Source organism: Staphylococcus sp. HMSC14D10, assembly GCF_001808125.1.
GTDB lineage: Bacteria > Bacillota > Bacilli > Staphylococcales > Staphylococcaceae > Staphylococcus > Staphylococcus haemolyticus.
Map to the genome: position 1 here is coordinate 57,672 of NZ_KV792248.1, position 115,282 is coordinate 172,953.

100 protein-coding genes, 1 other RNA gene, 2 pseudogenes, 1 riboswitch and 3 other annotated features (1 of these 107 running past the window's edge) are annotated in these 115,282 nt (G+C 32.1%); of the genes and pseudogenes, 15 read left to right on the plus strand and 88 right to left on the minus strand.

Annotation, left to right across the window (positions count from 1 at the left end; genetic code table 11):
- The 4 genes from HMPREF3134_RS04620 to HMPREF3134_RS04635 all read right to left on the minus strand — a co-directional run.
- Window positions 1-1,931, minus strand: partial view of an SF1B family DNA helicase RecD2 gene (locus tag HMPREF3134_RS04620; protein ID WP_046464899.1) — the 5' portion only. The gene continues 508 nt to the left of window position 1, outside the view; 1,931 of the gene's 2,439 nt are visible here — the first part of the coding sequence; its start codon is at window positions 1,929-1,931; its stop codon lies off the left edge, out of view.
- Between the two features lies 1 nt (window position 1,932).
- Entirely contained in the window at window positions 1,933-2,604 is a 672-nt protein-coding gene (locus tag HMPREF3134_RS04625; RefSeq protein ID WP_174165713.1) for a tetratricopeptide repeat protein, read from the minus strand.
- Window positions 2,605-2,805: 201 nt separating this feature from the next.
- Window positions 2,806-3,918, minus strand: coding sequence for a tRNA 2-thiouridine(34) synthase MnmA (gene mnmA / locus HMPREF3134_RS04630; protein WP_070441093.1), 1,113 nt, complete (start codon window positions 3,916-3,918; stop codon window positions 2,806-2,808).
- A 2-nt stretch (window positions 3,919-3,920) separates the two neighbouring features.
- Window positions 3,921-5,060: a cysteine desulfurase family protein gene (locus HMPREF3134_RS04635; protein WP_011275595.1), complete on the minus strand. Its 1,140-nt coding sequence runs from the start codon at window positions 5,058-5,060 to the stop codon at window positions 3,921-3,923.
- A gap of 280 nt (window positions 5,061-5,340) precedes the next feature.
- On the opposite strand from HMPREF3134_RS04635, the gene HMPREF3134_RS04640 reads away from it, so the two are divergent.
- Entirely contained in the window at window positions 5,341-6,354 is a 1,014-nt protein-coding gene (locus tag HMPREF3134_RS04640) for an LLM class flavin-dependent oxidoreductase (RefSeq protein WP_083279104.1), read from the plus strand.
- Between the two features lie 221 nt (window positions 6,355-6,575).
- Here HMPREF3134_RS04640 and HMPREF3134_RS12445 read toward each other — a convergent pair whose 3' ends face one another.
- Together HMPREF3134_RS12445 and cymR are read right to left on the minus strand one after the other, a co-directional pair.
- A complete protein-coding gene (locus tag HMPREF3134_RS12445; protein WP_011275593.1) occupies window positions 6,576-6,710 on the minus strand; it encodes an SAS049 family protein in 135 nt (44 codons plus the stop codon).
- A 141-nt stretch (window positions 6,711-6,851) separates the two neighbouring features.
- The gene (gene cymR / locus HMPREF3134_RS04645) at window positions 6,852-7,274 is read right to left on the minus strand and encodes a cysteine metabolism transcriptional regulator CymR (RefSeq protein ID WP_033080142.1); all 423 of its coding nucleotides are present in this window, start codon (window positions 7,272-7,274) and stop codon (window positions 6,852-6,854) included.
- A gap of 85 nt (window positions 7,275-7,359) precedes the next feature.
- On the opposite strand from cymR, the gene HMPREF3134_RS04650 reads away from it, so the two are divergent.
- A complete protein-coding gene (locus HMPREF3134_RS04650; protein ID WP_011275591.1) occupies window positions 7,360-8,628 on the plus strand; it encodes a replication-associated recombination protein A in 1,269 nt (422 codons plus the stop codon).
- 62 nt (window positions 8,629-8,690) lie between these two features.
- On the opposite strand, the gene HMPREF3134_RS04655 is transcribed toward HMPREF3134_RS04650, so the two are convergent.
- The 24 genes from HMPREF3134_RS04655 to HMPREF3134_RS04765 form a co-directional block, all read right to left on the minus strand.
- A complete protein-coding gene (locus HMPREF3134_RS04655; RefSeq protein ID WP_011275590.1) occupies window positions 8,691-9,467 on the minus strand; it encodes a tRNA threonylcarbamoyladenosine dehydratase in 777 nt (258 codons plus the stop codon).
- 91 nt (window positions 9,468-9,558) lie between these two features.
- A non-coding RNA gene (ssrS, locus tag HMPREF3134_RS04660) (6S RNA) lies at window positions 9,559-9,749 on the minus strand.
- Window positions 9,750-9,977: 228 nt separating this feature from the next.
- Complete coding sequence (gene aspS, locus HMPREF3134_RS04665; protein WP_011275589.1) at window positions 9,978-11,744, minus strand: aspartate--tRNA ligase; 1,767 nt, start codon at window positions 11,742-11,744, stop codon at window positions 9,978-9,980.
- A gap of 17 nt (window positions 11,745-11,761) precedes the next feature.
- Window positions 11,762-13,033, minus strand: a complete 1,272-nt coding sequence (gene hisS / locus HMPREF3134_RS04670) for a histidine--tRNA ligase (RefSeq protein ID WP_070441100.1) — start codon at window positions 13,031-13,033, stop codon at window positions 11,762-11,764.
- A gap of 359 nt (window positions 13,034-13,392) precedes the next feature.
- Window positions 13,393-14,268 carry an N-acetylmuramoyl-L-alanine amidase family protein gene (locus HMPREF3134_RS04675; protein WP_046464895.1) on the minus strand — a complete coding sequence of 292 codons (876 nt, stop codon included), beginning with the start codon at window positions 14,266-14,268 and terminating at the stop codon, window positions 13,393-13,395.
- A complete protein-coding gene (dtd, locus tag HMPREF3134_RS04680) occupies window positions 14,265-14,717 on the minus strand; it encodes a D-aminoacyl-tRNA deacylase (protein WP_011275586.1) in 453 nt (150 codons plus the stop codon). The genes HMPREF3134_RS04675 and dtd overlap by 4 nt, the downstream gene beginning before the upstream one ends.
- A 15-nt stretch (window positions 14,718-14,732) precedes the next feature.
- A complete protein-coding gene (locus tag HMPREF3134_RS04685) occupies window positions 14,733-16,922 on the minus strand; it encodes a RelA/SpoT family protein (protein ID WP_070441103.1) in 2,190 nt (729 codons plus the stop codon).
- 368 nt (window positions 16,923-17,290) lie between these two features.
- Window positions 17,291-17,809 carry an adenine phosphoribosyltransferase gene (locus tag HMPREF3134_RS04690; RefSeq protein ID WP_011275584.1) on the minus strand — a complete coding sequence of 173 codons (519 nt, stop codon included), beginning with the start codon at window positions 17,807-17,809 and terminating at the stop codon, window positions 17,291-17,293.
- Between the two features lie 21 nt (window positions 17,810-17,830).
- Window positions 17,831-20,104, minus strand: a complete 2,274-nt coding sequence (gene recJ / locus HMPREF3134_RS04695; RefSeq protein WP_046464894.1) for a single-stranded-DNA-specific exonuclease RecJ — start codon at window positions 20,102-20,104, stop codon at window positions 17,831-17,833.
- Between the two features lie 141 nt (window positions 20,105-20,245).
- Window positions 20,246-22,531 (minus strand): protein translocase subunit SecDF, encoded by a 2,286-nt coding sequence (gene secDF, locus HMPREF3134_RS04700; RefSeq protein WP_016930845.1) that lies wholly within the window; start codon window positions 22,529-22,531, stop codon window positions 20,246-20,248.
- Between the two features lie 224 nt (window positions 22,532-22,755).
- The gene (gene yajC, locus HMPREF3134_RS04705) at window positions 22,756-23,016 is read right to left on the minus strand and encodes a preprotein translocase subunit YajC (RefSeq protein ID WP_011275581.1); all 261 of its coding nucleotides are present in this window, start codon (window positions 23,014-23,016) and stop codon (window positions 22,756-22,758) included.
- A gap of 15 nt (window positions 23,017-23,031) precedes the next feature.
- Window positions 23,032-24,171 (minus strand): tRNA guanosine(34) transglycosylase Tgt, encoded by a 1,140-nt coding sequence (gene tgt / locus HMPREF3134_RS04710; RefSeq protein ID WP_046464893.1) that lies wholly within the window; start codon window positions 24,169-24,171, stop codon window positions 23,032-23,034.
- A gap of 19 nt (window positions 24,172-24,190) precedes the next feature.
- Window positions 24,191-25,216: a tRNA preQ1(34) S-adenosylmethionine ribosyltransferase-isomerase QueA gene (queA, locus tag HMPREF3134_RS04715; RefSeq protein WP_011275579.1), complete on the minus strand. Its 1,026-nt coding sequence runs from the start codon at window positions 25,214-25,216 to the stop codon at window positions 24,191-24,193.
- 10 nt (window positions 25,217-25,226) lie between these two features.
- Entirely contained in the window at window positions 25,227-26,222 is a 996-nt protein-coding gene (ruvB, locus tag HMPREF3134_RS04720) for a Holliday junction branch migration DNA helicase RuvB (protein ID WP_011275578.1), read from the minus strand.
- Between the two features lie 54 nt (window positions 26,223-26,276).
- Window positions 26,277-26,882 carry a Holliday junction branch migration protein RuvA gene (gene ruvA / locus HMPREF3134_RS04725; RefSeq protein WP_011275577.1) on the minus strand — a complete coding sequence of 202 codons (606 nt, stop codon included), beginning with the start codon at window positions 26,880-26,882 and terminating at the stop codon, window positions 26,277-26,279.
- Between the two features lie 12 nt (window positions 26,883-26,894).
- On the minus strand, window positions 26,895-27,350 hold the full coding sequence (locus HMPREF3134_RS04730) for an ACT domain-containing protein (protein WP_011275576.1): 456 nt from the start codon (window positions 27,348-27,350) through the stop codon (window positions 26,895-26,897).
- Window positions 27,351-27,361: 11 nt separating this feature from the next.
- Window positions 27,362-28,654: a GTPase ObgE gene (gene obgE, locus HMPREF3134_RS04735; RefSeq protein ID WP_011275575.1), complete on the minus strand. Its 1,293-nt coding sequence runs from the start codon at window positions 28,652-28,654 to the stop codon at window positions 27,362-27,364.
- 152 nt (window positions 28,655-28,806) lie between these two features.
- The gene (rpmA, locus tag HMPREF3134_RS04740; protein ID WP_011275573.1) at window positions 28,807-29,091 is read right to left on the minus strand and encodes a 50S ribosomal protein L27; all 285 of its coding nucleotides are present in this window, start codon (window positions 29,089-29,091) and stop codon (window positions 28,807-28,809) included.
- Between the two features lie 11 nt (window positions 29,092-29,102).
- The gene (locus HMPREF3134_RS04745) at window positions 29,103-29,423 is read right to left on the minus strand and encodes a ribosomal-processing cysteine protease Prp (RefSeq protein WP_011275572.1); all 321 of its coding nucleotides are present in this window, start codon (window positions 29,421-29,423) and stop codon (window positions 29,103-29,105) included.
- A 3-nt stretch (window positions 29,424-29,426) separates the two neighbouring features.
- Complete coding sequence (gene rplU, locus HMPREF3134_RS04750) at window positions 29,427-29,735, minus strand: 50S ribosomal protein L21 (RefSeq protein ID WP_011275571.1); 309 nt, start codon at window positions 29,733-29,735, stop codon at window positions 29,427-29,429.
- Window positions 29,736-29,748: 13 nt separating this feature from the next.
- Window positions 29,749-29,826 (minus strand) — a sequence feature (ribosomal protein L21 leader region).
- 46 nt (window positions 29,827-29,872) lie between these two features.
- Entirely contained in the window at window positions 29,873-30,382 is a 510-nt protein-coding gene (gene mreD / locus HMPREF3134_RS04755) for a rod shape-determining protein MreD (RefSeq protein ID WP_070441106.1), read from the minus strand.
- Complete coding sequence (gene mreC, locus HMPREF3134_RS04760; protein WP_037569928.1) at window positions 30,382-31,218, minus strand: rod shape-determining protein MreC; 837 nt, start codon at window positions 31,216-31,218, stop codon at window positions 30,382-30,384. The genes mreD and mreC overlap by 1 nt, the downstream gene beginning before the upstream one ends.
- Before the next feature lie 196 nt (window positions 31,219-31,414).
- Window positions 31,415-31,537: a hypothetical protein gene (locus HMPREF3134_RS12450; protein ID WP_011275568.1), complete on the minus strand. Its 123-nt coding sequence runs from the start codon at window positions 31,535-31,537 to the stop codon at window positions 31,415-31,417.
- Window positions 31,538-31,617: 80 nt separating this feature from the next.
- Window positions 31,618-32,094, minus strand: coding sequence for a DUF4930 family protein (locus HMPREF3134_RS04765; protein ID WP_011275567.1), 477 nt, complete (start codon window positions 32,092-32,094; stop codon window positions 31,618-31,620).
- Between the two features lie 168 nt (window positions 32,095-32,262).
- Here HMPREF3134_RS04765 and HMPREF3134_RS04770 point away from each other — a divergent pair, with 168 nt between their 5' ends.
- Entirely contained in the window at window positions 32,263-32,442 is a 180-nt protein-coding gene (locus HMPREF3134_RS04770; RefSeq protein ID WP_011275566.1) for a hypothetical protein, read from the plus strand.
- A gap of 55 nt (window positions 32,443-32,497) precedes the next feature.
- Here the strand turns inward: HMPREF3134_RS04770 and HMPREF3134_RS04775 are convergent, their stop codons facing one another.
- From HMPREF3134_RS04775 to HMPREF3134_RS04790, 5 genes are all read right to left on the minus strand, one after another.
- Window positions 32,498-32,752 carry a hypothetical protein gene (locus HMPREF3134_RS04775; RefSeq protein WP_227529184.1) on the minus strand — a complete coding sequence of 85 codons (255 nt, stop codon included), beginning with the start codon at window positions 32,750-32,752 and terminating at the stop codon, window positions 32,498-32,500.
- Window positions 32,753-32,848: 96 nt separating this feature from the next.
- A complete protein-coding gene (gene radC / locus HMPREF3134_RS04780) occupies window positions 32,849-33,535 on the minus strand; it encodes a RadC family protein (protein WP_011275564.1) in 687 nt (228 codons plus the stop codon).
- A gap of 15 nt (window positions 33,536-33,550) precedes the next feature.
- Window positions 33,551-34,246: a prepilin peptidase gene (locus HMPREF3134_RS12650; RefSeq protein ID WP_076689962.1), complete on the minus strand. Its 696-nt coding sequence runs from the start codon at window positions 34,244-34,246 to the stop codon at window positions 33,551-33,553.
- Window positions 34,247-34,438: 192 nt separating this feature from the next.
- On the minus strand, window positions 34,439-35,701 hold the full coding sequence (locus HMPREF3134_RS04785) for a bifunctional folylpolyglutamate synthase/dihydrofolate synthase (RefSeq protein ID WP_037569931.1): 1,263 nt from the start codon (window positions 35,699-35,701) through the stop codon (window positions 34,439-34,441).
- Window positions 35,702-35,712: 11 nt separating this feature from the next.
- A complete protein-coding gene (locus tag HMPREF3134_RS04790; protein WP_037569934.1) occupies window positions 35,713-38,343 on the minus strand; it encodes a valine--tRNA ligase in 2,631 nt (876 codons plus the stop codon).
- 43 nt (window positions 38,344-38,386) lie between these two features.
- Window positions 38,387-38,605, minus strand: a binding site (T-box leader).
- Window positions 38,606-38,661: 56 nt separating this feature from the next.
- Between HMPREF3134_RS04790 and HMPREF3134_RS04795 the strand changes: the two genes are divergently transcribed.
- Window positions 38,662-39,216 (plus strand): DNA-3-methyladenine glycosylase I, encoded by a 555-nt coding sequence (locus HMPREF3134_RS04795; protein WP_011275560.1) that lies wholly within the window; start codon window positions 38,662-38,664, stop codon window positions 39,214-39,216.
- A gap of 126 nt (window positions 39,217-39,342) precedes the next feature.
- Here the strand turns inward: HMPREF3134_RS04795 and HMPREF3134_RS04800 are convergent, their stop codons facing one another.
- The 28 genes from HMPREF3134_RS04800 to HMPREF3134_RS04935 all read right to left on the minus strand — a co-directional run bounded on the left by HMPREF3134_RS04800 (window position 39,343) and on the right by HMPREF3134_RS04935 (window position 71,669).
- Complete coding sequence (locus HMPREF3134_RS04800; protein WP_011275559.1) at window positions 39,343-40,419, minus strand: AbrB family transcriptional regulator; 1,077 nt, start codon at window positions 40,417-40,419, stop codon at window positions 39,343-39,345.
- An 80-nt stretch (window positions 40,420-40,499) separates the two neighbouring features.
- Window positions 40,500-41,783 (minus strand): glutamate-1-semialdehyde 2,1-aminomutase, encoded by a 1,284-nt coding sequence (gene hemL / locus HMPREF3134_RS04805; RefSeq protein WP_011275558.1) that lies wholly within the window; start codon window positions 41,781-41,783, stop codon window positions 40,500-40,502.
- 22 nt (window positions 41,784-41,805) lie between these two features.
- Window positions 41,806-42,780: a porphobilinogen synthase gene (gene hemB / locus HMPREF3134_RS04810; RefSeq protein WP_070441109.1), complete on the minus strand. Its 975-nt coding sequence runs from the start codon at window positions 42,778-42,780 to the stop codon at window positions 41,806-41,808.
- Window positions 42,770-43,450 carry a uroporphyrinogen-III synthase gene (locus tag HMPREF3134_RS04815; RefSeq protein ID WP_070441112.1) on the minus strand — a complete coding sequence of 227 codons (681 nt, stop codon included), beginning with the start codon at window positions 43,448-43,450 and terminating at the stop codon, window positions 42,770-42,772. The genes hemB and HMPREF3134_RS04815 overlap by 11 nt, the downstream gene beginning before the upstream one ends.
- Before the next feature lie 26 nt (window positions 43,451-43,476).
- A complete protein-coding gene (hemC, locus tag HMPREF3134_RS04820; protein WP_070441115.1) occupies window positions 43,477-44,409 on the minus strand; it encodes a hydroxymethylbilane synthase in 933 nt (310 codons plus the stop codon).
- A 30-nt stretch (window positions 44,410-44,439) separates the two neighbouring features.
- Entirely contained in the window at window positions 44,440-45,252 is an 813-nt protein-coding gene (gene ccsA / locus HMPREF3134_RS04825) for a cytochrome c biogenesis protein (RefSeq protein ID WP_070441118.1), read from the minus strand.
- Between the two features lie 21 nt (window positions 45,253-45,273).
- The gene (hemA, locus tag HMPREF3134_RS04830; protein ID WP_070441121.1) at window positions 45,274-46,620 is read right to left on the minus strand and encodes a glutamyl-tRNA reductase; all 1,347 of its coding nucleotides are present in this window, start codon (window positions 46,618-46,620) and stop codon (window positions 45,274-45,276) included.
- Between the two features lie 170 nt (window positions 46,621-46,790).
- The gene (gene yihA / locus HMPREF3134_RS04835; protein WP_070441124.1) at window positions 46,791-47,378 is read right to left on the minus strand and encodes a ribosome biogenesis GTP-binding protein YihA/YsxC; all 588 of its coding nucleotides are present in this window, start codon (window positions 47,376-47,378) and stop codon (window positions 46,791-46,793) included.
- 217 nt (window positions 47,379-47,595) lie between these two features.
- Entirely contained in the window at window positions 47,596-48,858 is a 1,263-nt protein-coding gene (clpX, locus tag HMPREF3134_RS04840) for an ATP-dependent Clp protease ATP-binding subunit ClpX (RefSeq protein WP_033080133.1), read from the minus strand.
- Between the two features lie 157 nt (window positions 48,859-49,015).
- Complete coding sequence (gene tig, locus HMPREF3134_RS04845; RefSeq protein WP_070441127.1) at window positions 49,016-50,320, minus strand: trigger factor; 1,305 nt, start codon at window positions 50,318-50,320, stop codon at window positions 49,016-49,018.
- Between the two features lie 158 nt (window positions 50,321-50,478).
- On the minus strand, window positions 50,479-51,402 hold the full coding sequence (locus HMPREF3134_RS04850; RefSeq protein WP_070441130.1) for a hypothetical protein: 924 nt from the start codon (window positions 51,400-51,402) through the stop codon (window positions 50,479-50,481).
- Between the two features lie 12 nt (window positions 51,403-51,414).
- Window positions 51,415-52,023, minus strand: a complete 609-nt coding sequence (locus tag HMPREF3134_RS04855) for an NUDIX domain-containing protein (protein WP_070441133.1) — start codon at window positions 52,021-52,023, stop codon at window positions 51,415-51,417.
- A 285-nt stretch (window positions 52,024-52,308) separates the two neighbouring features.
- Window positions 52,309-52,665, minus strand: coding sequence for a 50S ribosomal protein L20 (gene rplT / locus HMPREF3134_RS04860; RefSeq protein ID WP_011275545.1), 357 nt, complete (start codon window positions 52,663-52,665; stop codon window positions 52,309-52,311).
- Between the two features lie 54 nt (window positions 52,666-52,719).
- A complete protein-coding gene (rpmI, locus tag HMPREF3134_RS04865) occupies window positions 52,720-52,920 on the minus strand; it encodes a 50S ribosomal protein L35 (protein ID WP_002448990.1) in 201 nt (66 codons plus the stop codon).
- A gap of 27 nt (window positions 52,921-52,947) precedes the next feature.
- Window positions 52,948-53,475 (minus strand): translation initiation factor IF-3, encoded by a 528-nt coding sequence (infC, locus tag HMPREF3134_RS04870; RefSeq protein ID WP_029376631.1) that lies wholly within the window; start codon window positions 53,473-53,475, stop codon window positions 52,948-52,950.
- Between the two features lie 22 nt (window positions 53,476-53,497).
- Window positions 53,498-53,624, minus strand: a sequence feature (ribosomal protein L20 leader region).
- 63 nt (window positions 53,625-53,687) lie between these two features.
- The gene (locus tag HMPREF3134_RS04875; protein WP_070441136.1) at window positions 53,688-55,181 is read right to left on the minus strand and encodes an amino acid permease; all 1,494 of its coding nucleotides are present in this window, start codon (window positions 55,179-55,181) and stop codon (window positions 53,688-53,690) included.
- Between the two features lie 159 nt (window positions 55,182-55,340).
- Window positions 55,341-55,516: riboswitch (Lysine riboswitch) on the minus strand.
- Window positions 55,517-55,564: 48 nt separating this feature from the next.
- Window positions 55,565-57,502 (minus strand): threonine--tRNA ligase, encoded by a 1,938-nt coding sequence (gene thrS, locus HMPREF3134_RS04880; RefSeq protein WP_070441139.1) that lies wholly within the window; start codon window positions 57,500-57,502, stop codon window positions 55,565-55,567.
- 303 nt (window positions 57,503-57,805) lie between these two features.
- Complete coding sequence (dnaI, locus tag HMPREF3134_RS04885; RefSeq protein ID WP_053024752.1) at window positions 57,806-58,726, minus strand: primosomal protein DnaI; 921 nt, start codon at window positions 58,724-58,726, stop codon at window positions 57,806-57,808.
- Window positions 58,727-60,112, minus strand: coding sequence for a replication initiation and membrane attachment family protein (locus HMPREF3134_RS04890; protein WP_070441142.1), 1,386 nt, complete (start codon window positions 60,110-60,112; stop codon window positions 58,727-58,729).
- Complete coding sequence (gene nrdR, locus HMPREF3134_RS04895) at window positions 60,113-60,583, minus strand: transcriptional regulator NrdR (protein ID WP_037551021.1); 471 nt, start codon at window positions 60,581-60,583, stop codon at window positions 60,113-60,115. It abuts the gene before it with no gap.
- Window positions 60,584-60,837: 254 nt separating this feature from the next.
- On the minus strand, window positions 60,838-61,863 hold the full coding sequence (gene gap, locus HMPREF3134_RS04900; RefSeq protein WP_070441145.1) for a type I glyceraldehyde-3-phosphate dehydrogenase: 1,026 nt from the start codon (window positions 61,861-61,863) through the stop codon (window positions 60,838-60,840).
- Window positions 61,864-62,082: 219 nt separating this feature from the next.
- On the minus strand, window positions 62,083-62,691 hold the full coding sequence (coaE, locus tag HMPREF3134_RS04905; RefSeq protein WP_070441148.1) for a dephospho-CoA kinase: 609 nt from the start codon (window positions 62,689-62,691) through the stop codon (window positions 62,083-62,085).
- 16 nt (window positions 62,692-62,707) lie between these two features.
- Window positions 62,708-63,580 (minus strand): bifunctional DNA-formamidopyrimidine glycosylase/DNA-(apurinic or apyrimidinic site) lyase, encoded by an 873-nt coding sequence (mutM, locus tag HMPREF3134_RS04910; RefSeq protein ID WP_070441151.1) that lies wholly within the window; start codon window positions 63,578-63,580, stop codon window positions 62,708-62,710.
- A gap of 15 nt (window positions 63,581-63,595) precedes the next feature.
- Complete coding sequence (polA, locus tag HMPREF3134_RS04915) at window positions 63,596-66,226, minus strand: DNA polymerase I (protein ID WP_070441154.1); 2,631 nt, start codon at window positions 66,224-66,226, stop codon at window positions 63,596-63,598.
- A 246-nt stretch (window positions 66,227-66,472) separates the two neighbouring features.
- Complete coding sequence (pnpS, locus tag HMPREF3134_RS04920; protein WP_070441157.1) at window positions 66,473-68,170, minus strand: two-component system histidine kinase PnpS; 1,698 nt, start codon at window positions 68,168-68,170, stop codon at window positions 66,473-66,475.
- On the minus strand, window positions 68,170-68,880 hold the full coding sequence (locus HMPREF3134_RS04925; protein WP_037536805.1) for a response regulator transcription factor: 711 nt from the start codon (window positions 68,878-68,880) through the stop codon (window positions 68,170-68,172). The genes pnpS and HMPREF3134_RS04925 overlap by 1 nt, the downstream gene beginning before the upstream one ends.
- Window positions 68,881-69,238: 358 nt before the next feature.
- Window positions 69,239-70,507 carry an NADP-dependent isocitrate dehydrogenase gene (icd, locus tag HMPREF3134_RS04930; RefSeq protein ID WP_070441160.1) on the minus strand — a complete coding sequence of 423 codons (1,269 nt, stop codon included), beginning with the start codon at window positions 70,505-70,507 and terminating at the stop codon, window positions 69,239-69,241.
- 43 nt (window positions 70,508-70,550) lie between these two features.
- A complete protein-coding gene (locus tag HMPREF3134_RS04935; RefSeq protein ID WP_070441163.1) occupies window positions 70,551-71,669 on the minus strand; it encodes a citrate synthase in 1,119 nt (372 codons plus the stop codon).
- A gap of 349 nt (window positions 71,670-72,018) precedes the next feature.
- On the opposite strand from HMPREF3134_RS04935, the gene HMPREF3134_RS04940 reads away from it, so the two are divergent.
- Window positions 72,019-73,380: an amino acid permease gene (locus HMPREF3134_RS04940; RefSeq protein WP_037551028.1), complete on the plus strand. Its 1,362-nt coding sequence runs from the start codon at window positions 72,019-72,021 to the stop codon at window positions 73,378-73,380.
- 117 nt (window positions 73,381-73,497) lie between these two features.
- On the opposite strand, the gene HMPREF3134_RS04945 is transcribed toward HMPREF3134_RS04940, so the two are convergent.
- The 9 genes from HMPREF3134_RS04945 to HMPREF3134_RS04985 form a co-directional block, all read right to left on the minus strand.
- Window positions 73,498-74,475, minus strand: a complete 978-nt coding sequence (locus HMPREF3134_RS04945) for a tRNA dihydrouridine synthase (RefSeq protein ID WP_070441167.1) — start codon at window positions 74,473-74,475, stop codon at window positions 73,498-73,500.
- 281 nt (window positions 74,476-74,756) lie between these two features.
- On the minus strand, window positions 74,757-76,517 hold the full coding sequence (pyk, locus tag HMPREF3134_RS04950; protein ID WP_070441170.1) for a pyruvate kinase: 1,761 nt from the start codon (window positions 76,515-76,517) through the stop codon (window positions 74,757-74,759).
- Window positions 76,518-76,535: 18 nt separating this feature from the next.
- Window positions 76,536-77,504, minus strand: a complete 969-nt coding sequence (pfkA, locus tag HMPREF3134_RS04955; RefSeq protein ID WP_070441173.1) for a 6-phosphofructokinase — start codon at window positions 77,502-77,504, stop codon at window positions 76,536-76,538.
- A gap of 286 nt (window positions 77,505-77,790) precedes the next feature.
- Entirely contained in the window at window positions 77,791-78,738 is a 948-nt protein-coding gene (locus HMPREF3134_RS04960; protein ID WP_070441176.1) for an acetyl-CoA carboxylase carboxyltransferase subunit alpha, read from the minus strand.
- The gene (accD, locus tag HMPREF3134_RS04965) at window positions 78,731-79,597 is read right to left on the minus strand and encodes an acetyl-CoA carboxylase, carboxyltransferase subunit beta (RefSeq protein WP_070441179.1); all 867 of its coding nucleotides are present in this window, start codon (window positions 79,595-79,597) and stop codon (window positions 78,731-78,733) included. The genes HMPREF3134_RS04960 and accD overlap by 8 nt, the downstream gene beginning before the upstream one ends.
- 128 nt (window positions 79,598-79,725) lie before the next feature.
- Entirely contained in the window at window positions 79,726-80,955 is a 1,230-nt protein-coding gene (locus HMPREF3134_RS04970; RefSeq protein WP_070441182.1) for an NADP-dependent malic enzyme, read from the minus strand.
- 156 nt (window positions 80,956-81,111) lie between these two features.
- Window positions 81,112-84,315, minus strand: coding sequence for a DNA polymerase III subunit alpha (locus HMPREF3134_RS04975; protein ID WP_070441185.1), 3,204 nt, complete (start codon window positions 84,313-84,315; stop codon window positions 81,112-81,114).
- A 21-nt stretch (window positions 84,316-84,336) separates the two neighbouring features.
- Entirely contained in the window at window positions 84,337-85,275 is a 939-nt protein-coding gene (locus HMPREF3134_RS04980; protein ID WP_070441188.1) for a DHH family phosphoesterase, read from the minus strand.
- Window positions 85,276-85,312: 37 nt separating this feature from the next.
- The gene (locus HMPREF3134_RS04985) at window positions 85,313-86,617 is read right to left on the minus strand and encodes a DRTGG domain-containing protein (RefSeq protein ID WP_070441191.1); all 1,305 of its coding nucleotides are present in this window, start codon (window positions 86,615-86,617) and stop codon (window positions 85,313-85,315) included.
- Between the two features lie 228 nt (window positions 86,618-86,845).
- Here HMPREF3134_RS04985 and HMPREF3134_RS04990 point away from each other — a divergent pair, with 228 nt between their 5' ends.
- A complete protein-coding gene (locus tag HMPREF3134_RS04990; protein ID WP_037551038.1) occupies window positions 86,846-87,259 on the plus strand; it encodes a universal stress protein in 414 nt (137 codons plus the stop codon).
- Window positions 87,260-87,380: 121 nt separating this feature from the next.
- On the opposite strand, the gene HMPREF3134_RS04995 is transcribed toward HMPREF3134_RS04990, so the two are convergent.
- The gene (locus HMPREF3134_RS04995; RefSeq protein ID WP_070441194.1) at window positions 87,381-88,070 is read right to left on the minus strand and encodes a metal-dependent hydrolase; all 690 of its coding nucleotides are present in this window, start codon (window positions 88,068-88,070) and stop codon (window positions 87,381-87,383) included.
- Window positions 88,071-88,224: 154 nt separating this feature from the next.
- Between HMPREF3134_RS04995 and HMPREF3134_RS05000 the strand changes: the two genes are divergently transcribed.
- Window positions 88,225-89,280, plus strand: a complete 1,056-nt coding sequence (locus HMPREF3134_RS05000) for a M24 family metallopeptidase (protein WP_070441196.1) — start codon at window positions 88,225-88,227, stop codon at window positions 89,278-89,280.
- Window positions 89,281-89,352: 72 nt separating this feature from the next.
- On the opposite strand, the gene ald is transcribed toward HMPREF3134_RS05000, so the two are convergent.
- The gene (gene ald / locus HMPREF3134_RS05005; RefSeq protein WP_070441199.1) at window positions 89,353-90,474 is read right to left on the minus strand and encodes an alanine dehydrogenase; all 1,122 of its coding nucleotides are present in this window, start codon (window positions 90,472-90,474) and stop codon (window positions 89,353-89,355) included.
- 143 nt (window positions 90,475-90,617) lie between these two features.
- On the opposite strand from ald, the gene HMPREF3134_RS05010 reads away from it, so the two are divergent.
- Complete coding sequence (locus tag HMPREF3134_RS05010; protein ID WP_070441202.1) at window positions 90,618-91,115, plus strand: universal stress protein; 498 nt, start codon at window positions 90,618-90,620, stop codon at window positions 91,113-91,115.
- 148 nt (window positions 91,116-91,263) lie between these two features.
- Here HMPREF3134_RS05010 and HMPREF3134_RS05015 read toward each other — a convergent pair whose 3' ends face one another.
- From HMPREF3134_RS05015 to ezrA, 7 genes are all read right to left on the minus strand, one after another.
- Window positions 91,264-92,460 carry an acetate kinase gene (locus HMPREF3134_RS05015; protein ID WP_070441205.1) on the minus strand — a complete coding sequence of 399 codons (1,197 nt, stop codon included), beginning with the start codon at window positions 92,458-92,460 and terminating at the stop codon, window positions 91,264-91,266.
- An 81-nt stretch (window positions 92,461-92,541) separates the two neighbouring features.
- The gene (locus HMPREF3134_RS05020) at window positions 92,542-93,489 is read right to left on the minus strand and encodes a class I SAM-dependent methyltransferase (RefSeq protein WP_037536841.1); all 948 of its coding nucleotides are present in this window, start codon (window positions 93,487-93,489) and stop codon (window positions 92,542-92,544) included.
- A gap of 132 nt (window positions 93,490-93,621) precedes the next feature.
- On the minus strand, window positions 93,622-94,116 hold the full coding sequence (gene tpx, locus HMPREF3134_RS05025) for a thiol peroxidase (protein ID WP_011275511.1): 495 nt from the start codon (window positions 94,114-94,116) through the stop codon (window positions 93,622-93,624).
- Between the two features lie 96 nt (window positions 94,117-94,212).
- Window positions 94,213-94,983: a sulfite exporter TauE/SafE family protein gene (locus tag HMPREF3134_RS05030; protein ID WP_070441208.1), complete on the minus strand. Its 771-nt coding sequence runs from the start codon at window positions 94,981-94,983 to the stop codon at window positions 94,213-94,215.
- Window positions 94,984-95,024: 41 nt separating this feature from the next.
- Window positions 95,025-96,248, minus strand: a complete 1,224-nt coding sequence (gene thiI, locus HMPREF3134_RS05035) for a tRNA uracil 4-sulfurtransferase ThiI (protein WP_070441211.1) — start codon at window positions 96,246-96,248, stop codon at window positions 95,025-95,027.
- Window positions 96,249-97,385 carry a cysteine desulfurase family protein gene (locus HMPREF3134_RS05040; protein ID WP_070441213.1) on the minus strand — a complete coding sequence of 379 codons (1,137 nt, stop codon included), beginning with the start codon at window positions 97,383-97,385 and terminating at the stop codon, window positions 96,249-96,251.
- Window positions 97,386-97,749: 364 nt separating this feature from the next.
- Window positions 97,750-99,444, minus strand: coding sequence for a septation ring formation regulator EzrA (gene ezrA / locus HMPREF3134_RS05045; RefSeq protein WP_070441217.1), 1,695 nt, complete (start codon window positions 99,442-99,444; stop codon window positions 97,750-97,752).
- Window positions 99,445-99,573: 129 nt separating this feature from the next.
- Here ezrA and HMPREF3134_RS05050 point away from each other — a divergent pair, with 129 nt between their 5' ends.
- Together HMPREF3134_RS05050 and rpsD are read left to right on the plus strand one after the other, a co-directional pair.
- A complete protein-coding gene (locus HMPREF3134_RS05050; protein ID WP_070441220.1) occupies window positions 99,574-100,041 on the plus strand; it encodes a GAF domain-containing protein in 468 nt (155 codons plus the stop codon).
- 224 nt (window positions 100,042-100,265) lie between these two features.
- Window positions 100,266-100,868 (plus strand): 30S ribosomal protein S4, encoded by a 603-nt coding sequence (gene rpsD / locus HMPREF3134_RS05055; protein ID WP_011275505.1) that lies wholly within the window; start codon window positions 100,266-100,268, stop codon window positions 100,866-100,868.
- 73 nt (window positions 100,869-100,941) lie between these two features.
- Here the strand turns inward: rpsD and HMPREF3134_RS05060 are convergent, their stop codons facing one another.
- Window positions 100,942-101,688, minus strand: a complete 747-nt coding sequence (locus tag HMPREF3134_RS05060) for a glycerophosphodiester phosphodiesterase (RefSeq protein WP_070441223.1) — start codon at window positions 101,686-101,688, stop codon at window positions 100,942-100,944.
- Window positions 101,689-101,766: 78 nt separating this feature from the next.
- Here HMPREF3134_RS05060 and HMPREF3134_RS05065 point away from each other — a divergent pair, with 78 nt between their 5' ends.
- The 3 genes from HMPREF3134_RS05065 to serA all read left to right on the plus strand — a co-directional run bounded on the left by HMPREF3134_RS05065 (window position 101,767) and on the right by serA (window position 105,071).
- Window positions 101,767-102,207, plus strand: coding sequence for an OsmC family protein (locus HMPREF3134_RS05065; protein WP_053024777.1), 441 nt, complete (start codon window positions 101,767-101,769; stop codon window positions 102,205-102,207).
- A gap of 115 nt (window positions 102,208-102,322) precedes the next feature.
- Entirely contained in the window at window positions 102,323-103,483 is a 1,161-nt protein-coding gene (locus HMPREF3134_RS05070) for a pyridoxal-phosphate-dependent aminotransferase family protein (protein WP_011275501.1), read from the plus strand.
- Window positions 103,473-105,071 carry a phosphoglycerate dehydrogenase gene (gene serA, locus HMPREF3134_RS05075; protein ID WP_070441226.1) on the plus strand — a complete coding sequence of 533 codons (1,599 nt, stop codon included), beginning with the start codon at window positions 103,473-103,475 and terminating at the stop codon, window positions 105,069-105,071. The genes HMPREF3134_RS05070 and serA overlap by 11 nt, the downstream gene beginning before the upstream one ends.
- Before the next feature lie 127 nt (window positions 105,072-105,198).
- On the opposite strand, the gene HMPREF3134_RS05080 is transcribed toward serA, so the two are convergent.
- The 3 genes from HMPREF3134_RS05080 to HMPREF3134_RS05090 all read right to left on the minus strand — a co-directional run bounded on the left by HMPREF3134_RS05080 (window position 105,199) and on the right by HMPREF3134_RS05090 (window position 108,969).
- The gene (locus tag HMPREF3134_RS05080) at window positions 105,199-106,323 is read right to left on the minus strand and encodes an HAD family hydrolase (protein WP_070441229.1); all 1,125 of its coding nucleotides are present in this window, start codon (window positions 106,321-106,323) and stop codon (window positions 105,199-105,201) included.
- A 224-nt stretch (window positions 106,324-106,547) separates the two neighbouring features.
- Entirely contained in the window at window positions 106,548-108,011 is a 1,464-nt protein-coding gene (nagE, locus tag HMPREF3134_RS05085; protein ID WP_070441232.1) for an N-acetylglucosamine-specific PTS transporter subunit IIBC, read from the minus strand.
- A gap of 334 nt (window positions 108,012-108,345) precedes the next feature.
- Window positions 108,346-108,969 (minus strand): lysophospholipid acyltransferase family protein, encoded by a 624-nt coding sequence (locus HMPREF3134_RS05090; protein ID WP_053024789.1) that lies wholly within the window; start codon window positions 108,967-108,969, stop codon window positions 108,346-108,348.
- 167 nt (window positions 108,970-109,136) lie between these two features.
- Between HMPREF3134_RS05090 and HMPREF3134_RS05095 the strand changes: the two genes are divergently transcribed.
- Window positions 109,137-110,414 carry a S1C family serine protease gene (locus tag HMPREF3134_RS05095; RefSeq protein WP_070441235.1) on the plus strand — a complete coding sequence of 426 codons (1,278 nt, stop codon included), beginning with the start codon at window positions 109,137-109,139 and terminating at the stop codon, window positions 110,412-110,414.
- A gap of 79 nt (window positions 110,415-110,493) precedes the next feature.
- Here the strand turns inward: HMPREF3134_RS05095 and HMPREF3134_RS05100 are convergent.
- From HMPREF3134_RS05100 to tyrS, 3 genes and pseudogenes are all read right to left on the minus strand, one after another.
- Window positions 110,494-111,821, minus strand: a pseudogene (locus HMPREF3134_RS05100) (DHA2 family efflux MFS transporter permease subunit).
- Window positions 111,822-112,019: 198 nt separating this feature from the next.
- Window positions 112,020-112,491, minus strand: a pseudogene (locus HMPREF3134_RS05105) (MarR family winged helix-turn-helix transcriptional regulator).
- 123 nt (window positions 112,492-112,614) lie between these two features.
- Window positions 112,615-113,877 carry a tyrosine--tRNA ligase gene (tyrS, locus tag HMPREF3134_RS05110; RefSeq protein ID WP_070441238.1) on the minus strand — a complete coding sequence of 421 codons (1,263 nt, stop codon included), beginning with the start codon at window positions 113,875-113,877 and terminating at the stop codon, window positions 112,615-112,617.
- Window positions 113,878-114,260: 383 nt separating this feature from the next.
- On the opposite strand from tyrS, the gene HMPREF3134_RS05115 reads away from it, so the two are divergent.
- Complete coding sequence (locus HMPREF3134_RS05115; protein WP_070441241.1) at window positions 114,261-115,175, plus strand: biosynthetic peptidoglycan transglycosylase; 915 nt, start codon at window positions 114,261-114,263, stop codon at window positions 115,173-115,175.
- Window positions 115,176-115,282: the final 107 nt, after the last annotated feature.

Sequence of the window (115,282 nt, forward strand, 5' to 3'; positions counted from 1 at the left end):
TCTTTAGCCCAAAATATACCAACAATTATTCCTATGTCACCATTGAAGATATTATCATTAGGACGATTAACTAACTGAAGAACCTTATCACCTTTACGAAACTTTATATCACCAAATTCAATTTCTCGTGTATCTTGTGCCTTAGGGTTTAAAATATCTTGTAATACTTGATTTAATCTTTTAATACCTGCGTTACCCTTATACATAGGCGCCAAGACTTGAATATCACTCATATCATAACCCTTATTAACTGCACTTGAAACTACTTTTTCAACTACTTTAGGAATTTGATCGACATTACAACTTATAAAACTCCTATCATGAAAACGCTTTGTAATATCTATTGGCTCACCGTGTTTCATACGATGCGCTAAATCGATGATACTTGAACCATCTTGTTGACGATAAACTTCAGTTAGATTAACTCGAGGTATTGCCTTCGAATCAATAAGATCCTTAAATATTTGACCTGGTCCAACTGAAGGTAATTGATCTTCATCACCGACTAAAATAATTTGTGCATCTAGGGGAACTGCACTTAAAAATTGGTGAAACAACCATGTATCTACCATCGACATTTCGTCAATAATTATGAGCTTTGCTTTAATTTCATTATCTAGAATGTCTTCTGGTTGTGTTTCTTGATTCCATCCAATTAGACGATGAATTGTCATTGCTTCCAACCCTGTAGATTCTTGTAATCGTTTAGATGCTCTACCTGTTGGTGCTGCAAGGACAATAGGATAGTCATCTTCTTGATAGTCTGAGTAACTAAGAGAAAGACCATGTACCTCTGCATAAAGCTCAACGATTCCTTTGATTACTGTTGTTTTACCTGTACCAGGACCACCGGTTAAAAGCATAATTTTAGAATTAATTGCAGTTTGTAAGGCCTCTTTTTGAGATGGTGCATAATGCACATTATTACTAGTCTCTATATCCCCTATATGTATCTGTAAATCAGATTGTTCTATTTCTTTTAGCTTATGTTTGTATGTTTTAATTCGATATAAATTTTGAACACTTTTGAGTTCGGAGTAATAAAGACTAGGAATGGCGACTCGCTCATTGTTTACAATAATTTTTTGTTCCTCATTTAATAATTCGAGAATATTTTCAAGCTGTTTTGAATCGATACTATCACTGGAATGAGCATCCATTAGCATGTCTAATGTCACTTCAATGGCATAATCTAGTGATAAATAGGTGTGACCTTGTTTTATACATTCTTCTTCTAGCGTATATAATAATCCTGCTTTCAATCGTTCTGGATTATTAAAACTAATGCCATTATTTCTAGCTAAAGTATCAGCTTTATTAAAACCAATTCCTTTAATATCATAAACGAGTTGATAAGGGTTATTTTCGAGCACATTTAAAGTCTCGGATTGGTAAAATTGATAAATCGCCATTGATAATTTAGGTCCGAAGCCTAAATCATGTAATCGAATCATAATTTTTTCGGACTCTTGATTGGCATTAATTTGATCAGCAATTTGCTTTTGTTTCTTTTTCGGTAAATTTGAAACCTTCTCTAAAACTGATGCGTCTGCCATAATATCATTTATCGCATTTTCACCAAGTGAATTTACAATATTTTGAGCAGTTTTTTTACCTATACCTTTGAATAAGTCACTTGATAAATATGTAATAATAGCATCCTTAGTTTGAGGGACCTCTTTTTCAAAAGTGTCGGCTTTCAATTGCTTGCCATAACGTGGGTGCTCTACCACTTGTCCTTTAAAAGTGTATACATCTCCTTCCACAATATTTGGAAAGAACCCTACAACTGTTGGTAAATTACCAAATGATTCATTAGTTTCAATTGTTTCCACTTTAATGACTGTATAGAAATTATCATTATTTTGAAATAAAATAGCATCTACAGTACCTTTAATCATTGAATAATCAAATAGTGTAGGGTCAGACATATTACTCCTCCTCATTCTTTATAGCTTCAAACGTTTTCTTAGCATGTTGACTTAGCAAGTGATTTGGATCTATAGATATAGCCTTGTCAAAATAAGACATAGCTAAATCAAGATCTTCAGTATCCATGTAAGTGGCTAAACCAAGATTATATAAAGCATCGACATGCTTTGAATCTATATCTAAAACAATTTTTAGTTGATTTATAGCTTGGTTAAACATTTCTAAATGACATAGTGCCAGACCATATTGAAATTGAACTTCTGCATCTTGATTCTTATCTAATTCTGCTGCAGTCATAAAGTAAGGTAAAGATTCTTTTGGTGCATCTAATTGGTTAAATGACATACCAATCATGTAATTAGTATCTATTTTATCCATATTGTATTTAGATGCCAATTGATATAGTTTAATAGCATCACGGTATTTACCTTGATCGTAATAAAGATTGGCTAAGTTGTAATACACTGCACCATTTTTATCATCAATCGTAATTGCTCGTTGAAAGAAACGCTCAGCCTTTTCAATTTCATTAATATCAGCTAATACTATTCCTGCATTGATATAATTTTCAATGGTATTTGGTTCTTCTTCTATGTTTTGAAATAAAGCTTTTAAAGCATCTTCAAGTTGACCATTTTGAATCCACTCATAAATCGTATCTTGTTTCGTTATCATGATTCCACCCAATCTTAAAATTATCTTACGAGAAACGCAGTATTTAATAAAATAAAGATGTAGTAGTATTTTGGAGCAAGACATAAACAATATTTTTGCAAAATTTATTTTAAGTCAATTACTGCCAATATATATTTGTAGCCTGAGGCATTGAATTATGTCCCAGGCTCTTAACAACTCCATCTTTTGTTGGTTTAATTAAACAACATAACTTAACTGACCTGTTGTTTTAAATACATCATCGATAGTTGCTCCACCTAGACAAACTTCCTCATCATAAAATACAACGGCTTGTCCAGGTGTGATAGCACGTACTGGTTCATCAAATGTAACGCGTAAAGCATTTTGACTTTCACGTTGAACAAAAACCTTAGTATCTTTTTGACGATATCTAAATTTAGCAGTACATTCAAATCCGTTGTCCAAATCAACTGGATTTACGAAAGAAAAATCGGAAGCTATTAAATAGTCACTATAGAGAGCATCATGATGGAAACCCTGTTCAACGTATAAAATATTGTCTTCTAAGTTTTTACCTACAACGAACCATGGATCACCATCTCCGCCGATACCAAGTCCATGTCTTTGACCAATAGTGTAATACATTAATCCGCTATGCATTCCCATTTTATCGCCATTCAACATACGCATTTCTCCAGATTGAGCTGGTAAATATTGTGATAAGAATGTTTTGAAATTACGCTCTCCAATAAAACAGATGCCTGTAGAGTCTTTCTTTTTAGCTGTTGCTAAATCTTGCTCTTCTGCTATTTTACGAACTTCTTTTTTATCAATATCTCCAATTGGAAACATAACTTTAGACAATTGTTGTTGAGATAGTTGATTTAAGAAATAAGTTTGATCTTTATTATTATCTACACCTCGTAACATTTCTACATGGCCATCATCATGACGACGTATTCTTGCGTAATGTCCTGTTGCTACGTAATCTGCGCCCAATTTAAGTGCATGCTCTAGAAAAGCTTTAAACTTAATTTCTTTATTACACATTACATCTGGATTAGGCGTACGACCTTTTTTATACTCATCTAAGAAATAAGTAAAGACTTTATCCCAATATTCTTGTTCGAAATTAACGGCGTAGTATGGAATACCAATTTGATTACATACTGCGATAACGTCATTATAGTCTTCTGTTGCAGTACAAACACCATTCTCATCAGTGTCATCCCAGTTTTTCATGAATATTCCAATAACATCATACCCTTGGTCTTTTAGCACATGAGCTGTGACTGAACTGTCAACACCGCCAGACATACCTACAACTACACGTATATCTTTATTAGACACATTTATTCCTCCTTAAATTTATGATATATTTTGTGAATTTCAGCTACGATATATTTTATTTCTTGATCTGTTGTTAATTCATTAAAGCTAAATCTTACTGAGTGTTTAGCACGTTCTTCATCTTCATACATTGCTGCTAAAACATGAGAAGGTGTTGTTGAACCAGCTGTACATGCAGAGCCTGAAGATACATAAATGTTAGCTAGATCTAAAAGTGTTAGCAAAGTTTCCACGTCTATGAATGGGAAATATAAATTTAGAATATGTCCTGTTGTATCGATCATAGAACCATTTACCTCAAAAGGAATCGCACGTTCTTGTAGACTAACTAAGAATAATTCTTTTAATTGCATTAAATGTAAATTATTATCATCTCTATTCTTATGTGCTAATTCTAGTGCTTTTGTTAAACCAACAATTTGTGCTAAATTTTCTGTTCCTGCACGTCGTTTAGTTTCTTGTTCTCCTCCTAGTTGAGAGTACTCTATTGGGGTTTTATCTCTAACTAATAAGACACCTACACCTTTAGGACCGCCGAATTTATGTGCTGTCAAACTTAAAGTATCCATTTTAAAATCTTCAAAATTAACATCTAAGTGTCCGATTGCTTGAACTGCATCTACATGAAATAATGCGTTTGACTCACTAACAATATCTTCTATATCATACATAGGTTCAACAGTTCCAACTTCATTATTAACAAACATTATTGAAACTAAAATAGTGTCATTCGTTAATGCTTCTTTAAGTTGATCCAAATCTATTGCACCTGTATCATCTACATCTAAATAAGTGACATCATATCCTTCTTTTTCCAATTGTTCAAACACGTGTAAGACAGAATGATGCTCAATTTTAGTTGTAATAATGTGATTTCCAAGATGTTCATTTGCGTATACTAATCCTTTAATGGCTGTATTATTTGATTCAGTTGCGCCACTTGTAAAAATGACTTCGCTAGGCTTAGCATTCAATAATTTAGCAACTGTTCTTCTTGATTCATCTAGATAACGACGTGCATCTCTTCCTATAGAATGAATAGACGATGGATTACCAAAATGTGATTTATAAATTGTCATCATCTCTTCAATTACTTCTGGTTTGACAGGTGTAGTTGCAGCATAATCTGCATATACTTCCATTTTTAAGTACACTCCTCACAATATTATCAATGTTCCTATAATAGCACCTGAATAGAAATTTTTCTATATAGTTGTTCATAAACATAAATTTTTCCATTATTTAATATTTTAACACTCAACCACTTTCAAAATTAACCCCACATTAACTTATAAATATTTTTAAATGTACTTTAATTAAATTATTAATATTTTTTCACTAACATTATCGATTATGAGCATTTCAATATAAATTAAACTACATATTTTGTTAAACTGAACCATATTAATTTTATATGAGGAGATGAAAACTGTGGGTAATCTAAAGGTATCTGCATTAAATTTAGTTCCAATAAGAGAAGGTCAGAGTGATAAAGAAGCAATTGAGGATATGATTAGTTTAGCTCAAAAGTTAGATTCACTTAATTATGAAAGATACTGGATTGCAGAACACCATAACGCACCAAATTTAGTAAGTTCTGCAACTTCTCTATTGATTCAACATACACTTGAACATACGAAACGTATTAAAGTTGGATCTGGAGGGATTATGTTACCAAACCATGCTCCTCTAATAGTTGCGGAGCAATTTGGAACAATGGAAACACTTTTCCCAAACAGAGTTAATCTAGGCTTAGGTAGAGCTCCAGGGACTGATATGATGACAGCTAGCGCATTGAGACGTGATCAGCATAATGGCGTATATGAGTTTCCTGAAGAAGTTGAACAATTACAAACTTATTTTGGACCTGGAAATAAACAAGCTTATGTAAGAGCTTATCCTGCTGTAGGTAAAAATGTACCATTATACATTCTTGGATCATCTACTGATTCAGCTCATTTAGCTGCACGTAAGGGATTACCTTATGTCTTTGCAGGTCATTTTGCACCTCAGCAAATGAAAAAGGCTATTCAAATATATAAAGAACTATTTGAACCTTCTGACGTATTAGATAAGCCTTATATGATTGTATGCTTGAATGTGATAGTAGCTGAAAGTGATGAAGAAGCTGAATACCTAGCAAGCACTTTAGCTCAAGTGTTTATTGGTATTGCTCGTGGTAGAATGCAACCAGTACAACCACCTACAAATGACTTACAAGCTCTTCTAACACCTAGAGAATTTGAAATGGCTAAACAAAGATTTAATGATTCGCTAATAGGTTCAGAGGAAACAGTTAAAGAGAAGTTAGAAGCATTTATTGGAGAATATGGTGAAATTGATGAACTCATGGGAATCAGCTATATTTATGATCAAGAAAAGCAATTTGAATCCTTCACTCGTTTACAGAATATTATTGAAAAATTGAATCAATAATCAATATTAAAATTTAAAATTGATGGATAGTGAGAGAATTAAGGTATAATTTGGAGTGGGATATTATTTAATCTCACTCCTTTTATTTGCTTATAAACATTTAGGTATTAGTGCTAAAACAACATTAAATTTAATAAAAATGTTTTGAATTACCTAATTTATAAATATTTATTTACACATAAAAAAGCGATAACATCAAATGTTATCGCTCAAAAATTTAATTATTTATCATCTTTTTTGTCATCGTTGTTTTTTTCAGTATATTCATTGATTTTGTCTTTAGCTTTATCAACTTGTTCGTTATCGCTATTTTTAAATTTATCTGCTGCATCTTTCGCTTTATCCATGAATCCCATAATGAAATTCTCCTTTCAAATTTAAGAATATTTTTATCAATCAAGTATCAAGTTAATTCTGAGATACAAAATAAAGAATGTACCGTACTGTTGTAATTATTATTTACCACACACATTTGTATATAAACATATTTTTTAAAATTAAATATAAAACATGTAACCATCAAGTTTATCATCAGTTTCGACATAGTCTGCTAGATATTTTAAAGTAGTATTATCTAATACTTCTCTAACAGCATCTCTCATTCTTAACCATAACTGTTTTTGTGCAGGTGGTTCTGATTCAATACTTTCGACTATCGTTATAGGACCTTCTAGTAAACGAATAATATCGCCTGCTTTAATTTCGTCAGCTGGTACTCTAAGTTGATAACCACCTTTGGCACCACGAACACTTCGAATTAAACCAGCATTTCTTAAAGGGCCAACTAATTGTTCGAGATATAAATCACTCAAACTGTTTTCTTCAGCAATTGACTTTAAAGATACGCATCCTTGCCCTTCTCTTTTAGCAAGGGAAATCATTAAAGTTAAGCCGTATCTCCCTTTCGTTGATATTTTCATAACATTACCTCACTTAATTCGAATAATATATAATACCATTCTAGCATTTTTTCAGTTAAGATAGTACTAGAAAGGTGTGAAAATAGTGATTACAGAACCTTTAGCTTCAAGAATGAGACCTACTAACATTGACGAAATCATTTCGCAGCAACATTTAGTAGGACCTAGAGGCATTATTAGACGAATGGTTGAAACCAAAAGATTATCATCAATGATATTTTATGGGCCACCAGGCATTGGTAAAACGAGTATTGCGAAAGCAATTTCTGGTAGCACTGACTATAAATTTAGACAATTAAATGCAGTTACAAATTCAAAAAAAGATATGCAAATGGTAGTCGAAGAAGCCAAAATGTCTGGTCAAGTCATTCTTTTATTAGATGAAATTCACCGGTTAGATAAAGCTAAACAAGATTTCTTATTACCACATTTAGAAAATGGTAAGATCGTCTTGATTGGTGCAACAACTTCAAATCCATATCATGCAATCAACCCAGCTATTCGCTCTAGAGCTCAAATATTCGAACTGTATTCATTAGATCATGATGATGTGCGACTCGCAATCAATAGAGCATTAAATGATTCTCAACGTGGCTTAGCTAATTATCATCCCAAAGTAGATGAAGATGCATTAGAATATTTTGCTACGCAAAGCCAAGGAGATGTTAGAAGTGCTTTAAATGCTCTTGAATTGGCTGTTTTAAGTGCTTCAGTTGAAAATGAAATTAGACATATTACTCTCCAAGATGCTAAAGATTGTTTGCAAAAAGGTGCTTTCGTAAGCGATAAAGATGGAGATATGCACTATGATGTTATGAGTGCTTTTCAAAAATCAATAAGAGGTAGTGATGTAAATGCTGCATTACACTATTTAGCAAGATTAATTGAAGCTGGCGATTTACCGACTATTGTAAGACGCTTATTAGTCATTAGTTATGAAGATGTAGGATTGGCTTCACCTAATGCGGGACAACGTACGCTTGCAGCCATTCAATCGGCAGAGCGACTGGGGTTCCCGGAAGCGAGAATACCTCTTAGTCAAGCTGTAATTGAGCTTTCATTATCACCTAAATCCAACTCAGCAATCACTGCGATTGACAGTGCACTTAGTGACATACGTAAAGGTAATATAGGCCAAATTCCTGACCATTTACGAGATGGACATTATGCTGGAGCTAAAGATTTAGGTCGTGCCATAGGTTATAAGTACCCTCATAACTATGAAAATGGACACGTCATTCAACAATACTTGCCAGATAAACTCAAAAATAAAATTTATTATGAGCCTAAATCAACATCAAAAAGTGAACAACAATTTAAAACTATTTATGATAATTTAAGAAACAAAAAATAAAAAAGACTATGAATCAATTAGCCATTATAAATGACTTTTAAATTTGATTCATAGTCTATTATTTATATATTCCCTTTATCTTTAATACGGCGTACAGGTATATTTTTTAAAATGTCATTTACTACGTAACTCGCACAGATTAATCCTACTGTACTTGGTACAAATGCATTTGATGATGGAGGCATTTGCCCTTTACGATTAATAGCGTTTGCATCTCCAACGGTTGCTTTTACATCTTCACGAATTACAATAGGACTTTCATCAGAAAACACGACAGGTACACCCTTTTTTATACCTTGACGCTTTAGTTTATTACGAATAATTTTAGCCATAGGGTCCATATAAGTTTTAGAAATATCTGCTATTTTAAATCGTGTAGGATCAGTTTTATTAGCTGCCCCCATACTTGAAATCATCTTAATTCCTCGTTCTAAACACTCTTTCATCAGATGAACTTTATATATTATAGTATCACTTGCATCGATAAAGTAATCAATATCATAATTATTAAATAAATCCTCATATGTCTCCTCAGTATAAAACATGTGAAGTGGTGTTACTTTACAATCAGGGTTAATAAGTTTAATACGTTCTTCCATCAAAGTGACCTTACTTTGTCCGATAGTTGTAGTGAGTGCATGTATTTGACGATTGACATTTGTGATATCTACGTCATCTTTATCGATTAAAATAATATGACCAATATTGGTTCTTGCTAATGCTTCGGCAGCAAATGAACCAACACCACCTACCCCAAGAACTGCAACTGTTTTTTCTTTTAATAGATCTAAACCCTCTTGTCCATATGCTAATTCGTTTCTTGAAAATTGATGTTTCATTTTAAACTCCTTTATAAAAAACAATACGATAACTTTATATTAACAGAAAAAGACAAATAAAAATACGCAAGACATAAAGCCTTACGTACCGGTAGAGTCCGTGATTGCCGTAGTTATAAAAAGCTTGATCATTCGGCCTGCTATATACAGGTGGGTGCCCTGTTTCTTGTTTTGCAAGTCCTCCAATTGAGGCGTGTGCGCTGCAAGAAAACCTATTGGGCTCCCTGATCAAAAAGTGTTAGGCCCAAATAAAAAGCAAACGTACGAACAATACAGATGACTACCTTATGTTTATATATTACCACAGAGGTATAAATAAAGAAATCCTTATGAACTAGATAGAAATGTATATTTTGTGAAGCAAAACTATAATAAAATTAAGTTTACATAATATTATTATAGTTTTTTAAAGACTGAATATAATTCTAAAAGAAAAACACTAAATAAAAGTCACCAAAATCTATTGTGATTTCGATGACTAATGTATTTATATCCTTCTATATGTTAAATCTAATGACGAATACGTAAAGAAAGCTCTTCTAATTGTTTATCTGAGACTTCACCTGGTGCATCTGTAAGCAAGCAAGTCGCAGAAGCTGTTTTAGGGAATGCAATTGTATCACGTAAGTTTGTACGATTAGTTAGTAGCATTACTAAACGGTCTAAGCCTAGTGCAATACCGCCATGTGGTGGTGCACCATATTTAAATGCATCTAATAAGAATCCAAATTGTTCTCTAGCTTGTTCTTTAGTGAATCCTAATACTTCAAACATTTTTTCTTGTAATTCACCGTCTGCAATTCTGATTGATCCCCCACCTAATTCATAACCATTTAAAACGATGTCATATGCATTCGCTTGTGCGTTTTGAGGTTCTGAATCTAATTTACTAATATCCTCTTGTTTAGGTGAAGTAAATGGATGATGTGCAGCTACATAACGTTTAGCATCTTCATCATATTCTAATAACGGCCAATCTGTTACCCATAAGAAATTAAGTTTATTTTCATCAATTAAACCTAATTCTTTGGCAATTTTAATACGTAAAGCACCTAAACTTTGAGCTACTACATTTGGTTTATCAGCGACAAACATTACTAAGTCTCCTGATTCAGCTTGTGTAAGATCTTTTAAAGTTGCAACATTTGAATCTTCAAAGAAACGAGCGATTGGACCACTCAATCCATCATCAACAACTTTTACCCATGCAAGTCCTTTAGCACCATAAATATTTACGAATTCTGTTAATGCGTCCATGTCTTTACGAGTATAATTGTCGGCTGCACCTTTAGCTACAATGGCTTTTACTTCGCCGTTATTTTCTACAGTATCTTTAAATACTTTAAAGTCCATTTCACGACCTAACTGTGATACATCTTTAAGTTCCATTTCAAAACGAGTATCAGGTTTATCTGAACCATAGCGTCTCATCGCTTCTTCATAAGTCATTCTAGGGAAAGGACCTGATACGTCAATGCCTTTAACATCTTTAACAACTTTTCGTAACATTTCTTCACCCATTTGAATCACATCTTCTTGATCAACGAAACTCATTTCAATATCGACCTGAGTAAATTCAGGTTGACGATCTGCACGTAAGTCTTCATCACGGAAACATTTAACAATTTGATAATATTTGTCAAAACCACTAATCATTAATAATTGTTTAAATAATTGAGGTGATTGTGGTAATGCATAAAATTCTCCTTCATGAACTCGAGAAGGTACTAAATAATCTCTGGCACCTTCTGGTGTAGATTTAGTTAAAACAGGAGTTTCAATATCGAAGAAACCATTGTTATCTAAATATTCACGAATAGCGCGTGTTGTTTGATGTCTCATTTTGAATGTTTGTGCCAACTCTGGACGTCTTAAATCTAAATAACGGTATTTTAAACGGATGTTTTCATCAACATTTTGATTTTCTTCATTAATAGAAAATGGTGGTGTTTCTGATTTATTGATAATTGATATATTAGAAACTTGTACTTCTACTTGACCAGTTTTAATTTTAGAATTCACAGTATCAGGATCTCTCTTTGTTACTGTTCCCTCAACTTCAACTACATATTCTGATCTTACTGTTTCAGCAACACTTAAAGCTTCTTCAGAGAAATCAGGGTTAAAGACGATTTGCACGATACCTTCTCTGTCACGTAAATCGACAAAGATTAAACCACCTAAGTCACGACGATTATGAACCCAACCTTTTAAAGTAACTTTCTGGTTTAAAAGTTCTTCTGTAACTAAACCACAATACGTTGTTCTTTTACTCATTTATATTCTCCTTTTTATTAATTATTTTTTTCTTGAAAATAATTTACTAAGTTATTTAAGTTAATAGTTTCTGTTTCACCTGTTGACATGTCTTTGACATCAATCACTTCATTTTCAAGCTCTTGATCACCGATAACAACAGTATATTGAGCATTCAAGCGATCAGCTTGTTTCATTTGGCCTTTAACTTTACGTTGTAAATAATCTTTGTCGGCTTTTATACCCGATTTTCTGAGTTGATTTAAAAGCTTAACGCTGTATCGTTCAGCTTCTTCACCCATAGTAACGATAAAAAGATCAAACGTATCCTCGACGTCCAATTCAATTCCTTCTTCTTCAAGCGCCAATAACAATCTTTCAATACTTAAAGCGAAACCAATACCCGTTTGATTTGGTCCATCTAATAATTCAAGCAGTCCATTATATCGACCACCACCACATAAGGTAGTTATTGCACCATCATAATTAGGATTATCCATCATTAACTCAAAAGCAGTGTGTGTGTAATAATCAAGACCACGTACAAGGTTAGGATCTTCAACATATGAAATACCTAAATCATCTAAGTGAGTCTTCACTTCATTAAAGTAAGCTTTTGAATCGTCATTTAAGTAATCAGTAATTCTTGGCGCATTTTTAACCGCTTCTTTATCTCTATCAATTTTGCAATCTAGTATTCTCATTGGATTTGTGTGTAATCTTGATTTACAATCATCACAAAATGTATCTATCACTGGCTCAAAATGACGTATTAGTGCCTCATTATATTCTTTACGTGAATCAGCATCACCAATACTATTGATAACTAATTTTAAATGTTTAAGACCAAATGATTCATAGATATGCATCACCATAGCTAGAACTTCAGCATCCATGCTCGGATTTTCAGCGCCAATCGCTTCAACGCCGAATTGAGTGAATTGACGGTATCGTCCTTTTTGTTTACGTTCATATCTGAACATTGGCCCATTATAATATAATTTAACAGGCTGATTTGGAATACCTTGCATTTTATTCTCAATGTATGAACGTACAACAGCTGCAGTTCCTTCTGGTCTTAAAGTTATGCTTCTGTCACCTTTATCTTTAAAAGTGTACATTTCTTTTTGTACGACATCTGTAGAGTCACCCACGCCACGTGCAAACAAATCTGTACTTTCAAATATCGGCGTGCGGATTTCTTTATAATTGTATAATTTCATTAATTTATCAAGTTGATTTTCAATGTAACGCCATTTACTAGAATCTTCAGGTAAGATATCTTGTGTACCTCTAGAAATTCTAATCACACAATCACTCCTTCTTTGTATTTTTACAAACTCTCTTTAATAAAAAAGTCCCTTATATAGCATTTCTACTATACAAGGGACGAATCGCCGTGTTGCCACCCTAATTGTAATTAAATTCGTTAGTAAAACTTAATTACCACTCAAAACGTGTAACGTACGTCAAACGGCTTAATCTATTAAAGCACCTGTTCTTGTGTTCAAAGTAATAAATTACTCAGTATAATCTTCCAGCCATGGATTATATCTCTTCACAATATCAATTATTGCTACCTCTTTCATTTATACTTTCAAGAATCATAACGGTATTATATATAAAGTTCACTAATTATAATAACGAGTTTATGCATAGTTTGCAAGCTTTAAGATGCAAAATATTGTTTTAAACCATCCACTACAGCTTCCTCTACAACTTGTCGATGGATTTGATTTCGTATCATTACCTCATCTGTTGGATTACTTATATATCCTAATTCTAATAATACGGCTGGCTTATTGGTTTGTCTGAGTACTTGGAAGTTCTCTTGTCGAGTTCCTCTATTAAACAACATGGCTTTCTTTTGTATGTTTGTATTTAACGTTTCAGCTAAAGCTTCTTGATTATTTTTATACCAATAAACAGTTGCACCATTAGCATTAGGACTATCAAGAGAATCATTATGTATACTAATGTATGCATCACCATTAAGTTTTCTATCATCTAAGCTAACATATGTATCATCAGAACGTGTTAATTTAACTGTTGCCCCCGCTTTTTCAAGAGCACGTCTCAGTTCTTTAGCTGTTTTTAAAGTATAGTTCTTCTCCAAACTCTTTTTTGAAGTATTACTGGATGCACCCTGGTCATTGCCTCCATGGCCAGGATCTAAGACAATGACCTTATTTTTCAAAGGGTTTACTTTTTTATTCGCATCCGCTTCAATATTTAAGCTTGTGTGCCATCCAGCTATCCAACCTTTTTCAGAACCATCTCTGCTTTCAACTTCTATCCATTTACCTGATTTACTCAATCTAGTAAACGTATCACCTTTTTCGACTTGGTAAATCACAGGATAAGCAGCATTTGGACCAGTTCGTAACTCAGCATTCTCTGAAACTGTAATTCTATTACTCCCTTGATCACTATGATTCATTAACATAAATAATAATATTAAAAATAATATAAAAGCACCTACAACTATCAATGTTGTTAGATTTTTAAGGTCATGTTTAGATAACCATGCATCTACTTTGTTCATATTATTTTGCCATCCTGACTTTCATAGATAATAGTAACTGGACCATCATTGATAATTTCAACTTCCATATCAGTACCAAATTCACCTGTTTTCACTTCAACGTCATAAGCTTTTAAAGCAGTGTTAAATTTTTCGTATAACACATTAGCTTCTTCAGGATTTTTTGAATTTGAAAATCCTGGTCTATTACCCTTACGTACATCAGCATATAAAGTAAATTGTGAAATAGATAAAATTTGACCTTCAACTTGTTGGATATTTAAATTAAGTTTGCCATTCTCATCTTCAAACAAACGAGCGTTAATAATCTTTTTAGCAACTGCATCTATATCTGCTTCTGTTGTATCCTTACCTATTCCGACTAAAAGACAGAAACCCTTGTCGATTTCATTGTGAATGCTTTTATTTGTAACTGCTGCTCTTTTTACTCTTTGTACAACTACTTTCATATTAATAGCACCTCATTAATTCCAAACTCTTGACACTGTATATACATCACTTAATTGTTTTAGTTTTTCAACTACACGGAATACATCATTAACATTACGCACCATAACACTAATAGTGATAATTGCATTTTTATCAGTATCAGACCGCCCATTGATTTTAATAATACTTCCAACTGTAGAATTAACGGCTTGTATTACTTCATTTAATAAACCATTACGATCATATGCACTAACTTCTAAATCTACTTGGTATCGTTGAGTAGAATCTTTAGATTTAACCCACTCAACTGCTATTAATCGTTCTGTTTCATTTTTAACATTAGGACAATCTGTACGATGCACTTTAATACCATGTCCTTTAGTGATATATCCTACAATATCATCTCCAGGGATTGGATTACAACATTTTGAAAGCTTTATCAATACATTCTCTATACCTTCGACATATACACCACTATCAGTGATGATATCATCTTTAATCGGAAGTGATTTAATAACTTCCTGTGCCTCGTTTAGCGCTTTTTGTTTATCTTGTATACGTTGTCTTTCGGTCAATTTATTAACAACCTGTAATGCTGTTACACCACCAAATCCAACTGCTGCAAATAGGTCATCATCATTTGCAAAATTGTATTTCTCATTAACAACTTCTATATTTTTATCAGTTAAAATATCATCTACTCTAAAGCCCTGTTCTTTAATTTCTGCTTCGACCATAAACTTACCTTTTTCAATGTTAGATGAACGGTCTTGTTTTTTAAAGAAACCCTTAATTTTACTTTTAGCGCTTGATGATTTAACTATCTTAAGCCAATCTCTACTAGGTCCATAAGAGTGCTTACTTGTACGAATTTCAATAATATCTCCGGGTTGAAGAACATAATCAATAGGAACAATTTTACCATTAACTTTTGCACCAATCATCTTATTTCCGACTTCGCTATGAATAGCATAAGCGAAATCTATTGGAACTGCTCCATAAGGCAATTCAATAACATCACTTGCAGGTGTAAAAGCGTATACTTTATCACTTTGTAAATCATATTTCAGTGATTCCATAAATTCTTGTGCGTCAGATGATGTATGATCAGCTTCAGCTAATTCTTTTAACCAATTTAATTTATTTTGAAAATCTTGGTTCTTTTCATTAACTGTTTTTCCTTCTTTATATGCCCAATGAGCTGCAACACCATGTTCAGCTATTTCATGCATTTCATACGTTCTAATTTGTATTTCTAAAGGGTCTCCATTAGGACCAACTACAGTGGTATGGAGAGATTGATACATATTCTGTTTAGGCATTGCAATATAATCTTTAAATCTTCCGGGCATTGGTTTCCATAATGTATGGACTAACCCTAAAATTGCATAACAATCATTAATAGAATTAACAATTACACGAATAGCTAATAAATCGAATATTTGATCAAACTGCTTTTTTTGCTTCATCATTTTTCGGTATATACTATAAATATGTTTAGGTCTACCGCTAATTTCTCCAGTGATGTCCATTTTAATCATTTCTGTTTGAATTTTATCTATTGCATTAGCGATATAAGCTTCCCGTTCACTACGCTTTTTCTTCATTAAATTGACAATACGGAAATACTGAACACTGTCTATATATCTTAGTGCAGTATCTTCTAATTCCCATTTAATCGTATTAATACCTAATCTATGTGCTAACGGTGCATAAATTTCTAGTGTCTCTTTTGAGATACGCACTTGTTTTTCTCTAGCCATAGCTTTTAATGTTCTCATGTTATGTAATCTATCGGCTAATTTGACAAGTATCACTCGAACATCTTTTGCAATTGCAATAAATAATTTACGATGATTTTCTGCTTGTTGTTCTTCTTTAGAGCGGTATTTTACCTTTTTAAGTTTAGTAACACCATCAACAATACGCGCTATTTCTTCATTAAACATATCTTTAACATCGTCAAATGTGTACGGCGTATCTTCAATGACGTCATGCAAAAAACCTGCCACTATCGTTGGACCATCTAAACGCATTTCTGTTAATATGCCCGCTACTTGAATAGGATGCATGATATACGGAAGACCATTTTTGCGGAACTGTCCTTGATGGGCTTCATAAGCTATATGGTAACTTTTTAGAACATATTGATAATCGTCAGTTGATAAATATGATTTAGCTTTATTTAGCACTTCATCAGCGCTATATGGATACTCGTTATTCAATATATGACACCCCAACTCATTTGTATTTCAAATACTCAACTCATATTCGAATTTTTGAAAATTAAGAAAACATACATTGTCCTTCATTAATCCGAGTATATCATCTATTTAGATATAGAAATGCGAGTATTACTTTAATTTTATCAAATGTTAAAAGAACTACAAAAGCCTTAACATTTTTATAAATAATAGTTCTATGATACTACAAGTTTTTAAATAAATAAATGGTGTTACGCTGAAATCAAATCAAGTAAACAATTTAACGAAAAAATGGGAATGAGATAGAATCCCATTACGAATTCATTATCTCATTCCCAAAAATTGTTAGACATTAAAAACATGTTAATATGTCTTTTTATTCTAGTCATCTATTCATCATATGAAATTAAACTCATAACATCATAATCTTTAATTTTTTCGATACCATTTAAATATTTAAGTTCGATTATGAATGCAATACCTACGACGATGCCTCCTAGTTTTTCAACTAATTTAATAGCTGCTTCAATAGTACCACCAGTAGCTAATAAGTCATCAGTTATAAGTACACGCTGCCCTGGTTTAATGGCATCATTGTGCATCGTTAAAATATTTGTACCATATTCTAAGTCATATTCATATCGGATGACTTCACGAGGTAATTTACCTTCTTTTCTAACAGGTGCAAAACCAATGCCCATTGAATACGCTACTGGACATCCAATGATAAATCCTCTAGCTTCCGGACCTACAACAACATCTACATCTCTGTCCTTAGCATATTTTACAATTTGATCGGTAGCATAACCATAAGCTTCCCCGTTATCCATAATTGTAGTTATATCTTTAAAACTTACCCCCGGTTTAGGCCAATCTTGCACTTCCGAAACATATTGCTTTAAATCCATTTATCTATTTCCTCCTATTTACTAACCCTTCTGTGATTTGATCCAAGTTTTTAGTTGCGTGAAATCATCATATAGTAAAAGTTTCTCAACTTCCATTCTTGATTGTCTTAATTGATAAACGCGACTTGTTTCAATATTTTGTTTGTTAGCATTATCTACAATTTTAATTATACCATTTTCTTTTGTAACAAAACCTAACTCATAAAATACTTTAAGCATAAATTTTAAAATATTAGGTTTAACATTCAAATGTTGACACAGTAACATACCCTCTTGTTCAAGATTGGTTTCTTTTTTGGTCATTAGCGCTTTGAAACAGCTTTTAAATTGATTTGACGTGGGCATACCATCAAAATATATACTCTGCTGATGTTGCAGTACTAAATAGAGTTGTGAATAATTTAAGTTTTTGAGACTATCTTTAAGACTGTCTAAATCATTGGGCAAGTCTCTTAAAATTACTACTTCATGTTCTTGATCGATTTTATCACCATAATAATAGTAATTATGATTCAATTTTTCTTTTTTAGGGTGTATTAAAAAAGCAACTTTAGTATCGTTTGGGTCTATATTTAATTGTTTACGTTTACTTCGGTAATCTAATATTTGTTCATTATTCGTTGCTATATCTTGAATAATAAACTGTGGTGATTGATTTCCGTTCCATTCATTGATTTGTAAATTTCCTAGTAGATTGATTGGTTGACCAGGTTCAATTTGAGTTGCTAACTGACCATTTTTCCAAAATATGCTTTGTAATTGTAACTGACCGGTTACTAATTTTAAATGGTTTTTATCTTTTCCAATTGCTCTAACATCAACGACTTCATTATCATCAATTTCCAATAATGGTTTTTCAAAGTCTGTGCCAAATGGACTTAGTCTTTGAATATCACGAATGTTATTTATAGAAATATCATTCTCTTCTAATTTAACTGATACATGTTTTGTCGGCTCTAGTGACGTATGTTCTGATAATTTAAACATCCAGTCATTTAATCCTTGCTCTAATGCTTCAATATAATCTATCTCCATAGTCATACCCGCAGCCATATGATGACCACCAAACTTAGAAATTAAATCTTGATGTGCACTCAAAATTTCAAACATTGAAACTTGTTCTATACTACGAGCTGATCCTTTAGCATGATTTTGTTCTAAATCAATATTCAAAATTAAGGTAGGTAATGCATATGTCTCAACAATTTTAGATGCTACTATACCTAAGACACCTTCATGCCAATTTTCTTTAGCTAATAGTAAAAATTGATTGCCATTATTTACTTTTTCTTCAGCAATGGCTAGTGCCTCATCAGTTATCTGAGCTACTATTTCTTTACGTTCAACATTAAAATGTTCTACTTGTTCAGCAAGAAATTCAGCTTCTTCTTCATCTTCGGTCATTAATAACTCAGCAGCTAATGATGCATCCTCTAATCTACCAACGGCATTAAGTCGCGGCCCTATAATAAAACCTACAGTTTCTTCGTTAATCGTGTCATTATAACCAGCTTGGTTAAGTAATGCTTTAATTTGAATCGGGCAGCTTTGATTTAAAAATGATAAACCTTGTTTTACTATAGAGCGGTTTTCATCTGTCATTGACACTAAATCTGCTATAGTACCAATCGCAGCTAAACTTACAAAATAATTAGGAGGATTGTCTAATAAAACTTGAGACAGTTTGTAAGCTACACCAGCACCACATAAAAAGTGAAATGGGTATTCATACTCTGGATGCATTGGATGTACGATGGCATACGCTTCAGGCAAAGTATGTCCAATTTCATGATGATCAGTTACTATGACATCAACTCCTAGCTTTTGTACCATTTCAATCTCTTTATGACCTTGTATGCCATTATCGACAGTTATGATGAGAGACACGCCTTCATCATATGCATTTCTAAATGCAAGTTCATTAGGACCATAACCTTCTGAAAATCGATTAGGAATATACCAACCCACTTCAGCCCCTAATGTCTGCAATGTTTTAACTAATATAGTTGTAGAAGTGACACCATCGGCATCATAATCACCATATACCAATATACGCTCATTTTTATCAATTGCTTCATTGATTCGAGTCACCGCTTTTTCCATATCACTTAATAGCCATGGATCGTGGTTAATGATAGTTTCATCTAATAAGGCTTTAATTGACTCATCATCAGTTATCGATTTACTTTCAAGCAGTTTTTTTATAATCGGTGTTAATTGATATTTTTTTATTAAAGTTTCATTTATGTATTCTGTTGGAGGTTCATAGAGCCAGTTATATTTAGATTTAATCATGTAATTATCCTCCCTTTTTCCAAAAGCCATTATACCGAAAATTCAACTAAATAAAAAGTAAACAACGTTTAGTTGATAAAACTATTAATGATACTAGAAAAAGAGTAGAACATTGAATGCAATGTCCTACTCCCTAATAATTTATACTAAAATCTTTTCATCATTTGATTTTTTCTCTTTGTATACCGTTAATTTACCGTTATCTGCTTTTTTAAGTTGTCGTTTCTTCATTATACCCCATAAAGGAACAGCGATAAATACTGAAGAGAATACACCAGATACTAATCCAATTAATAATGCTAATGAGAAATTGAATAAGCTTGATGCCCCAAATATTAAAATCGCAACTACGACAACAATTACCGTTAAAACAGTATTAACGGAACGAGTCATTGTTTGACGAATAGAGCGATTAACGATGTAATCGATTTGCTCTGGTTTAGTAATGACTTTAATTTTATGCAGATTTTCCCTTACACGGTCAAATGTTACAATCGTATCATTAATTGAATAACCTACGATAGTTAGTACTGCTGCAATAAATGTAATATCAACTTCCAAACGAAGTAAGCTGAATAATGCAACAATCATAAAGACGTCATGCAGTAATGCTAATACTGATGATAGACCCATTCTCCATTCGAATCTTAGTGAAACATAGATAATAATACCTATTGCCGCATAGATAAGAGCCTTCATAGCGTTTTTAGCTAATTCTTGTCCAATCATTGGTGATACTGTATTTACAGTTGGTTTATGTCCGTATTCATTGTTCACTTTTTTGTTAAGTTCTACAACTTCATTTTTAGATAAATCTTTCTTAAATTGCACAGTTGCTTGTTTATTGTCACTACCATTAATTTGAACTTGATCTGGAGTTAATCCCATGTCTTTCATCGTACGTTCAACTTTAGGTTGAGACAATTTTGTATCAGAGTCGATATCAACACGCGTACCTGCAGAGAAATCAATACCTAAGTTTAATTTGAATATACTTAAAATCACAATACCAACAATCAAAATCAGAATACTGAATCCGATTAATGGTTTGGCTAATTTAACAAAATTCCACTTTTCATATGAAGTTTTAAGATCATGAACATCTACACCTTCATTAATATCATGTCTATTTTTCTTACTAACTCCAAATAGCCAGAATTTCTTCTTAAAGTAATTAGATGATACAAGTAATGATAATAAACCTCTTGATAAAAATACTGCTGTTACAAATATCATAAGAATACCTAAAAGTAACATTGTCGCAAAACCTTTTACTGAACTTTCACCGAAGAAGAATAATACACCTGCAGCAATAACTGTAGTTAAGTTCGAGTCAAATATCGTTAAGAAAGAACTCTTGTTTGCTTTAGAGTAGGCTTGTTTTAACGTCCTACCAATTCGTAATTCATCTTTTATCCGTTCATACATAATTATGTTCGCATCGACAGCCATACCTACACCGAGTACGAGAGCTGCTAATCCTGGTAATGTAAGAACACCAGAAATGAAATTAAATGCTACTAATGTAAGATAAATATAAACAGTTAATGCGATGATAGCAACTAAACCAGGTAGTCTATAGAAACCGACCATAAATAGATATATAATTGCTACGCCTATCGCTGATGCAAATATTGTTTTATCAAGTGCATCTTGACCAAACTGTGCACCTACTGAATTAGAATAAATTTCTTTTAAATCAACAGGTAGTGAACCAGCATTCAGTAATTCTGCAATTTGTTTAGCTCTTTCCACACCTTGTTGACCATGAAATCCACCTGAAATTTCAACACTATCAGAATTAATAGGTTGATCTACTGATGCAGCTGAAACGTATTTACGTTTATCTTCAGGTTTTTCTAACTCTTTATGGTAGCTATCACCTTTTTTATAATCAAGCCATACTACCATCATATTTTCTTGTTTTTTCGAAATTTCTTCTGTTACTTTTTTAAATTTAGCACGATCTTTTAATTTAAATGTAACAGCTGGTTCATTAGTACCTTGCTTAAATTCTTGTTTAGCTGAACCTTGTACAATATCTTTACCAGTTAATTTAACTTTATCATTGGCATCACGAATAGTTAAATTAGCCTGAGAAGATAATATTTTACGTGCCTCATCAGGATCTTTTACACCTGCTAATTGAACTCTGATACGATCTGGATCCTCAACTTGAATGTGAGGCTCAGAAACACCTAGCACGTTAACACGGTTTTCCAAAGTTCTAGCAGTAGATTGCAAGGCTTTTTCATCGATTTTTTTATCCCCATCAAGTGGTTTAACTTGATAAAGAACTTCAAATCCACCTTGTAAATCTAGTCCGAGATTTACATTTTTAACTACATTCTTATATGTAAGCCCCATTCCGACAAACAAAACGGCTACAATTAGTATGAATGCAATTATCCTACTAAATTTCTTCACATGAACACCTCATTGTTTACTTATGTACTAAGAATAATCTTTTAACAAACCATGTGCAAGTTAATTAAAAATTACATAGTTATTACATGACCTATCTATATTAACATACTACATCTTTTAGTGAAATTAAGATTATTACACATATACATATAATATAAAAACTGTCAACATAGTATGAACTTTGTCGACAGTTTTAAATAAATAAATTTCATTTCCCCTTAACTTTAAGAAGGGTCTACTTGTTTAATTGCTGGTTTTTCGAAAGTCATTTCTGTTCCATGACCATTAACTGTGATAACAACTGTAGTTTCATCAACAGCTTTAACAGTTCCTTTCAAGCCACCAATAGTAGTAATACGTTGACCAGATTCGATTCGGCTAATCATTTCACGATGTTCTTTTGCACGTTTTTGTTGAGGTCGAATTAAAAAGAAATAAAATACTATAATTAAAATTATAGGTAAAATAAGTGCTGAAACGTTCATTATGTTGTCTCCTTATTAGAAATTTTTAGGGTTTTCTACATTAAGCCCATATTGTTCAAAGAATTCATCTTTAAAATCTAAAAGACGATCTTCTCGAATAGCTTGTCTAATATCTTCCATCAATTTTAGCAGAAAATGTAAATTATGAATAGTAGTAAGACGGATACCGAAAGTTTCTTCAGCTTTAATCAGATGTCTGATATAAGCACGTGAATAATTCTTACATGTGTAGCAATCACAATTTTCATCTAGTGGTTTAAAATCGTTTGCATATTTAGCATTCTTAATTACTAATCTTCCGTTTGAAGTCATACATGTACCATTTCTAGCAATACGCGTTGGTAATACACAATCAAACATATCCATGCCACGTATGCTACATTCAATTAATGCATCAGGGGAACCTACGCCCATTAAATAACGAGGTTTATCATCTGGCATATATTGCACTGTATGTTCAACCATTTCATACATAACTGGTTTAGGTTCGCCTACCGACAACCCACCAATAGCATATCCAGGAAAATCTAAAGCGACTAATTCCTTAGCACATTGTTCTCTTAAATCTTTATATTCGCCACCTTGAATAATACCAAAGAGTGCTTGGTCCTCTGGGCGCTTATGTGCGTTTAAACAACGCTCAGCCCATCTCGTAGTGCGTTCAATTGAATCCTTAACATACTTATACTCAGAAGGCATAGGTGGACATTCATCGAAAGCCATCATTATATCTGAACCTAAGTCATTTTGTATTTCCATTGATTTCTCTGGACTTAAAAATAACTTCGATCCATTTGTATGGTGTCTAAACTCAACACCCTCTTCAGTTATCTTACGAAGATTACTCAAACTAAATACTTGGAAACCACCTGAATCAGTAAGAATAGGGCCATCCCAATTCATAAAATTATGTAGACCCCCAACTTGTTTGATAATATCATTTCCAGGTTGTAACCACAAATGATATGTATTTCCTAATATTATTTTCGCTTCTATTTGTCTTAATTCTTCAGGACTCATTGTTTTAACAGTTGCTTTTGTTCCTACTGGCATAAACATAGGCGTTTCAAAAGAACCGTGCGGTGTATGAACGATACCTAAACGTGCACCTGATTGTTTACAAGTCTTTATATGTTCATAAGTTACTGCTGGCATATTTAATACCTCTCATTCATTAAATAATTAACATCGCATCTCCAAAACTGAAAAATCTATATTCTAGTTTAACAGCTTCTTTATATGCGTTTAAAATGTTTTCTCGACTACTAAATGCTGATACAAGCATAACTAAAGTTGATTTAGGTAAATGGAAATTAGTAATTAAACCATCTATAGCTTTATATGTAAATCCTGGATATATAAAAATATCAGTCCATCCACTAACAGCTACAAATTCATTGTAATCACGACGAATAGTCTCTAGAGTCCTTGTTGAGGTTGTACCTACAGAAATGATTCTATGACCTTCTTTTTTTGTTTGATTTAATAAGTTAGCTGTTTCTTGGGTCATTTGATAATATTCACTATGCATTTCATGGTCATTAATATCTTCAACACTTACAGGTCTAAATGTTCCTAATCCAACATGCAATGTTATAAATGCAATATTTATACCTTTTGCTCTAATTTCATCTAAAAGTTCATCTGTAAAATGCAACCCTGCTGTTGGTGCTGCTGCAGAACCACTTTCTTTAGCGTAGACAGTTTGATAGCGGTCAGGATCATCTAATCGTTCTTTTATATATGGTGGTAAAGGCATTTCACCGAGTTCATTTAATCTTTCCTCAAGAATTCCCTCATAATGCAAACGCATGATACGTCCACCTTGATCCAATTCCTCTATACATTCAGCTATAATCTTACCCTCTCCGAAAGACAACTTATTCCCCACTTTAATTCGCTTTGCTGGTTTAAGTAAAACTTCCCAATCATTATTCTCAATTCGAGTAAGCATTAGCATTTCAACTTTTGCACCAGTCTCTTCTTTTAAACCAAATAATCGTGCAGGCATAACACGTGTATCATTTAAGACAAGTGTATCACCAGTTTCCAAGTAATTAATGACATCTTTAAAATGTTTATGTTCAATATTACCACTGTTTCTACCTAACACTAACAATCTACTTTGGTCTCTATCTTTTAAAGGGGTCTGAGCAATTAATGATTCAGGCAAGTCATAATCAAATTCCTCAACATTCATTTTTTATCCCTCATTTATTAAAATTTTTGAAATGTTCGTATGCAAATGCAGTAGCTTTTCTACCTCTAGGTGTACGTTCTATAAATCCTTTTTGAATTAAAAAAGGCTCGTAGACATCCTCAATTGTTATACGCTCCTCACCGATAGAAACAGCTATGGTATCAAGACCCACCGGACCACCATCATATTGATTAATGATGCATCTCATCATTTTATGATCAATGTAGTCTAAACCTTCTGCATCTACTTGAAGCAATTGTAAAGCTTGTTTAGTAGTCTCAATATAAATCTGTTCATCTTCATTGACTTGTTGAAAATCTCTAACGCGTTTCAATAAACGATTTGCGACTCGAGGCGTTCCTCGTGAACGTTTAGCTAACTCAGTTGCACTTTCATCATCAATTTTTGTGTTTAACACTTCTGCTGTTCGAATTATAATTTCTTTTAAATCATTCTCATTATAATATTCTAATCTCAAATGAACGCCAAATCTATCTCTTAGTGGACCAGTTAAGCTTCCAGCCCGTGTAGTCGCACCTACTAGCGTAAATGGAGGCAAATCTATTCTAATACTACGAGCCTCATCACCTTTTCCAATGATAATATCAATGAAGAAATCTTCCATCGCTGAATATAAAACTTCTTCAACTGTGCTGCTTAAACGATGAATTTCGTCAATGAATAGTACATCCCCAGGTTGCAAACCAGATAGTATTGCTGCTAAGTCACCTGGTCTATCTAATGATGGACCTGAGACAGTTCTTATATTAACGTTCATTTCATTAGCGATAATATTGGATAGTGTTGTTTTACCTAATCCTGGTGGTCCAAATAGAAGTACATGATCTAATGGCTCTTCACGTAGTTTAGCTGCTTTAATGAATACTTCTAAGTTGTTTTTTATTGATGATTGCCCAATATATTGTTTTAACATTGTTGGTCTAAGTGATAATTCAAAAGAAGTTTCTTCACTATGCAAAGCTTGATCAACCATTCTGTCATCCATAGTTTCTCCCCCCAGTTACATTAGTAGTTGTAAATAATATGATTTTTTTATAATTTAAGACACAAGTGTTTTTAGTCCTAGTTTTACTGCTTCATCAACAGAATCAAATGTTGATTTGTTGAGTACTTTTTCAACTTTAGAAATTTCTCGTTTTGAGTAACCTAAAGCCTCTAGGGCGAGTAATGCTTCTTTAACTAGGTTTTCGCTATTTGAATTTTCTTCATTCATACTTAAAAGTGTCTCAGTTGTTTCTCTTGTAATTTGAACTTTGCCTTTTAAATCTAGCACAATTTGACGTGCAGTTTTTTTACCAATACCTGGAAACTTAGTCAAATAAGCATCATTCTCATTTTCAATTGCCATTTTAACTTCATTTGGTGTACTAGTAGCTAAAATTGCTAATGCAGACTTTGGACCTATACCTGTAACTTTGATTAAACTTAAGAACATATCTTTTTCTTCTTCATTAATAAATCCATAAAGTAACTGAGCATCTTCTCTAACAATTAAAGATGTATAAATTACTAATTCTTTCTCCAAATATTTTTGAAATCGATAGGAATTTGGAGTCTGAATTTCATATCCAACCCCATTAATTGATTCAACAACTACATGCGTTGGAAATAATTGCGTCAATTTACCTCTAATATAAGCGTACATTCGTTACCTTCCTTACATACTCATACTTATTAATTCAACTTTAGAAACATGTTCAATATTTCTTAGTGCCTTTATAATTTCATCAATTGAAATGGTGGTATCTTTTGCGCTAAGTGATAATGTTATCGTAGCTTTCTCTTCCATTGGTACACTTTGATGTATAGTAAGAACAGATAATTGCAATTTAGAAACCGTATTAAGTACTTGTGCTAACATCCCTACAATATCATTAACATAAAGAATAAGCGTAAATTCACGATGATCTAACATTTTTTCATCTACAGGGAAGATTGTTTCTCTATATTTATAAAATGCACTACGTGAAAGATCAAATAATTTAACAGCTTCATAAATGGACAATTCCGGATTATTTTTTAAAGCATCTTTAATTTTTAATGTTTTTACCACTGATTCAGGCAAGACATCTTCACGTATCAAGTAAAACTTTTTATAATCATTGTTGTCCACTGTTAGCACTCCTATTCTACAAATTCAAATTCTCCACCTAAAATTCTAACGATGTCTCCATTACTACAGCCACGTTCTCTCAATGCATCATCAATACCCATTGAACGCATTTGTCTAGCAAACCTTCTTACTGCTGGGTCACTATTAAAGTCTGTCATTTTAAACATTCTCTCAATTGCATTACCACTTACTACATACGCACCATCGTCGTCTCTAGTGATAGTGAATTTATCTTGAGAAGGCGTGTGTTTATAAAGTACACGGTTAACACCTATTTCTTCATCGTTATCAACGCTAAAGTCAATATCTTTAACTTCATCTAATTTATCTGCTATAGCGTATAATAACTGTTCAATATTATCTCTTGTAATTGTAGAAACAGGAATAATCGTAACGCTATCATCTACTTGTTCCTTAAATAAAGTTAAATTATCTTGTGCATCGGGCATATCCATTTTATTAGCTACTACAATTTGAGGTCTATCCTCTAATCGTTGTTTATAATTTACTAATTCTTTATTTATAATTTGGTAATCATCAAATGGATCTCTACCTTCTGACCCACTCATATCTATCATATGAACAATCACTTTTGTACGTTCAACATGTCTTAAAAACTGATGTCCTAATCCAACACCATCTGAAGCGCCTTCAATTAAACCTGGTAAATCGGCCATAACAAAACTTCTATTGTCGGGTGTTGAAACGACACCTAAATTTGGCTTAATTGTAGTAAAATGATACGCACCAATCTTAGGTTTAGCTTTTGAAACTATTGACAATAATGTTGATTTACCAACACTAGGGAATCCAACTAATCCAACATCTGCTAATAATTTAAGCTCTAATGTTACATCTAATTCTTCACCTGGCTCACCATTTTCACTAAAGTCTGGTGCTGGGTTTCTAGGTGTAGCAAAACGAGAATTACCTCGTCCACCTCGTCCACCACGAGCTACGACAGCACGTTGGCCATCTTCAACAAGGTCAGCTAATACTTCATCAGTTTCCACACTTTTGATTATTGTACCAGGAGGTACTTTTAACACTAAATCGTCTGCACCTCTACCATGCATATTACTACTTTGCCCATTTTCGCCCTTTTTAGCTTTAAAATGACGTTGGTATCTAAAGTCTAATAATGTTCTTAATCCCTCATCTACTTCAAAAACAACTGATGCGCCCTTACCACCGTCGCCACCAGCTGGTCCTCCAAATGGTACATATTTCTCTCTTCTATAGGCAGTGATACCATTACCACCATCACCAGCTTTAAGAGATATTGTAACTTGATCGACAAACATATATCTCACCTCTTTTACGATTTGTTCTTTAATGACAACATTATATCATTATCCATTAAAGCATGAAAAATTAACACTATAAAGTTACACTTTTGTATTAAAACAAAATAAAACACCAGAAGCATTCACTTCTGGTGTTAACTAGACAAAAATTATTCAGCTACTGCGTATACAGAAACTTGTTTTTTGTCGCGACCTTTACGTTCGAAACGAACAACGCCGTCGATTTTAGCGAATAATGTATCATCGCCACCACGACCTACATTTTCACCAGGATAAATTTTTGTACCACGTTGACGGTATAAAATAGAACCGCCTGTAACGTATTGACCATCAGCACGTTTAGCACCTAAACGTTTTGATTCTGAGTCACGACCGTTTTTAGTAGAACTTACCCCTTTTTTAGATGCGAAGAACTGTAAGTTTAATTTTAACATCGGGATACACCTCACTTGTAATTTAATCTGATATTTTCATTATATTCATCTTCAATCGTTTGTAAAGAAACTAACATTGCTTGAAGAATTAATTGCGCTTGTTCATTGTTTGTATCTACACTTCTAATATGAAAATGACCTCCATCATCCTCATAGTCAATGTCTGGTTTCTCAGAAGTTAAACCTAGAATTGCATTAACGCTTCCAAATAAAACCGCTGAAGCACCTGCACAAACAATGTCATGTCCATATTCACCATGATTAGCATGACCATCCATAATAACGTCTGTTACTTTTCCACTATCATTAATAGTGATGTCAATTGTAATCATAAATTAAGCCTTGATTTTATCAATAGTTAATTTAGTATATGGTTGACGATGGCCTTTTTTACGTTTAGAGTCTTTACGACGTTTATACGTAAATACAGTGATTTTTTTACCGCGACCCTGTTTGTTAACTGTAGCAGTAACAGTAGCACCTTCAACAGTTGGGGCACCAACTTTAACTGAATCGCCACCTACAAATAATACTTTATCAAATGTGAATGAGTCACCTTCATTAACATCTAATTTTTCAACGAAGATTTCTTGACCTTCTTCTACTTTAATTTGTTTACCGCCTGTTTCGATAATAGCAAACATACTTTGCACCTCCTATATTAATAAGTCACGCCATATATAGGTGACATAAAAAAATGTTCTTAAACCTATATTTGAGCGGTTGTATGTAGCTATAAAACTACTCAACTATTGCATCTTACCATTACTAAATACCGGTGTCAATCTTGTATATGAGTTTTTTTCATAAATTTTATAAAAGCTGGGAAAAGTATAATAAGTAAAATGACATTTAATATAATAGTTGGAATCATTCTTAATAAAGTGAAATTGATTATATCAATATTAGCGAATCCAATCACACCATAAATAATTGCTACGTAAATTTCGAAAACAATAATACTAATAATACTCAAAATATAAATCATTGTATAGTCTCGATAAAAAACTTTGAGAAATTTATCAAATATAACGACAAGTGCTAAGTAACCAAACATATATAATCCATAGACACTGCCGACATATATATCAGTTACGATTCCAAACAGAATTGCGAATATTAATCCGATTCCAAAGCCACGATAAATCGTTATCAACAATATATACAACAAAATTAAATGAGGAATAAAATTAAACTCGAAATGACCAAAATGCATTGGGATTAGAAGTCCAATGATACTGTCAATGTAAAACAGTACTACACCAACGATTAAGTACAAAAATACTCTCATCAATTGTCCCTGCTTTCATCGGAAGCATTGTCAGGATCTTTTTTGGCGATATATATATGGCTAATATCGGATAAATTAGCGCCTGTTTTAACTCTAACTTCTTTTGCTAATCCGTACTCATCATTTTCAACTTTGGTCACTTCACCTATGTATAAATCACTTGGTAATTGATCGGCTAACCCACTAGTTACGACCTTATCGCCTTTTGAAATCTTATTTTTATTATTGATATTGCCAATGATTAGTTCTTGATTCTTTTTATCATAGTGATCGATTAAACCAAATACATTTTTAGAATCGTGTTGAATGTTAACAGACAATTTACCTGTTCTAGTGTTAGTAGATAATAAGTCTACTTGTGCTGAAAATTGGTTAACTTTCGTAACTCTTCCAACTAAACCTTCAGCTGTCATTACAGCCATATTTGATTTAACACCGTCTTTATTTCCTTTATCAATGATTACTGTATTCATCCATTGATCAGCATTTCTAGCGATTACAGCACCAGAAATTGGATCATATTTAGAAATATCAGTCATATCTAATTCTTTTTTTAAATCTTTATTTTCCGCTTCTAACTTTTCATTTTTAGACTCTAGTTGTTTTATTTTCTTGTTGTCAGTTGTTTTATTTGAGCTAAAAAGATTATTTATCGCTCCAGTAACAAAATTGACAGGATAGCTCACGACTCTTTGCCCAAGAGAAACAGAATCCCCCACATATTGTTCAGGAGGTGATTGTGTATGTGACCTTAAGGACAAACCAATCAGTGCAATAAAAATTATAACAGCACAAAAAACAACAATTAATTTGTTATTTTTAAAAAACTTTTGCACTCATAACACCTCTACAAATTCTAATTTAAATCATCCTTTATTATTTTATATTACTCGTTGTTTGAAATAAAGCACTAAGTTCATTCTATATCAACATCTTTGAATAAAAAAGAGATTAGATAGCACGACTATTTCGCAATGCGTAAAATAGTTAGTGGTACCTAATCTTAATAAACTCAGTATGAACTCAATTTAGTTATTTATCTTTATCCTTTTTATCATCGTCACTATAAAGTTTTTCATCTTTTCTCCATTTAGCGAAAAGATTTTGTGCTTTAGCTTGTTCATTTGCTTGTTTTTCTTTAGATTGTTCAGACATGTATCACACCAACCTTTGAAATATAGTTTATAACTTAACCATAACGTAGAAAATAAACTAGTTCAATTATGAAAACTTAATTAATATGCATCAAAAGGCTTTAATTCAATATATTGACCAAGTGCATTCAAATCTTGTTCCATTTCTATTTCAGTTCGATATACTTTTATCTGATCACTACCAAATTTATAAATAATGAATTCGTCATTACGTTGTCCAGCAATGTAATTTTCATTATATCCCATTCTTCCTAAGCCTGATACCGCCATAAACTCTTTCTTATCTATGTATTTAAATACATTTCTTGTTTGACTTGCCGGGATATTTTGTAAAATATCATTATCCTCAAGCACATAACGCTTACCATTTGTTGATATGTTATGAGGACGATCTAAATTGTTTGGTAAGTTATTCAACTGCTCATTGTTTATAGAATGATTTATCGGATTCCAATCTTGATCTCTTAGAAATGGTGCATATTTTAATGCAAAATATATAATACAAATAATAGCTATAACTGCAATGGTATTTTTTATAATACTAAGAAAAAACCGCATTAAATACCCTCCAATAGTAATCTTTATTATTATAATAGAACAATATAATATCAACATCAGTCTTTAGCATGATAATGGTATGTACTAAAGTATGATTCCAAATTAATCATGGATGCTTTATAATAAGATTATATTATCGTTTATGGATATTCATGAGGAGTGTTGATAATGAGTATTGTGAGTATCATTTTAATTGCATTACTTGTGATATTGTTATTTAGAGTTGGGTTTGCAATTCTTAGATTTATAATATCTGCAGCCTTAATATTATTAGGATTATATTTAGGATATCAAGGCATACTTTGGATTATGGAAAATTTCCAAGTACTATCAGCCTATATTCAATAAATTATTAAACTAGCCATGTCTCAATTTTGTAGGATTGATATTGCAATGGCTAGTTTTATTTTTTAAATGTATGTGTCAGATAGTTAAATAATTTATATACACCTGATAATAATAGTCCCCATATTACCCCTGTAATTAACGAGGCAAAAATTAATGATGCTATATTAATATTTTGACCGCTAATTAGTACACCTATCACAGTAAATATGACAATTCCTATCATAGATAAAACAATTGTCGTGAACATTTCCTTGAGTCCAATCGTATGTTCTTTGATTGTCAGTCTAAGAACATAAACTACTGGTATCAAAATCCCTATTATTAAAAATAATGTCATAATGCACCTCTATAAAATTTTTCAACCATAATTATACAGGATTACTAATATTTTAAACAAATGATACCATTAATTTCTCAAGTCAAAGTAACCTTCTTCTACTAAACTAGCATATTTTTGATCACCAATAATTATATGATCAAGGACTTGAATTCCTAGTAATTCACCACATTCCTTTAACCTAATTGTTGTTTCTATATCTTCTTTAGAAGGTGTGACATCGCCAGAAGGATGATTATGCAAAACTATAATCGCATTACTAGATGCTCTAATAGCTGCTTTGAAAACTTCGCGTGGATGTATTACTGAAGAATTCAATGTCCCTTTGTAAATCGTTTCTTCTTTTATCACAATATTTTTAGAGTTTAATAGAAGTACTACAAAATGTTCTTGAGTCAAATCTTTCATTTTTGACATCATAATATTAGATACATCACTTGGTGATGTTATTTTAATTTTTTCATTAAAATCTCTAGCATACATTCTTTCACCTAATTCAAAAGCAGCTTTAAGGATGACTGCTTTATAGAGTCCAATTCCTTTAATTGTTGTTAAATCATTAATTGATAAATGTTTTAGTTCTTTCAAACCATTAAAGCTAATCAGTAATTCATTAGCAATATCTAAACTTGAAAATCCGTGTCTTCCTGTATTTATAAGAATTGCTAATAACTCACTATTGGATAAACTTTTTGCTCCATTGTGAATAAGACGCTCTCTAGGTAATTCAGACTTTGCCATACTTTTAATTCTCAAACTAGATCAACCTTTCTAAATGTATAATAGCGTGTTCTGGTATAAATAATTTGTCATTATAAAACCAATAAACATGAATGGTACAAATGGAATATAAGTTTGCTGTTTCATTATTAATAAAATTGAAGAAACTATAATAGCGATTAAAAGCGTATAAAGGAGAAATATCAAATAAAAGTGATATGGAAAAAAACAAGATAAGATACTTAAAAGTAATATATCACCATATCCTATTTGTCTTGGAAAAAGAAAATAGTATAGATGAAATATTAAAGTGAAGAATATAAAGGTTGAAAAATAAATCATCGTGATTTTTGCACATACAATAGTATATAGAATTATCATGACTATATTAATTGTTAATGTTTGAAGGTCATATAATGCCATTGTAAGAAGGAATAAATAAGTAGTAATAAACAGAGAGAAGTGTACATTAGTATCAAAATTAATTATTAAAGGGATAATTAAGAAGGCAAAGCATTCTCCAAAAATATAATGACGTTTTAACTTTTGATTACAACAATGAGATTTTCCTTTTAAAATAAAAAAGCTAAATATAGGTACTAATTCGAACCAACCTAATTTACGACCGCAATGATCACACTTGGAACGCCTAACCAGATAATTCAAATTCAAACTGTTAGTATTGGTAAGATGGTATAAAAAACTAAACAAAACACTACAAACATAAGATATTAAAAACACTAGCATCACCTAAATTAATTATAACTATTTAATCTTGAAAGTAAATGAGTTGTATCATTTATTTTATAAATAAATAATAGTATTTAATAAAAATGTTAATCTCATTATCAATAACTAAAATTTAGTGATAAACAAATATCCCCGAGTCACATAGGTATAAAGTTAGCCTAAATGACTTGAGGATATACTATTTCAAATTTAAAATTCAGTTTTACTTTTTACTTCACTTATAAAATATAAACTACCTGTAATTAATAACCCATTGCCATCATAATTGTTTATAAAAGAAACATAATCATCAATAAATTCAATATGCTCTAAATTTACTTGTTCTGACAACTCATCTTTAGTCAATGCTTTAGGGAAGTCGAATTCAGTGAAATATAGGTGATTTGAGATTTCTTCTAGTTTATTAAGCATGCCATGCACTGGTTTACCTTTTATCGCCGAGAAAAGAACGTCCATTTTTTCGTTATCGTAATAATTCTTAATCGTATCAATTAAAGCTTCAATACTTTCGTTATTGTGGGCTCCATCTATAATGATTAATGGATTCTCTTTTACTTGTTCAATACGACCAGTCCAACTAACACTCTCAATAGCATCAATCATCTTATTAAAATCTAACGTAATAATTTCTTGTTCATATAGCTCAATCAATGCAGTAATTGCAAGCGCTGCATTTTCTTTTTGATGTTCACCAAGCATGTTTAAAATAATTGTTTCTAGCTCATAGTCCTTATAACGATAAGTAAATTCATCGCCTTGTGAAACAACCACAATCTCACGGTCTAATTCAATTGGTTTAGCCTCACTACTTTCAGCTAGGTCTCTAATATATTTTAATGCTTCCTCGTTTTTAACAGCATAAATCACAGGTATATTAGGTTTAATAATGGCACCTTTGTCTTTTGCAATATCTAAATAAGTGTTACCTAAAATATCAGTATGATCTAATCCAATACTTGTAAGTACTGAGAGAATTGGGTTAAACACATTAGTGGAGTCATTTTTTATACCTAACCCCGCTTCAACTACAACAAAATCAACTGGGTGAATTTGTCCAAAGTATACAAACATCATTGTTGTAATGATTTCAAACTCAGTAGCACCACCTAGTTCAGTTTCCTGCTCTAAGACTTCACTAATTGGTTTAACTATTTCGACTAATTCAACAATCTCGTCATTTGTAATTGGAAGTCCATTTAGACTAATTCTTTCATTAAAAGTTTCAATAAATGGAGAAGTAAACGTTCCTACCTCATAACCATTTTCCACTAAAGCGGCTCTAATATAAGCTACAGTTGAGCCTTTACCATTTGTACCACCAACATGTATGCCTCTAATATTTAATTGAGGGTTATTCAAACGATCTAGCATCCACTCCATACGTTTTACACCAGGTTTGATACCAAATTTAGTTCTCTCATGTATCCAATACAAACTCTCTAGGTAATTCATTGGCGATTCTCCTATGCTTTTAATTGTTCAATTCTGTTTTTCACACCATCATATTTTTCTTGATAACGTTGTTGTTTTTCTTTTTCTTCGTTGATAACTTTTTCAGGCGCTTTATTAACAAAATTTTCATTAGATAATTTTTTATCAACACGATCAAGTTCTTTTTGTAATTTATCTAATTCTTTTTCTAAGCGTGCAATTTCTTTATCCATATCAATTAAACCTTCTAAAGGTAATACAACTTTACCAGCGATTACCACTGCAGTCATTGCTTTTTCAGGAATATCAATATGTGTATCAATCGTTAATTCACTAGGATTACAGAATTTATGAATATAATCTTCATTTTCAATTAGTGTTGCTTTAATATTTTCATCTTTGGCTTGAATGTAAATAGGTATAGCTTTAGAAAGTGGCGTATTTACTTCAACACGAGATTGTCTTACAGATTTGATAATTTCAACTAATTGTTGCATCGTTTGCTTACTTTCTTCAAATACAAGCTCTTCCCTAACCGTTGGCCATGATGCTTTTACAATTGTTTCTCCTTCATGTGGAAGACTTTGCCATATCTTCTCAGTAACAAAAGGCATAAATGGATGTAACATTCTCATAATTTGATCTAGTGTATAACTTAAAACAGAACGTGTCGTTTGTTTTTGTGCTTCATCTTCACCGTTCATTGGTATTTTACTCATTTCAATATACCAATCACAGAACTCGTCCCAAATGAAATTATATAGCGCACGACCAACTTCACCAAACTCATACTTTTCACTTAAATTAGTAACTGTTTCAATCGTCTCATTCAAACGAGTTAAAATCCATTTATCCGCTAAAGAAAGGTTTCCAGTTAAATCGATATCCTCAAATTTAAATTCATCACCTATATTCATTAAGCTAAAACGCGCACCGTTCCATATTTTATTAATGAAATTCCAAACAGACTCTACTTTCTCAGTAGAATAACGTAAGTCATGACCAGGTGATGATCCTGTTGCCAAGAAATATCTTAAGCTATCTGCTCCATATTCTTCAATTACATCCATAGGATCTACACCATTACCTAAAGATTTACTCATTTTCCGACCGTCTTCAGCTCGAACTAAACCATGAAGTAAAACATCATTGAATGGTCTTCTGTCAGTGAATTCAAGACCTTGGAATATCATTCTTGCAACCCAGAAGAAAATAATGTCATATCCAGTAACAAGTGCATTAGTTGGATAGTAACGTTTAAAATCATCTGCATCAATATTCGGCCAACCTAAAGTTGAAAATGGCCACAATGCACTAGAGAACCAAGTATCTAGAACATCTTCATCTTGCACCCAATTATCAATATCTTTAGGCGCTTCTTCACCAACATAAATTTCACCAGTTTCTTTATGGTACCAAGCAGGTATTTGATGACCCCACCATAATTGTCTAGAAATTGTCCAGTCTCTAATTTCTTCCATCCAACGATTGAAAGTGTTCTCAAAACGTGGTGGATAAAAATCGATGCGATCATCTGTTTTTTGATTATCAAGTGAACGTTGCGCTAACGGTTTCATTTTTACAAACCATTGCGTTGATAAGTATGGTTCAACAACAGCACCTGAGCGTTCAGAATGACCAACTGAATGAACATGTTCTTCAATCTTAATGACTAGATCTTGCGCTTTTAAATCTTCAACTAATTGTTTACGACATTCAAATCGATCTAATCCAGCATATTTATCAGCTTTATCGTTCATTTTACCATTTTCATCCATGACAATAATGTTCTCTAAACTATGTCGTTGACCAATCTCAAAATCATTTGGATCATGTGCAGGCGTTACCTTCATAGCACCACTACCAAAATCAATATCAACATACTCATCAGCTAATATCGGTAACTCTCGACCAACAATTGGTAATATAACTTTCTTACCAATTACATCTTTGTAGCGATCATCATTAGGATTAACAACTATGGCAGTATCTCCTAACATTGTCTCAGGTCTTGTTGTCGCAATTTCAATATAGCCATCACCATCAGCGTAAGGATATTTAAAATGATAGAAATGACCTTGCACATCCTCATGAATTACTTCAATATCTGATAAAGCCGTTCTAGCTTCAGGATCCCAGTTAATAATACGTTCACCACGATAAATTATGCCTTTATTGTATAAGTCAACGAAGACTTTTCTTACTGCCTTACTTAACCCATCATCTAGAGTAAAACGCTCTCTGCTATAATCTAGCCCCAAACCTAATTTAGCCCATTGTTGGCGTATAAATGACGCATATTCTTCTTTCCATGACCAAGCGTGTTCTAGGAACTTCTCGCGTCCGATATCATGACGAGAAATACCTTGTTCTTTTAATTTAGCATCTACCTTTGCTTGAGTAGCAATACCTGCATGGTCCATACCAGGTAGATATAGTGTGTCATACCCTTGCATACGTTTCATACGCGTAATAATATCTTGTAAAGTTGTATCCCATGCATGTCCAAGGTGTAATTTTCCTGTCACATTGGGTGGTGGAATTACAATTGTATATGTCTCTTTTGACTTGTCTTCTGAGGGTTTGAAATAATCATTCTTTACCCATTCTTCATAACGCCCAGCCTCAACTTCGCGTGGATTATACTTAGGCTCCATATTCATCGATTAAAACCTCCTAATAATTAAAAAAACATCCTCCTAAATAATATAGGACGGATGTTCCGTGGTACCACCTAAATTCAAGTATAAATTAATATACTTGCACTTAATTTGATTAACGCTCAAACACGCTTTTATCTACTAATTAATGGTTCAATAAAAGTTCAAGTGGGCTACCTTCAGATTGAATGTTATACATATTTACACCAACCATATGCTCTCTGTGCTATCATTCAAACTTACTCTTCCCAATAATATATTTCATTACTTAATTATAGTATAATGGAAATCGTGATAAGTCAATCTCTTGGAGGTATATTTATGAATGAATGTGCATTTAGCACAAAAGACCCGACTTACTTAGATTATCATGACAATGTTTGGGGTCAACCTATATATGATAGCAAAGCCCTATTTAAACTAATGGCTTTAGAATCTCAACATGCTGGATTATCTTGGCTAACCATTTTAAAAAAGAAACAATCTTACGAACAGGCATTTTACAACTTTGAGCCAAGCAAAATTGCTCAGATGTCTACGAAAGATATAGATGATTTAATGGAATTTCCTAACATTGTTCATAATCGTAAAAAGTTAGAAGCGATTGTATCACAAGCACAAGGTTATTTTGAAATAGAAAAGGACTTTGGTAGTTTTAGTAATTTCCTTTGGTCATATGTTAATCATCAACCTATAGATTTGAACTATACAACTGCCTCAGAAAGAATTACAGTTGACGATCGTGCTAAACAATTATCTAAAGACTTAAAAAAATATGGTTTTAAATTTTTAGGACCAGTAACTGTTTTTTCATTTTTAGAAGCGGCAGGTCTATATGATGCCCATTTGAAAGGATGCCCATCTAAACCTTCTTAAAATTAATATAGATTGTGTCATAGAGTGCAATTTAAGAAATGAGTCGAATAGTTATTGTAAGTAGAAGGTTTTATCAATCCTCTCTTATTTCAAGTATACTAACGCTTAAACTTTACATGACACAACCTATCTTTTTTGATGAAATTTTGATATACCACCACGTAAGAAAAAGCCAATGACAGGCGCTACTACAAATAAAATAAAAAAGATTCTAAATATGTGGAAACTAGAAATCATAGCCACATCTGCCCCAGTTGCCATAGCAACTAAAACAATTTGACTCATACCTCCTGGCGCTCCGCCTAAAAACAACTCATTAATATTATTATTTGTAAATATGTGCACAATATATACCATGATAAATGATCCAATAATTAGAAAGACATTTTGATAAATGATTGCAACGGCAATTCGACCTTTTAAATCGGAAAGTAAATTGGCAATCTGCAATCCAATTCTAATCATATAAATCACTTGTGCAGTAGCAAGAATATAATTATCTAATGTAAATGTGTGATGTGTAGTTAAATTCCATATTACTAACACGACAATAGGGGCCAATAATTGCTTAGTAGGAAAATTAATTTTAGCCATAAGGCTATAAATGATTGCAATACAACACATTAATATTATTATTTGTGATAAGTTTAGTACTTCCGTTAATGGAGGTGATTTAATAGAAGTTGTTTCATTTCCACCATCACTACTAAAGAAATAAGAAATTAAGGGTACTAATATCACGACGAATATAACGCGAGACGTTTGAGTTAAACTCACTACGAGAATATTTGCCTTTTTATTTTCCTCTGCCATAATTAGCATTTGACTTAAAGCACCTGGAATGACACTTAATATAGCTGTCTCAGTGTTTACTCTTGCTATTTTTTTGAAAAAGAAGGCGATCAATAGAGATAAAACTAATAGTAATAGTGTAATAACAACAATTATCAACCAATCATTTTTAATATCATGCAACACTTCAGACGTAAATGTTAATCCAATTTGCACCCCTAATAGAATCAATCCAATTTGACTAAGCCAGAATGGCCATTTAACCTCTAATTTAAATACTTTAATGACGATTATCGATGCAATAATCGGACCGAACATAAATGGTAAAAGAACGTGCGCAACATGTAATAACAAACTTATAACAATAGCAGTCACTAATAGAATAAAGTTATTGGTCCATACATTTTTCATTATGTAGCCACTTCTTTCATTAAAAATGAGGTTAAGACGTCATCTAGTTGAAAGTCCTAACCTCATTTTATTTCATAACATTATACAATACGACTTAAAGCAGTATCAAATGCTTGGATTGTTTTTTCAATGTCTTCTTTACTATGTGCTGTAGATAAGAATGTTCCCTCAAATTGAGAAGGTGGTAGGAATACACCTTCTTTAGCCATTTCACGATACATTTGACTGAACAATTCTAAATTACTTTTATTTGCTTCTTCAAAGTTAGTTACTGGTCCTTCATTTAAGAAATATCCAATCATAGAACCAGCTCGATTAATAGTAATTGGGACATTATGTTTGCTAAATACTTTTTTTAGTCCTTCTTCTAAGATATCACCTAATTCTTGGAAATACTCATAAGATTCAGGTGTTAATTGACTTAGAGTTTCGTAACCACTCGTCATTGCTAATGGGTTCCCGGATAATGTTCCAGCTTGATAAATATTTCCAACTGGAGCAACTTTGTCCATAATCTCTTTTCTACCGCCAAACGCACCTACTGGTAATCCACCACCAATAACTTTACCTAAACATGTAAGATCTGGTGTTACACCAAAGTAACCTTGCGCACAATTGTACCCTACTCGGAAACCTGTCATTACTTCATCAAATATTAATAGCGCCCCATAGTCATTTGTAATCTCACGTAACCCTTGTAGGAATCCATCTTTAGGAGGTACAACGCCCATATTACCAGCAACTGGTTCTACGATAATTCCAGCGATATCATCTCCATAATTTTCGAAAGCAATTTTAATTGCTTCTAAATCATTATACGGAACTGTAATCGTATTCTTAGCAGTACCTTCTGGGACACCAGGTGAGTCTGGTAATCCTAGTGTTGCAACACCAGAACCCGCTTTAATTAATAAAGAATCACTATGACCGTGATAGCATCCTTCAAATTTAATAATCTTATTTCTTCCAGTATAACCACGAGCCAATCTTAACGCTGCTAACGTTGCCTCAGTTCCTGATGAAACCATACGCACTTTTTCAATTGATGGTACGCGTTCGATTACTAATTCTGCAAGTTTGTTTTCTTCTAAGGTAGATGCTCCGAAGCTTGTTCCTCTATTAACAGCCTCATGTAGTTTTTTTATAACTTGTTCGTTTTTATGACCTAGAATTAAAGGTCCCCAGCTTAATACATAGTCAATATACTCGTTACCATCGATATCATAAATTCTTGATCCTTTTGCATGATCCATAAAAATCGCTGGTGTATCTACTGATTTAAATGCTCTTACAGGACTATTAACGCCACCTGGCATTAAATTTTCAGCAATTTTCATCGCTTCAATCGATTTCTCGTAACCCATATCAAAATCCTCCTAAAATTAATTATTTATCTAAGTAATGGCAAATATCTTTCGCAAAGTAAGTAATAATCATATCTGCACCTGCACGTTTCATTGAAACCATTTGTTCCATAACAACACGTTCTTCATCTATCCAACCATTTTGTGCTGCTGCTTTTGTCATTGCATACTCACCACTTACGTTATAAGCAATAACAGGAATATTTGTATTGTTTTTAACGTCTCTTACAATATCTAAATAACTTAGCGCAGGTTTTACTATCATCATATCAGCGCCCTCTTTTAAGTCACTTTCAAGTTCACGAAATGCTTCTAAGCGATTCGCTGGGTCCATTTGGTAAGTCTTTCTGTCACCAAAAGAAGGTGCAGAATCAGCCGCATCTCTAAATGGACCAAAGAAACTTGATGCATATTTGATACCATAACTCATAATTGGAATATTGTAATAGCCGGCATTATCTAGACCTTTACGAATTTCTGCAACAAAACCGTCCATCATATTACTTGGTGCGATAATGTCTGCTCCCGCTTCAACTTGTGAGATAGCTGTTTTAACAAGTAAAGGTAATGATTTATCATTATCTACATCATGAGTGTGATCATCAATAACACCACAATGTCCATGATCTGTATATTCACATAAACATGTATCTGCTACAATTAATAAATCTTTATGCAATTCTTTAGCCTTTCTTGTTGCTTCTTGGATAATACCATTATGATCATATGCACCAGAACCTACGTCATCTTTAGAATTTGGTACACCAAAGAACATGATTGCTCTAATTCCTAGTTCATAAGCCTCATTTATTTCATCATCTAATAAATTCAAGCTAATTTGGTAAACGCCTGGAAGTGATTTAATCTCACTTTTTACATTATCTTTTTCAACTACGAATATTGGATAAATTAAATCTTCTTTTCTAACATGGTTTTCTCTAACTAAATTACGCATTGACTCTGATGAGCGTAATCGTCTATGTCTATCAAATTTCATTATTATACCAACTTTCAATAATTTTATTTATAAGTGATTCCGAAGTTTGTTTATTAGCTATTAATGGGTTGAGACCGTTCTTTCGTAATGTGTTTGCAGTTTGGGCCCCAATAGCAACATACTTATCAAAACCACAAGGAACGTCATGCCTTATATACGCTTTTACTGCAGAAGAACTTGAAAATGTTACCGCATGAACTTTATGATGTTCTATCAATTGAATGACTTCTCTAATATTCCTATCATTAGGAATAGGTTTATATAAATCGATTTTAGTCACTATATTATTTTGTGCTAATGTATGTTGGAGTTTTGGACGCGCTTCAGCACTACTTGGTATGAGAATGCTTTGTTGATTCTTTTTAAACTGATTCAAAAATCCTTCTTGAGAGTAGTCATTAGGTATAAAATCAACATTAATTTTAAGCGCTTCACAAAGTTCGGCAGTTTTCTTTCCAATGACAGCTACATATTTAACATCTAATTGATTTAAATATTTATAAAATATGCGAACCGCATTTTTAGAAGAAAAAATAATCCAGTCATATTTATGATGCAAAACTTGAGTATCAAATTCAAGTGATTGAATTTCTATAAATGGCTTATGCATTATTTCCACTAAATCACTATTAAATTCACTCGATTGCGTCATAGCTACAACTGGTTTCATATTTCATTACACCTCAACAATATGGTTTAATGCGCTTGTTCTTCATTTAGTTTTTTGATTATTTCATAGGCACCCTGCTCTTTTAAAACACGGCTGACTGTTTCACCTAAATCAACAGGATTTTTACCAACTTCTGTGTGCTCATATCTCTTTGTACCGTCTGGAGTCATAATTAACCCAGTAAATTCAATTTCACCATTCTCCTTATTAGTTGCATACCCTCCAATAGGTACTTGACAACTACCATCCATAGCTGAAAGGAATGTTCTTTCAGCTATAACACAATTCGCTACTGCTTGATTATGAACTTTACTTAATAATTCCAATAGTTCGACATCATCACTACGACACTCTATACCTAATGCACCTTGTCCAATAGCTGGTAATAAAATATCTTTGTCCAGATATGTCGTTACAATATCATCTGACCAACCCATACGTCTAAGTCCTGCAGCAGCTAAAATAATTGCATCATAATCTTCTGTTTCTAATTTTTTAAGTCGAGTGTCAATATTTCCTCTTATCCATTTAATTTCTAAGTTTGGATATTTAGATAAAATTTGAGCACCACGTCTTAATGAACTCGTACCAATAATACTACCATCCGGTAATTCATTTAAAGGTATATGATTATTAGAAATATAAGCATCAAATGGAACTTCTCTATCAGGTATGCAACCTATTGTTAAACCTTCAGGAATGATACTTGGTACATCTTTAAGTGAGTGTATTGCCATGTCAATTTCTTTGTCAAAAAGTTCTTGTTGGATTTCTTTAACAAATAGTCCTTTACCGCCCACTTTAGATAATTGTTTATTTACGATGCGGTCACCTTTAGTGACAATCTCCTTAATTTCTATTTCAAGGGTTGGATCCACCGCTTTTAACTTATCTATAAATTGTTGACTCTGAGTTAAGGCAAGCTTACTTCTACGTGAGCCTACAACCAATTTGCGCATAATTGTTGCCTCCTAATGACATTTGAAATTTTAAGTGAAATGTGTTGTGAAAAATAGATTAATCATGCATAAGCAAAATAACATAATATTAAAGTAAATTAAATAAATTGTTTTAAACCATCGATTAATACGACTTAGTAGATAAATAGCGTAAAAAATTGTAATAATAGAAGATAGTACTACTTTAGGGTCAGCAAAAATACTATGTCCAATTGCATAGACACCCCACTGTGCGCCTAAAATAATACTCAAAATTAAAATAATGAAACCACTTAAAGATGAATAAAACACAACCGTTTCAAGTGTGGCTACGCTACCAATTCTAAAGTATTTTTGATCAAAATTCTTTTCCCTTAAATTGCGGTATTGAATAATATAAAGTAATGAATTTACAAAAGCTAATGCAAAAAGAGCATAACTTAATACCGCTAAGCCTATATGCACTAATAACAATTCATTTATAACTGTAATACGTTGCACATTTGTTGAGTAATGTTCAGGTTGAAAAGTATTCATCATCAATAATATAAATCCAATAACATTGAGAAAGAATACTGAAAAACTTAATACTTTAACTACATTTAAAACCAGTGCTATACATATAATTATCCATGATAAAAAGAAAAATACATCAAATAATGAACTCACCGGAATTTGATTATGCGAAGTGATATAAACAGACAAAGAGATTGTTTGCAATATCCAAACAATCCCTAATGTATAAATTCCTAATTCTCTAATTTTATGACTCTTTTTAACGAAATCTATAAAATAACAGAGAATACTAATTAAATATATAATTAATATTATTTCATGAAATCTAATAAACAGGGTCTCTTGCATATTATCACCATATTAATATGCTTATTCAAAACTAAAGATGTGACGGATAGAAACTTCTTTTTCTTTTTGTGCTTTACGAGCTTTAATATCCTCGTAAGGGTCTGCAGCATCAATATCAAATATGTTTTGAAATAGCTCTAATTTTTCATTACTTCTCTTATCATTACTCAATTCTTTGGCCTGTTTTATTGGATCTTTCAACATTTGATTAATAATACTTTTAGTATGTTTCGAAATGATTGTACGTTCTCTATCACTAAGATCAGGTAGCTTTCTATCAATACTATCCATTGTTTCTGACTGGATTGTCATTGCTTTTTCACGCAATGCTCTAATTACAGGTACAACACCTAACATATTTACCCAATCATTATGAGCCTGGACTTCATCAGGAATCTGACTTGCTATAAAGTCAGCTGCCATCTGACGTTCTCGCAAGTTAGCATCAACTAAACCTTTAAGATCATCAACGTCATAGCTGAAAATATTTTCGCTGATATTAACATTTGGTTCGATATCTCTAGGAACCGCAATGTCTATTAACAATAATGAAGAAGCTTTTCTATTAAGATTGACCGACTCAATCATAGATTTTGTAACAATAAAATCTGGCGAACTTGTTGAACTGATAACAATATCAGCATTAGTCAAAAGAGTTGGTAATGACTCAAGTTTATTATAATTTACGTCGTGCTTCGTTGCTAATTTATACGCATTAGTTTCAGTTCTATTAACGACAGTAATATCATCAATGCCACAACCTAATAAATTTAAGAGTGATAATTCACTCATTTCCCCTGCACCTATAATAATAGCTCGTTTACCTTTTAGTTTACCAAATACCTTTTTAGCTAATTCAACTGCTGCATATGAAACACTCACAGCATTATCTGCTATGTCAGTCTCATTATGAGCTTTTTTAGCGAAAGTAATAGCCTGTTTAAATAAATGATTAAAAATTGTACCAGTTGTTTGAATGTCTTGAGCTAAAAAGAATGCATCTCTCATTTGTCCAAGAATTTGAGTTTCACCTAATACAATTGAATCTAAGCCAGAAGTGACTCGCAGTAAATGTTCAACTGCTTCGTCCCCCACTTTAACTTCTGACATATTTTTTATATCATCTACATCAAATCCAAATGAACGCGCTAAAAATCTTTGAATATAGTAACGACCTGTGTGAATTTGATCAACAATAGCATATACTTCAGTACGATTACATGTAGATAAAATGACGTTCTCTAAAATAGATTTAGTTTCGAACAAATCTTCATGGGCTAATCGCAAGGCATCATCTCTAAAAGCTACTTGCTCTCTAAGTGCTACATCAGCAGTGCGATGATTTATACTTATAGCAATAAAATGCATTTATAACGCCCTCCAAAAACTAACAATACTGATATTATAACACATTATTTAATGATTTTAAGTTGATTGCTCAAACAAATTAGAAAGATTCTAATTTGAAGTCAAAATTTTGACACTTATCCCATTAAAAAATCTAAACAGAAGTTTGACCCCTGCTTAGATTAAAATAATTATAAATAATCAGCAATTAAATCCCATATTTGTTGCTGCTTTGTATTTTGAATTGATGAGTAACTAATAATCGTATCATCTGGATCTAAATCTAAATTCTCTTTAATATTTTTAATATGCTTTTGAATCTTACCCTTTGCAATCTTGTCCTCTTTAGTACAAATAACTAGTGTAGGTATATCAAAATGTTTTAAGTAATTATACATTAAAACATCATCTTCAGTTGGATTGTGTCGTAAGTCAACTAGTTGAATGACTAGCTTTAAACTCTCTCTCTTAGTCAAATATTCTTCAATCATTTTACCAAATTTCTCGCGTTGTGATTTACTCACTTTTGCATAGCCATATCCAGGGACGTCGACAAATATTAATTGATCATCAATATTAAAGAAATTTAATGTTTGTGTTTTACCTGGTTGTTGCGACGTGCGAGCCATATTTTTTCTGCCAATCATACTATTAATGAAAGAAGATTTACCAACGTTTGAACGTCCACTTAATGCCACTTCAGATAAACCTGTATCAGGATATTGAGCCTCTTGTACAGCACTTATAATCAAATCAATGTTATTAGGATTAATATTCATAAATTATCCTCTCTTTTGTAATTAAATTTAACTGTTTCATTATAATATATATTTCATTATATCTAAATAAGCAATTTTTTAATTAAAAAAGGAGCAGAACAGAATTCAAATAGAATTCGATGTTCCACTCCAACTTTAATTGTTTATAGGATCTAAAAAACATTTCACTTGTTCGGCGCAATCTTTACAGAGCGTACTCAAACTTAAATAACTTATATTATGCTGATGTTTTACTATCATTCAATAAGTTACCTTCAGAATCGTATAATTCTGGGTCAACTTCATCATTAATTGTTTTATCAGTAATAACAACTTTAGTTACGTCTTCTGATGAAGGAACATCATACATAATATCGATTAATGCTTCTTCAATAATAGAACGTAATCCACGTGCTCCTGTTTTACGCTCAATAGCTTTCTCACTTACCGCAGCTAATGCTTCTTCGGTAAATTCTAACTCAACATTATCAAGTTCTAACATTTTAGTATATTGTTTTACTAAAGCGTTCTTAGGTTGCGTTAAAATGTTTTTAAGCGCTTCTACATCTAATGTTTCTAAGTTAGCAACTATTGGCACACGACCAATAAACTCAGGAATTAAACCATATGATTGTAAATCTTCTGGGCGAATTTGTTCTAACAATGCTTCCTCATCGTATTTATCCGCTTCATTACTTGCAAATCCAATCACTTTTTCTCCTAAGCGACGTTTAATTACTTCATCGATGCCATCAAAAGCACCACCTAGAATGAATAAGATATTTGTTGTATCAATTTGTATTAATTCTTGGTTGGGATGTTTACGTCCACCTTGTGGGGGCACACTTGCAGTCGTACCCTCTAAAATTTTAAGTAAGGCTTGTTGAACACCTTCACCAGATACATCACGCGTAATTGATGTGTTTTCAGATTTTCTGGCAATCTTATCAATTTCATCAACATAGATAATCCCTTTTTCAGCTTTATCAATATCGAAGTCAGCTGCTTGAATTAATCGTAGTAAAATATTTTCTACATCGTCACCAACGTAACCTGCTTCAGTTAAACTTGTAGCATCTGCAATAGCAAATGGAACGTTTAAAGTTTTAGCTAATGTTTGTGCTAATAATGTTTTACCGCTACCAGTTGGTCCTATTAAAGCAATATTACTTTTTTGTAATTCAACTTCATCTTCATTAGGTCCTAATTGTTGGATACGTTTATAGTGATTATATACGGCAACTGCTAAAGATTTTTTAGCTTTTTCTTGACCAATAACATATTCATTTAAATGATCCATAATTTCTTTCGGTGTAGGCAGTTCAGTAAACTCTTCAGAAGTCGTTTGAGCTAATTCTTCTTCTACAATTTCTGAACATAGTTCGATACACTCATTACAGATATATACGCCACTTCCTGCGACTAATTTCTTAACTTGGTCTTGGTCTTTACCACAGAAAGAACATTTTAAATTTTCTTCATCTTCATTGAATTTAAACATTCATTTACACCTCTATTCTTAAACGACTATACTAGATAGCATTCTACAATGCAAATTCATGGTTAACAACTAAAATGCTTAAAATATAGAGTAGCAGGTTACATATATTGATGCACCTGCTACTTTAAATTTTAATTATTAATTTAACAATGAATTATTATTTATCTTCTTTAGTAGATTCAACGTATTTAGCATTGTCTCTAAGTAAGTCAATTACTTTTTGGATACGTACATCATTTTTAATAATGTCAGTATTACCTAAAGTATTTTTAATATCTTCAACTGAGATATTAAATTGTTTACTCATTTTTTCTAATTCTTTTTCGATATCTTCATCATTTGCTTCAATATTTTCTTTATCGGCAATAGCTGAAAGTGTTAAGTTTGTTTTAATGCGTTGTTCTGCATCATCTTTCATTTGTTCTCTTAATTGAGATTCATCTTGACCTGAAATTTGGAAGTAAGTTTGTAAATCTAATCCTTGTTGTTGGATTCTTTGACCAAATTCTTGAACCATACGATCTAATTCAGTGTCAATCATTGCTTGAGGAATATCGATTGTAGCATTATCAGTTGCTTTATTAATTGCTTCTTCTTTTTCAACATTTTCAGCTTCCTCAGCTTTTTGTTCTGATAAACGTTTGCGTAAGTTTTCTTTGTACTCATCAACACTGTTAGCATCTGAGTCTAATTCATTTGCAATTTCATCATCTAATTCAGGTACTTCTTTATATTTAATTTCATTTACTTTAGTTTTGAAAGTAGCTTCTTTGCCAGCTAATTCTTCAGCATGATATTCTTCAGGGAAAGTTACAACTACATCTTTTTCTTCACCTGTTTTAACGCCTACTAATTGATCTTCAAATCCAGGAATAAATGAGCCTGAGCCAATTTCAAGATCATAACCATCTGCTTGTCCACCTTCAAATTGCTCACCATCAACATAGCCATCAAAGTCAATGTTTACTGTATCTCCATTTTCAACAGCACCATCTTCTTTAACTACCATATCAGCTAAGTGTCCAAGGCTGTGGTCAATTGCTTCTTGTAAATCTTCATCAGTTAATTCTGAATCTTGTTTTTCTATTTCTAAACCTTTGTAATCACCTAATTGAACTTCAGGTTCAACAGTTACAGTAGCTTCAAATTCAAAATCTTTACCTTTTTCAATTTGTGTAACATTAATTTCTGGTTGAGCTACTGGATTGATTCCAGTTTCATCAATAGCTTCACCATATGCTTCAGGTAATAGAATATCTACTGCATCTTGATATAATGCTTCTACACCGAAACGTTGTTCAAAGATAGGACGAGGCACTTTACCTTTACGGAAACCAGGCACGTTAATTTTTTTAACTACTTTTTTAAATGCTTGATCTAATGCTTTGTCTACTTTTTCTGCTGGAACTGTAACTTTTAATAATCCTTCGTTACCTTCCTTTTTTTCCCAAGTTGCTGTCATGTATAAATACCTCCATGATTACATTTTTATTTTTTCAACTTCCCTATTATAGCACACGTCCTATACGGACACAAACAGTCTTTTATAGGGCTTAAAACACTTTTAAAATTCAATAATCTAACTTTAACGAATTAATTTAACAATATAAAATAATTTGCTCAAAGTTGACCATCAAGACTATTAATAAAATTTAATATTTTTACATTTCCTTTATTAGTTTGTATACCAATCATTGATTTAAAGTAAACATCATAACCAGTAATCCAATCATCACAGGTGTATAAATCGAATATATTGAGTGGATATAGTAATATAGCATGATTATTCATGGTATGTATTGCTTCATCAATGATATTGAGTGCTCCATTTTCTAGTTTATCAATTACTCGAGGAATTACTTGAGTTTTAAGTTCAGTATGTTCCAAACCATTAAGCTCATTAGGAATAACGTTAACTGTATAATTCATCTTGTTAATATTAATTGGTATATTGTAGCCAGCAAATCTTAAAAATTCTAGCATTAAACTTTTTAAATTATCTGCCTCAACCTCATTAGATAATAAAAAGGCTATAGTTTCTTTAAATTCATAATGCCCATTATCAATTAATTTAAGAACTAATTGTATTTGTTCATTCAAATTGAGTGTATTAAATTTAGCCAATGATTGGCTTGTGATATGTTTATCTTCATTGAATTGAGATTGAGCATATTCTTTTAATGGAAATAACGCCATTCTTGTTTTGTGACTTTGAACTTCGTCTATAATTTGATTGATAACATTTACAGACTCATAATACTGACCTAAGCCATTTAACGCCTTGATATAATATAACATTAACTCATCATACGCTTGAATACCTCTTTTTAAAAGTACAATAGCTTCTTCTCTTAACTCCAAAAACGAATTCAAATGATATAACATATCACATTTAATTAAGGCTAATGTCTCATCTAGTTCAAATTGTGCTTCATAATCTTCAATTAATTGATATACCGTTTCGTAATGTTGACTGTTATGAGATGATTTAATATCTTTATACAATTTTTGCTGTAGTTTTGGAAAAGGGATGATGTCTGACATGTTGTATCCCTCCTATAAATCTTTTAAAATTAATGCACTCCATGTTTCAAATTCATCATAATTACCAATACGCTCTTTTTCTAACCATTGAATTTTTAATGTATCTGTTTCACGTACTTCAATATCATTTGAGTTAACTTTAATTTTAAAGACTACACCTATATGTACTTTACCCACATCGTTTGTATCATCATTTATAAAACCTATATATTCCAAATTCTGAGAATTAGCTTCTAATAAACCGACTTCTTCTTCTAGCTCTCTTTGAGCATTTACCCTTAAAACTTCATTTACAGAACTTGCGCCAATCACATCATTCATGTGTCCACCTACACCGATAGAAGATTGACCATGTAAACGTGACTCTCCACCACCACTTAATCTTTTGTATACTAATATTTCATTTTTCTCATTTTCTAAAAGACAATATGATATTAATTGTTTATACGAAGGATCTTCTTCCATATCTCCACGTCTTTTAACTTCATAATTAGAAAAAGTATTAAATATCGCTTTACCTTGTGGATCATTTTTAGTTAAAAAGCCGTTAAAAGCATTTGACTCTTGTTCAAAAAGGATATCTCTTGATACTACTATTATTTGTTCATCATATTTAGACATAATGTTCTCCTTACATTAGTTTCTTAATTAGCATTTTATCAAACTAAATCATTAAACAACAAATAAAGGTGCATAAATTAATAATGTCCTATTCACCTGATGGTTAAAATAAAAAAGGAGTGGAACAGAAATAATATTTTTAAAAATTCATTTCATCATCCCACCCCGACAAAGTTGTTTAGAATTAAAAACTTGTTACAAATGAAAATTTAATTCAAGCAACTGTTGCCAATATATAATTATAGCCTGAGACATTAGATTATGTCACAGGCTCGGAAAAGTTAATTATTTTAAAGCTTCTTTAGCTTTTGATACTAACTCTGCGAAAGCTTTTTCATCTGAAATAGCAACTTCAGAAAGCATTTTACGGTTAATATTGATGTCAGCTTTTTTCAAGCCATTCATTAATCTTGAATAGCTCATGTCATGTTGACGTGCAGCTGCGTTAATACGTGTAATCCATAATTTACGGAAATCACGTTTACGTTGACGACGGTCACGGAAAGCGTATTGACCTGATTTCATTACTTGTTGTTTTGCTACTTTATATAGTGTGTGTTTAGCACCGAAGTAACCTTTAGCTAATTTAATCGTTTTTTTACGACGTGCTCTTGTTACTGTTCCACCTTTAACTCGTGGCATATTAAATTCCTCCTTAGATATAACAATTAATTATCGTTCATTTATCAATTACAATTATTTTTTATAAGCTAATAATTGTTTTACTCGTTTCATATCGCTTTTAGAAACTAATTTAGCTTTACGTAATTTACGTTTTTGTTTAGTATTTTTATTTGCAAATAAGTGTGATGTGAAAGCTCTTGAACGTTTTAATTGGCCTGAACCAGTTCTTTTAACACGTTTAGCTGCTCCGCGGTGAGTTTTCATTTTTGGCATGATTCATTTCCTCCTAATAATAGTGAATTATTTTTCGTTAATAGGCGCTAACATGATAAACATTTGACGCCCTTCCATTTTAGGTTTCTGTTCAACAGTGGCAATATCTTTACATTCGTCAGCGAATTTTTCTAATACGCGCTGACCAATTTCCTTATGAGTGATTGCACGACCTCTGAAACGAATAGAAACTTTACATTTATCGCCTTTAGATAAGAATTTACGACCATTTTTCAACTTAGTTTGGAAATCATGTTCCTCAATAGTTGGACTTAGGCGTATTTCTTTAACATTGATAACTTTTTGTTTCTTTTTCATTTCTTTTTCTTTTTTCTGCTGTTCGAATTTGTACTTACCATAATCCATAATTCTTGCAACAGGTGGTTTAGCATTTGGTGCTACAACTACTAAATCTAATTCAACACGTTCAGCCATTTCTAATGCTTCTCGTTTTGATTTAACACCAATTTGGTCACCATTTTGGCCAATTAAACGTAATTCTTTAGCGCGAATCTTTTCGTTAACTTGCGTTTGATCTTTTGCTATGGTTGACACCTCCCAAAATTTTACGAAATTTTCCAAGCAAAAAGAGCGGACAAATTATGCCCGCTCTTCTCTCATACACATTTATGTGTGACATGATTGACCTGCCAACTGCTTTAAGCGTCGCTACAGGTGAGAAACGGGTGTTTCTACTTGGTACGTTTCGTATTCAACGTTAATAATCATATCAGTGTATATCATATAAGTCAACAATTATTTTAATATTAGTGATGTTTTACTTCATCCATTGAAACATCTTGTCTTAAATCTACATTATCTAATGGAATTATCTTCGTTTTATATCTCAATTTATGATAAATAAAGAATACTAAGAAAACTGGGATTCCCATATATGTGATAATGAAGCGATTTAAATCGAAATGACCTGTTTTAATAAAATCAACATCTTGCCCAATTATGACAATAACACAGAGCAAGCCTGCGAATATAGGACCGAATGGGAACCATTTAGCTTTATACTTCAATTCCCTTTTACTATGATGTTGTTTTTCGAAAGCTCTTCTAAATCTGTAATGACTAATTGCAATACCTACCCATGCGATAAAGCCAGTCATACCACTAGCAGCAACTATATACTCATATGCATCACCACTTAGTTTTTGCACTAAGAAAATAATAACTACTAAAATCGCTGTTCCAACTAGTGATAGATAAGGAACACCATATTTATTCGTTTTACCAAACGAACGAAAAGCTAATTTATCTTTACTCATCGAATAAAGCATTCGTGTTGAGGCATACATACCTGAATTACCTGCTGATAATACTGATGTTAAAATAACTGCATTCATAAATGATGCCGCAAAAGCTAACCCTGCATTTTTAAACACGAGTGTAAATGGAGAAGTCGCAATATTATCATCGCCACCCATCAATGCATTACTATCGTAAGGGATTAACATACCTATAACAAATATTGCTAATATGTAGAATAATAATATTCTCCAGAATACTTGTTTAATAGCTTTAGGTACAGCGCGTTCTGGATTTTCAGATTCTCCAGCTGTAATACCAATTAATTCTGTACCTTGGAATGAGAATCCAGCAACTAGGAAGACGCCTAGTATTGATAATAAACTCCCACCTAAGTTACCACCTAGTATTGGTCCGTCACCTTTCGTAAATGTCTCGAAACCTACAAATTCTCCACCCATAATACCTAGTATCGTTAAAAGACCAATAATGATAAAGATAATGACTGTTACAACTTTGATTAAAGCGAACCAATATTCACTTTCACCATAAACTCTAACAGACAAAGAGTTTAGTGCGAATATAATAACTAAGAATATACAACTCCAAACCCATGCTGGAATACCAGCCATAGGTGTCCAATATTGAATGACTTGTGCAGCAATGGTTACATCTGCTGCAACTGTAATAACCCAGTTAAACCAATAGTTCCAACCTAACGCAAATCCTAATGATGGATCTACAAAACGTGTTGCGTAAGTACTAAATGAACCAGACACTGGTAAATACGTTGCCATTTCACCTAAAGATGTCATGAGGAAGAATACCATAGCTCCAATAATCGCATATGCAATTAAAGCACCTAGTGCCCCTGCATCGTGTATTGCTCCCCCAGAGGTCATAAATAATCCGGTACCGATACAACCACCCATTGCTATCATAGAAATATGGCGGTCCTTCAGTCCTCTTTTGATTCCATCATCTTGATTTTCGACTTTTTTCATAGAAGCTCCCTTTCTTACAGTAGAGGCTAACTAAAATAGTTTTGTTGTGTTATGCGATGATTATGAACGCATTCAAATTATACTTCCAAATAGTTTATAATTCTTTAAAGCATAAAAAAATGGTTGCATACCTTTTGATATGCAACCATCTGCTTAATCTATGTCGGTAGCACATCACAAATTGTGACAGTACAGTTTCTATTCGATAACTGTCCCAACAAATGATAATTAAGGTTATCATTCATTTCGGCATCTTTACCTTCCACACTTTCAACATACGTTCCTTAATAACTTCTGAAGTGTTACTAATTAAAGACGCAACCTCTAACTCTTTTTTAATTAACTATATAGTAATATACATTAAGCTATCATTTTTATCAAGACTATCTATGTTTTTTCAAACGAATTTCATCTACTAAACTCCAAATAAATTCATCTTTTTCAACTGTTTCTTGATCTTGAGAACCGTATTTACGTACATTGACTTGATTGTTTTCAACTTCTTTATCACCAACAACTATTTGATAAGGTATTTTTTGCATTTGTGCTTCACGAATTTTGTATCCCATTTTTTCATTACGGTCATCAATTTCTACACGTACACCTTGTGATTTTAATTCATCTTGTAAATTTCTAGCATAGTCATAATGTAAGTCAACATTAACAGGTATTATTTCAACTTGTTTAGGTGCTAACCAAGTTGGGAATGCACCCTTAGTTTCTTCAGTTAAGAACGCTACAAATCGTTCCATAGTTGAAACTACGCCACGATGAATAACTACTGGACGATGATTTTCACCATCGCTACCGATGTATGTTAGTTCAAAACGTTCTGGCAATAAGAAATCAATTTGAGCAGTTGATAAAGTTTCTTCTTTACCCATAGCAGTCTTAACTTGAACATCCAGTTTTGGACCATAGAATGCTGCTTCACCAATTGCTTCAACATATGGTAATCCCATTTCATCGACTGCTTCTTTTAACATAGTCTCAGCTTTGTTCCACATTTCATCATCATCCATATACTTCTCTTTATCTTCTGGATCTCTGTAACTTAATCTGAATGTGTAATCTTCAAAGCCAAAGTCACTATATACTTCTTGAATCATGTTAACAACACGTTTAAATTCATCTTTAATTTGATCAGGTCTAACGAATATGTGTGAATCGTTTAATGTCATTCCACGTACACGTTGTAATCCTGATACAGCACCACTGGCTTCATATCTGTGCATAGTTCCTAATTCTGCAATACGGATAGGTAGTTCACGATAAGAATGAGGACGATTATTATAGACCATCATATGATGTGGACAATTCATAGGTCGTAATACCATTTCTTCTGTTTCGTCTAATTTCATTGGTGGGAACATATCATCTCTATAATGATCCCAGTGTCCAGAAGTTTTGTATAACTCTACATTTGCTAACACTGGAGTATATACGTGGTCATAACCCATACTTACCTCTTTATCAACTATATAACGTTCAATTTCTCTACGGATTGTAGCACCATTAGGCAACCATAATGGAAGACCTGCACCTACTAATTGATTGTTAGTGAAAAGCTCTAAATCTTTACCAATTCGACGATGATCACGCTCACGACGTTCTTCAAGCATCTCTAAATGTGCTTTCAAATCTTTTTTATCAAAGAATGCTGTACCATAAATACGCTGTAACATTTTGTTATTGCTATCCCCGCGCCAATATGCACCGGCAGTTGAAAGTAATTTAAATTCTTTGATTTTTGAAGTTGAAGGAACGTGTACACCACGGCATAAATCAGTAAATTCACCTTGTGAATATAAAGTAACACTTTCATCTTCAGGTATAGCGTCAATTAATTCCAATTTATAAGGATCATCTTTGAAGAATGATTTAGCTTCTTCTCTTGATACAACTTTACGTTCAATTTTATGATTTTCATCAACAATTTGTTTCATCGTTTTTTCAATTTTTTCAAAGTCATCTGACGAAACCTTTTCATCCATATCAAAATCATAATAAAACCCACCGTCTATAACAGGGCCAACTCCAAACTTAACATCCCCATATAAACGTTTTAAAGCTTGGGCCATTAAATGGGCAGTAGAATGACGTAAAACTTCAAGCGCTTCATCACTACCTGGAGTCACAATTTCAATTGAACCATCTTCTTCTAATGGTCTAGTTAAATCAACCATTTGATTATTATATTTACCAGCAACCGCTTTTTTTCTTAATCCAGGGCTAATTGATTGTGCAATTTCTTCAGTTGTTACGCCTTTATCAAACGCTTTCGAATTACCATCTGGGAATTGAACATTTATTTGATCCATTATAAAACCTCCATAAATAAATTCTAATTTCGTTGAAATAAAAAAACTCGCCCCTAAAAAAGGGACGAGTTCGTCGTGGTACCACCCTAGTTATTTAGCAATAGCTAAATATCTCTACTTAAGATAACGGTCTTGAGCCGGGCATTGATTACCAACACCTAATGATGAAGGAGTAATAATTTAATTTGTTAGCTAATCTCTCATCATTTATTAGCTCGCTGTATAACATGGATTAAATTATCATATCTTCAATTATTTCAACGATTAAGATTTATCTTAATTATACAATAGTTATTTTAAATTTCAATTGTTTCTTAAATTTTTACCATCCAAATAATATGGCGTTGATAAAGATTTAATTCTTTCAATAATTCTAGCAGCTTTTGTTTCTTCCGCACCTTCACGTGTGATAGATAAATGATGTTCTAGCTCATCAAAATTTAAATTGGATGAGAAAAACGTTGGTAGTTCTTGAACCATGCGATAGTGTAGTAATGGTCCAATTACTTCATCTCTAACCCAAGGTGTTACTTCTTCCGCACCTATATCATCTATCATTAATATATTTGCCTCTCGTATTCGTTGTAACTTTGTTTCATAACTACCATCTCTGAAACCACTTTTTAGCGTGCGAATATATTCAGGTAAATAAACAATCGTAGAAGCAACACTTTTAGCTTTAAGTTGATTGGCAATTGCACCTAGAATAAATGATTTCCCAGTTCCAAATGGACCGTGAATATACATTCCTTTTACATTTTCTCCATTAACTAATTTTTTACAGATATCATTTACATTTTTAGCAATAACTAATCGGTTCAAATCAGTGTCATAAATATCTTTCATCTTAGCGTTTAATGTATCACGTTGCATATGGTGTGATGTGATTAAGTGAGAATTAAATCTTTCTTCATCGTGTTTAATTTTGCAAGGGCACATATTATAACGTATTTTAATTCTATTATTGTCGATATATAATTCAGGTACATGACCTTTAACAAAGTTTGGACAATTTTCATAATCATGCCCATCATAATTTTTTTGTTGATCTTTATACTCTTGTAACACATTTAAGTCATTATCAATGATTTCATTGGTTAATTCAGATTGATGTTCATTTAAGAATGATTTAACATCAGGATCGTTGACGACTTGTTTTTTTATTTTAGCAATTCTTTTTTCTAAATCGCCATTTGATTTGATAATACTATTGAATGATTTCATTTAATCCTCCTCCCAATCGCGTTTTAATTGTTCACGAAACGCAGCTCTTTCCTTTTCAAACTGTTCTTGTTCTTCTTTAGTCGTTTCTTTATCAGTATTTTCTTGACCTCTATTTTTTAACCATTTAGGTGTTTTTTCTCTAGATACAATCTCACGTGATTTTGAATAACGTTTTCTTGATTGACGTTGGTCATTACCTTTATTTTCTGATTTTGATTCATTTGCTTTTAACGCATAGTTATATGCTTCTTTTGCAGTCTTAATACCTAATTTTTTCCAATTAGATGCGATTTCTAAAATATATGTTTTAGGTAGTTTCATCTCATTTTTTAGCATTACAAATTGTAAAAGAATATTAATTACACCAAAGTTTAATTTTTCTCTTTCAACTAACTCTTCAATCATTTTCTTTTGTTGAAATGTTGGTTCTGATTCTGACCATGACGCCAACATATCTATTGGACTTGTTTCCTCTAACAATTGAAACCAATCATCATTTGAAGTGGGTTGACTTGAAGACACAGATTGATTGTTACTATTCACTTCATTTTGATTACTAGCCTTAGTCTCTAGTTCAGGTAATTGTTGATTATGTTCAATTAAATAATACGAACGCGCATGCTTTCTCATTTCTTCGTATGATAATTGTTGATTACTTGTAATAGAATTTAATATAATTCGTTTCATAGCATCTTCTGTTAAACCATACAATGTAGCCAATTGAACAATTAAATCTCTAGCTTCTTTAGTTATAATTTCATCGCTAATAAAATGATGACGTAGCATTTCTTTTAAAATCTCAAAATCAAATGATACATTGGATAAATCTATACCATGATATGGTTTTTCTTTTTTTATTGATGAAGCATCAATAGTAACGCTTGAGTGTGGAATTTTAAAAACATCAGTAAACTTGCGAGTTACTTGTTGAAACCCACTTAAATCAAAATCATGCTTTTTAAAATAATTTTTTAAGCTTTTAAAACGTTGTTTATCGACTTGGTTATATAGATAAATTGATAACATAGGATCATTAAAAAATTGATAGGCAGTTGGTGGCTGTATCAATTCGTAAATAAAAAATGATTGTTGTTCATCATGCTTTACATATGTTTTAAATAAACCGATTGCTTCCAATAAATCCATATACTGTCTAAATTCTGATAAATTCATTTTCAATTCATTCATTATTGTGTAATGCGTTAATGTGTCATCACTATTCACGAATTGGTTCATAAAGTGATATGTACCTATCGCTTGCGCGCCAATTAATGGCATATACAATCTATTAAGTATTTCCAAATGATTATGATTTATTTGGAACTGACGATACACTTTAAAACCGTCATGTGGACTCAAACCATACTCATACGATTGTAAACTCATTTATATATCACTCCGTTTATTATCGTTCAAGATACCTTGCATTGATGCTAACAATTGATCAACATCTTTAAACTCTTTATAAACTGAAGCAAATCTCACATAAGAAACTTGATCGACATGCATCAACAGGTTCATAACATGTTCACCAATATCTCGTGAAGATATTTCAGTTTGTCCGCTATCACGTAGCTGCCATTCAACTTTATTAGTAATATCTTCTAATTGTTGATAACGTACTGGTCTCTTTTCACAAGATCTAACAAGACCATTTAAAATTTTCTCTCTTAAAAATTGTTCTCGAGTTCCATCTTTTTTTACTACAATTAATGGACTTACTTCTATATGTTCGAACGTCGTAAATCGAGTACCACAATTTTCGCATTCTCTTCTTCTTCTAATTGCATTTGCATCATCGGCATGTCTAGAATCAACTACACGCGAATGTGTTGAACTACATTTTGGGCATTTCATATCTTCACCCTCTTGAATAGATTATGATTTATTATACTATAAAAGCATTCTTGACAAAAGAAGTCTAATTCTCATTTAAATTAGACTAAAACAAAAGTATCTTAATAAGAATCTAGTTATATGCATAATATATTTCTTAAATGACAAGAATGTGTGAAAGTTTAAATACAAAATCACATAAAAATAAAATACGAGACTATCAAATCTTAGTCAAAAGATTTAACAGTCTCGTTTTAATTTATAGTGATATCTTCTTAGTTAACCGTTGCAACATTTTCAGAGGCAATTAATTTAGCAATTTGTTGAGCAACTTCAACTACTCTATTTGAGTAGCCCCACTCATTATCATACCATGCAATCACTTTTACTTTATTATCATCCATCGCAATTGTGTTTTGAGCGTCAATAACTGCTGAATTAGGATTTGTATTGAAGTCCATTGATACTAGTGGCGCGTCTTCTACATCAAGAATACCATCTAGGCCAGCATTTCTGAATGCATCATTGACTTGTTCAGCTGTAACATCTTCTTTTAAATCTACAACTAAGTCTACAAGTGACACGTTTTTAGTTGGCACACGTAAAGCTAAGCCATGCAATTTACCTTCTAATTCTGGAAGTACTTCTTTTAAAGCTTTAGCTGCGCCAGTTGAAGTTGGAATAATACTTTCATTACATGAACGTGCACGACGTAAATCTTTATGCGGATTATCAATATTATTTTGATCGTTAGTAATCGCATGTACTGTTGTCATAAGACCGTTAACGATGCCAAATTTATCATTAAGCACTTTTGCTACCGGACCAATGCAGTTAGTTGTACAAGATGCATTACTAAAAATGTCATATGTATCTACATCTAATTGGTTATCATTTACCCCTTTAACCACCATTTGTACATGGCCACCCTTAGAAGGACCAGTTAATAATACTTTTTTAGCACCTGCATTAATATGACCTATTGCTTTATCGCCATGGTTAAATTTACCTGTAGCTTCAATTACAATATCAATGTCTAAGTCTTTCCAAGGTAAATTTTCAGGGTTACGGTCAGAAACAAGTTTAATATCTTGTCCATCGACACGGATACCGTTCTCAATTGGTTCTACTTTTTTATCAAATCTACCATGAGTAGTATCATAATTTATTAGATGTGCAATTGTTTCAGGTGGATAGCTTGCGTTAATCGCTACAACGTTTAAATCTTCTTTATGTAATGCGATTCTTAACACCATTCTACCTATTCTACCCATACCATTAATTGCAATATTTGTTGACATTTAAAGCACCCCTTGATCGTTTGTTTATATGTTATACTTTATAAAAATAGTGTAACATAATAATTTGATTTTGAAAGCGTTTTCTATTAATTTTTAAAAATTTTTTAATCGACAATATTTGATTAACAAAAAGCTCTAATAGACTTCTCTATGTAAAAATTTGACATTTACATCATTCATCTACTAGAGCCGAAGCATAAATAATTGCTTAAGCAAATTTTATATATCTTTGTTAATAAAACCTTTATCAGTCAATAGCTGTTCTAAGTTTTGTTTCAGTTCCAACTTATCCCCTAGGTTATCAATAACATGGTCTGCCATTCTACTCTTTTTATCTATTGATATTTGACTATAAACGCGCGCTTTCGCATCCTCTAGCGACAATTGATTTCGCTCCATCAATCTCTCAATTTGAATACTTTCAGACGTGTATACTAACCATACTTCTTCAACTGTATTTTGTAATTCATTTTCAAAAAGAAGCGGGATATCCATAATGACATCATAACCTTGATTAAGATATGATTGCTTTTCTTCTTCCATTATTTCTCTAACTATAGGATGCACAATATCATTTAACTCTAAACGTTTCTCTGGGTGATTAAAAACAATTTCACCTATATATTTGCGATCCATTTCACCTTCCTCAGTGATAGCACTATCACCAAAAGCTGCTCTAACTTGTTCTAAACCTTTGGTTCCTTTTGCAACAGCTTTTCTTGCAGCTATATCAGCATCAACAACTTTAAAACCAAATGCTGTTAATAACTCAGAAACCGTTGACTTTCCAGTGGCAATACCACCTGTTAATCCAATAACTTTTGGCATAAATATTCACTCACCTTTATTTCTGACAATGTGGACAAAAATGACTATTTCGCGATGCAATGACTTTTTGCTCAATATCATGACCACATATTTTACATGTCTTTTGTTTATATACATTTAAGTGTAATTGCATTTCTCCTGTTTTGCCATCAGCATGACGATAATCAGAAATGCTAGTACCGCCATTATTTATACCCTCATTTAATACTTCTTGAACATAATAAAATAACATTTGTCGTTCTTGATTAGATACATCTTTTACTTTTCTCTCAGGTAAAACGCCTGCTCTAAATAACGCTTCACATGCATAAATATTTCCACAACCTGCTATCATTTTATGATCAAGCAACATTTGTTTAATAGGTTTGTTTTGGTATTTCTTAAGTTTAATCCGGTCTAAAAAATAGTTTAATGCATTGTCATCAAAAGGTTCAGGCGCAATTTCAAGAAAAGCTGGATAATCATTATAAGTAGCCAGATTTCTTAGTTCACCAAATCGTCTAATATCAGAATAAACAAGTTGTTTACCATTATCTAAATGAAACACAACATGCCAATGTTTTCGATAGTTAGGTGTACTAATATCTGATAATTTATCGACAATAAAAAATCCGCCTGCCATACCTAAATGACTTAATATAATACGCTGGTTGTTATTTTTTTCAATAGTGAAGACAATATATTTACTTCTTCTATCAACGGATTTTATTTTAAAACTTTCACTATTCAATCTGAAACCATCCAAATTAATTCCTTTAATAATTGTCTCTTTTCCTTGTTGTTTACCCTCAATAACTTTGTTTGAAAATGTCACACTTTTAATAGTTGCATTCAATATATAAGGCTCTATACCCCTTTTAACGTGTTCAACCTCTGGTAATTCTGGCATTTCTAATTCCTCTTTCTATTTTGCATCATACCATGTAGATCCATAGTTAGAATCTACTTTTAACGGCACATCTAATTGTAATGCGTGTTCCATAATTTCCTCAACAAATAAACTAAAATCTTCAACTTCATTTGCAGGTACTTCGAAAATTAATTCATCATGTACTTGTAGTAATAATTGAGCATGATATGACGTTCGTTTAATTTGTCTATCAAATTCTACCATTGCTAATTTAATAATATCTGCTGCACTACCCTGTATTGGAGTATTCATTGCCGTACGTTCAGCAAAACCTCTCAAATTAAAGTTTCTACTATTAATATCTGGTATATATCTACGACGGTGCAATAATGTTTCAACAAATCCATCTGCTTTCGCATCTTTAACAATATCAGACATGTATTGTTTTACACCTGGGAAACTTGCCAAATAATCATCTATAAATGCTTTTGCTTTATTTCGAGTAATGTTTAAGCTCTGGCTCAAACCATAATCACTAATACCATATACTATTCCAAAGTTAACAGCTTTAGCTTGTCTTCTCATTAAAGCGTTAACTTCATTCGCTTCTACATTAAATACTTTCATCGCAGTAGCAGTATGAACATCTCTTTCATTGATAAATGCTTCTTTCATACTTTCATCTTGGGTAATATGAGCAAGTACACGTAATTCAATTTGAGAGTAATCAGCTGATAATATCACACTATCATTTGAAGTAGGCTTAAAAGCTTTTCTAATCTTACGTCCTTCTTCAAGACGGACAGGTATATTTTGTAAATTAGGATCTACACTTGATAAACGACCAGTTTGTGCTAATGTTTGATTGAAGCGAGTATGAATTCTGTTATCTTTACTTATGACTTTTTGTAATCCCTCTACATAAGTGGATTGTAATTTTGATAATTGACGATATTCAAGTATATAGTCAATGATTGGGTGCTGACCTTGTAACTGCTCCAACACATCAACTGCAGTAGAATATCCAGTTTTTGTTTTTTTAATGACCGGTAGTTCTAGTGTTTCAAATAATACTACACCTAATTGTTTAGGAGAGTTAATGTTAAATTCTTCCCCAGCCGCTTCGTGAATATTACTTATTAGTAAATCTAATTTTTCTTGAATTTCAGACTGCATTTGTTTTAAATCATTAATATCCGTATAAATTCCTGTTTCTTCCATTTCACTTAAAATACGTGCAAGTGGAAGTTCTAAATTTAACAATAGATCAATTTGTTGGTGCGATTCTAATTCAGCAACCATTTCAGGTTTGCAGGCATAAATTGCCTCTGTGATTGTAGCAATATGCTTATTTAAAATTGCGTCTTCTGGAACATGTCGCTTTTTCCCTTTGCCATAAACTGAAATATCATCTTGAACAAAATTTTGATTATAATTACTTACTACAGAGTTTACATCATCTATCGTTCTCGATGGATCAATAATATAACTTGCTAACATAACATCAAATACAATATTTTTTATATCTATATCTAATCTATGCGCAACAACGTATGTTTTTTTAGCATCATAAACAATTTTTTCTGTAGTATCATTCTCTAGCCATTTAATCAATTCAGGATATTCCTTTAGTTGATCGGAAGCTATTACAACATGGTCCACTCCATCATAAAATCCAAATTTTAAAATTGTATCCTGTAAGTAATTGGTACCATCTACTTCGATGTGAATCACAGCTTCTTTTAATTCTTTAAAATTTATGTTGTTAAAATCATTACTCACTTCAATGACTTTATCCTCGTGATTCTCTTCAGTAATATTACTATCTATATCAGATAATAATTGTTTGAATTCTAACTTTTTGAATAATTCAATTTTATCTTTATTATCATCTTGATTTTCTAACTTAGTATCTTGTAATGCAACTTCAATTGGGCTATCTTTATTAATTGTTGCTAATTCTTTACTCATAAATGCATCTTCACGACTGTTTTCAAGTTTTTCCTTTAATTTTTTTCCTGAAACAGATTCTATATTGTCATAAACACCTTCAACAGTATTGAATTGTTTCAATAATTTGATAGCCGTCTTTTCACCTACACCAGCAACGCCAGGGATGTTATCAGATGTGTCACCCATAAGTCCTTTCATATCTATAATTTGACTTGGATTAAGTCCATCATATTTTTCATTAATGAATTCTGGAGTATAATGATCAACATCTGTTACACCTTTCTTAGTGTAATAAATTGTAACATTATCAGTTGCTAACTGTGTCAAATCTCGATCACCAGTAACAATAATCGTTTCAAACCCTTGCTCGTTAGCTTCTTTACTTAATGTGCCTATAATATCATCAGCCTCATAATTTTCTAACTCATAGTGCTTTATATGGTAAGTATCTAATAATTGTCGAATGTATGGGAACTGTTCGCTTAACTCAGGTGGGGTACTCTGTCTTCCGCCTTTGTATTCACTAAATTTTGAATGTCTAAATGTTGTTTTGCCGGCGTCAAACGCAACTAAAAAGTGTGTTGGTTGTTCTTTTCTTATAATCTTTTCTAATAACATAGCAAAACCGTATACTGCATTCGTATGTATTCCTGCTTTGTTAGAAAGTAGTGGTAATGCATAAAATGCTCTAAAACTTAAACTATTACCATCAATTAAAACTAATTTATTCAAAGCGTATACCTCCAGAGTGATTTTATTTTATTTTAGCATATAACCTGTGCCATAACGAATGTATGGTTTATACAATAACTTTTCACACTCTACATTACTTATTATTTAAATAAAAAAGGCACTTTCATATCCTCAACCAAATTTTTGGTTCAAGTATACGAAAGGCCTTAAAATAATAGTATTAATTATTAATCAAAATAAAAGTTCTTGTACCTCGATATTATAGTCATTCTTAATTGAATGATATTATTCTTGTTCATCTAAAAATGAAACTTTAAATAGCGAGCCCTCACCAATATTGCTTTCGACATTAATCGTTCCATGGTGTGCCTCTACTATATGTTTTGTTATAGATAAACCTAAACCTGTACCACCTGAATCTCTACTTCTTGCTTTATCCACCCGATAAAATCTTTCAAAAATATGCTTTTGATCACTTTTATCTATTCCAATACCAAAGTCTTGTATTTCTAAATTTACTTCATGTCCTTCTCTATACACTCTTACAATAACCTCATTATTCTCAAGTGAATAATTAATTGCATTTGATAGTAAATTAGTAATGACTTGTGCAATTTTGTTTTCATGTGCTTCTATAATGACATCTTTTTCTATTTCGGATACTATTTTAATATTTTTATATCTTGCCTGGTTTTGTAAATTATCAATAGTTGTGTAAGCAAGCTCTGATAAATTCATAAATGCTGTTTCTATCTCTGTTTGTTGTTCGATATGTGATAAATCCAATAAATCCATAACGAGAGACTCAATACGATTAGATTCTTTTAAAATAATATTTAAGAACATATCAAGTGATTCTTCATCATTTTTCGCACCTTCGATGAGTGTTTCAGCGAAGCCTTTAATAGATGTAATAGGTGTTTTAAGCTCATGAGATACATTTGCAACAAACTCCCGACGCAAGTTTTCCAATTTTTTCAAATTTGTAATGTCATGCATTACTACAACCATACCTTGTAACTTTTTCTTAGATTTACTTAGTATTGGAACACATGACAAATCGAAATATTTATGATGAACATTATTTAATAAAATTTCTATCTGATCATATAATGGCTTTTCAGTTTTAAAACTTTCTAGAATTAATTGTTGAATTTTAGGATCTAAATATGATGTATAGTTTTTATTTTCAACCTTACCGTTTGGTCTAAACAACTCATAGTATGCATGATTGGCCACCACAATTTCACCATGTTTGTCAATCATTAATACTGAACTTGGTATATTTTCTAATGTTGTTTTTAATCGATTTGATTGCATTTTTTGTTTATTATTAAGCTTTTGTAAACGTCTTGCAAGATCGTTAGTTGTGACAAATAGCGCTTTTGTCTCCTTAACATTGCTTTCAGGTACTCTAACATGATAGTATCCATCTGCAATTAACGAGGTAGCATAAGTCACTTCATTAATCGGTCTAATATATGTACGATTGATACTTCTAACAGCTAAATAAATCGCTAAAAGAACAATAATTCCTATTAAAGACAAATACTTCCACATACTTTTTTGTAATTCAAGAATCTCAGTATTCATCCCACTTATGTATATCGTTTTGTCATTGACAGTTGTTTTAAATGTGTATCTAACCTGACCATTTTCTCTTTTATAAATGATATTTGATGGATTAGCTTCATTATCAATGTTATCATTTATTTTATTTTGGTTACCAGTTTGGTATATCACTTTACCATTTTCAGAAATTCTAACAATTAAATTTTGATTAGCTGAAATATTTTTAATTTCATTATTCTCATTTTGCTTGTTTAATTTCAAAAAATTTTCAGATACATGTTTGAGTTCCCTAACCTGAGCTGTTGATAATATTTGATAAATTGTATGATGAATAATGACGCCTAAACCAATAAAACTGATTATAGTAATTGTGCTTAATAGCAATAATAATCTATGATGAAATTTAAGCATTAAGCTTTAGGTCTCTCTAATTTATAACCGAGTCCACGAACAGTTTTAATTAATTTAGGTTGTTTCGGATTCTCTTCGAGTTTGTCTCTTAAATGACTTATATGAACATCAACAATTCGAGAATCGCCTGCGAATTCATAATTCCATACTGAATTTAACATGTGCTCTCGAGTGATTACTCGCCCTTGTCTTTCTATTAGATACAACAATAGTTCAAATTCTTTAGGAGTGAGTTCTAATAATTCATCATCTTTATATACCTCAAAGAATTCAGGTCTGATTCTAATATTTTCAATCAATATATCCTCATCATCAACATCTTCTTTTTCAATTTCACTAGCAAATTTCGATCTTCTCAAGATAGCTTTAACTCTCGCCACTACTTCTCTAGGAGAAAAAGGTTTTGTCATATAATCATCGGCACCTAATTCTAATCCTAATACACGATCAAACTCATCATCTTTTGCAGTTAACATTAAAATAGGTACTAAATTTTTATCAGAACGTATTGTTTTACATACTTCAATACCATCTTTCTTAGGTAACATTACATCTAAAACGACAAGTTCTGGTTGAATTTCATTCACCTTTTCCAAAGCCTCTTCACCATCGTAAGCTACCTCAACGATGTAACCAGCCGTTTCAAGATTATATTTAAGTAAAGTTACAATTGATTGCTCATCGTCAACCACTAATACTTTTTGTGACATAATGTGCCTCCCTGAATTAATATAACATTTCAATTTCATTATAACGGAAGTTAAAACAAAAATAACATACAACATATTAAATTTACATAATCTTAACAATCATATGATTATTTTCCAAATATTGAGTATTTATTTATTTATTTTTAAAAAATTATTAACAAATTATAGTTATTTGCTTTACTTCATAATAAAAAAGCGGAACAGAATTTAATTTAAATTCACTGTTCCACTTTTATTAAAAATTGTTAAGATTGAGAATCCCTTAAAACTTGCGCTATTGTGTTAACTACTACATTAGTGCCATGCATCATCAATCTATTAATTTTTTAAAGTTTTAAATTATTAATGTGTAAATAAATTACTTTAAGTTTTTAATTAACTCATCAGCGAATTCTGAAGTTGATACTTCAGTAGCACCATCCATTAAACGAGCAAAATCATAAGTTACAACTTTAGAAGCAATAGTAGCTTCAATTGCATCAGTAATCTTATCAGCGGCTTCTTGCCAACCTAAATGTTCTAACATTAGAACTGAACTTAATAATTCAGAAGATGGGTTAACTTTGTTTAAACCAGCATACTTAGGTGCAGTACCATGTGTTGCTTCGAAAATAGCGTGTCCTGACTCATAGTTAATGTTTGCACCAGGTGCAATTCCAATTCCGCCCACTTGAGCTGCTAAAGCATCCGAAATATAGTCACCATTTAAATTCATTGTAGCAACTACATCATGTTCTGCTGGACGAGTTAAAATTTGTTGTAAGAAAATGTCAGCGATAGAATCTTTAATAATGATCTTTCCATCTTGTTCAGCTTTTTCTTGAGCTTGATTTGCTGCATCTTTACCATCTTTTTCAACAATTTCATCGTATTGTTGCCAAGTAAATACCTTATCAGCAAATTCATTATGAGCTACATCATAGCCCCATTGCTTAAATGCGCCTTCGGTGAATTTCATAATATTACCTTTATGAACAAGCGTAACAGTTTTACGGTTATTATCGATTGCATACTGAATTGCAGCTCTAACTAAACGTTCAGTACCTTCTTTAGAAACTGGTTTCACACCAATACCTGAAGTTTCTGGGAAGCGAATGTTAGTAGCACCCATTTCATTTTGTAAGAAATCAATGATTTTTTTAACTTCATCAGTACCTTCTTTAAATTCGATACCTGCATAAATATCTTCAGTATTTTCACGGAAGATAACCATATCAACATCTTGTGGACGTTTAACTGGTGAAGGAACACCTTTGAACCAACGAACTGGACGTAAGCATGTAAATAGGTCTAATTCTTGACGTAATGCAACATTTAATGAACGAATACCACCACCAATTGGTGTAGTTAAAGGTCCCTTAATAGCGATTAAATATTCTTTAATCGTATCAAGCGTTTCTTGAGGTAACCATTCACCAGTTTTATCAAAAGCTTTTTGACCTGCTAATACTTCTTTCCATTCAATACGTTTTTCGCCGTTATATGCTTTTTCAACAGCCGCATCAATAACGCGACTCGCTGCTTTCCAAATATCTGGGCCAATACCATCACCAATAATAAAAGGAATAATTGGTTCATTAGGTACATTTAATCCATCGTTAATTCTAGTAATTTTTTCAGTTGACATAATTTTACCTCCAAATATTGTGAAATCTATTAAAGTTTATAATTTATCTTTCTTCAATTGGTAAATACTTACGATTTGTTTCACCGACGTAATTAGCTCTAGGACGCATTATTCTATTATCACGATATTGTTCTAGAATATGTGCTGTCCAACCAGATGTACGACTTACCGCGAAAATTGGCGTGAATAAATCGTGTGGAATATCCATACTATGATATACAGTAGCACTAAAGAAATCGACATTAGGAATAAGTCCTTTTTCTTTTTTCATACGTTTCTCAATAGCTATTGAAATATCATATAATTCACTTCTACCAGTTTCAGAAGTGATTTTTCGGCTCATCTCACGTAAATATTTGGCTCTTGGATCTCCGTCTTTGTATACTCTATGACCGAATCCCATGATTTTTTCTTTATTTTTGAATTTTTCATCTAAATAAGCATCAACCTCATCAACTGATTTAACATCAGCAAGCATGCTCATTACTTGTTCATTTGCTCCACCATGTAAAGGTCCCTTTAATGAACCTACTGCAGCTACAATACCAGAGTACATATCAGATAAAGACGATACGGCACAACGTGCAGTAAATGCAGAAGCATTAAGTTCATGGTCAGCATGTAACACTAATGCTTTATTAAATGCTTCAGCTTCAGTATCTGTTGGTAATTCTCCTCTTAACATATATAAGAAGTTAGCTGCATAACTTAAATCAGGATTAGGTTTAACAGGTTCTTTACATTCACGAACACGCGCAAATGCTGTAACTAAAGATGCAATTTTCGCTTGAATACGTATTGCTCTTTCTTTTCTATTTTCTTCTGTTTCATTTTCAGCATCAGGATCAAAATGAGCAATATATGATACAGATGTACGTAGTGCCGTCATAGGGTGCACATTATCAGTTGCGTATTCTTCAAAATGCTTATAAACTCTTGGGTTTAAAGTCATATAATGATTAAATTTTTCTCTTAATGCATCTAATTCATCTTGAGTAGGCAATCTATAATTCCATAATAAAAACACTATTTCTTCGAACAATGCATTTTCTGCTAAATCATCAATATCGTATCCCGCATACGTTAATTGACTATCAATAATTGAACTGATTTTAGTTTCAGCTGCAATTACCCCTTCTAAACCTTTTTGTAATTCTGCCATAAGTAATTCCCCTTTTCTTATACATAATGTAATGGCTTTCAAATACTATTATAGCCAATGTGATAACTTTTGTGAACGATTATATATCGTTCAATAAATGCTATTTAACTTTAAATTTTTAAACTTATCTTTACTTAAACGCCCAATAAACGCCATTATATAAGCTTTCATTCCAATTTAAATTATGTAATTAATGAGAAAATATTGAAAATTTCAATTTAATTATCAAGCTTGATTACAATTATTTAATCTAAATTTAGAGGGATTTTTAGAAAAAATTCGAAAAATAATTGTCGAATTGAATTTATAAGTGCATAATAATATTAATTAAATGTAAGGGAGTTGTCTTATGGCTGAAGAAAAATTACAAAGAGGATTGAGTAATCGTCATGTGCAATTGATTGCTATTGGTGGCGCTATAGGTACCGGATTATTCTTGGGAGCAGGTCAAACAATAGCAATGACTGGTCCATCTATTCTATTAACTTATATTATTATAGGTTTCATGTTGTTCATGTTTATGAGAGGCTTAGGTGAGATTATAATTCAAAATACTCGCTTCAAATCTTTCGCCGATGTGACAAATGAATACATAGGACCGTTTGCTGGTTTTGTAACTGGTTGGACTTATTGGTTGTGCTGGATTATAACAGGTATGGCTGAAGTAACTGCTGTTGCTAAATATGTTAGTTTCTGGTTCCCTGCAATTCCAAACTGGATTAGTGCACTATTCTGTGTGCTTATATTAATGCTATTTAATTTGCTTAGTGCTAAATTATTTGGTGAATTAGAATTCTGGTTCGCTATTATTAAAATTATAACTATCATCGCTTTAATCGTTGTAGGTTTAGTCATGATTTTAATGGCATATAAAACACAATTTGGACATGCGAGTTTTACAAATTTATATAAACATGGCATCTTTACTCACGGAGCATCTGGGTTCTTTATGTCATTCCAAATGGCATTGTTCTCATTTGTTGGTATTGAAATGATTGGTGTAACTGCAGGAGAAACTAAAGATCCTCAGAAAACAATTCCAAAAGCTATCAATGCTGTACCGTTAAGAATTTTAGTATTCTACGTTGGTGCATTAGCGGTAATTATGTCTATTATTCCTTGGGATAAAGTTGACCCTAGTGAAAGTCCATTTGTTAGATTATTCTCATTAATTGGTATTCCTTTCGCTGCTGGATTGATCAACTTTGTAGTATTAACTGCTGCAGCATCATCTTGTAATAGTGGTATATTCTCAAACAGTCGTATGTTATTTGGTTTATCAGAACAAGATCAAGCACCACCTATCTTTAGAAGTACTAATAAAAATGGTGTTCCTCATTTTGCTATTATTGGTTCATCTGCATTATTATTAGTAACAGCATTATTAAACTACATCTTCCCGGATGCTACGTTAGTGTTTACTTATGTAACAACAATTTCGACTGTATTATTTATTATCGTATGGGCATTAATTATTATTGCTTATATTAATTATCACAGAAAAAATCCTGAGCTACATAAAACTGTATCTTATAAACTTCCTGGTGGTAAATATATGGGTTACGCAATATTAGTATTCTTCTTCTTAGTATTTTGTTTATTATTTGTAAATGAAACAACTAGAAATGCTATTTTCTTAACTCCAATATGGTTTATATTACTAGGTTTAATGTATTTGAGATATAGACAAGTTGCTAAGAATAATAAATAATTTAAAATTCTTAAATGATTATAATAGCCAGTAAATGAATTAACATAAAAATTCATTTACTGGCTTGTTTTTATAATAAACCTATTATCTAATAACTATATCTAATGTTTTAGAAAATTAATTTATATCTTCTTCAATTTTAGACTCAAATTCATCTAATAAATCGCGTGCTTCATCAACCGATTCTGTACTCATTAATTGATGACGTAATTGACTAGCTCCTTTAATCCCCTTCACATAAATCTTAAAAAATCTTCTTAAACTTTTGTATTGTTGACTTTCATCATTTGAATATTTCTCAAACAATGATAAATGCAATCTAAACAAATTCAATAGTTCTTTACTAGTATGTTCACGGGGTTCTTTTTCAAAAGCAAACGGATTATTAAAGATCCCTCTACCTATCATCACACCGTCAACACCATATTTCATGGCAAGTTCAAGTCCAGTTTGTCTATCTGGAATATCTCCATTAATCGTTAGTAATGTATTAGGTGCGATATCATCTCTTAATTGTTTAATTGCTGCGATTAATTCCCAATGCGCATCTACTTTACTCATCTCTTTGCGTGTTCGAAGATGTATAGATAAATTTGCGATATCTTGTTTAAAAACGTGTTTTAACCAATCTTTCCACTCTTCAATATCATAATAACCTAAACGGGTTTTGACACTAACAGGTAATCCACCAGCTTTAGTAGCTTGAATAATCTCAGCAGCTGTTTCAGGTCTCAATATTAAACCAGAACCTTTACCTTTCTTTGCGACATTAGCTACTGGACATCCCATATTTAAATCTATACCTTTAAAACCCATTTCAGCTAAACCAAAACTCATTTCTCTAAACTGTTCGGGTTTATCGCCCCATATATGTGCTACCATAGGCTGTTCATCTTCACTGAATGTCAATCTTCCACGAACGCTATGAATACCTTCCGGATGGCAATAACTCTCAGTGTTTGTAAATTCAGTGAAAAAAACATCAGGTCTAGCAGCCTCACTTACAACATGTCGAAAAACGGTATCAGTAACGTCCTCCATAGGTGCTAAAATAAAAAAAGGACGTGGTAATTCACTCCAAAAATTTTCTTTCATAATAATTAAACCTTCTTATAATAGTATATCTCAATTAATCCATGTTATATTACCACAAATTATAACCTTATTCAAAATGAAATTTTATAACTCAATTAACTTTCCTATTTGAAATTCTCATTTAATGAATTTCTTTCTAGTGAAATGAAAAAACTGAGAAAAACTCTTCACGAGCTTATTCCCAGTTTAATCAACTATTGCGAATTTGCAATATCGCTTTGAAATATTATCTGTTCTGGCTCTCTTATCTTATTAAGTTAGCCATCATTTATAATAATGAATTAAAGTACGTTAGCATACCCTTCAAATATTTTACCTTGAGCAGCATCTACTGTTACTAAAATACCATCTTTTAATTCTTTAGTAGCATTTTCAACACCTATAATTGTTGGAATACCTTTTTCAAGTCCAATAATCGCACTTGGTGACGTGATACCATTTTCTTCTGTAATTAATCCAACTGCTTGCTCAATATAAGGCACTAATGTCTCATCTACAGAATTAGTAACAATAACTGATTCACTTAAATCTACGCCTTCTAAATCACTAGCACTGTTAGCAACTACAGTTTTACCAACTACTGATCCACGACCGACACCTTGTCCTTTTGCAATTTCATCTCCAACTAAATGTAATTTCATCATATTAGTTGTACCTTTTTCACCAGTAGGTACACCGGCAGTAATAATAATTAAATCACCATTTGTAACTCTTCCAGTTTCTACTGCTGTAGCAACTGCATTATTTAATAGGTCATCAGTAGTTTTACGACCTTTTTTAATTACAGGATATGCACCCCAAACTAAAGCAAGTTGACGTGCAGTGTGCTCGCTAGGGGTAACCGCAATGATATCAGAATGTGGACGATATTTAGAAATAGTTACTGCAGTTGAACCACTTTCAGTTGCTGCAACAATAGCTTTAACTTTTAAATTTAAAGCAGTATGTGCAACTGAAACACCAATAGCATTCACTAATGAAGTTTCTACTAGTTTAGTACGGTCTGATAATAATTTTTTATAATCTTGTGCCGCTTCAGCAGAAATCGCAATATTTCTCATTGTTTTAACAGCCTCTTCTGGATATAAACCAGCAGCAGTTTCACCAGAAAGCATAACTGCGTCAGTACCATCATAAATTGCGTTAGCAACGTCACTAGCTTCCGCTCTTGTCGCACGAGGATTTCGTTGCATTGAATCTAACATTTGAGTAGCTGTGATAACTGGTTTACCTAGTTTATTACATTTTCTGATTAAATCTTTTTGTACAATTGGTACAGATTCTGGTGGAATTTCAACACCCATGTCACCACGAGCTACCATTAAACCATCAGACACTTCTAATATTTCTTCTATATTATCAATACCTTCTTGGTTTTCAATTTTAGGGAAAATAGTGATATTATGATTATTTTCTCTTTCAAGAATTTCACGAATATCTAAGACATCACTTGGACGTCGTACAAAGCTTGCTGCGATATAATCAACATCTTCTTTGATACCAAATAAGATATCATCAGCATCTTTATCAGTAATACCTGGTAAATTAACTTTTACACCTGGTAAATTTACGCCTTTTTTATTTTTTAATTCACCAGTATTTAAGATATCACATTTAACTTCGCCTTTTGTTTTATCGATGTCTTTTACTTGTAGTTCAACTAAACCATCATCAAGTAAAATGTAAGAACCTACTTGAACATCGTTGATTAAATCTTCATAAGTTACTGAGAATTTTTCAGGTGTACCTTCAACTTGAGACATACTAACAATAACTTCTTTGCCTTTTTCAAGCATAATTAAGCCATCTTTCATGTCATGAGTACGAATTTCAGGTCCTTTAGTATCTAATAGGATACCAATTGTTTTACCTAATTTATCAGCTACTTTACGAACCGTATCAATACGTGCTTTATGCTCTTCATGACTACCATGAGAGAAATTCAAACGCGCTACGTTCATACCAGCTTTCATTAATTTTTCTAACATTTCCTCAGACTCTGATGCAGGTCCAATTGTACATACAATTTTAGTCTTTCTCATTTTAAAAAGCCTCCTAAATTAAATAGATAACTCTTTCGCTAATTCATAAATATCAGTATTGAATTTATGGTCGTTACCATTGAAAATTTCATCAAATGGTGTGGCAGTCAATTTGTTATTCATAATACCTACTCCATGTCCAGAATGACCTTGTATTAATAAATCAACGGCGTAACCACCTAAGCGTGAAGCTAATACTCTGTCAGTACCTGATGGGCTACCACCACGTTGGATATGGCCCAGTACAGACACACGTGCATCAACATTAATATATTTCATTAATTGATCCGCGCATTCTTGGCCACTCATACTGCCCTCAGCTACCATGACGATTGAGTGTTTTTTACCTCGTTTGATACCTTTTTCTATTTTTGCGGCAATATCTTTAATATCTGTATTGACTTCAGGAACTAATATTGTTTCAGCACCGACTGATAAGCCAGCCCATAATGCTAAATCACCACAATCACGTCCCATAACTTCTACAATAAAGGTTCTAGCATGACTTGAAGCAGTGTCTCTAATCTTGTCTACACTATCAATAATTGTGTTCAACGCTGTGTCAAACCCAATAGTGAAATCAGTACCATTAATATCATTATCAATAGTACCTGGAATTCCTATTGTTTTAATATCTTTCGTCTCTTCACTAATACGTTGGGCACCTCGGTAACTACCATCTCCCCCAACTACTACTAGTCCCTCAATACCACGTTTGTGTAAATTCTCTATACCTTTTTGTCTTACACTCGCCTCTTTGAATTGTGGACATCTTGCAGAGTAAAGGAAAGTTCCTCCACGTTGAATTGTATCCCCTACTGAACCCAATTCAAGTTTATGAATATTGTCATCAAGTAATCCTTGATAACCTTGATAAATTCCATAAACTTCAATGTTGTTATAAATCGCCTTACGCACAACTGCTCTAACAGCAGCATTCATTCCTGGTGAATCTCCACCACTAGTTAAAACCGCAATTTTCTTCATGACGACATTCCCTTTCCTAACTATATTTCTCTTTAATAATAAATTACCACAATTTTTTTTAGTGTTCCATCAATATAGATGCACAAAATACATGTAAACGTTTTATAAACAATTTTTCCTTTCGAAATAAAAAAAGGGTGAACAATATTCACCAAGAATCAATTGTTTCACCCTTATAAGGAAAACTACAGCTAGGAAAATATAATGAAGGTTCCTTCACAACTTAATTTGCAACTGTGTTTTTCAAAGTAATTTTAAATATTAATTTGTATGTGTACCAGCCCAGCTATTTTTCAATAAAAGCACCGATATTTCTAAACTTATTAAATCTATCTTCAACTAATTCATCAGCACTTTGTTGTTGAAGTTGTTCTAAATGATTTACGAATGCTTGTTTAATATCAATAGCTTGTTGTTCTATATTATTGTGTGCACCACCTAAAGGTTCGTCAATAACACTATCAATAACGTTTAAATGATGTAAATCTTTTGCAGTAATTTTCATAGTTTCGGCAGCCATTTTTGCTAATGAGCTATCTTTCCATAACAGTGCCGCTGCTCCCTCTGGGGAAATGACAGAATACGTACTGTTTTCAAGCATCATAATTCGATTGGCTATACCAATTCCTAGTGCACCACCACTACCACCTTCGCCGATAACGATAGCTATCACTGGCACTGTTAGAGATGCCATCTCAACTAAGCTTCTAGCAATAGATTCACTTTGTCCGCGTTCTTCAGCAGCTTTACCTGGATAAGCACCTTTAGTATCAATGAAAGTAAAAATAGGTCTATTAAATTTCTCAGCTTGTTTCATTAATCTCAATGCTTTACGATAACCTTCAGGATGCGCCATACCAAAGTTTCGATATATATTATCCTTAGTATCTTTACCTCTTTGTTGGCCTATAACTGTAACAGGGGTACCGTTTAAATACCCAATTCCACCAATCATTGCAGTGTCATCTCTAAAATTACGATCTCCATGTAATTCAATAAATGAATCGAAGATATATGGAATATAGTCTAATGTCGTAGGTCGTTCTTGGAGACGAGCAATTTGCACTCTATCCCAAGGCTTAAGATTGGTATATATTTTTTTGGTTTCCCTTTCAAGTGATGCTTCAAGTAAATCAATTTCATCTTGTAAATCTACATCATTTTTTTCTTGAGATTGCTTAAGAGATTCAATTTTATTTTTTATTTCAAAAAGTGGTTTTTCAAAATCAAGCATCTTTATTCACCTCTTGGTGCAATTTTAATAATTGAGCAAGTGTTTCTTTCATCTCTTTACGGTGAACAACTTTATCAAGTTGACCATGCTCAAGAAGAAACTCTGCAGTTTGGAAATCATCTGGAAGTTTCTCATTAATAGTTTGCTCAATAACACGTCGACCAGCAAATCCAATTAAGGCTTTAGGTTCACTTAAATTGATATCCCCAACAGATGCAAAACTAGCAGAAACACCACCAGTTGTTGGATGGGTAAGATAAGAAATATATAATAATCCGGCATCTGAGTGACGTTTCAGTGAAACACTCGTTTTACCCATTTGCATCAATGAAATAATACCCTCTTGCATCCTAGCACCACCACTTGCAGAAAATAATATGAATGGTAGTCTATGTTCTGTTGCATAATCAATAATTCGACATATTTTCTCGCCAACAACTGAACCCATACTTCCCATTCTAAATCTAGCATCCATAACAGCTACACCAAATTGAACACCATCTAGTTTGGCAGTACCGGTTACAACCGCTTCGCTTAAATCAGTTTTTTGTTGGTCTTTTTCAATTTTTTCTTGATATCCAGGAAAGTCTAAAGGATTTGCTGATGTCATTCCTTTATCAAATTCAACAAAACTACTTTCATCAGTGATTGCTTCAATTCTCTTATATGCAGGTAATGCAATATGGTGATCACAATTAAAACATACATTTAAATTCTCATTTAATTCTTTTGTATACATTATTTTTTTGCATTTTGGACATTTAGTCATAATACCTGCTGGTACTTCATTTTGTTTTGAATCTTGAACTGTTAAATATTTTCGTTTTTTACTACTACGATTAAAAAAGTCTTTAAACATTCGTAAACCTCCACCTAATCATACAACCTTAATTTACTACATCTCAATTTAATATATAATCGAACATATAATATGAGTTAGAAATAATACATGTCTTTGTTTTTTATTAAAATTGTTGCAATTCTAGGTTATTTCAAGTCTGTTAATTGCATTGTTTTGTCATAAACTTTTTGAGGATGCACTTCAATTCTTGCCACGCCAGTTTCCATTGCTACTTTTGCAACTTCACGTGCAACTGAAGGAGCTACCCTTTTATCGAAAGGACCAGGAATACAATAATCAGGATTCAACTCATCTTCATCTATAAGATTAGCAATCGCTTCAACCGCCGCTTTCTTCATATCTTCATTTATATGTGTTGATTCAGTGTCTAATGCACCTCTAAAAATACCTGGGAACGCAAGTACATTATTAATTTGGTTCGGAAAATCTGAACGACCTGTTCCTACAACTTTAGCGCCTGCTTCTTTAGCATCATTGGGCTTGATTTCTGGATCTGGGTTAGCCATTGCAAAGATGATTGCATCATCCGCCATTGATTTAACCATGTCTTTTGATAGTAAGTTAGCAACTGAAACACCTATAAATACATCAGCATCTTTAATTACATCTTGTAATGAACCTTCAATTTTGTCTTTGTTTGTGAATTTAGCTACATAATCCTTAGTGTCATTCATACCATAAGGTCGACCTTCAAAAATAGCACCTCTTGAATCGCACATTATCATATTTCTGACACCGTAAGAATCTAATAATTTAACAATTGCAATACCTGCTGCCCCTGCACCATTTAACACAACTTTAATATCAGATAAATCTTTATCAACAATTCTTAGTGCATTGATTAAACCAGCCATAGTAACAATCGCTGTACCATGTTGATCATCATGGAAAACTGGAATATTAGTTTCTTTTTTAAGACGATCTTCTATTTCAAAACATCTTGGTGCTGAAATATCTTCTAGATTAATTCCTCCATAATTAGGTGAAATTAATTTAACTGTTCTAATAATTTCTTCTGTATCTTTAGTATCTAAAGCGATAGGTACACCGTTTATACCTGCAAAACTTTTAAAAAGAACAGCTTTACCTTCCATAACAGGAATACTAGCTGGGGCACCAATATTACCTAAACCTAAAACTGCAGTGCCATCAGTAACAACAGCCACAGTATTTCTTTTAATCGTGTAATCATATACAGTTCTTGGATCTTCATGTATTTCTTTACATGGTTCTGCTACGCCTGGTGAATAGGCTAAACTTAATTCTTCTTTATTAGTAACTTTGATATTAGGTGTAATTTCCAACTTACCTTGATTTTCTTTATGCATTTGTAATGCATCATCTCTTAAAGACATTAAATCAACCCCTGTTTATTTACTAAAATATCGAAAGTTCATCAGTATAATGAATATATATTCTCTGCATTTAAAATTTTTTAAGATAAAATAAACTGATGACTTTATTTTATAAATCATCAGTTTACTATATCATAATTTTTTTATACATAAAAGTTATAAAATTCTTATATCTTTTGGATCAAAAGCCTCAACAAAGGTTTTAATTTCATTCGATGTTTTATCCATACTACCTAAATAATCAAGTTCTCCAGTTTGTTCATTATATATATTCACTTTAATCATATGGTTGTTTTTATGATCACTAAGAATTTGTTTAATTTCATCTAAGTTATGAATGTTTCTTAAAATAATTTGAGATGCCCCATTCATTTTAGTTACTTCAAAATGTTCAACTGAATCCATTTGATTTAAAATGAGCTGCAATTGTTGTTTTCTCTTTTCAAATTTCCCCCAAACAATATACATTTCTCTCTCATTTAATTGAGTTTCATACCGTTTGAATTTATCTGGAAATAAAACTGCATCCATCGTATGTCGCCCATCATTTAGAACTAAAAATGCCATATTTTGACCATTCTTGGTCCTTATTTGTTTGATTTGATCTACTTGAACCAAAATAGGTTTGTCATTTACAACATTACTTAGTGTATAGATACCTAAATATTGCTTTTTATTAAATTGCTTTTCGACTGGATGATTAGAAACATAAAATCCCAAGTATTCCATTTCGTAACTACTAATCATTTGATCACTAAATTCATCTTTATCAGTGTAAGATTGTTTAGGTGTCAAAATATTCATTAATAAATCGTTTTGTTCTACATTTGATACTTCATCTAAAACTTGATCAATAGAACTTAATAAAGTTGAACGTGTTTTTCCAAAAGTATCAAAAGCGCCTACCAAAATTAATGATTCAAGTAATTTTCTAGTCTTTACGCGATTTGGTATTCGTCTAGTAAAATCAAAGAAATCTTTATACTTACCATTTTGATACCTTTCATCAACAATTGATTTAACGCTCTGATAACCAACACCTTTAATAGCACCTAAGGATAGATAAATATTTGATTTAGTTGCTCTATAATACCAATGGCTTTCATTAATATTAGGAGGCAAAATTTTCAATTTTTGATTTTTAGCTTCATCAATTATGGCCGCTGTTTTAGATTCATTACCAACGACATTACTTAAAATATTAGCATAAAAATAATTAGGATAGTGAACCTTCAAATATGCCATGATATATGCAATTTTTGAATAACTTACCGCATGTGCTCTAGGAAATCCATAATCAGCAAACTTTAGAATTAAATCAAATATTTGTTTACTTATCTTCTCATCATATTTATTTTTTATCGCACCTTCGACAAAATGTTGTCTTTCACTTTCTAAAACTGCTCTATTCTTTTTACTCATGGCACGACGTAGAATATCTGCTTGTCCATAATTAAAGCTAGCAAATTGACTAGCGATTTGCATAATTTGTTCTTGATAGATTATTACACCATACGTATTTTTAAGTATGGGTTCTAAATCAGGATGTACGTATTTAATTTCACTTTCGTTATGTCTTCGTGAAATATAAGTTGGAATTTCTTCCATAGGTCCTGGTCTATATAAAGACGTAACCGCAACGATATCTTCAAAATGTTCAGGCTGAAGTCGTTTTAATACTTTTCTTACACCTTCGGATTCAAGTTGGAAGATTCCAGTTGTATCTCCCCTAGATAATAACTTAAATACATCTACATCATTAAACGGTATCTCTTCAATCTCTATAGTAATATTTAAATCTTTTTTTACTTGAGTGATAATTTGATGTATGATAGATAAATTTCTTAACCCCAAAAAGTCAATCTTAAGTAGACCAATTCGCTCTGCTTCTGTCATCGTCCATTGCGTCAATAAACCAGTATCGCCCAATGTTAGTGGTGCATAATTATATAGAGGTTGATCGTTAATAATAATACCTGCTGCATGTGTTGAAGTATGTCTAGGTAAGCCTTCTAATTTCTTACTTAATTCAAACCACTTTTCATGTCGATGATTTCTATGTACAAATTGCTTAAATCGCTCATCCTCATATGCCTTATCTAAAGTTATGCCAAGTTGATGAGGTATTAACTTAGAAATCTCATTTAAAGTTTTATCATCAAATCCAATTATGCGACCAACATCTCTTGCAACGGCCCTAGCCAATAAATGTCCGAATGTGACAATACCCGAAACACGATGTTTCCCATATTTGTCTTGAACGTATTGAATGACTCTTTCCCTACGCGTGTCTTCAAAATCAATATCTATATCTGGCATTGTTACACGTTCAGGATTTAAAAAACGTTCAAATAATAGATTAAATCTAATTGGATCTATTGTAGTAATGCCGAGTAGGAAGCTAACTAATGAACCAGCTGAGGATCCCCGCCCAGGACCAACCATAACATCATGTGTTTTAGCGTAGTGAATTAAATCACTCACAATTAAAAAGTAGTCTTCAAAACCCATTTCAGTTATAACTCGATATTCATGTTCTAATCTTTTTGTATAGCGTTCATCATGATTTAATTTCATCTTCTTTAAACTTGATTGGAGTTGTGACCATAAATACTCTTTTGAGGAACTACCTGATGGTGCATCGAATTTAGGTAGTAAATTTTGATGATATTCTATGCTTGCACTACATAAATTAGCTAGTTCAAGCGTATTATTCCATACGTCTCTGTCTATATTTAATGTTTCTAATTCATTTTGATTAGGAAAATGTTCCCCAATATCTTCAGTATCATTAACCAAATCTATCTTAGTATTATTTTTAATTGCTTCAAGTGCTGGAATCGTCTCAACATCTTCTTGATTTAAGTATCGTGCATTTTCAAACCAAACCACTTTTATATTATTATAAAATGCTAAGTTGCTTGAATGATTTATAAATATATTTTGATGGTTTTGAAATTGTTCAACTATAGAATAATGAGATTGATTTGCTTGCTTAAATATGATTGCAATATTTGTTGAATACTTTTTTAACCACTCAACTGATATAACGTCTTTTTGCTTCATTTTAATTGCAGAAGAGAGTTGAAATAGTGATCTTAAGCCATCATTATTTATAGCTAAAACCACAGTCTCAATTGTATACAAACCATCCGTAACGTTAACTGTCATTCCAAAAATTGGTTTAATATTGGCTTTAATACAAGCATCATAAAATTTAGGGAAGCCATATAAGACATTAGTATCAGTAATCGCTAATGTATCATAATGATTATGTTGTGCTTTTTTAACTACATCATCGATTCTCAAACTAGAATTTAATAAATCATATGCTGTATGAAGATTTAAATGAGCAACCATGAATGACTTCCTTTCTTAAATTTATAATTTCTGACGTAAAGCTTGTGCTAATTCTTCAAATTCATCCCAACTATAGACTGACACACCTGATGCATTTGGGTGGCCTCCCCCACCAAATTGATTAGCGACATCATTAATAGTGATTCCTTTAGATCGAATACGACACCTAATTTGATCTCCCTCATCTACACCAAACATCCATATTTTTAAACCGCTAATATCCGCAACTGTATTTACAAATTGAGAAGCTTCATTAGGCTGAATGTCAAACTGCTTTAAAACATCATTAGTTATTTTAATTTGACAATATTCATGTGAATCTGATAGTTCAAAATTTTGTAAAATATATCCTTGGAAAGGCATTAACTTAGGATCTTTTTCGGACATTTTATTTAATTCAACATTATGATTGAATGGATATGCCAATAATTGACTAGCAACTTCCATTGTATGGGGTGATGTATTACTAAATAAGAATCGCCCTGTGTCTCCAACAATACCTAAGTACAATACTCGAGCTACATGTTCATCAATTATACTTAAATCATTAAAATGTGCGATGAAATCAAATATAATTTCACTTGTAGAAGATGCTTCAGTATTAACAAAATTTACATCACCGTATTGATCAGTAGCAGGATGATGATCTATTTTAATTAATGACTGTCCATTTAGATATCTTTGATCATCAATACGTGGTGCATTTGCAGTATCACATACAATTACAAGTGCATCACCATATACACTGTCATCAATTTCATCTAAGTCTCCTATAAATGATAATGATGGTTCAGTTTCACCTGCAGCATAGACATTTTTTTTAGGGAATTTTCGTTCAAGATATAACTTTAATCCAAGTTGTGAGCCATAAGCATCTGGATCAGGTCTCACATGTCTATGAATAATAATTGTTTCTGCCTCTTTAACTCTTTGCATGATTTCATTAAAAATTTCTACCATTGTTATATCTCCTTAAATTAGATTTATTACTTTAAAATTAAATACTTTGTATATCCTCAAACATCTGACAAATTATCATTGCATTTGCGACTTTTTCATTACCACTTACCATCGCGACTTCCAATTTAGCAAAGTTCCTTCCAACATCGAGCATGTCATATTGAACTCTAATTGATGCTTCAATTGGCACAGTTTTAATATAGATGATATTTAAACTTTCAATCATAACATCTACCTTTTTATATTTTCGCAATTCATGCTTTATTGTTTCTTCAATAATAGCGACAAATACAGCCTTACTTAATGTGCCATATTGATTGGTTAATAACGGAGAAACCTCAACCGAAATATCACTTTGTGAAATCGTAATATGTTTCGCTATTTGATCATTAATCGTCTCACCTATTTGAGGTTGTCTGCCAATAAGTTGCATCGCTTTTAATACGTCATCTCTCGTTATTACACCTATTGCTCTTTTATTCTGAGTTACGGGTAATATCTCAATTCCTTCCCAAATCATAATGTGAGCACAACTCGCTACCGTTGTATTTAATTCAACATTGATAGGACGTTTCGTCATTACTTTAGCAATGGTATCATCCGAGTTCATTTGAATGACTTCCTTACTCGTAACTATTCCAACTAATCGCCAATCTTTATCTACGACTGGAAACCTTGAATGACCTGTAACTTTGGCACGTGATTTATAATTTTCAATACCCATTTCATCAAAAATAACCGTCATATCATTAATTGGTTTCACTATATCTTCAACTATTAAAATTTCTTTTCTAATCATTTGATTATACATTGCTCTATTAATAATATTGGCTACAAGAAATGTATCATAATTTGAAGACAGGATTGGTAATTCATGATTATTAGCATAATCAATAATTTTTTGTGTTGTTTTAAAACCTCCAGTAATAAGTACGCCACTACCTCTTTTTAGCGCCTCTAACTGAACATCAGGTCTATTACCTACGATTAACAATGTATGATGACTTAAATATTTAACCACATCTTTTAGTTCCATTGCACCTATCGCAAATTTTGAAACACTTTTTGTTAATCCATTTTTGCCACCAATGATATCTCCATCAATGATTTTTAAAATTTCTTTAAACGTAAGGTTCTCAATCTCCTCACGATTCTTTTTATCAATACGTACTGTACCTACTCTATCAATGGTAGTTACTAACCCAAGTTGTCCGGCATCTTTTATAGCTCTATATGCCGTACCCTCAGATACTTTCATTACTTTGGCAACTTTCCTAACAGAAATTTTTTGGCCAACATTTAACGATTCTATGTATGCTATGATTTGTTCATGTTTAGTCATTGATAATACCTCTTTATAATGTACAGTGTTTTATTTATTATAACTTTTTAATCATAAAAAATCGATTTAGAAAATGTAAACCAATTAGTTTTAAAAAAGCTTCATCAGTTTGATTTTTTATTAATTAATAAATCAAGTTATGTTAATTAAATCTTTAATTATTTTAATTATATACATTGGTAAAATTAAAATATTTTATATATAATTGTTTATGAGGAGGGATGACCTATGTATAAAAATATTTTATTAGGTGTAGATACTCAATTGAAAAATGAGAAAGCGTTGAAGGAAGTATCAAAATTAGCAGGTCCAGATACCGTAGTAACTATTTTAAATGCGATTGGTGAACAGGATGCACAAGCATCAATTAAAGCTGGTACGCATATTAATGAATTAACTGAAAAACGTAGTCATTTGCTAGAAAAAACACGAACTACTCTAGAAGACTACGGAATTGATTATGATCAAATCATTGTGCGTGGTAACCCTAAGGACGAATTAGTGAAACACGCTAATAGTGGTAAATATGAAATCGTCGTATTAAGTAACCGTAAAGCTGAATCTCAGAAAAAATTCGTATTAGGTAGCGTAAGTCACAAAGTAGCTAAACGTGCTACCATCCCTGTATTGATTGTAAAATAGTTAGTAAAATTCAAAAGAGGCGTCAAAATATAAGCACAAAGATGATTGTCCATGTATAAATCACCTTTGTGCTTATTAATTTCATTAAACTAACCAATTACTCCATTTATATTTACATTTATTAAAATGATACAGACTCACCAGGTTCTAATATTTGTACTTCACCTTCATGCACTGCATCCTTAAATTGTTGTGGATCTTGTTCAATTAAAGGGAAAGTATTGTAATGAACTGGAACAGAAATCTTAGGTTTAACAAATTCATTAATTGCATAACTTGCATCATCAATACCCATAGTAAAGTTATCACCAATTGGAACAAAACATACATCAACAGGGTGTCTTTCAGCAATTAATTTCATATCACTAAACAATCCTGTATCACCCATGTGATAAATCGTTTTACCTTCAACTTCTAATATAAGTCCCATTGGCATGCCTAAGTAAATAGGGATACCATCTTCATGTGTGAAACTTGAACTATGGAAAGCTTGAACATATTTAACGCTACCAAAATCAAATTTAGCTTTGCCACCGATATTCATACCATGAACATCTTCTACACCGTGATAAGTACTTAAATACCCTTGTAATTCAGCAGAACCTATAACAGTTGCGTGATTACGATTTGCTAACTCAACTACATCGCCAAAGTGATCGGCATGACCATGAGTTAAAATAATATAATCTACATCTAATGTTTGTTCATCTAAATCACATTTGTCATTACCGGAAATAAATGGATCTACAATTACTTTTTTACCATTACCCTCAAAATAAATCGTTGATTGCCCATGAAAAGAAAGTTTCATAATTATAGCCTCCTATTGCTTGATTACTATAATTATACCCTAGCCATAAAAGATATAACATGAAACTAAAATAATCGCTTATCGTATTAAATAATTTTGAATTTTAAGCTGATTAGACGTAAAATTAACATAAATACTTAATGGAGATGATTGAATGAGTAAAATCGAAAAAATAACTAAACAATTACAACATGAACAAGCTGACGCTGCATGGATAACAACTCCTCTCAATGTATTCTACTTCACTGGGTATAGAAGCGAACCTCACGAGAGATTATTTGCACTATTAATTACAGCAAATGGAGATCAAACCTTATATTGTCCAAAGATGGAAGTTGAAGAAGTTAAGAATTCTCCATTTGAAGGAAAAATCATTGGTTACTTAGATACTGAGAATCCATTTGAAATTGACCCTTCATCTTTTAATAAGTTATTGATTGAAAGCGAACACTTAACAGTAAAACGTCAACGCGAGTTAACTCAAAACTTTGGTGTTCAACACTATGGCGATATTGATCAAACAATTAAAGAATTACGTAATATTAAAAATGAATCCGAAATTGAAAATATTCGCGAAGCGGCAAAGCTCGCTGACAAATGCATCGAAATTGGTACCGAATTCCTTAAAGTCGGTGTAACAGAACGTGAAGTAGTCAATCATATTGAAAATGAAATCAAAAAATTTGGTGTTAGTGAGATGAGTTTTGACACAATGGTATTATTTGGAGATCACGCTGCATCACCTCACGGAACTCCAGGAGAAAGAAAACTTGTTAAAGATGAATATGTATTATTTGATTTAGGGGTTATATATAATCATTATTGCAGCGATATGACACGTACAGTAAAATTCGGAACCCCTTCTGAAGAAGCTCAAACAATTTATAATATTGTTTTAGAAGCAGAAACCAATGCTATTGAGGCAATTAAAGCGGGCGTTCCTTTACAAGATATTGATAAAATCGCTAGAGACATTATAAGTGATGCTGGATATGGTGATTATTTCCCTCACAGATTAGGACATGGCCTTGGTTTAGAAGAGCATGAATATCAAGATGTTTCAAGTACAAATTCAAACCTACTTGAAGCAGGAATGGTTATTACGATAGAACCTGGTATATATGTACCTAATGTTGTTGGCGTACGTATTGAAGATGATATTTTAGTAACTGAAAATGGTTATGAAATACTAACAAACTATGATAAATAAAAATTAAAAATCCAGTTGAGTTTATAGTAAAAAACTATGTACTCAACTGGATTATTTATATTAAATCAATTATTAATCTTCTTTTAATGCATCTTCAACAGACGTATATTCTAAACCGAACGCTTCAGCTACTCCTTTGTGAGTTACATGACCTTTGTACGTATTTAAACCTAAAGATAATGCGTGGTTAGCTTTAAATGCTTCACGGTAACCCTTACTAGCTAATAATTGCGCATAAGGTAATGTTGCATTATTTAATGCAATTGTAGATGTACGAGGTACTGCACCTGGCATATTCGCAACTGCATAGTGAACAACACCATGTTTTACATATGTTGGATCATCGTGTGTCGTAATTTTATCTGTAGTCTCAAAAATACCACCTTGGTCAATAGCAATATCAACAATCACTGAACCATCTTTCATTTGTTTAATCATATCTTCAGTTACCAAGCTAGGTGCTTTTGCACCAGGGATTAATACGGCACCAATAACTAAATCACTTTCTTTTACTGCATTTTCAATATTTAATGGGTTAGACATAATTGTGTTCACACGACCATCAAATAAATCATCTAATTCAGCTAATCGTTTAGGGTTTACATCTAAGATTGTAACATTAGCACCTAAACCTAGTGCGATTTTAGCCGCATTTGTACCAGCTTGACCGCCACCGATGATAGATACTTTACCTTTTGGTACTCCAGGAACGCCTCCAAGTAAAATACCCATTCCACCGTTGAATTTTTGTAGGAATTGTGAGCCAACTTGAGCAGACATGCGTCCTGCAACTTCACTCATTGGTGTTAATAATGGTAATGAACGGTCAGGTAATTGAACCGTTTCATAGGCAATACCTACGACTTTATTTTCAACTAACGCTTGAGTTAATTTTTCTTCATTTGCAAGATGTAGGTATGTAAATAAGATGAGTCCTTCTTTGAAATATTTATACTCTTCTTCCAATGGTTCTTTAACTTTAATAACCATTTCTACATCCCATACAGATGACTGTTCAGATACAATGTCAGCACCTGCATCTTTGTAATCTTTATCTTCAAAGAATGAACCTAAACCAGCATCTTTCTCAACAAGTACTGTATGTCCTTGCTCAACTAATGCATGTACACCACTTGGTGACAAACCAACTCTGTTTTCGTTATTTTTTATCTCTTTTGGAATACCAATTTTCATTCCATCCACCTCCATTACTATCGTAACGCTAAACCAATGAAAGCGCAATCAGAAAAAGTACACATTATTGTTAAAATATAAAGAGTAAAAATTCTGAAATTTGTGGTAATATATAAGTAAGAAAAGCTAAGGGGGTTATTAAGATGTTAACATACAAAAACATTTTAATCGCAGTTGATGGTTCACACGAAGCTGAGTGGGCTTTCAACAAAGCAGTAGACGTAGCTAAACGTAATGACGCTAAATTAACTATAGTGAACATTATCGATTCAAGAACGTATTCTTCTTATGAAGTATATGATGCACAATTCACTGAGAAGTCTAGAAGTTTCTCTGAAGAATTGTTAAAAGGTTATCAAGAAGTTGCAACACGTACTGGAGTTACTAACGTTGAAACTCGTTTAGAATTTGGTTCTCCTAAAGCAATTATCCCTAAAAGGTTAGCAAGTGAATTAGGTGTAGATTTAATTATGTGTGGTACTTCAGGTTTAAATGCCGTTGAAAGATTTATTGTCGGTTCTGTATCTGAAGCAATTGTACGTCACGCACCATGTGATGTATTAGTAGTACGTACAGAAGAAATCCCTGAAGATTTCCAACCTGAAGTTGCAACTCCAGAATTTAGAAAACAATATTCATAAAAGTTATATCTAACTATTCATTTACAAAGTGAGTTTAATATGGCGATAAGGTCTTTGACTTTATCGTCATTATTTATTTGTCACAATTTTATTTAAAAAAGATAACATACATTGTCTAATTACAATGCATGTTATCAGTATTAATAAATTATAATTCGCCAAATTTAACTGTATCTCTAGCAATCATAACTTCTTCATTTGTTGGAATAACAATAACTTTAACTGGTGAGTGTGGGTAATTGATAAATCCTTCTTCACCACGGATTGCTTCGTTTTTCTTAGGATCCCAATAGATGCCCATGAATTCTAAGCCTTCTAATACTTTGGCACGAACTGTTGAAGAGTTTTCTCCTACACCAGCTGTAAATACAATGACATCCACGCCATGCATTCTTGTAGCATAAGAACCAATATATTTATGAATTCTTGAAGCAAATACGTCTAATGCTAATTGTGCACGTTCTTTACCTTCTTCTGCATCACTTTCAAGGTCACGTAAGTCACTTGATGTACCTGAAATACCAAGTAGACCTGATTCTTTGTTTAATACATTAAGAACTTCTTCGGCGTTTTGACCAGTCTTTTGCATAATGAAAGGAATTAATGCAGGGTCGATATTACCTGAACGTGTACCCATTGTAACACCCGCTAATGGAGTGAATCCCATTGATGTATCGATTGATTCACCACCATCGATGGCAGCAATTGATGCACCATTACCAATATGACAAGAGATAATACGTAACTCTTCAATCGGTTTATTCATGATTTCAGCAGCACGTTGTGATACATATTTGTGACTTGTACCATGGAAACCATATTTGCGAATACCATAATCTTTATAGTATTGGTAAGGTAAGCTATATAAATATGATTGTTCTGGCATTGATTGGTGGAATGAAGTATCAAACACTGCTACATGAGGAATGTTTGGTAATAATTTTCTGAATGCACGGATACCCATTAAGTTAGCAGGGTTATGTAATGGTGCTAATTCACTTAATGACTCAATTTGTTCTTCCACTTTATCTGTAACTAATGCAGACGTTGGGAATAACTCACCACCGTGCACGACACGATGTCCTGTACCAACAATATCATTAATGTCATCAATGATGCCATGTTGTTTGAAACTGTCTAACATGATGTTAATTGCTTCTTCATGATCCTTGATATCTTTAACATCTTTAATTTTTTCACCATTCACTTCAATTGTGAAGATTGAATCTTTAATACCGATACGTTCGATTAAACCTTTTGTTACTAGAGTTTCTTCAGGCATTCTTATTAGTTGGAATTTTAAAGAAGAACTACCAGCGTTAATCGCTAAAACTAAACTAGACATATATTATTGTCCTCCAATTTATTAATTAATATCCATATTTATTTAACCATTAATACAGCCATAATTCAAGAATATCACAGTTTATTTTTGAGGATGATTGTCTTTCATCCAAGTATTTAATTCACCAATAAATCCTTGGAATTGATTAGGATTTTTAAAATCAGGAATATTTGCTAATAACACTTCAACTGGCTTAGTCTCATTCGATTTTTTCTTTTGTAAAATCAATATTGATTTACGCGCATTTTCGTTCTTAAATAACGTCTTAGGTAAATTTAGAAATGCTTGCATTTCTGTTTCTGTAGCAATGAAATTTTCCAACTGTTTTACATTGTCATCTTCAAAAATATTACTTGGAACTACTAAAAATGCGAAACCAGATTGTTTCAAGGCAGTAATTGCTTGTTCAATTAGTAAATAGTGAGAATAGCTATGCCCTTCTTTAAAACCTAATTGCATTTCATGACTTCGTTCATCTAGAGGATAATATCCTATCGGTAAATCACCAATAACAATATCCGCTTCTTCTAATGGTAACGGCATAATTGCATCCTGAGGATAAACATCAAACGGTATCTCCAAGAAATTTGCTAAATGTACACTAACTCTTGAAAGTACCGGATCAACTTCAATAAGATGATGCATAATTGTAGTATCCTTAAGCACTTCATTAACAGATGCACTTAAATGGCCTGCACCACTAGCGATATCTACAACATGTAATTCTTCGTTGTTTTCAGTAAATTTTTGAACTAAAAATCCGAGAATTAAACCAATAGAATCGGGTGTTATTTGGTGATTGGCTTGAATCGTTTCTTCTTGCATTAAACTTAAATAAGCGAACTGAAATGCTTTTCTACGATCTTGTAATGTGGCTTGTTCCAATAATTCACGTTTATTACTATAAACATCTTCCATCGCTAATCCTAAATTCTCAATAAAACTTTGACCGTTTTGTTCATTTAAAGCTTTAGCTTTTTCATCTAATGTTTTGAAAAGCTTTTCCATGATTGTTTGTTCTTCACTCATAAACTTAATCCTCTCCATTAAAAAAGTGTCCATTCGGTTTATTTCTTAAAAATAATCAACGCTAATTTAAAGTAGCATTTCTGAAATAAATATGGACACTTTTACGTTATATCTATCTTCTAAAAATTGATATTAAATGTTGCGATATGCTTCTAATGCAGCATCAAAGTTAGGGAAATCAGTACCTTCACTAACTAATTCTTTATATACAACTTTGTCATTGCTATCTAATACAAAAACAGAACGAGCTAATAATCTTAACTCTTCCATAACAACACCATATTGTTGACCAAATGATAAGTCTTTATGGTCACTTAAAGTAATAACGTTATCTAAACCATTTGATGCACACCATCTTTTTTGAGCAAATGGTAAATCTGCAGAAATCGTTAAAACAACACCGTCTTCTTGCGCCGCTTCTTCATTAAATTTACGAGTTTGTTGGTCACACACACCTGTATCAATAGAAGGTACAACGCTGATTAATTTCTTTTGACCTTTATAATTTTCTAAACTAACTTCATTTAAATCGTTATCTAATACTTTAAAGTCAGGAGCATGTTGCCCTTCTGATACTTCAGAACCAGCTAAATGAATTGGATTATTTTTAAAAGTAATTTGTGTCATGATGAAATGACCTCCTATAGTATTTATCATTATATTGCTATCATACGACAGTCGTAAAACTTAAATCAATCATTTAAAACTAAATCATATCTAATGTTAAAGTAGTTGTAAAATGTAGTCATATGTGTTTTTCAATATTAGAACTGTTGTAACGATGATAAAAAGTATCTTTACATAACCAACACCATTACTTATGGCAAATTGTGCACCTACATATGAACCAATTATCATACTTACAGCCATAATTAAGCCATACACAAAATCAACCTGACCTAAGATAATAAACAGAACTAATGCACCTAAATTAGAAGCAAAGTTTAAGACTTTCGCGTTACCTGTTGCACTTAAAAAATCAAATCCAAACATAAGCAAAACAAATAACATAAAAGAGCCAGTGCCTCCACCTAAGAAACCATCATAAAAGCCAATCATTAACATTAAAGATACAAAAATGACAGCTTTACCAATTGTTAGCTTAGAAAATGTGCGCACATTTCCCCAATCTTTTTTCGTAATTGTATATATCAGTACAAGGCTCAATATAATGATAATTAAAGGCATTAAAACTTGTGCAGGCAACATAGTAGCTAAACTAGCACCGCCTGCTGCAAATATAAACACAAATGGAAATAACTTAAGTACAATATTTAAATCTACTTTGCCTGAACGTATAAACTTAATTGCACTTGTAAGCGAGCCAAATGAACTGGCTAATTTGTTAGTACCAAGCGCCAATGAAGGTGGTATTCCTATAGCTAATAGAGCTGGTGTTGAAATTAGGCCCCCACCACCTACTACTGCATCGATAAAAGCAGCTAAAAATCCAAATACTATAATAATCAATATAATATTTAGCGTTATCTCCATGATGCATATCCCCTTTGTTTTTAATACTTGATTACTCTATTTTAGAATAACTCATCAATTAATGCATCAGTGTTTTGGTCTTTTTCGCTTTTATAATCTTTGTTAATCGTTAATGTTTCAATATTATCTGCTGCACGTTGAACCATTTCATCGAAGTTAAATACACTTTCATATTTAATTACTTTATCAAAATCTGGTTCAGTTACAGGATTTTTAGGAGTAAAAATAGTACAACAGTCTTCATAAGGTTGAATCGAAACATCAAATGTACCAATCTCTCGTGCTTTCTTTACAATATCTTCCTTATCAAGCGAAACAAGTGGTCTTAAAATCGGAGTAGAAGTCACATCATTAATTGCGTACATACTCTTTAATGTTTGACTTGCCACTTGTCCTAAATTTTCACCGTTAACAATCGCATTAGCCCCAACTTTTTCTAATACAATGTCCGCTACACGTAACATCATGCGACGTGTAGATGTCATTGTGTATCTAGGGTGAACTACTTTATTTATTTGTTTTTGTAATTCTGTAAATGGCACTATGTGCAATTTTATTGGCCCCACTCTTTCAGAGAGGATACGTGTAAGTTCAATCACTTTGTCTTTAGCTTTTTCACTAGTGAAAGGTGGACTATGGAAATGAATCGCTTCTATATAAACACCACGTTTCATAATCTCCATTCCAGCTACTGGAGAGTCTATGCCTCCTGACAACATTAAGAGTGTTTTACCGCCAGTGCCAACTGGTAAACCACCAGCACCTTCATAAATCTGTGTGAATACATACACACCATCCATTCTTACTTCAACTCTTACGTTATGATCCGGTTGTTTTACATCAACCGATATACCTTCAGTTGCTTGTAAAATCGCACCTCCAAGTTCACGTTGTAAAGCATATGTGTCCATTGGAAATGACTTATCTACACGTTTAACATCAATTTTGAATGTCTCTCCCGGTTTAAAATCTTGAGCTAAATCAACACATAATTTTTTTATTTCATCTAATTCTTGAGATGTTTTATGAACAGGACTAATAGATTTAATACCAAATATTTTAGTTAAGCGATTGATTACCTCTTGTGCATCCGCTTCTTCAGATAACGAGATATACATTCTATCTCTCTTTCCTTTAACGTGGGTTCCTTCTATCGTTTGTAAAGACTTAATAACGTTATCTTTCAAAGCATTTACAAACTTTTTCCGATTTGCTCCTTTTAAAGTCAGTTCACCATATCTAACTAATAAATGATCAAACTCCATTTACTTTAACAACTCCTTAATTTCTTTGTATATTGTTCCAAATTTCACTTTAAATTGATGAATATCTTCTTGAGTAGTCATATCTCCTAAGGATAATCTAATACTTCCTTCAATTTTATTTTCCGGAAGTCCCATTGACATTAAAACTTCATTTAGTTTCCCTCTTTTAGATGAGCAAGCGCTTGTAGTTGAAACCATGATATCCAATTTAGAAAATGCATTAACTAAGACCTCACCTTTCACACCTGGAAACGCAATATTTAATATTTGCGGTGCACAATCCATAGGAGAATTGATATATACACCTCTAAACTCTTTTAAAAATTCACGTAATTCATGGTTATAATCACTTAATCGTTGATTACGTTCATTTAAATTATCCATTGCTAAAGTTATTGCTTTCACTAGTGACACATTCATTGGCAAGTTCACTGTTCCACTTCTTACGCCGTATTCTTGTCCTCCTCCATGAACAATAGGCTCTAATTTATCTTTATTGTCAATTAATAGGAGACCTTGTCCTTTAAGTCCATTAAATTTATGGCCACTAAAGCTTACACTATTAACACCTTCAAGGTCCATTTTTACCTTTCCCAAAGCTTGAACTGCATCAACATGTAAATGTGCTTTAGGATATTCTTTTAATATGTTCACTATTTCATTAATAGGTTGAATTTGTCCCATAATATTATTCACATACATACAAGAAACAAGGCCGACCTTATCATTCATCAATGAAGCTAAATGTTCAATATCAACACGGCCATCCGCATTAACATCAACATATTTTAATACAAACCCATCTTCTTCTAAGTTTCTCATAACTTCTAAGACAGATGGATGTTCTAAAACGGAAGTAATAATTTCATTTGCAAATTGCTTTTTACGATAAGCAATACCTTTTAAAGCTATATTATTCGATTCAGTGGCACCACTTGTGAAAATAACATCTGTATTTTGTCCTATAGATAACATTGAAGATATACGTTCTTTTGCTTGTAGAAGCACCTTCTCCGCTTGCAACCCCCACTTGTGAGGACTATTTGGATTGAAATAAACAGTTTCATTTACTTTATTAAATGAATCGAGTACATCTTTATGAGGCTTAGTAGTGGCTGCATTATCAAAATAGATCACTTAAAACACTCTCTTTCATTCACTATTAAATTATTTATTTACCCTTTGTAAATTTATCTTTTATAGACATATTATTCAAAAATAGATACTAAAGAATTATACTATTTTTAAATAAAAATAAAAGGCGTCGGACTCAAATTAAATGATTTTGAGTTGAAAACTTATTTAGCATTATTTATTAAGCGTTCTGAATTAAAGTAACTCCCCCTTGAATTCAATAACTTTATATGAGTTTAAATAAATCAAAAAAGATGGGACAAAATTCATTGTCCCACCTCAAAATAGACTACTATTTATTTGCTTTAACCTAACATTTATTACTTACCAAGGTTATAAATTTTTATTGTCAATATGACAAGCGAAATTAACCTTTGGCTACCTCATCTTCAATATATTTAGTAATTCCAGGTTCTACACTTTCAAGTGCTTGTTCTGAAATTTCAATTGATCGTTTGTAACGATTATTTTTAAACAAGCGTTCTGCTTCGTTTAAACTCTTATCTACATTATTATGATCTTTACGATAACGGTTACCATATTGAATTAAACGTTCTGCGTATACGGCATTCACCAATACATCATTTGCTTCATCTTCAAAAGTATTCATTTGAATAACAATTTTGGCAACTTTATCTTTAAGTTGTTTAACGTGAATTGGACGTTCACTAAATTGATCATTAGTTTCACGAACTTCATGGTCAATTTCATTTTTCATAATAATGAATCTTTCAGGTACACTTGTTAAATTTGAAGCTAAAAGTCGGCGATAAACTTCTTCTTTTTTAGATTGAATTCTTAACAGATTATCTTCTGCCTCAGCTTCATCCTCTCTCAATTGAATAAGATGATTTTGTAATTTTTCTTGGTTCTCATTAATTACTTTAACGTGATCGTCTAAATATTCTAAGTTGTCTTTAACTTCGCTGTAACGTACAGCAGATTTAGCCATTTCTTTAAGAATTTCATCATATACTGCTACTAAATTTTGAATTTCGTTCTCATGTTGTCTAATGCTATGAACATCACTTTCATTAATGAAATAATTTTCACGAATATAGTCAATTTCTGTACGTAATGTGTAATTCATCTCTCGTGCTTTGAACAATTCATCAGTAATTTGTTCTTTAGTTTCTTCCACTTCATTTTTAGCTTTAACTTCATGCTCAATCAAATCATACATTTCATCAAGCTTATCATTAATTTGTTCAAGTTTATCGTTTGCATTATCTAACTCAAGACGACTGATCATAGGTTCTACAAAATTCAACTCTGTCTTTAAGCTTTGTAGCGTACCATCGATTTTAACGTGATCTAGATCATAACCGTTCATCTTTAAGTCACGACAGCCATATTTTAAATCTTGAAATTGCCCAGGTAGTTCTTTTTGAGCTTCTCTAATTAATTCTGGAATTTCATCCATATACTTTTGGACTTCATTCATAGATTCATTTAGACCCATAATGTGGTTGTGTGCTTGAACGTAATTACCTTCTTCTTTAAGTTCTTCATACTGTACAAGTTCTGGCTCAAATGATTCAATTCTTTTTTCAAGTGGTGAAGCTGCATCGCCGAACTGATGTCTGTTAGCTAACACATCACGCTTCATTTCTCGATAATTAGTCTTGCACTTTTCATAAACTTGTTCATTTTCCTTATGTAAAGATACAATTTCATTAACATCTTCAACTTGTTGTTGATACCCAGCTTCATATTTATCCATTAATTCATGTGCATCGTCAATATCACTTTGAGCTCCAGAAAATTGAAACTTATCAAGTTGAATTTCAGCATCGTGGATTTTTTCCTCTACGGGTGCTAAATAGTTATTTGTATAGTCTAAGGTGTCTCTCTTAAAGGCATCATATTTTGTTCTAGTTTCCCCTTTTAAATTTAATTCAGAAAGTTGTTTTAAATTTTCCTCAAAAGGTAATCTTTGAACTTTTAACTTACGTTCTTCAGCTTCTTCAACAATTTTTCGTTTGTTAGAACGTAAATAAAACATGATTCCTACAATGATTAAAACAATGATAATTATTGTTAATATTGTGTATAAAACCATCTCATTCTCCTCCTATGTTATCATTATTATAACGCAAATACCGCTTTCATTAAACTAGTAAATGAATGAATTGATAGAATAAATTTTTCCATTTATAATTTATTAAAAATAACAAAATGAGGTAAGCATATGCCAATAATAAAAGAAACAAATTATAATTTATTAACGAAACAGCTTCAAAGTTTAATCGAAGACGAACAGAACCTTATCGCAATTCTAAGCAATACATCAGCTATATTAAATGATAATTTAGATCAAATTAATTGGGTTGGTTTTTATCTTATTGAAAAAGAAGAACTTATTCTTGGACCTTTTCAAGGTCATCCAGCTTGCGTTCATATTGCAATTGGCAAAGGTGTCTGTGGTACTGCAGTTGCAGAAGATAAAACTCAGTTAGTTAAAGATGTACACGCGTTCCCAGGACACATTGCTTGCGATGCAAACAGTAAATCAGAAATAGTTATTCCAATTCATGTCAATGATGAAATAATTGGGGTTCTAGATATTGATGCACCTATCACAGATCGATTTACTAATGAAGACAAGGAAGGTTTAGAAGTTATTGTCAAAGTTCTTGAAAAACAGCTAACTAAATAACTAAAAAGTATTGACACTTTGTAAAATACTGTTACAATGAACCTTGTGTGAATTAACGAAAATAGCAGTTGTATATCAATGAGCTCTATGTTGTTCCCGATGAGGACGTGTCGCGTAACTGACGCTATAAGGTGAAGACACATAAAACAACATATCCTATTGGGCATGCAACACTCTTTTTTGTTTATTCATAACAACAAAAAAGAAAAAGGAGGAGTCTTAATATGGCTCGATTCAGAGGTTCAAACTGGAAAAAATCTCGTCGTTTAGGTATCTCATTAAGCGGTACTGGTAAAGAATTAGAAAAACGTCCTTACGCACCAGGACAACACGGTCCAAACCAACGTAAAAAATTATCAGAATATGGTTTACAATTACGTGAAAAACAAAAATTACGTTATTTATATGGAATGACTGAAAGACAATTCCGTAACACATTTGACATCGCTGGTAAACAACACGGTGTACATGGTGAAAACTTCATGATTTTATTAGCTAGTCGTTTAGACGCAGTTGTTTATTCATTAGGTTTAGCTCGTACTCGTCGTCAAGCACGTCAATTAGTTGGTCACGGTCACGTTGAAGTTGATGGTCGTCGTGTTGATATTCCATCATATTCATTAAAACCTGGTCAAGTTATCACTGTACGTGAAAAATCACAAAATTTAGACATCATCAAAGAATCTGTTGAAATTAATAATTTCGTACCAGAATACTTAGACTTTGATGCAGATAGCTTAAAAGGTACTTTCGTACGCTTCCCTGAACGTAGCGAATTACCAGCTGAAATTAATGAACAATTAATCGTTGAGTACTACTCAAGATAAGTTCATGATAATGAACAACCACCCTTCCTTATGGAATGGGTGGTTTTTTTATTCATAGATGATCAAAGTGATTTTATATTCTAAAGATATCCTCTGGTAAATCAGAAATAATGCCATCTACGCCAAGATTGATAAGTTTTTTAACATCTTTCGGTTTATTCACAGTATATGGAATAACCTTCAATGATTGACTATGTGCATTTTTTATAAATTTAGAATTAACTAATTTGTAATTAGGATTAACAAAATTTGCATAATCAGATATTTCTTCAAAGTTTGGAGATTTATACCAATATTTCTTTCTACTAATAAGCAACCCCAATTGATACTCACTATCCAATGAGTTTAAACGTTTCACACAATCTTCATCAAAAGATTGAATGATTGCCTTATGTTTAGGAACTTTATATATTTCTAAAGCATTCAATACAGCTTTTTCTATTCCGGGATATTGATGTGGAACTTTAATCTCAATAAGTAATTTTTTTGAAAAATTTTTAATTAAGGATAACACCTCTTCAAATGTCGAAATCTTAGTATTTTGAAAGGATTTATCATGTTTTACTCCAAAATCAAATGTTAACAATTCTTCAAGTGTATAGTCTTTTACTTTTCCTTCACCATTTGAAGTTCGATTAATAGTGTCATCATGTATAACAACTAAATGATTGTCTTTGCTGAAATGTACATCTATTTCTAACATATCAACATGTTGCATTAAAGCCGCCTTAAAACCAACAAGAGTATTTTCTGGAAATTGATTCGATAAACCACGATGAGCAACTATTTGAAATGCTTGATTAGGTTTATTAATTTTCATAAAAGTCACCTTTCTTTAATTATGTCACAGTTTAAACTACACTTAAATTACCATATTATAAGTGGAGGTTAAACATAAATGGTTAAGCATGATTTTAAGGTACAAACAAAATGGCGTGGTGGAAGAGAAGAAGTTGGAACTGTTAATGGAGACATTATTTCTGAACAAATTTCTATACCTGCACCGCTTGGTGGTAATGGAGTAGGTACAAATCCTGATGAATTATTAGTATCAGCAGCATCGTCTTGTTATATCATCTCATTGGCAGCAACATTAGAAAGAGCAAAATTTACCGACATCGATCTGATAAATGATTCAGTGGGTACTGCCATATTCGAGAATGGTAAGTTTAAAATGGCAACAATAACACATTATCCTAAAATTTCAGTGACTGCGGAACACAAAGAAAGTCTTGAGAAACGACTTCCTAAATTATTAGAAATAGCTGATAGTAATTGTATGATTTCGAATTCTATACGTAATAATGTAGAAATTAAAATTCAAGCGTCAATTCAATAATTGTTAAAATTGCGCTAGTTTCACCATGAATCTCATATAAACATGGTGATTGCTCTTTTAAATTATCAGAATATTTGGTAAAATGATTAAATCTTATACCGTGGGAGGAAATTTAATGAATTATTATGAACCACTTTTATTAACACCAGGACCTACTCCAGTTCCAAAGGAAATCAATCATGCTTTAGGTTTACCTATGGTTGGTCACCGTTCACCAGATTTTGAATCTATAGCTAAAAAAGCATTTAACAATTTAAAACCCATTTTTGGTACAGAAAATGAAGTTATGATTTTAACATCAAGTGGCACTAGTGTCTTAGAAGCAAGTATGTTAAATATAGTTAATCCCGATGATCATTTTGTCGTTATAGTGTCAGGCGCATTTGGCAATCGCTTTAAACAAATTGCTGAGACATACTATAAAAATGTACACATATATAATGTGGAATGGGGACAATCCATTGATATTAAAGAATTCATAACATATCTTAACAATTTAAATCATCAAATCAGTGCTGTATTTACTCAATTCTGCGAAACGTCAACAGCTGTCCTACATCCTGTAGGTGAACTTGGTAAAGCATTGAAAACATTCAATCAAGATATCTACTTTGTTGTAGATGGTGTGAGTTGTATTGGTGCTGTAGATGTTAATTTAGAGCGTGACTACATAGATGTGTTAGTTTCTGGGAGTCAAAAAGCAATTATGTTGCCACCTGGTCTAGCATTCGTAGCTTATAATGATCGTGCATTGAAACGTTTCAAAGAAGTGACTACACCACGCTTTTACTTAAATTTAAATAAATACTTTGACTCACTTCAACAAGATTCTACTCCTTTTACACCAAATGTCGGGTTATTTAGAGCAGTAAACGCTTATGCTGAATTAATTCATTCTGAAGGATTTGAAAATACCATTAAACGTCACTATATTATTAGAGACGGTCTAAGATTAGCTTTAAATGCATTAGATTTGGAACTTTTAGTAGAAGATGATTTCGCTTCCCCTACGGTAACATCATTTATACCAACATCCAAAGATGAATTAACTCATATTAAATCAACTTTAAAAACAAGATTTAATATTACAATTGCTGGTGGTCAAGGTAAATTGAAAGGAAAGATTTTACGTATCGGACATATGGGTAAAGTCTCACCTTTCGATATGCTTTCAGTGATAAGTGCTTTAGAGATTATACTTACAGATTACCGTCAAACGAATTATATTGGTAGAGGCTTAACAAAATTTTCAGAGGTGATTCATAGTGAAGCATAATATTCTAGTGTCAGACCCTATTTCAACAGATGGATTACAAAGTTTATTAAACCATTCTGATTTTAACGTCGATATTAAAACGGATTTAGATGAACAATCACTATTAGATATTATAGGTGATTACGAGGGTTTAATTGTTCGTAGTCAGACGCAAGTTACTCAACAAGTCATTGAAAAGGCTAGTAATTTGAAAGTTATCGCCCGTGCTGGCGTTGGCGTAGACAATATTGATATTGACGCTGCTACTCTCCAAGGTATTTTAGTCATTAATGCACCTGATGGTAATACTATTTCTGCAACTGAACATTCAGTAGCTATGATTTTAGCGATGGCTAGAAATATTCCTCAAGCGCATGCATCTTTAAAAAATAAGGAATGGAATAGAAAAGCATTTAAGGGTGTCGAACTTTACCACAAAATATTAGGTGTCATAGGTGCAGGACGAATAGGTATTGGTGTAGCACAACGTCTTCAAAGTTTCGGTATGAAAGTGTTAGCTTATGACCCTTATCTTACTGAAGATAAAGCACAGCAATTAGGCGTTAAACTTGCTACTATAGATGAAATAGCTAGACAAGCTGATTTTGTAACAGTTCATACGCCATTAACACCTAAAACAAGAGGTATTGTGAATGCTGATTTCTTTTCAAAAGCAAAGCCAACATTGCAAATTATTAACGTCGCAAGAGGCGGTATCATCAATGAAGATGATTTATTAAATGCACTAAATAACAATCAGATCGCACGTGCTGCATTAGACGTATTTGAACATGAACCTCCTACCAATTCACCATTAATTGAGCATGATAAAATCATTGTTACGCCACACTTAGGTGCATCAACTATTGAGGCTCAAGAGAAAGTTGCAGTATCAGTGTCAGAAGAAATTATAGATATACTGGAAAACGGTAATGTAACACACGCAGTCAATGCCCCAAAAATTAGTTTCAATGATATAGATGAAATAACACAACAATGGATTGAAATAGGTGAGTTATCTGGTGAATTAGCAATTCAATTAATTGAAGGTGCACCGAGAGAAATCAAGGTGACTTTTAATGGTGATGTCGCTAAACAGGAAACTGACTTAATTACACGCTCAATTGTAAAACAAATTTTGCAACAGGATTTAGGAGATCGTGTTAATATCATTAATGCTTTTGCACTTTTAAATGAACAAGGTGTAACACGTAATGTTGAAAAAAGAGCATCACAAGGTACTTTTAGTAATTATATTCAAGTTCATTTAGTTAGTGATACGGAAGAAATAAAAATTGGTGCCACTGTCATAGCTGGCTTTGGTGCTCGTATTGTACGTATTAATGATTACTCTGTTGACTTTAAACCTAATGCCTACCAACTTGTTTCTTATCATGATGACAAGCCTGGTATGGTCGGTTTAACTGGTCAGCTACTAGGTAAACATAATATTAATATTGCATCAATGTCACTTGGCAGAAATGTACAAGGAGGCCAAGCGATGATGGTATTATCAATTGATCAACCTGTTACTGAGGATATTATCAATGAACTATATGATGTGGGTGGTTTCGATAAAATATATGGAACTACACTTTCAGTCAAATAACTAATCTTTTTAAAGATTCACTACTATAACTACTTGAAATAATAATGCCCCTCAATGATGAATTTTACTTCATCATTGAGGGCGTATTTATACTAATGATTTAATATCAATTTATGGTGAATTAACCTTACAATAAAATATTTTTAATTAAACCTATATGATCAACAATATAATCCGCTTCATGATGCTCCAATTCTTTACGAGCCTCTTGCCCTTTTAACCCTGTTAATGTACCTATAAAAGTAGCACCTATTTGTTTAGCACAGAATAAATCAGCCAATGAGTCACCAACAATGATTACATCTTCTTTATTTACAATTTGATCTTGTTGAGTAATGAATTGTTTATAATTCTCCTTGTTATTTCCATATAGAGTAGCTATGTAGCAAAAAGGATTAGGCTTACCTAGAGGTATAAATTCAGGATATTCATTTTCAGCTTCCATAACATCACTTGCAGTAACAATGTGATTATCTGAAAAGAACGCTTTTAAACCTAAAGATTCAAATGGAACTAATGTCTCAGTTCTAGGTCTACCCGTAGCTATTGCAAGATGATAGCCTCTCTCTTTAAGAGAATTAAGTAATGACTTTATCTCTTCAATAGGTCTAAGAACAGTTTCGTGATAAATAAAACCATTAATGCCATCAAGAATAGAAGGCTTTTCTTCAACTTGTTCAAATAATTCAGAACCCAAGTATAATTCTTGGTATAAATCTCTTGCAACAAACCATAGAGGTCCTTTAAGTTTAAACAAACACGCATCATTAACATTTAATTCTTTCTTAGCATATTGTTCTAACTCAGCATAAATATTATTTTTACCACCTTGACTATGATTAATAAAATTCATAGGAAGTTCATAATCGATTTTAAAATCTTTATTGATCAATGACTGAATGTCTTGAATACTTCTAGCTGAAAATTGATTATCTTCTATAATGTCTTTAATTTGTTGAAAGGTGAATTGCTTCATTAAATGGATAAAATGTATGCAAAAAACTACAAATAACATATCCCAATTTGAATTTAATCCCATTGATTTTAATCGATTAAGAATTATATCATTATTAAATACTTTACTGCGAATATTATTTATAGTTTCGTCACATAATATATTTAACTTAAATGATTTATCTAAACCTAAAAAATGTTCACTTTTAAGTAACGCCTCTATAGTTAAAGCTGACGTATCGAAACAACGTTCCTCACTTAAGAATACACCGTCTACATCAAATAAAATTGATTTCATGACTTTCCGCTCCATTATTTTTGAATATTCTGATACTTATAATATTAACGTCTTATATCTCAATGTCAATAAAACTATAATAAAAAACTGATGAATTCTAGGTAGCCTCCTAAAATTCATCAGCTAATTGAACAACACATATTTATCAATATGTTTATATCTTATCAAATCAGTAAGACATATTTTGTCTGTCTTAATACTTTTAAAAAATGAAACTATAAATTTTACATTTGCTTTTCAATTTCATCTGCGACCTGCTGTACATGAGTGCCAATTATAACTTGTGCTGAGTGTTGACCATTTTTGGTTACCCCAACCGCTCCTGCATTTCTAATTTTTTGTTCGTCAATAATAGAATTATCCTTTAATTCCATTCTTAATCTAGTAGCACAATTGGTCAATGTAGTAATATTTTCACTACCACCTAATCCTTCTAAGATTTGACTTGCTGTGTGATGATATTTGCTTTTACTTGTAGTTTCAGCCCCATCTTTCTTAGTTGTATTAGCAGTTGGATCAGCTAATAAATTGTCACCACGACCAATTGTGTTGAGGTTAAAGATTTTAATGACAAATCTAAAGATAAAGTAATATAAAACGAAGAATACAATGCCTTGAACTAAAATCATTAACGGATGATTAGCCACTGGATTGATTAGTGATAATACGTAATCAATTAAACCTGCACTAAATGAGAATCCTGCTGTCCAATGAAATAGTGCAGCTATAAATAATGACAAACCGGTTAATAATGCATGGATTACAAATAACACCGGTGCAACAAACATAAATACAAATTCAATCGGTTCAGTTACACCAACCATAAATGCAGAAATGGAACTTGCTATAAACCAACCATATACTTGTTTTTTCTGAGCAGATTCAGCGGTGTGATACATCGCCAATGCTGCAGCTGGAATACCAAACATCATAATTGGGAAGAACCCTGCTTGATATCGACCAGTAATACCTTTGATTGCATCTTGTCCAGTTTGGAATTTACCGATATCGTTAATTCCTGCTGTATCAAACCAGAACACAGCATTTAATGCATGGTGAAGCCCAGTAGGAATTAATAGTCGGTTAAAGAAGCCGTATAGGAATGCACCGAATGGTCCAAAACCAACTAACCATCCACCAAATGCCACAATAGCTGAATATACAAATGTCCATGCAAATAATAAAATCACAATTAAAAAAGTACAATAGAATACTGTCATAATTGGAACTAATCGCTTACCACTAAAGAATGATAACGCTGTAGGTAATTCCACATCACTGAATTTGTTAAAACAGTATGCTGCAATTAGTCCTATTATAATACCAATAAACACATTTGAATTATCCATCTTACTAAATCCGTCGTTTACAGCACTCTCTTTTATATTAAATAATGATGCTACGAACTCAGGAGATAATACTTTAACGACCAGTGCAAATCCCAAAGCACCCGCTAATGCGACTGCACCATCATTTTTCTTTGCCATACCAATCGCAACGCCAATTGCAAAGATAAGCCCTAGTTGGCCTAGTATTGCATTCCCTACCGTACTGAAGAATAATGACACAGTTGGTAATATATTTAATGCTTTAAGCAAATTACCAATTCCAACGATTATTGCGCCAGCGGGTAAAACAGCTACTGGTAGCATTAAGGATCTCCCTAAATTTTGAAAAAACTTAAACATTTCACTCACTCCCAAAACACATATTATTCAAATAATTTATATATAACTAAGATATGTATATAGTTCCTTAATTAATTTACCATAAATGTAAGCGCTTTTGATGTGTCAATTTTAAATCATTTTAAAAATATAATAAGCATACAGGTATCTAACACGCTAAAGCTCTTCAACCTATAAATGTAGAATTTTAATTTTAAATAAATTTATAAAAATAAAAGTCTCGTATTAAATTCACTGAGATTAATTAAGTGTATACTTAAAAACAAAAACACCCTATTAAAATAACTATTTGAGTCATTAAATAGAGTGTTTATTGTTAATTAGTTACTATAATTTATTTATCTAGACTATCTTGAATTAAGTGTAGTTCTTTTTGTAATTGTGCTGTACGTCTTTCAATTTCATGTGTTAAATAATCTATTTTTTCATTTCTTTTTAAATCTTTAGGAATATCTGATTGATAAATTGGCTCACCAAATTTAATAAGTGCCTGACCTGTAATTAAACCAAGTAATTTTTTAGGTCCAACATAGGCTGCTGGTAAAATTGGCGCTTTGCCTAACATTGCAATAGTTGAAGCGCCTCTTTTTAATGGAGCCCCTTCAGCTGATGTACGATGTCCCGTTGGGAAGATACCAACAGTTTTATTTTCTTTTAACAAATTAACTGGTCTTTTCAATGTACTTGGTCCTGGATTTTCACGGTCAACAGGAAAAGCATTCAATGAAGTTAAAAATTGACCAAACCATTTATTATTAAATAATTCTTTTTTAGCCATGTAATGAATTTCATTAGGAACTAATGCCATACCTAACATGATCACTTCATTATAACTTTCATGAGTACATGTTACTACGTATTTGTTATCTTTAGGAATATTCTCCTTTCCAATAACATATAATGATTTAGCCATTTTAACTAATATAAAATCTAATAGTCTACTTATAAATTGATACATTATGTCACCTGCTTATTGATTTTTATACTTTATTGATTTTATCATTATCCTTATATATGAACAACTTATCAAAAGATACATCTAAAGTCTGATAGTGGATTACTAGCAATATTTGATTAAACCTTTCATAATTAAATAAAGGGTTAATATTATAATGGAGGTTAAAAATGTCTGAATTTAATCAAGAGAATCAATCAAATTATAACAACTATCAGCAACCTCAACCTGGAAAACCTAAATTCCCATGGTTTAAAACAATTATCGTTGCATTAATTGCTGGTGTGATAGGTGCTTTACTTGTCTTAGGTGCAAGTAAAATAATGGGATTAGTTGGAATAGATAATAGTGGTGCCCAAGTTCAAGAAGCCAATAATAGTAAAGGTGGAAATGTATTAGACGGAAAAAGTGATAACTATAAATCTGTTAATGCAATGATTAAAGATGTATCACCTGCGATAGTTGGTGTCATTAATATGCAAAAAGCTAATGGTCTAGAAGATTTTTTACAAGGTAAATCGTCATCCGAATCTGAAGAAGCAGGTATTGGTTCAGGTGTAATCTATCAAATTAATAATAATTCTGCTTACATTGTGACAAACACCCATGTAATAAGTGGTGCATCCGAGATTAAAGTGCAATTGCATAGTGGTAAACAAGTTAAAGCGAAGTTAATTGGGAAGGATACTGTATCAGATATAGCTGTCTTAAAAATAGATAATACTAAGGGTATCAAATCAATTAAGTTTGCTAATTCTTCAAAAGTGCAAACTGGGGATAGTGTATTCGCTATGGGTAATCCTCTAGGTTTGGAATTTGCTAATTCAGTTACTTCTGGAATTATTTCAGCAAATGAGCGTACAATTGAGTCAAATACTACTTCTGGTGGTACTAAAGTTAACGTCTTGCAAACTGATGCTGCAATAAACCCTGGTAACTCTGGTGGTGCATTAGTAGATATTAATGGTAACTTGGTTGGTATCAACTCTATGAAAATAGCCGCTGAGCAAGTAGAAGGTATTGGTTTTGCTATTCCAAGTAATGAAGTTAAAGTAACTATTGAACAACTTGTTAAAAACGGTAAAATTGAACGCCCTTCTATAGGAATTGGTTTACTAAATTTAAGTGATATTCCTAATTCTTATAAAAAAGAATTAAACACAGATCGTGATGATGGTATTTATGTTGCTAAAGTAAGTCGATCAAGTGAATTAAAAACAGGCGATATCATTACTAAAATAGATGATAAAACTGTAAAAGAAGATACTGATTTAAGAACTTATCTGTATCAAAATAAGAAGCCTGGTGAGACTGCTAAACTAACTGTTATACGTGATGGAAAAACGCTAACAGTTAATGTTAAGCTAAAAAGCCAGTCCGATATATCATCTACTCAATCATTTGACTCTGAATCAGACAATAGTCGAAACAGTCAATTTATACAATAGTTTTTCTAACAAAAGAACATAATACACAAATACGGCCAGTACATGATTAATCAAAATCAATTACTGACCGTATTATTACTTATATTGTCGCCTTTGACTTATTAGTAAGAAATAAAGCTGGAACAATAATTAAAATTAATGTAATGACTGATACTAAGAATCCAGCATGATAAGCGATAATACTGTGTGTCAAGGAATTACCTAATTGATTTATTGCAACTGAAAGAATTGTTGCAATAAAAGCTGTTCCAAAACTTGAACCAATATTTTCAATCATATTAATTCCCACAGCCGCTTCAGCTAATACGCTTTCTTTAATGCCCATATATGCATCAGTAGTTAAACCTAAATTAATGCCTCCAACACTACATCCTCTTAAAAATAAGATAATAGATAGAGCAATGATACTAGTATGATCTGTAATAAATAATAAAGGTATTGATCTAAACATCGATATTATAACACTTACTAAAACCACCCATTTCGCTCCATATTGATCGATCAATTTCCCCATGTATGGTCTTGTAATAAGCATTCCAATTCCCTGTGGTATAAGTGCTTGAGCTGCTTCAATAGGAGTGTAATGCTTAAATGTCTGAAAATATAACGGAATTATGAACATAGGTCCCATGATACCTATGTTCGAGAGAAATGAGTCTATAAATGATGCTGTATAATTTCCTTTACTAAAGAGTGATAACGACATAATGGTATTATCATGTTTAACTTTATTATGAATATAATACATAAGTATCATAATACAACCATTAATCAGAAGAAGAATAGTAGTTCTATTATAAAAACTATGGTAATCACTTGCTTTTGTTAAGCCGTATATGGTTGATATACTGATAAGACCTAGTAATATGATTCCTAACATGTCAATAGACTTACTTTTATTAAAAGGGTCAAAGTTCGATAAATATTTTATTTGCAATAATACGGCGATGATTACGACTAAGACATTAATAAAGAACATCCAGCGCCAAGACACAATATGAATTACAACTCCACCAATGACTGGTCCCATGATGGGCCCGAATATCATAGGTGTACTTACGACAGCCATGACTTTCCCAATATCGTCTTGACCCGTTGTCTTAATCAATAGCGTGAACATTAACGTTGTAATTATGCCCGCAGACAATCCTTGAATAATTCTGAACACAATAAAACTCTCTACATTCCAACTAATACGAGCTAATACAGATGTAATTCCAAATAGAATTGAGGCTCCTATAAATATATACTTCCCATTAAATTGATTGACCATCCATCCTGCTATTGGAATAACTAGCGCTAAAGCAAGGACATATCCTGTTATACCCACTGAGTGATTTCAATAGTAGTATTAAATGCGTTGTTAAGTTGTTTGATTGCTATATTAATCATTGTTGAATCTAACATAGGTGCTATAGCCCCTAATGCTATTGCCCAAGCAGCTATCATAATCTCTCGATACTTGACTATCATTTAATTTTTACATACGTTCCTCCTATATATTGTTTCCATGTCAACAAAATATACTCTCTTTTTGTTTTCTTGTCAGCAATATATAACAAATAAACTCGCTTAACCTGTAAGCGAGTTTTTAAGTTTAATCTCTTATAATGATTTTTTCTCTTGTTCGATTAGTTGAACCAAATGTTGATGATACCTATTAATGAAGGTCATCATATTATTAAATTCATCTTCTGTCATGCTGTCAAAAACACTTTGATCTCTATTTTGAAACGATTCATGTAATTCAGAGTGAATTTGATAAACGCTTTCACCCTGTGCAGTTAATTTAAAATATATTTCTTTTTTATTGTCTTTACTTTTAAAACTTTTCAATTAAACCTTTTTGCTGCAAACGTTTTGTTAATTTACTAATTGCACCTCTAGTCATAAATAGCTTATTCGCTAAATATTGTACATTGGGATTCTGATATTCTTTAATCGCTTCAACGCAATGAACTTCAGATGATTTGAACCCTTTAAGTGCTTGTTCCATTTTATCTTTATTTAGCCAACCTATTTTATTAAACAAATCTCTAAAGCTACTCATTAAAATTTCTTCTTTATTATTAGTCATTTCATCACTTCTTTTTAATCTTTATAACACATTTATTATACCCGTACTCTATTTATTTTTCATAAAAAGGGCAATGCGCAAAATCTATAAGATTTCGCTACATTGCCAATAAAATTAAACTTATTATTTATAGTTAACCATGAAATATTTTTTCTTACCACGACGAATGATTGTAAATTCATCATCTATTTTATCCTCATTGCTTAATTCATAGTCTACTGATTGTTGTCTTTCCCCATTAATATAAATAGCACCGTTATTAACATCCTCACGTGCTTGGCGTTTAGACGTCGCAATGCCTGTTTCAATTAAGACATCAATAATATTTGAAGTTTCAGTTGATAATTCAACTTGAGGAACATCTTTGAAACCTTCTTTTAATTCTTTGCCTGATAATGATTTTAAATTGCCGCTAAACAAAGCTTTAGAAATACGAATGGCATCATCTAATGCCTCTTTACCATGAATAAATTCTGTAACATTCTCCGCTAAGGCTTTTTGCGCTTCTCTTAAATGAGGTTCTTGATTTTTAGATTCTTCGAGACGATTAATTTCATCTTTATCTAAAAATGTGAAGTATTTCAAGAATTTAATGACATCATCATCTGATTGATTAATCCAAAATTGGTAAAATTCATAAGGGCTTGTTTTGTCAGCGTCTAACCATACAGCACCTGATTCTGATTTACCAAATTTCTTACCATCCGATTTCGTAACTAAAGGAATTGTTAAACCATATGCTTCAGTTTGTCCATACATACGTCGCATTAATTCAATACCACTAGTGATATTACCCCATTGATCTGAACCACCAACTTGTAATTTACAATTTAATTCACGGTTTAAATGACCAAAGTCGATAGCTTGAAGTATAGTATAAGTGAATTCAGTGTAAGATATACCATTCTCAAGGCGAGATTGAATAGAATCTTTACCTAACATGTAGTTCACACCAACATGTTTACCATAATCTCTTAGGAAACTAATTAATGAGATTTGACTCAACCAATCTTTGTTATTAACTAAAATGGCACCTTTATCCGTACCAAATTCAAATAATTTATGCATTTGAGCACTAATACCCTCAACGTTAGCCTCTACTTGGTCTTCTGTTTGTAGTATACGTTCTTCAGATTTACCGGATGGATCACCAATCATACCAGTTCCCCCACCAATTAGAACGATAGGTCGATGACCATGTTCTTGGAAACGTCTTAGAGTCATAAATGGAAGCAAATGACCAATATGCAGACTATCAGCAGTAGGGTCAGCACCACAATATAAAGAAATTTGTTCCTTATTTAATAATTCTTCAATGCTACTTTCATCTGTTTGTTGATAAATTAAACCTCTCCATTGTAACTCTTCAATTAAAGCGTTTGACATCAATATTCCTCCTAAACAAAGATTTTATTTTTAATATTTAGTGATCTATACTCTATTTATGAAAAATAAAAAGCACCCATACATCGTTAAATGTAAGGGCGCTTGAGCACGTTACCACCATACTTAAATAGCATATTGCTATTCACTCTATCAATGATACGTTCATTAATAAACGTTGGACAATTCATAATGAGGTGTATTCATATAAGTGCAACTATTAGTTCACAGCTACCACTAACTCTCTGGAAATCACAAAAATATTACTTGTCCTCTTATCCAAAATATATTGAATTGTAATTAATTATAAGTATTAAAAATATAAAAGTCAAATCAGTGATTATGGTATACTATATTTAAATTTCAAGATGCTTAAGGTGAAAGAGATGTTAACCAACATTAATAGAGATACTAAGTTTAATTCATTTGAAAAGTCCTACAAAAAAAAGAAACATGCAATTGTAGGATTATTTAGTGTTGGGTTATTTATATGTTTAATAGGATTTATAGGTACAGTTATTTATTTCAATCATTTAACGCATGAATCGTCTAAAATAAGCGATCGTGAATTAAAACAGAAAGTCTTGCATTTTGCAGGTGACGATTTAATAAATCATGAAAATTCTGATATCTTAAGTGAATATGATAAATCTGAGAACTCTCTAATAGTAGGTCCTAAACACGTCAATCCAAATGTCATTAAAGCCCTTACCTCTTCCGAGGATACCATGTTTTATAAACATAAAGGTATCCTTCCAAAAGCACTCGTACGAGCAATGATACAAGATGTATTTAATCTTGATCAAAGTACTGGTGGTAGTACAATTACTCAACAACTAGTTAAAAACCAAGTGCTATCAAGTAAAAAAACATATAGTCGAAAAGCAAATGAGCTTATTTTAGCAATGCGTCTTGAAAATTTATTGTCAAAAAATGAAATCATCTATACATATTTAAATATTGTACCTTTCGGTAGAGATTATGAAGGAAACAATATTACAGGTATTGCGTCTGCGTCTTATAGTTTATTCGGTATTCCACCGAAAGATTTAAATATTGCACAGTCTGCTTACTTAATTGGTTTATTACAAAGCCCGTATATGTATACACCGTATGAAGAAAATGGTGAATTAAAAACTTATAAAGAAGTCAAAATCAGTGTTGATCGTCAACACTATGTATTAAAACGAATGCTTATTGAAGGTGTAATCGATAAAGAGGAATACCGTCACGCTAAACGTTATCATATCTATGACCATTTACTTACAAAACCGCAATTAAATAATAATCAATCTGCATGATTGATAAAATGTCTCATTTAATTAAATTCATATTTTGTTTCAAAAACAAATTCATAAAAAAACTGCGACAAAGTTTGGCTCTATAATAAATTGGACTGATGACTAAA

Excerpts from the sequence above, each read along its gene's own strand:
- HMPREF3134_RS04635 (WP_011275595.1), bottom strand. The coding sequence starts at position 5,060 with ATGGAAGTATATGCAGATTATGCTGCAACTACACCTGTCAAACCAGAA.
- HMPREF3134_RS04640 (WP_083279104.1), top strand. The coding sequence starts at position 5,341 with ATGAAAACTGTGGGTAATCTAAAGGTATCTGCATTAAATTTAGTTCCA.
- HMPREF3134_RS12445 (WP_011275593.1), bottom strand. The coding sequence starts at position 6,710 with ATGGGATTCATGGATAAAGCGAAAGATGCAGCAGATAAATTTAAAAAT.
- cymR (WP_033080142.1), bottom strand. The coding sequence starts at position 7,274 with ATGAAAATATCAACGAAAGGGAGATACGGCTTAACTTTAATGATTTCC.
- HMPREF3134_RS04655 (WP_011275590.1), bottom strand. The coding sequence starts at position 9,467 with ATGAAACATCAATTTTCAAGAAACGAATTAGCATATGGACAAGAGGGT.
- aspS (WP_011275589.1), bottom strand. The coding sequence starts at position 11,744 with ATGAGTAAAAGAACAACGTATTGTGGTTTAGTTACAGAAGAACTTTTA.
- HMPREF3134_RS04675 (WP_046464895.1), bottom strand. The coding sequence starts at position 14,268 with ATGAACAAAGTAGATGCATGGTTATCTAAACATGACCTTAAAAATCTA.
- dtd (WP_011275586.1), bottom strand. The coding sequence starts at position 14,717 with ATGAAAGTAGTTGTACAAAGAGTAAAAAGAGCAGCAGTTACAAATAAA.
- HMPREF3134_RS04690 (WP_011275584.1), bottom strand. The coding sequence starts at position 17,809 with ATGGATTTAAAGCAATATGTTTCGGAAGTGCAAGATTGGCCTAAACCG.
- recJ (WP_046464894.1), bottom strand. The coding sequence starts at position 20,104 with ATGATTAAATCTAAATATAACTGGCTCTATGAACCTCCAACAGAATAC.
- yajC (WP_011275581.1), bottom strand. The coding sequence starts at position 23,016 with ATGAACGTTTCAGCACTTATTTTACCTATAATTTTAATTATAGTATTT.
- tgt (WP_046464893.1), bottom strand. The coding sequence starts at position 24,171 with ATGCCAGCAGTAACTTATGAACATATAAAGACTTGTAAACAATCAGGT.
- queA (WP_011275579.1), bottom strand. The coding sequence starts at position 25,216 with ATGAATGTTGAGGAATTTGATTATGACTTGCCTGAATCATTAATTGCT.
- ruvB (WP_011275578.1), bottom strand. The coding sequence starts at position 26,222 with ATGGATGACAGAATGGTTGATCAAGCTTTGCATAGTGAAGAAACTTCT.
- ruvA (WP_011275577.1), bottom strand. The coding sequence starts at position 26,882 with ATGTACGCTTATATTAGAGGTAAATTGACGCAATTATTTCCAACGCAT.
- obgE (WP_011275575.1), bottom strand. The coding sequence starts at position 28,654 with ATGTTTGTCGATCAAGTTACAATATCTCTTAAAGCTGGTGATGGTGGT.
- rpmA (WP_011275573.1), bottom strand. The coding sequence starts at position 29,091 with ATGTTAAAATTAAACTTACAGTTCTTCGCATCTAAAAAAGGGGTAAGT.
- HMPREF3134_RS04745 (WP_011275572.1), bottom strand. The coding sequence starts at position 29,423 with ATGATTACAATTGACATCACTATTAATGATAGTGGAAAAGTAACAGAC.
- rplU (WP_011275571.1), bottom strand. The coding sequence starts at position 29,735 with ATGTTTGCTATTATCGAAACAGGCGGTAAACAAATTAAAGTAGAAGAA.
- mreD (WP_070441106.1), bottom strand. The coding sequence starts at position 30,382 with ATGAGAGTATTTTTGTACTTAATCGTTGGTGTAGTACTGTTTTACATT.
- HMPREF3134_RS12450 (WP_011275568.1), bottom strand. The coding sequence starts at position 31,537 with ATGTCTGAACAATCTAAAGAAAAACAAGCAAATGAACAAGCTAAAGCA.
- HMPREF3134_RS04765 (WP_011275567.1), bottom strand. The coding sequence starts at position 32,094 with ATGCGGTTTTTTCTTAGTATTATAAAAAATACCATTGCAGTTATAGCT.
- HMPREF3134_RS04770 (WP_011275566.1), top strand. The coding sequence starts at position 32,263 with ATGAGTATTGTGAGTATCATTTTAATTGCATTACTTGTGATATTGTTA.
- HMPREF3134_RS12650 (WP_076689962.1), bottom strand. The coding sequence starts at position 34,246 with ATGCTAGTGTTTTTAATATCTTATGTTTGTAGTGTTTTGTTTAGTTTT.
- HMPREF3134_RS04785 (WP_037569931.1), bottom strand. The coding sequence starts at position 35,701 with ATGAATTACCTAGAGAGTTTGTATTGGATACATGAGAGAACTAAATTT.
- HMPREF3134_RS04790 (WP_037569934.1), bottom strand. The coding sequence starts at position 38,343 with ATGAATATGGAGCCTAAGTATAATCCACGCGAAGTTGAGGCTGGGCGT.
- HMPREF3134_RS04795 (WP_011275560.1), top strand. The coding sequence starts at position 38,662 with ATGAATGAATGTGCATTTAGCACAAAAGACCCGACTTACTTAGATTAT.
- HMPREF3134_RS04800 (WP_011275559.1), bottom strand. The coding sequence starts at position 40,419 with ATGAAAAATGTATGGACCAATAACTTTATTCTATTAGTGACTGCTATT.
- hemL (WP_011275558.1), bottom strand. The coding sequence starts at position 41,783 with ATGGGTTACGAGAAATCGATTGAAGCGATGAAAATTGCTGAAAATTTA.
- hemB (WP_070441109.1), bottom strand. The coding sequence starts at position 42,780 with ATGAAATTTGATAGACATAGACGATTACGCTCATCAGAGTCAATGCGT.
- HMPREF3134_RS04815 (WP_070441112.1), bottom strand. The coding sequence starts at position 43,450 with ATGAAACCAGTTGTAGCTATGACGCAATCGAGTGAATTTAATAGTGAT.
- hemC (WP_070441115.1), bottom strand. The coding sequence starts at position 44,409 with ATGCGCAAATTGGTTGTAGGCTCACGTAGAAGTAAGCTTGCCTTAACT.
- ccsA (WP_070441118.1), bottom strand. The coding sequence starts at position 45,252 with ATGCAAGAGACCCTGTTTATTAGATTTCATGAAATAATATTAATTATA.
- hemA (WP_070441121.1), bottom strand. The coding sequence starts at position 46,620 with ATGCATTTTATTGCTATAAGTATAAATCATCGCACTGCTGATGTAGCA.
- yihA (WP_070441124.1), bottom strand. The coding sequence starts at position 47,378 with ATGAATATTAATCCTAATAACATTGATTTGATTATAAGTGCTGTACAA.
- clpX (WP_033080133.1), bottom strand. The coding sequence starts at position 48,858 with ATGTTTAAATTCAATGAAGATGAAGAAAATTTAAAATGTTCTTTCTGT.
- tig (WP_070441127.1), bottom strand. The coding sequence starts at position 50,320 with ATGACAGCAACTTGGGAAAAAAAGGAAGGTAACGAAGGATTATTAAAA.
- HMPREF3134_RS04850 (WP_070441130.1), bottom strand. The coding sequence starts at position 51,402 with ATGTCAGACATCATCCCTTTTCCAAAACTACAGCAAAAATTGTATAAA.
- HMPREF3134_RS04855 (WP_070441133.1), bottom strand. The coding sequence starts at position 52,023 with ATGTCTAAATATGATGAACAAATAATAGTAGTATCAAGAGATATCCTT.
- rplT (WP_011275545.1), bottom strand. The coding sequence starts at position 52,665 with ATGCCACGAGTTAAAGGTGGAACAGTAACAAGAGCACGTCGTAAAAAA.
- rpmI (WP_002448990.1), bottom strand. The coding sequence starts at position 52,920 with ATGCCAAAAATGAAAACTCACCGCGGAGCAGCTAAACGTGTTAAAAGA.
- HMPREF3134_RS04875 (WP_070441136.1), bottom strand. The coding sequence starts at position 55,181 with ATGAAAAAAGTCGAAAATCAAGATGATGGAATCAAAAGAGGACTGAAG.
- thrS (WP_070441139.1), bottom strand. The coding sequence starts at position 57,502 with ATGGATCAAATAAATGTTCAATTCCCAGATGGTAATTCGAAAGCGTTT.
- dnaI (WP_053024752.1), bottom strand. The coding sequence starts at position 58,726 with ATGAAATCATTCAATAGTATTATCAAATCAAATGGCGATTTAGAAAAA.
- HMPREF3134_RS04890 (WP_070441142.1), bottom strand. The coding sequence starts at position 60,112 with ATGAGTTTACAATCGTATGAGTATGGTTTGAGTCCACATGACGGTTTT.
- nrdR (WP_037551021.1), bottom strand. The coding sequence starts at position 60,583 with ATGAAATGCCCAAAATGTAGTTCAACACATTCGCGTGTAGTTGATTCT.
- gap (WP_070441145.1), bottom strand. The coding sequence starts at position 61,863 with ATGTCAACAAATATTGCAATTAATGGTATGGGTAGAATAGGTAGAATG.
- coaE (WP_070441148.1), bottom strand. The coding sequence starts at position 62,691 with ATGCCAAAAGTTATTGGATTAACAGGTGGTATTGCCACTGGAAAGTCA.
- mutM (WP_070441151.1), bottom strand. The coding sequence starts at position 63,580 with ATGCCAGAATTACCAGAGGTTGAACACGTTAAAAGGGGTATAGAGCCT.
- pnpS (WP_070441157.1), bottom strand. The coding sequence starts at position 68,170 with ATGCTTAAATTTCATCATAGATTATTATTGCTATTAAGCACAATTACT.
- HMPREF3134_RS04925 (WP_037536805.1), bottom strand. The coding sequence starts at position 68,880 with ATGTCACAAAAAGTATTAGTGGTTGACGATGAGCAATCAATTGTAACT.
- icd (WP_070441160.1), bottom strand. The coding sequence starts at position 70,507 with ATGTCAACTGAAAAAATTACTAGAATTAACGATGGATTAAATGTACCT.
- HMPREF3134_RS04935 (WP_070441163.1), bottom strand. The coding sequence starts at position 71,669 with ATGGCAGAATTACAAAAAGGTTTAGAAGGGGTAATTGCAGCTGAAACT.
- HMPREF3134_RS04940 (WP_037551028.1), top strand. The coding sequence starts at position 72,019 with ATGGCTGAAGAAAAATTACAAAGAGGATTGAGTAATCGTCATGTGCAA.
- HMPREF3134_RS04945 (WP_070441167.1), bottom strand. The coding sequence starts at position 74,475 with ATGAAAGAAAATTTTTGGAGTGAATTACCACGTCCTTTTTTTATTTTA.
- pyk (WP_070441170.1), bottom strand. The coding sequence starts at position 76,517 with ATGAGAAAGACTAAAATTGTATGTACAATTGGACCTGCATCAGAGTCT.
- pfkA (WP_070441173.1), bottom strand. The coding sequence starts at position 77,504 with ATGAAGAAAATTGCGGTTTTAACTAGTGGTGGAGATTCACCAGGAATG.
- HMPREF3134_RS04960 (WP_070441176.1), bottom strand. The coding sequence starts at position 78,738 with ATGCTTGATTTTGAAAAACCACTTTTTGAAATAAAAAATAAAATTGAA.
- accD (WP_070441179.1), bottom strand. The coding sequence starts at position 79,597 with ATGTTTAAAGACTTTTTTAATCGTAGTAGTAAAAAACGAAAATATTTA.
- HMPREF3134_RS04970 (WP_070441182.1), bottom strand. The coding sequence starts at position 80,955 with ATGTCTTTAAGAGATGATGCATTACAAATGCATAAAGAAAATCAAGGT.
- HMPREF3134_RS04975 (WP_070441185.1), bottom strand. The coding sequence starts at position 84,315 with ATGGTTGCTCATTTAAATCTTCATACAGCATATGATTTATTAAATTCT.
- HMPREF3134_RS04980 (WP_070441188.1), bottom strand. The coding sequence starts at position 85,275 with ATGGTAGAAATTTTTAATGAAATCATGCAAAGAGTTAAAGAGGCAGAA.
- HMPREF3134_RS04985 (WP_070441191.1), bottom strand. The coding sequence starts at position 86,617 with ATGACTAAACATGAACAAATCATAGCATACATAGAATCGTTAAATGTT.
- HMPREF3134_RS04990 (WP_037551038.1), top strand. The coding sequence starts at position 86,846 with ATGTATAAAAATATTTTATTAGGTGTAGATACTCAATTGAAAAATGAG.
- HMPREF3134_RS04995 (WP_070441194.1), bottom strand. The coding sequence starts at position 88,070 with ATGAAACTTTCTTTTCATGGGCAATCAACGATTTATTTTGAGGGTAAT.
- HMPREF3134_RS05000 (WP_070441196.1), top strand. The coding sequence starts at position 88,225 with ATGAGTAAAATCGAAAAAATAACTAAACAATTACAACATGAACAAGCT.
- ald (WP_070441199.1), bottom strand. The coding sequence starts at position 90,474 with ATGAAAATTGGTATTCCAAAAGAGATAAAAAATAACGAAAACAGAGTT.
- HMPREF3134_RS05010 (WP_070441202.1), top strand. The coding sequence starts at position 90,618 with ATGTTAACATACAAAAACATTTTAATCGCAGTTGATGGTTCACACGAA.
- HMPREF3134_RS05015 (WP_070441205.1), bottom strand. The coding sequence starts at position 92,460 with ATGTCTAGTTTAGTTTTAGCGATTAACGCTGGTAGTTCTTCTTTAAAA.
- HMPREF3134_RS05020 (WP_037536841.1), bottom strand. The coding sequence starts at position 93,489 with ATGAGTGAAGAACAAACAATCATGGAAAAGCTTTTCAAAACATTAGAT.
- tpx (WP_011275511.1), bottom strand. The coding sequence starts at position 94,116 with ATGACACAAATTACTTTTAAAAATAATCCAATTCATTTAGCTGGTTCT.
- HMPREF3134_RS05030 (WP_070441208.1), bottom strand. The coding sequence starts at position 94,983 with ATGGAGATAACGCTAAATATTATATTGATTATTATAGTATTTGGATTT.
- thiI (WP_070441211.1), bottom strand. The coding sequence starts at position 96,248 with ATGGAGTTTGATCATTTATTAGTTAGATATGGTGAACTGACTTTAAAA.
- ezrA (WP_070441217.1), bottom strand. The coding sequence starts at position 99,444 with ATGGTTTTATACACAATATTAACAATAATTATCATTGTTTTAATCATT.
- HMPREF3134_RS05050 (WP_070441220.1), top strand. The coding sequence starts at position 99,574 with ATGCCAATAATAAAAGAAACAAATTATAATTTATTAACGAAACAGCTT.
- rpsD (WP_011275505.1), top strand. The coding sequence starts at position 100,266 with ATGGCTCGATTCAGAGGTTCAAACTGGAAAAAATCTCGTCGTTTAGGT.
- HMPREF3134_RS05060 (WP_070441223.1), bottom strand. The coding sequence starts at position 101,688 with ATGAAAATTAATAAACCTAATCAAGCATTTCAAATAGTTGCTCATCGT.
- HMPREF3134_RS05065 (WP_053024777.1), top strand. The coding sequence starts at position 101,767 with ATGGTTAAGCATGATTTTAAGGTACAAACAAAATGGCGTGGTGGAAGA.
- HMPREF3134_RS05070 (WP_011275501.1), top strand. The coding sequence starts at position 102,323 with ATGAATTATTATGAACCACTTTTATTAACACCAGGACCTACTCCAGTT.
- HMPREF3134_RS05080 (WP_070441229.1), bottom strand. The coding sequence starts at position 106,323 with ATGAAATCAATTTTATTTGATGTAGACGGTGTATTCTTAAGTGAGGAA.
- nagE (WP_070441232.1), bottom strand. The coding sequence starts at position 108,011 with ATGTTTAAGTTTTTTCAAAATTTAGGGAGATCCTTAATGCTACCAGTA.
- HMPREF3134_RS05090 (WP_053024789.1), bottom strand. The coding sequence starts at position 108,969 with ATGTATCAATTTATAAGTAGACTATTAGATTTTATATTAGTTAAAATG.
- HMPREF3134_RS05095 (WP_070441235.1), top strand. The coding sequence starts at position 109,137 with ATGTCTGAATTTAATCAAGAGAATCAATCAAATTATAACAACTATCAG.
- tyrS (WP_070441238.1), bottom strand. The coding sequence starts at position 113,877 with ATGTCAAACGCTTTAATTGAAGAGTTACAATGGAGAGGTTTAATTTAT.
- HMPREF3134_RS05115 (WP_070441241.1), top strand. The coding sequence starts at position 114,261 with ATGTTAACCAACATTAATAGAGATACTAAGTTTAATTCATTTGAAAAG.